Genomic DNA, 112,446 nt, shown 5'->3' with positions numbered 1-112,446 from the left:
CTGAATCCTTTCTCGCAGGAATATCGCCGAGAAGATCAGGATGAAGACGGGCATGCAACTGAACAGCAGCGCTGTCAGCCCTGAGGAAACCAGGGTCTCGCCGTAGTTGAGGAGGAAGTACGGCACACCGAAGTAGCAAAGCGTGACGAAAATGAAGAAGCCCCGGCTTTGTCGAGGGAAGACAATCGCATCACCGCGCATCCGGGCGAATGCCAGGAACAATGGAAAGGCAATCAGGAAGCGCAGACCGGATGCCGTCAGCGGTGGCACCGTTTCAACGGCGATGCGGATACCCAGCCAGGTCGTGCCCCAACTGAGGCAGACAGTCAGGAACAGCGCGGCCGTCACCGCACCTGCCAGCCAACTCTTCCGGGCAATAGGAGTGAGTTCCTGGGAAGCGGAAATGGTCATGACAGCAGCTCCAGATAGCGCTATGGATGGGTTCTTGTTACTACAATGAACCCGTTCAATCCGAAGCTATTGGCCTGTGAAATGACTGTCAAACCCTGTATTGACACCGTGTCAATTCTCCGCCACGCACTGGAATCGGGGCGCGGCACAAAATACAAACGCCTCGCGTCAGCCTTGGAGTTATGCATTCTCGATGGCTCCCTCGCAGCCGGCAGCAAGCTCACTCCCCAACGCATTCTGGCCTACAAACTCAATGTCACCGTGGGCACCGTGAGCCGCGCCTACGCCGAACTCGAGCGCATGGGCCTGGTAGTGCCAAGGGTGGGCGATGGGACTTTCGTTCGCCAGCGTGGTCTGGAGCGCAAGCGAGATGAGGGTTACCGCAATGTCGCTGAGTCCCCGGCGTTCTACGACATGAGCCGCAACCTGCACATCCCTGGGGCCGAGACCAGCCTGCTGGCACAGAGCCTGATGGTCCTTGCACAGGATGTGAGCACGCTGGGAGAGCTGATGACCTACACGCCGGAGGTCGGCCTGCCGCGCTTCCGTGCTGCCGGGGCGAAGTGGCTTTCCAGCCATGGTTTCCGCGCTCACCCTGAGCAGGTGCTGTGCACCAACGGCAGCCAGCACGCCTTGCTTTGTACGCTGATGGCGCTGCTGCGGCCCGGCGACACCCTGGTGACCGAACCTCTCACCTACCCTGGCCTGATCAGTGCGGCGCGGCTGCTGGGTATTCGTCTACTGGCGGCGACGATGGACGACGACGGATTGCTCCCTCAGTCGCTGGACGAACTCTGCCGACTGCACCGAGTTACTGCCCTGTATTGCACCCCCACTCTGCAGAATCCCACGACCTCCATCCTGCCCACGGAACGTCGGCAGGCCATCGCGACGATTTGCCGGGAGCACAACCTGCTGATCATCGAGGACGAGACCCATGCGGTCCTGCTGGAAGATCGGCCCGCGCCCTTGAGTCACTTCGTCCCCGAGCGAAGCATTCTGATTGGCGGCATGAGCAAGGCAGTCGCCGCCGGCCTTCGCGTTGGCTACCTGCACGCCCCCGTAGCGATGGTGAGCCGGCTGGCAGCAGCGCTGCGAGGCTCCTGCTGGATGGCAACTCCCCTCCCCCTGGAGTTGGCCACCCGCTGGATCGATGACGGCACCGCGCAGATTCTGCTGCAGCAGCAAGCCGCCGAGATCGCTCGCCGCAAGGCACTGGTGACGCAGTTGCTGGAAGGATTGAACTACCGAACTCACTCCAGGAGCCCGCATTTCTGGATCCAGGTGCCCGAGCCATGGCGCGCCTCGGACGTGGAAAGCGACTTGGCGGCCAAGCACTACCGCATCGCGACCGCGGAATCCTTTGCTGTCGGTCACGCTGCAGTTCCGCAGTTCGTCAGGGTCAGCATCTGCGACGGAGCGCTGGATGACGTGCAGTTGTGTTTGGGATTCCAGGCGCTCTCGGTCGCTCTGGACAGTGATACCGCGTCCACGGAACGCTCATAGGCGAGAGGGTGCTCGCGAACGGATTTCCCCGGCTGGTCTGCAGCCAGGCCGGTTCGCGAGCAAGCTCGCTCCTAAAGAAAAGAAAAAAGCCCGCGCACCGATGACGGTACGCGGGCTGGGCTGTGGATAACAAGCAGATCAGGGAATCACGAACCCAACCTCGATATTGCCGCGAGTCGCCTTGGAGTACGGACAGATCTGGTGAGCCTCATCGACCAGCTTCGCCTTGTCCTCGGCCTGCAGCCCCGGCAGGTGCACGGTGAGCTGGGCAGCCAGGGCGAAACCGCCGTCGGCGGTGTTGCCCAGGGAGACTTCGGCGTCCACCGCCACATCGGCTGGCAGGCGCACGTTCAGTTTCTGCCCGGCGCGGCGCAGGGCACCGATGAAGCAGGCGGACCAGCCAATGGCGAACAGTTGCTCGGGGTTGGTGCCGGGGCGGCCGGAACCAGGCGGGCTCAGGGGCAGATCCAGGTCAGCGTCGACAGTCTGGCCGCGACCATCGCGACCTCCGGTAGTGTGGGTGTGGGCGGTGTAGATCACGCTTGCCAGGGTATCGGTCATGACGCTTCTCCTTCAGGGCGGGCCAAGGGGGGACGACGCGGTGTGGTGCAGTTGGGGCGGGTGCCGATCACCACGCCTTGCTCTTTCAGGCTGCGCAGCAGGGCGATGCCCTGCTCTTCGATGGCGGCCAGTTCGATGCCGGCGATTTCCGCCAGCGCCTTCAGGTGTTCGCGACCGGTCAGTTGCCATTGCTGCAGCGACACCAGCAGCGCATGGGCCAGCGGGGCCAGGCGCGAGAAGTGCACCTTCAGGTCCGCGCCGCGGCGTGCCAGCAGCAGTGTCGGCTCGGTCGGGGCTTGCAGCGGGATATGCTCCGGGCCGATGTGGCTGACCGGCCAGACGTAGGCCAGCGGCAGCGCGAGGCTGGAGAGCTGCGGTACGCCGTCGAGCAGGTCGCCGTCCGGATCGTGGGCCGGTTCGGCCTTGTCGCTGAGCAGCAGCGCGGTCTCGATCCATTCGTAGTGGGCCAGCTCGGCCACCCAGCCGGGCTGCTCGCCGCGGCTTTCGAGGTAGTCGACGAACTCGCCGGCAACCTCCGTGAAGAGCGGCGTCTGGCAACGGAAGCCGGCGTAGAAATCCTCGGTCAGCGCTTGCCAATGCTCGTGCGCGAGGCTGGCCTGCAGCACCGGGAAATTGCCGGCCAGCAGCGATTGCAGGTTGCCGAAGAACAGTTGCCGGTACACCGCCAGGCGCCGCGCCTCGATGCCGGGCGGCGGTTCATTGGCCTGCGGGTCGCGGATGAAGCGGGTCATGCGCAACTGCTGTTCGCGCAGGGACTCAGCCATGGCGCACCTCCGGCTGGCGAAAGGTGCTTTGCAGGCGGCGGATGTAGTCCACCTCGCCGAGCAATTCGGCGAGCGGCGGCAGGTTGAAGTCGCGTTCCAGCAGGGTCGGGACGGTGCCCAAATGCTGGTAGGCGCTGGCCAGCAAGGTCCAGACATCATCCTTCACCGCTGCGCCGTGGGTGTCGACCTTCAGGTCCGGCGCCTCGTCGTAATGCCCGGCGACGTGTAGGCAGACGACACGATCCGCCGGCACGCGGGCCAGGAAGCTGGCGGCGTCGTAGCCGTGGTTGTGGGCATTGACGTAGAGATTGTTGACGTCCAGCAGCAGGTCGCAGTCGGCCTCGCTCAGCACGGCGCGCAGGAAGTCGATTTCGCTCAGCGCCTGGTAGGGCGCGGCGTAGTAGGAGATGTTTTCCACGGCGATGCGGCGGCCAAGGATGTCCTGCACTTCACGGATGCGCCCGGCGATGTGCTGCACCGCTTCGTCGGTGAAGGGCATCGGAATCAGGTCGTAGAGGTGGCCGTCGTCGGAGCAGTAGCTCAGGTGTTCGCTGAACAGCGGCACATGGTGCTGGTCGAGGAACTCGCGGACACGGTGCAGGAACACGTGGTCCAGAGGCTCCGGGCCGCCGAGGGACAGCGACAGGCCGTGGCAGGACAGCGGGAAGCGTTCGGCCAGGCGCACCAGGCCTTCGCCATAGATGCCGCCGACACCGATCCAGTTGTCCGGGGCGACTTCGAGGAAATCCACGGCGCGGTCGTCCATTGTCAGCAGGTCGGGCAGCAGGGCGCGGCGCAGGCCGAGGCCGGCTCCATTGAGAGAAGTGGTCATGGCGGTCTCCTGGGCGAAGTGCCCTCCCCGGCCTGGGGCGCGGGGAGGTCTGCGGGAATGTCAGTTCCTGGCCTGGCTCAGCTTGCTGTAAAGGTCGGCCGGGAACGGCTTGCCGTTGGAGTCGAACTGGTTCTTGCGGAACTGGTAGACCTCGGCTTCGGAGAGGTAGCCGTCGTGGTTGGCATCGATGGCATCGAACTCGGCGTTGGCCTTGGGCGCCACGGCCAGCAATTCGGCGCGGGAGACGCGGCCGTCGTGGTCGGCATCGGTGCGGGCGAACGAAGCATCACCACACTTGCCCTCACCGCACTTGCCTTCGGCGCCAGTAGCCTTGGCCTGGGCGCCGTCGGCACCGCATTTGCCTTCGCCGCACTTGCCTTCAGTCTGGCTGGCCTTGGTTTGCTTGGCGGCGCCGCACTTGCCCTCGCCACACTTGCCCTCCCCGGCCTTGGCGGCGGAGGCCAGCTGGTAGCCCTGCGGCAGGGCTTCGACGGCGAAGGCGGAGGACGCCATGTTCAGGCCGCCGGCCAGGGCAACGGCGATCAGGCCAAGCTGGGATTTCGAGAGTCGAGTCATGGTGCTTCTCCAGATGCAATGGCGCGCTGGGCGCCGGGTCATGCCGCAAGGGCGAATCCCTGGAACGATGCTCTGGAGGGTTTTCCCTGCCGTCGCGGTGTGTCGTTCGGGTAGGGCTATTTCGCCGCAACGATGTATCGCGGGCGTATCGGCGACTGGAGGCTTTTGTATGCGTGTGTCCGCTCAGAGAGCGGCAGATACAAAGCAATACAAGCAGCGGGGATCTGGAGCGGGGAACGCTGCCGATGTCACAGCGGGGGAAAGGGAAAGGGCCGCAAGGCGGCCCATGCCTGGAGAGGCAGGACGATCAGCCCGCGCGCTTTGCAGCGATGGCGGTAACCTCGACCTTCATGCCCTCCACTGCCAGTTCGGCGATACCCACGGCGGCGCGCACCGGGTAGGGTTTGGCGAAGAAGCTGCAGTACACCTCGTTGAACGCGGCGCGATCGGCCATGCTGGTGAGGTAGATGGTCAGGTGCAGTACGTGGTCCAGGCCGCTGCCGGCCTTTTCCAGGGCGAGTTGCAGGCTGCGCAGGGTAGCTTCGCTCTGGGCCTTGATGTCGCCCAGCTCCAGGCTGCCGTCCTCAAGGGTGGGAATCTGCGTGGAAACCAGCAGGCCGCCGAAGCCGGCGACGTCGGAGGAAATGGATTCGGGGTCCGCGTCGGGGATGAAGGTAGGCGTCATGGGACAAATCTCTGCTGTCGATGAATGGGGCACGTCGCCGCACCAGGTGTGGCGGCCGGGTCGCGCAGCTTAGCCGTATCGCCCCGCCACGCGCCATGTCACCGTGCCCGCAGCCCCCGGAAACAGTGAAATGCCCAGTCCCGATAAAACTTGCGAAGCTGTTGTGTCAACTCGACAAAAGTCCTGATTATTACAATTCAGGATATAGACCTTCTCATAATCCGTGATTTAAACGGCGAACTCTTTGGGCATTATGACGTCGGCTCTTCCGCGTCTGGAGCAATTCGCGGGGGAATTAAAAGCCAGTTAACTGCAACAATGCCAACGCAACTTCCTGCGATTTTCCGCCGTGGTTAATCCATGTTCGGACTCATTGTGCCTGCCTATAAAAACGTCCGGCTCTCACGCTCTTAATCGAGCCGGTCCTCCAAGACTCTAGGGGCAATATCCATGAAGCACCTTAAACACAGCGCCATCGTGCTCGCTGTTTCCGCCGCCGCCAGCCAGTTCGCCGCTGCCGAGCCCTTCGTCACCGATCAGGCCGATGCCAAGGGCCTCGTCGAGGACGCCAAGCTCGACGTCCTGCTGCGCAACCAGTACTACGACCACGACGGCAAGAACGGCTTCGCCGACAACCGCGACTGGACCCAGGGCTTCCTGGCCAACTTCTCCTCCGGCTACACCCAGGGTACCGTCGGCTTCGGCGTGGATGCCTTCGGCTACCTGGGCATCAAGCTCGACGCCGGCCGCGGCCGCGCGGGCACCGGTAACCTGCCGGTAGGCAACGACGGCAAGCCGGACGACGACTACGGCAAGGCCGGCGGCGCGCTGAAGGTGCGCATCTCCAAGACCGAGCTGAAATTCGGTGACATGCAGCCGACCGCTCCGGTGTTCGCCGCCGGCGGCACCCGCCTGATCCCGCAGACCGCTTCGGGCTTCAACCTGCTGAGCAGCGAGATCGAAGGCCTGGACCTGGAAGCCGGGCACTTCACCTCTGGCACCAGCCCGGTCACCACTGCCCGCGACGGAGGCCTGTGGGCGGCCTACGCGGTACGTGAAACCAGCGACGTCGACTTCCTCGGCGGCAAGTACGCGATCAACGACAACCTGAGCGTTTCGCTGTACGGCTCCGAGTTCAAGGACATCTGGCGCCAGTACTACGGCAACCTGAACTGGGTGCTGCCGGTCGCCGATGACCAGTCGCTGGCCTTCGACTTCAACATCTACCGCACCAACGACGAAGGCCGGGCAGAGGCCGGCGAGATCAGCAACACCACCTGGTCGCTGGCAGCCGCCTACTCCTTCCTGCAGGCACACACTGTCACCCTGGCCTACCAGAAGGTGCACGGCGATACGCCGTTCGACTACGTGGGCTTCGGCGACGACGGCGCCGGCGCCACCGGTGACTCGGTATTTCTCGCCAACTCCGTGCAGTACTCCGACTTCAACGGTCCGGGCGAGCGCTCCTGGCAGGTTCGCTACGACCTGGCGATGGACACCTACGGCGTGCCGGGCCTGAGCTTCATGGCCCGCTACATCAACGGCACCGGCATCGACGGCAGCCACGCCGACGCGGATGGCGCCTACGCCGGTCTGTACGGTGAGGACGGCAGCCACCACGAGACCGACCTGGAAGCCAAGTACGTGGTCCAGGGCGGCCCGGCGAAGGACCTGTCCTTCCGCCTGCGCCAGGCGTTCCACCGCGCCAATGCCGACCAGGGCGAGGCGGACAACAACGAGATGCGCCTGATCGTCGAATATCCGCTGTCGATCCTGTAATCGACCCGGATATTTGCCACGATAATTGCGCGGGGCAACTTTCGGATTCGTCTGAATGTTCGCCCCGCGTTCGGGTGAGATTATTACGCCCGGACAGAAAGTCTCTTCCCGGAATGACGGTTTATCCCGCGGCTGCAACTTTCTAGAATGACCCCATCTTCCCGCTTCCGCACTTTCCCTGCGGAAGACAACTCCTGACGTTGATATTGTGATTGCTCCTTCGACGTCCTTCGAGCCGCTCCTCTGGAGCGGCTTTTTTTATGCCCGTTACTATCGCTCGGCAAACCGCCTGAACAAAAAGTGATCGAATCCAACGGTGCGGCGGTCCAACTCTCCGACAGCGTGGTAATCCTCACGCGCCCCCCGGAGGCACCTCACCATGAGCGCAATGACCCTCGAAGGCTGGTGCAAGACCACCGCCGAGCAGAAACCCACGCCGCTGGAAGACATCCGCTTCTACCTGACCGACCAGGACCGCCTGCACCTCGAACAGGCCGAGGTCTACCTGCAGGAGAACGGCCAGCGGGAAATGATGGTCGATGCCGACCTCGACACCCTCGATCTGCACATGCCCGAAGGCTACGGGCCGCTCGCCGACTGCATGTTCCGCGTGTACCTGGGCGGAGTGGAACACCGTGGGCAATTCCACCTGGTGGGCCACCGGGCCAGTGATGGCAGCCTGATCTACACCAACGCCGTGCTGATCGACCAGTTGATCAACTGACACCGCCCCTCGCCCGCCGCAGGCCCGGCGGGCGAGCGCGTTCGTCGCTCTTGTCGCCAGCGGACATTGTGGCCGCTCAACTGCCGTGATTTCATAAAGCCACCTGCGTCCGTGTGCCGCATGTCCGGCACGCGACTCAATCCAGAACCACGCCCATCCTCCGTTGAAGAAGCTGCTATCGGATGCGAACTTCCAGTAAACCTGGGGTAAAGGAGCACGGGCGATACGACGGTCTGCTACGTCTCGCCCGCCACGCGGGTGGCGATTGCGCCGTCCTGCTCATCGACATGCACGGCCAGTTGCTCGGCCACCTCGGCATCGAGAGCGCCGTTGCCCTCTCCCTGACCACCCTGCTTTCCCTCGATGCCGCCGCCACGCCCCTGCACCAGCACGGCCGCGAGCTGCACCTGCTCTCCAGCGAAACACTGCGCGACGAGGAAGGCTTTCCACGGGCCCGACTGCTGCTGCTTGGCAATGGCGACAGAGCGCTCAGCCAGGACCAGCAAGCCCTGCTGGCGGACGTGCTGGATCTGGGCGAAGCCCTGCTCGGACGTGCCGGCGCGCCGCAGCGGGAAAGCGAGCGGCGCATGGCCCTGGCGGTTGACGGCAGCGGCACCGGGATCTGGGACCGCCACGTAACCACCGGCCAGATACATTACTCCAGCGCCTGGAAATCACTGCTGGGCTACGCCGACGACGAAATCGGCAGTTGCATAGAGGATGCCTATACCCGCATCCACCCGGACGACCTCGACTATGTGCAAAGCGCCATGCGCGACCACTTCGAGGGCCGTACCGAATCCTATGAAGTGGAACACCGGCTGCAGCACAAGGACGGCCACTACCTCTGGGTCTGCAGCCGCGGCAAGGTGGTGGAGCGCGATGCCGCCGGCAATGCCCTGCGCATGCTCGGCACCACCACCGACATCACCGCCCTGCGCGAGGTCGCCGAACAACTGCGCGAAAGCGTGCAATTGCTCACCGACCTGACCAACGAAATCCCCGGCATGGTCTTCCAGTTCCGTCGTTTGCCTGACGGCACCGGCACCTTCCCCTACGTCAGCGCCGGCGTGCTGGACATCTATGGTGTATTGCCCGAAGAGGTTCGCAGTGACTCCAGCTTCCTGCGCCAGGTGATCCACCCGGAAGACCTGGACGCCTGCCTGGCATCCCTGGAGACCTCCGCCCTCCAGATGCAGCCCTGGCGCCACGAGTACCGCGTGATGATTCCCGAACGCGGAGTGTTCTGGCGGCAAGGCAATGCACACCCCAAGCGGATAGAGGATGGCAGCCTGATCTGGCACGGCTTCATCACCGACATCACCGAACGCAAGCGCATCGAAGCCGAGCTGCAACTGCTGGCGACGACCGACTACCTCACCCAGTTGCCCAACCGTGGCCACTTCATGCACCTGATCGAGGCCGAACTGGGCCGCGTGCAGCGAAGCGTGGAACGCAGCGCGGCGATCCTGATGTGCGACATCGACCACTTCAAGGCGATCAACGACCGTTGGGGCCATGCCGTGGGTGATGAAGCGCTGCGCCACTTCGCCGGCATCCTGGCCCGGGCCATCCGTCGCGTCGACTTCGCCGGCCGCATGGGCGGAGAAGAATTCGCCGTGGTGCTGGGCGACGCCGACCTCGGCAGTGCCGAGGTGTTCGCCCAGCGCCTGCAGCAGCAACTCGCCGACCAGCCGCTGATGCACGCAGGCCAGCGCATACCGCTGACCATCAGCATCGGCGTCGCCGTCCTGGAATCCGGCGACAGTTCCGCCGAGGTCGCCCTCTCCCGCAGTGACAGCGCCTTGTACCGGGCCAAGCAGAACGGCCGTAACCGCGTCGAATGCCACTGACGGCAAACCCGCGAGGCAGAGCGCGCCGCCCGGCGCGCCTGTGGATGATCCCGCACAGCGCCATGAAAAAATGTGCAGAATTTTTCACCATTAGCGCCGAACGTTTTAAATAATGGACTTTTCAGCACGCACAGCTATTTGAAAATATCCTTCAAATACAATCACTTAAAATAATTGTCAGACAAGATATCGGCCATTATTTTTGACGCCCTCCGTCGAATTCGTTTGACATATTTAACGGCTCTGGCAGGCTGGTAGGCAGGTTTCGACCGGGAAACTTCGCCTTCTGTGCGCTCCCGGCAGTGCTCGAGGCCTCAGGTAGCGCGCCTTTCCGCTGCGCGCCTGCACAAAAACGATGGGCTGCAGCCCGTCCAAAGGTGACATATGTCCAACAGCAACATTGGCAACAAGAAACAGACCCTCCGAAAACCCGTCGTCCTGATGTCCATGGGCAGCCAAGAGCGCAAAGGCCACGACTATCAGGTAATGACCCACAAATACATCGTGCCCCTGGTCGAACAGTCCGATTGCGTGCCGGTGCTGGTACCGACCTGCTGCGGCATCGAAGACCTCGAGCAATACCTGGACATGGCTGACGGCGTGTACCTGACCGGTGCCGGCAGCAACATCGATCCGACCCTGTATGGCCAGGAGAACGAGACTCCCGGCAAGGGCCAGGACAAGGACCGCGACAACTTCGACATCCCCCTGATCAAGGCCGCCATCGCGCGTGGCCTGCCGATCTTCGGCATCTGCCGCGGCATGCAGGAAATCAACGTGGCCCTGGGCGGCGATATCTACCAGAAGGTCTACGCAGAACCCGGCTTCAATGACCATCGCGAGAATCCCGAAGACCCGGTCGACGTGCAGTACAGCCCGGCCCACGGCGTTCGCCCGAAAGCGGGCAGCTGGTTGCAGCAGCTGCTGGGTGACGAGATCCGCGTCAACTCGCTGCATGGCCAGGGCCTGAAGAACCTCGGCAAGGGCATCGAAGCCATCGCCCACGCCGAAGACGGCCTGGTCGAGGCGATCCATGCGCCGACCCTTTCCTCCTTCCTCTTCGCGGTGCAGTGGCACCCGGAATGGCAGGCGGCGAAGAACCCCGACTCGGTGAAGATCTTCCAGGCTTTCGGCGATGCTTGCCGTCAGCAGGTGAAGAAGAAGCAGGCGCGCCAGCTGGCTGCCTGATTCGCTTTCCGCGTCATGAAAAAGCCCGGCCTTGTGCCGGGCTTTTTCTTTGGCGATCCCGACTGCGACATACCCGCTCATCGATGGGTATCGCGTCGCTCCACAGCATCCTGCGTCCGGTTCCACCGGCCATGATGGAGCGAGGTCGCAGGATGGGTGGAGCCTGGGCGATACCCATGCGGAAAACGTCATCAGCCGCGCGAATGGCGCACCCTGCACGCCCTTGAGGGCGCATCGGGCTAACCTTGGCGGTCAGCGATTACGCTTGATCGACCAAGGAACTGCCATGAGCAACGATCTTTTCTCCCTCGCCGGCAAGACCGTGCTGGTCACCGGCGCCTCCAGCGGTATCGGCGCCCATCTGGCCCGCGTGGCTGCACAGGCTGGCGCCCGCGTAGTGCTCGCGGCGCGGCGCACCGAGCGGTTGGCGCAGCTTGCACAAGCCATTCAAGCCGAGGGCGGCGAGGCACACGCCGTGGTACTGGACGTGACCGATCGTGCCAGTGTCGAGGCCGCGTTCGACAGCGCCGAGGCGCAGTTCGGCGTGGTCGACGTGGTGCTGAACAATGCCGGCATCGGCAACGGCCAACGCGCTCTGGAAGTCAGCGAGGAAGACTGGCGCGCCATGCTCTCCACCAACCTCGACGGCGTCTGGCGCGTCGCCCAGTGCGCAGCGCAACGCCTGGCCAAGGCCGGGCGCGGCGGCAGCATCGTCAACATCGCCTCGATCCTCGGCCTGCGCGTGGGCGGCGGCTACAGCCACTACTGTGCGGCCAAGGCCGGCGTGGTGCAGCTGAGCAAATCCCTGGCGCTGGAACTGGCGCGCTTCAACGTGCGGGTCAACGCCATCGCACCGGGTTACTTCAAGACCGAGATGAACGACGCCTACTTCGACAGCGACAAGGGCCAGGCGTATATCCGCGACACCGTCCCGATGCGCCGCCTGGGCCAGCTCAAGGAACTGGAAGGCCCCTTCCTGCTGCTGGCCAGCGAGGCCGGCGCGTTCATGACCGGTGCCGTGCTGGCGGTGGACGGCGGGCACCTGGTGAGCAGCCTCTAGCTACTCGCCCAACTCGAGAATCCGCTGTTCGAGGAAGCGCCGTTCCGGCTCCAGCCTGGCCAGCGCCAGTGCGCGCTGATAGGCCTCGCGCGCCTCGGCGCGCCGCTCGAGCCGGCGACAGAAGTCAGCGCGGGCGGCGTAGGCCAGGTGGTAATCCTGCAAATCGCCACGGGCGAGGATCGCATCCACCTGCGCCAGCCCGGCTGCCGGCCCGTCACGCATGGAAAGCGCCACAGCGCGGTTGAGCTCGATCACCGGCGAGGGTTGCATCGCCAACAGGATGTCATAGAGGCCGACGATTTCCGCCCAGTCGGTACTGGCCATGTCCGGCGCGGCGGCATGTACCGCCGAGATCGCCGCCTGCAAGGTGTATGGGCCGGCGCGCCGGGTCGCCAACGCCGAGCTGATGAGCTGCTGGCCCTCGGCAATCAGCGCACGGTTCCACCCCGTGCGGTCCTGGTTTTCCAGGAGCACCAGCTCACCCTCATCCCCCGTGCGCGTTTCGCGTCGCGATTCATGCAGCAGCATCAGCGCCAGCAAGCCCATCACTTCGGCTTCGGGTAGCAGTTCGAGCAGTTGCCGGCCAAGACGTATGGCTTCAGCCGACAAGTCGGTACGGGTCAACGAGTCGCCGGCGGAGGCCGAGTAACCCTCGTTGAACACCAGGTAAATGACCCGAAGCACGCTGGCAAGACGCTCGGGCAGCTCCGCCGCTTCCGGAACCTGATAAGGAATCTGCGCATCGCGAATCTTCGCCTTGGCGCGCACGATGCGCTGGGCGATGGTCGAGGGCGTCGCGAGGTACGCGCGGGCGATCTCTTCGGTCTTCAGGTCGCAGACCTCGCGCAGGGTCAACGGCACCTGGGCGTCTGCCGGCAAGGCCGGGTGGCAGCAGGTGAAGATCAGGCGCAGACGATCATCCTGAACGCTCTCGTCCGCCAGCTCCTCCACCGATTGAGCGTCGACTTCCAACTGCTCGGCGATCTGCACCAGGGAGGCATCGAAACGCGAGCGCCGACGCAAGCCGTCGATGGCCTTGAAACGCCCGGCGGAGACCAGCCAGGCGCGCGGGTTGGCCGGCACACCGTCGCGCCGCCACTGGTCCACGGCGGCGACGAAGGCTTCATGCAGCGCTTCTTCGGCCAGGTCGAAATCCCCCAGCAGACGGATCAGCGTCGCTAGCACGCGGCGGGATTCGCGGCGGTAGATATCGTCGACGACATCGCGCAAGGCCTGAGGGGCGTATTCATGCATGGGAAGCGTCGGTCCGTGGGCAGCAAAGGTACGCCTATCCTGCACGGATTTTCGGCCAATCAGGAACAGATCGGACAGAGAGCTCGTTGCATGGCGTTGGGCCGGACATTGTGCGTTTCACCTTCCCAGGTTCCATTCACCACACCGCAAGGAGAACGCGACGTAGCGTGGCGAATGGCGAGTTTCAGAAACGTCTTAACGCGTGGACCGACAGACGGCGGCTCTAATAACCGAAAGCTCCAGTTCGAGAGCTTTTCGAGATCCAGCGAGTAACGTGCCTTGGCCATCTTTGGAAAACTAGCAGACTTCTCTGTCAGGGAAATCCTCTCCGTCATCGGTGGGCGGTCCGGCAATCTCTTGATCGAAAACGACGGGGGCCATCGCCTGCGCGTGCACCTGTCCGGTGGACGCATCACCCATGTCAGCTTTGAGCGCACGCTCGAGTCTTCCCACGAAATCTCACTGCTGCTCAAGCGCCTGGGCGAAGCACAGGGCTCCTTCCACTTCGACAACCATCCGGACGATTCCGCCCCCTGCGGTTCGCTGTCACTTAACTGGGAAGAACTGCTGCTGCCCGCGGAAAGCGAGCGGCCGACCGACGAGCTGCCGCATCCGCAGACCCGCTTCATGCTGATCAAGGGGCGAAACGTGAAACTGCCCCACGCCCTCAACGAGTTCCTCGTGCGCAGCAGTCACTTGCTGGAGCGCGGCACCAGCGCCGAGCATCTGAGCGGCAAGCTGGGCATGCCGCTGGAAACCGTGCAGCTGCACCTCAAGCAGTTGCGCGAGGTGAAGAAGATCTGGCCCGTCCGCGCTTACTCGGAACACCAGCATGCCCCTCACACCCAAGAAAAAAACTCCCTCGCCAAACGCCTGCTGGGACGCTTTCTGAAATGAAATCGATCGTGAAAATCCTGGTTTCGGGCCCGGTTGGCGCCGGGAAAACCACCCTGATCCGCACCCTCTCGACCATCCCTGTGGTCAACACCGACGAGCTCAGCAGCGAGCAGATCGGCAAGAGCCAGACGACCGTGGCCCTGGACTTCGGCCAGATGGACCTGGGTGACATCAGCCTGCACCTGTTCGGCACGCCCGGCCAAAGCCGCTTCGACTTCATGTGGGAAGTCCTCAGCGAAGGCGCATTCGGCATGCTCCTGCTGGTCGCCTGCAACCGCCCGGGAGACTTCCCCAACGCCCGGCGCATTCTCGAATTCGTCACCAGCCGCCACCCCATTCCCTTCCTCATTGCCCTGACACACGGCGATGTCGCCACCGACGCATGGATGCCGGAAGACATCGCCGCCTACTTCGGCATACCCGCCGGGCAGGTCGTCTCGATCAATCCCGAAGTCCGGGAGAGTGCCGAACTTGCCCTCATTCAGCTGGTACGCCAGCTGTGCATCTAACGACAGAAAACGCTTCTCGGGAGGAGGTTTCACCATGAGTAAACAATCGGAGTTACTGGCGGCGCTCGATCGCCTGAACAAAGCGATTCCCTCGATCAAGGGCAGCCTGCTGAGCACGCTGGATGGCATTTCCATCGTTCAGGTCATCAATGATCAGGCAGTCGACCCCGCTCGCGTCGCAGCCATGTCCGCCACCGCCATCGGCGTCGGCAAGCGCATCAGCGAATCGCTGAAAGTCGGCAGCACCCGGGAGATCAGCCTGCAGGCCAGCGAAGGCCGAGTGTTCATCTACCTGGTGGGCAACAAGGCCTGCCTGTCGCTGGTCACGCTGCCCGACAGCAATACCGGCCTCATTCAGCTCGAAGTGTCCGACACCATCGAGCAACTGAACGCAATTCTTTAAAAAGAGCAGACCATGAGCGAAGACCGCAAGAGCTGGGAGACCAAGAACGAGTTCATCGTCAAGGAGCTTCTGCAACTGATCGATATCTCACCGGAAGAGTGCGCCGTGCTGGCCAGCCTGCAGCCGCAGGCGAAAGCAGCTGCCGAGCAGTTGGTGGTGGATTTCTATGACCGCCTGCTCAAGCACGAGGCGACCCGCGAGTTCATCACCGACAGCAAACGACTGGGCACGACGCTGGCGGCCTGGTTCACCGAACTGTTCGGCGGCCAGTACGACGACGCCTACGCACTCAAGCGCCTGAACATCGGCATGGTCCATGTCCGGATCGGCCTGCCGGTGCGCTACCCGCTGGCGATGCTCGACGTCATCGCGCTGCATGGCGAAAAGGTTGCCGCCAGCAAGGGGCCGGGGGCCATCGCCGCCTTCCGCAAGATCCTGGCACTGGACGTGGCCACCTTCAACCAGTCCTACGAAAGCAACCAGCTCAGCCACCTGGCGGAACTGACCGGCAGCGAGCGCCTGGCCCGCCGCCTGCTCGCCGGCATGTAACGAGCCGAGCCGGCCAGCCTCGCCGGCGAGGCGGTCGAAGCGATGGATCGCTTCACCCGCAGGAAGAGGAGACCGGGCCAGCACCGCCTCAACCGGCTTGCTCCAAGCCCTCCCCGGGAAGGAGAGGGCTACGGAGAAGGCGCGTTTTTGCAGGAACGCGCCGGCTCCTGCCGATACCGGTTCGGCCAACCTCAAGGCTTGGCATCGAACAACAGTTTCCCCGTCGCTGGGTCGAACGGAATGGAGAAGTGCTCGTGGGCGATCTTCCACTGCCCCGCCTCGCGCCGCAGGCCCACCGTCACCCGCGCCCAGGAGGCGTTGTGCTGGCCCTTGTCGTCGGTGCCGCCACAGTAGGCGAGGTAATGCCCGAAGGCCGTCTCGCTACCCCTCTCGAAGCTCAGCTGGTGAATCTCGAAGGTGGTTTCCTTGCACATCTGCGTGCAGTCGCGCCAGTGGCTGGCATAGGCCTCGACGCCCTGGAATTGCAGTTGCTTCACCGCATCGAAGGCGAGGATGTCACGGGTGTAATGGCGGGTGATGCCTTCCACGTCGCAGGCGCGCACGGCTTTCAGCCAGCTCTCCAGCAGCGCGTGAAGTTCGGCGTGGCCAGCGTTCATTTCAGCGGCAGTCATGGGATCTCTCCTGCTCAGGCTTCAGGAACCGCAGCAGTTGGGCGACTGCGGGGCTTCGTCGTATTCGTCATGGAAGCGCGTCCAGTTCATGCCCTTGCCCTGGTAGTCGGGCATGCCGCCCCAGCCTTCGCCACGCCCCAGCGGGGTGAGGTCGAGCAGGTGGTAGGTGAGCAGCGGCGCTTCCAGCCCGCGACCGTAGGTCGAGTAGCTGTGGAAAACCTGGTCGCCGTCGCGCAGGAACACGCTCATGCCTGGCTGCTCGCCGCGCACATGGTAATCCTGGCCCAGGCTCTCCAGCTCCGCCTTGTCGCGATAGTTGTATTCGACCGGCGCGACGGACTCGTCGACGCTGACGTGGAAGTCATAGTTGAAGTCGCTGCCAAAGGACGAATACCAGGGGAACTGCCAACCCATGCGGGCACGGAATGGCGCTATCTCTTCCAGCGGTGCGCGGGACACCATGGCGAAGGTGGTGCCACGGGCGTGCAGGTGCTCCAGGCGGCCAAGATTGTCGATCAGGTAGGAGCAGCCCTCGCAGCCCAGTCCCGTGTCGCGATGGAACATGAAGTGATAGACGATCAGCTGCGGCCTGCCCTCGAACAGGTCGAGCAGGCGCAGCGGGCCGTGTGCGCCTTCGAAGCGGTAGTCCCTGTCGATACGCACCACCGGCAGCTCGCGGCGCTGAGCGTTGAGCGCGTCGCGGGCCTGAGTGGCGGCCTTTTCCTGCTCCAGCAGACGTATCCGCGCCTGGCGCCAGGCAGCCTGGGAAACAACGCGGGGAAAATCTTGATTGGCCAGTTTCATGTTGCACGCTCCTGGGGACGCTCCTGAGAAAGCCCCCGTTGCTCGTTGGGCCGGGCGCGGCGCTTGCCGCGCAGACGGGTGACGGCGAAGGCACTGACGCCGCCGGCGGAAAGGACACTGGTCACGGCCAGCGTCAGGGTCGATACGCACAGAGGGCACATGGCTCGCCTCCTTCAGGTTGCCGCTTGCATCAGCCCTTCTCGGCCAGCACCTTGAGGTTGGCCAGGCCCGCCTCGAAGTCCTTGCCGACCATGCGGTCCACATCGATGAACAGGTGCATGATCTTCGCCACGAAGGGCACCGGGCCGAACATCGCCCAGGTCACCTCGGTGCCGCCCTCGCGCGCTACCAGGGTGAACTCGGCGGTGTTGCTGGCCTTGAATGGTTTGAGGAAATCCAGGGCGATGGTGGTGCGGCGGCCAGGGGCGTTCTCGACGATCTCCATCCGCCCTGAGCCGGCCTTGCCGTTGCCGTCCCAGGCATAGACCGCGCCGCGGCCTTTCTCGGCGCCGGAAAGGGTGCGCTGCATACCCGGATCGAGTGCTTCGTAGGGCGACCATTGCCGCCACCGGTGGAAGTCCTCGATATAACCCTGGACCTTTTCCGGCGGCGCCTGGATGCGCAGGCTGCGCTCCACGCGGAAGGTGTCCGGGCGATTCGCCGCCAGCACCAGGACCGCCGACACGGCCAGTACCACCACCAACGCCATCCACTTGAGCATTCCATTCTCCCGCTGTTGCTTTCATAGGAAACGCCGGGCCTCAGCGCCCGGCGAAGTGACGGTCCCAGTCGCGCACCGGGCGGATTTCCACGGCGCCGAGGCGGCCGCTGGGAATCCTCTGCGCGACCTGCAACGCCTCGTTGAGGTCGCGGGCATCGATCAGCACGAAGCCACCGAGGTACTCGCGGGTCTCGGCGAACGGTCCGTCGGTGATCGACAGCCCCTGATCCCCGTGGCGCAACGTGGTCGCGCGCGCCACCGTCTCCAGCGCCTCGGAGGCGAGCACCCGGCCGGCACGACGCTGGTATTCGTCATTGGCGAAACACTCGTCCATCAACCGCCGGTATTCGGGGCCGGACAGGCTGGAGAGGCGCTGGTCGTCCACGTAGATCAGGCAGAGGTACTTCATGGTCGTCTCCCCACGCAGTGCGCTGGCTGTTACCCCATAGTCGAAGCGCGCAGGCGGGAATCGACAAGCGGGAAAAAGTTTTTTCGTGCGACAGGTGACCATGCTCCGCTGAACCGCACCCAAGCGCTCTGCCTCGGGCTTGAGCACCGCTCGTCAGGCAACGGACCCGCGCCTGCTTGCGCTTTCAGATTCGTCTCAGAGCGTTTCTGACACCGCACAGGGAAGATTGACGCGGGAAAAACCTGACCATGGAGCTCAAGAGAATGAAACTTCACGCAACCGCCCTGGCTATCGCAGCGACCCTCGCTGTGCCGGGCTTTGCCTTTGCCGCCAACACCATCAACTTCAGCGGTGAAGTCACCGACCAGACCTGTTCGGCTGTCGTCGACGGCAACACCGACCCGACCGTGATCCTCGACAGCGTGCCGGTCAGCGCCCTGAACGGTGCCGTCGGCCAGACCACCGGCGAGACCAGCTTCACCCTGCAACTGACCGGTTGCGCCGCCCCCAGCGGCGCCGACGAGCACTTCACCACCCTGTTCCAGGCCACCAACGCCACCGCCTCGGGCAACCTGACCAACACCGCTTCCAGCGGTGCGACCGGTGTAGCCCTGCAACTGCTCGACGGCCCGGCCGGCACTCCGGTGAACCTGGCGGGCGGCGCTGCCGTGGCAGCCGGTGACATCGTCCTGGCCGACGGTGAAACCAGCGCCAGCTACGACTATGCGGTGCAGTACATCTCCGAAGCGACCACTGTGACCCCTGGTCCGGTACTCGGCTCGGTGACCTACACCCTGCGCTACGAGTGATACCCCGCGGCACCGCCCCCCGGTGCCGCTTCCCCCCATTGCGCCGCGTCGTTCAGGGGTGACCGCCCGCGGAACGATCCGGCAAGACAGGTGAACCGGATGAACGCCCTCCCACTTCGCGCGGCGACGCTCGCCCTCGCCCTGCTGGCATCCTTCACCGCCACGCTCGCCCAGGCCAGCGTGGTGATCACCGGCACCCGTGTCATCTACCCCGGCGACGCTCGGGAAAAGACCGTGCAGATGACCAACAAGGATGGTTTCCCCAACGTCATCCAGGCCTGGATCGACGTCAACGATCCCGCCTCCACGCCGGACACTGCCAAGGCACCATTCGTGGTGAACCCCTCGGTGTCGCGCCTGGCGCCCGGCAGCGGCCAGTCCCTGCGCATCCTCTACACCGGCTCCGGTCTGCCCCAGGACCGCGAATCGCTGTTCCACCTCAACGTGCTGCAGATTCCGCCGCGCAACGCCGCCAAGGCCGACCAGAACCAGATGCTGCTGATGCTGCGCAACCGCCTGAAACTGTTCTATCGCCCGGCGGGTATCGCCGGCAGCCCGGAGCAGTTGCCCGAGAAGCTGCGATTTTCGCTGGTGCAGAACGCTGGCAACTGGAGCGTGAAGGTCGAGAACCCCACCGGCTACCACGCCTCCTTCGGCGGCGCGACGCTCAGCGTCGGCGAGCGCCAATGGCAGCTGCAACCGAGCATGATCGCTCCCATGGGCCAGGCCCAATGGCAGGCGCAGAAGCCCTCGGCATTGCCCGCCGGCCCTGCTCGACTGTCCGCCCTGCTGATCAACGATTACGGCGCAAGAGTGGAACTTCGCCATGATCTGCCGCGTTGACCTCGGCCTTGGACCGCGGCTGCCCTTCGCCCTCGGATCACTCGCCATGGTGGCCGCAGGCCTGGCCCAGGGCGATGCGGACTACCGCTTCGACGACAACCTGCTGATGGGCTCGGGCCTCGCCGGCGGCAGCCTCGAGCGCTTCAACCGCGCCGACCAGGTGGACCCCGGCACCTATCACGTCGATCTCTACCTCAATGGCCAGTACGCCACCCGTGCCGAAGTGGAAATGCGCCAGCGCGGCGAGCGGACCGAGCCCTGCTTCAGCGAACGCTTCCTGCGCCAGAGCCTGGGTACGCGTCCCGACCCGAAGGCCGGCAAGGACGACCAGGGCATCTGCCTCTGGCTCACCGAGCGCCTGCCCGACTCGACCTGGAACCTCGACACCGCGCGCCTGCGCCTGGACCTCTCGGTGCCCCAGGCGCTGCTCGACATCAAGCCGCGCGGCTACGTCAGCCCGGACGAGTGGGACGCCGGCAGCACCATGGGCTTCGTCAACTACGACGCCAACCTCTACCGTTCGAGCTTCGAAGGCTCCAGCAGCGGCGGCGATTCGGACTACGGCTACCTCGGCCTGAACGGCGGTGTGAACCTCGGCCTGTGGCGCCTGCGCCACCAGTCCAACTACACCTACTCCAGCTACGCGGGGAATACCCGCAGCGACTGGAACAGCATTCGCACCTACGCTCAGCGCGCGCTCCCCGGCCTGCGCAGCGAACTGACCCTGGGCGACAGCTACACCGAGGGCAATCTGTTTGGCAGCCTGGGCTACCGCGGCGTACGCGTGGCCACCGACGACCGCATGCTGCCCGACTCGCAGCGCCAGTACGCGCCCCAGGTGCGCGGCACCGCGAACAGCAATGCGCGGGTGGTCATCAGCCAGAACGGCCGGAAGATCCACGAAACCACCGTGGCGCCGGGCCCCTTCGTCATCGACGACCTCTACGGCACCGCCTACGACGGTGATCTGGACGTACAGGTGATCGAGGCCGACGGCAGCGTCTCGCGCTTCTCCGTGCCCTTCTCCGCCGTGCCAGAATCCATGCGCCCCGGCCTCTCGCGCTACAGCGCCACGGTCGGGCAGGCGCGCCAGTATGGCGACGGCAACGACCTGTTCGGCGACCTGACCTACCAGCGCGGCCTGACCAACGCCCTCACCGCCAACCTCGGCGCGCGCGTCGCCGAGGACTACCTGGCGCTGCTCGGCGGCGGCGTGCTGGCGACGCCCTACGGCGCCTTCGGCATGAACACCACCTTCTCCAGCGCCACCGTGGAGAACAACCAGCGCAAGCAGGGCTGGCGCGTCGGCCTGAACTACAGCCGGACCTTCCAGCCGACCCAGACCACCCTGACCCTGGCCGGCTACCGCTACTCCACCGAAGGCTACCGCGACCTCGGCGATGCCCTCTCGGCACGCGATGCCAGCGACCATGGCGACACCTGGGACTCGAGCAGCTACAAGCAGCGCAACCAGTTCACCCTGCTGGTCAACCAGGGCCTGGGGCAGTACGGCAACCTCTACCTGTCCGGCTCCACCGCCGACTACTACGACGGCAAGAGCCGCGACAGCCAGCTGCAGGTCGGCTACTCCAACACCTGGCGGCAGCTCAGCTACAACCTCTCCTATTCGCGCCAGCAGACCACCTGGTACCGCGACGTGAATGACGACTACGACCCGTCGCAGCCGCCGCAGTACAACCTGCAGCACGGCAGCAACCGCAACAACACCCTGACCCTGAGCGTATCGATGCCGCTGGGCTCCACCAGCCGCGCGCCGAACCTCAGCGCCATGGCCTCGCGGCGCTCCGGCGACACCAGCGGCAGCACCTACCAGACCGGCCTCAACGGCACCCTGGGCGAAGACCGTACGCTGAGCTATTCGCTCTCCGCCGGGCGCGACAGCGAAGGCCAGGGCACCGACTTCAACGGCAGCCTGCAGCAGCAGACCTCGGTCGCCACGCTCAACGCCGGCTATGCCGAAAGCGCCAGCTACCGCCAGGTCAACGGCGGCATGCGCGGCGCGGCGGTGCTGCATAGCGGCGGCCTGACCCTGGGCCCCTACGTCGGCGATACCTTCGCCCTGGTGGAAGCCAAGGGCGCCAACGGTGCCGGTGTGCGCGGCGGCCAGGGCGCACGGGTCGACAGCAACGGCTACGCCGTGGTGCCCTCGCTCTCGCCCTATCGCTACAACCCCATCAGCCTCGACCCGCAAGGCATCGACGAGAACGCCGAGCTGGTGGAGACCGAACGCAAGATCGCGCCCTACGCCGGCGCTGCCGTGCGCGTCGAGTTCAAGACCCTGACCGGCCACCCGCTGCTGATCCAGGCCAGGCTGCCCGATGGCCAGCCGCTGCCGCTGGGCGCCGACGTGCTCGACGGCAATGGCGTGAACATCGGCATGGTCGGCCAGGGCGGGCAGGTTTATGCCCGTGCCGAAGGCGAACAGGGCCGGCTGCGCGTGCAATGGGGCGAGCGGGCGGAAGACAGCTGCTTGCTCCCGTACGACTTGAAAGGCGCCAACCTCGACCAGGTGCTGGTGCGCCTGCAGGCAACCTGCCTACCGGAGGCTTCATGAATCCCATGCTGCGCAGCCTGCCGCTGCTCGCCCTGCTGCTTGCGCCAACGGCCTGGGCCACCTGCTACAAGGTCACCAGCGTGGGCACAGCCACTACCACGCTGACCTACCAGATCCGCCCAGGCGAAGGCGTCGCCGGTGCCTGGCCGGGCGACGGCGCCTGCGATACCTGCAATGGCTCCCTCGGCCTGCCCAGCGTGATCAACGTCAGCGATGCCAGCTTCCAGCCCGACGGCACCCTGATCGCCAGCGCCGTGTCACCCATCACCCAGTACGGCAACTCCGCCGGCTACGACGCCGAGCGCGTGTTTTTCCGCTGCGCACCGGGAGACGCGGTCTACGAGATGTTCTCCACCAATGCCGACGACCTCTACAGCGGTTGGTACCAGGGCGGCGACAGCGTGGGCAACTCCATCGGCCTGCAATCCGCCTACCGCACCGCGTGGCCCAATGTGCTGCTGCGCCTGACCCACGTGGAAACCGGCCAGTACTTCACCGATGTCTGGCGCGAGCGTCAGCTCAGCGGGCTGGACATCGACTCGCGCGGTTTCCAGCTGGTCAAGGCGAAGAACCTCAGTGCAGTGCGCGCCGAACTCTTCAGGGCGCCGCTGGAGACCACCCAGGGTTATTCGCCGAATACGAAATCGCAGCTGTATGGCCGCACCCAGCCCGCCGGCTACATCGCCATCAAGGGGCCGGGTCTGAACTACCCCAACGTCGGCCAGACCCACTACGCCAACTACAGCGGCTGGCATTACAACTGGCCGGGGGCCATCGGCCTGTACGGTGACGTGACACTCAAGCGCTACCCGACCTGCGCCGTCACCAATGTCACGCCGCACGTGGTGTTTCCATCGATCTCCATCGGCGAGATCAACGCCGGAGCCAACCGCGAAATGCCCTTCCAGGTCGACTTCAAATGCCAGAGCGGCGTGCTCAGCAGCACCACCCCCAGCACCAGCCAATCGGGCACCAGTGGCACCGCGCTGGGCATCAAGGTCTCCGCCGGCGCGCTGGCCGCCTCCTCCGGGCTCGGGTTGGTCAATGCCAGCGGCGGACTGTCCTATCTGGTTTCCGACCGCTACGGCGAACCGGGCATGGCCCAGGGCGTCGGCATCCGCCTGCTGCGCAACGGCAGCGCGATGAACCTGCTGGCCAGCGAGGATTCCGCCAACGGCAGCAACGCCGAAGCGCGTGGCTGGTACCCGGTAATCGGCAACGCCTCGAACAAGACCGGCGAAGTGGGCGGCATCTCCCAGTACAGCGAGACGTTCCGCGCCCGCCTGGAAAAGCTCAGCCTCGGCAGCAAGCCCACCGTCACCCCTGGCCGCGTGGAGGCCACCGCGCAGGTGGTGATCCGTGTCCAGTAGCTGGCTGCGCGCCGCCCTGCTCGGCCTGGCGATAGTGGCAGGGACCAGTGCCCATGCCGGCGTCACCGCCGAACGCACGCGGGTCATCTTCGAGCAAGGCAAGCGCGAGACCTCGCTGGCACTGGTGAACCAGAACAGCTACCCGGTCATCGTGCAGACCTGGATCGACGACGGCGACCTCGACAGTGCACCGCAGACCGCCCAGGCGCCGATCATGCCGCTGCCGCCGGTGTTCCGCCTGAACCCCGGCCAGCAGCGCAGCCTGCGCCTGCTCCATACCGGGGAAAAACTGCCCACTGACCGCGAATCGCTGTACTGGCTCAACCTCTACGAGATTCCACCGCAGTCCAACGAGCCCCTGGCCGAAGGGCAGTCGCGCCTGACCGTCACGCTGCGCACCCAGATGAAGGTCATCTCCCGGCCAAACTCGCTGGCGAAAGACGCTGAAGAGGCTCCGCGCCAGCTGGTTTTCCGGCGGGCCGGCAATTCCGTGCAGGTGGAAAATCCCACCGCCTACTTCATCACCCTCGCCGGCGCCGAAGTGCGCCAGGGCAACACAGGTTCACTGCTGCCGGCCGAACTGCTCCCGCCGTTTTCGCAGCGCATGTTGACGCCCGCGCAGGGCTTGCCGGCGAACGCTGGAGAGGTGCGTTACCTGTGGATCGACGATGGCGGGAACAGCCAGCAGGGCGAGGCCGAGCTGCGCTGAGAGAGGCACCCGCCCGTACCGGCTGACGCCATCGTTTGTTTCTGCACCGAACAGTCCCCTCTCCCGCTTGCGGGAGAGGGTTAGGGTGAGGGGCTCTTGATCTGGCAGGTGTGGTGCCTCAGGAAGAGGGCAGTTGGCCTACCATGGAATTCAGCATCGGGGCAGTTCGCGAGCAAGCTCGCTCCTACAGGCGCATCCTGGGCCCGGGTTACTGGAACAGATTGGCCATCACGCAGAACGTCAGCAGTGCCTGGTCGGTGTCCACGTCCAGCTTGCGCATGGCGGAGATCTTCTGCGCGCTCACGGTCTTCACGCTGCGGTTGAGGAGCAGGGCGATATCGCGCACGCTCATCCCCGATACGAAATGGCGCAGCACCTCGTACTCCTTCACCGACAGGCTGGCGATGCGTCCCTCCACGTCGTCCCCGCTGGCCATCACGCTGTTCGAGGACTGCATGCCCGGCCCACGATAGATGCGGTCCTGGGTTAACGCCTTGAGCGCCACCAGGATCTCGTTGAGGTCACCGTTCTTCAGGATCACCCCCGAGACCCCCAGGTCGTAGAGGCTGGAGAGGATCAGCGGGTTGGACAGCATGGTGAGAATCAGGATGCGCGTGTCGGGGAAGTTGCGCAGCAGGTACTCGATCAGCTTGATCCCGTCGCCATAGGTCTGGTCGCCCGGCATGTTGTAGTCGGTGATGACGATGGCCGGGCGCTGCTCGCGGTACAGGGCCACCAGCTCGCTGGAGTTGTGCGCCTCGCCGATCACCTCGAAGCGATCGTCCCTCTCGATCACCTCGCGAACGCCCATCAGGACGATGGGATGGTCGTCCGCTAGTGCCACTCTGACTTTTTCCATGAGTTTCTTGAGTCCCAACGTTTGCGATCGTCGGTCGGCCACAGGGCACGACCACTATTCCAGAGTAGCCCCGGTTTCCGGACAGGCTCTCAGAGGCTGGCCAGGGCCGCCTCGATTCGTCCCAACAGTATGGTCACCGCCGCGGACAGTTCCGGCCCGGCGGGCTGCGCAATCAGCGCCTCCTCCACCGCACCGCAGGCATCACTGAGACCATGGGCCTGGACCACAGCCAGCGCGCCGCGCAGGCGGTGCACCTGCTGACGGACGGTGGCCAGGTCACCGGCCTGCAAGGCATCGGTTACGCCCTGCATATCCTGGCGCATGGTACGCAGGAACAGCTCGCGCATCTTTGCCGAGACCTGAATGCGGTCCTGTGCCGGCGCCACGGGCGTCTCTTGGCTTTCCGGCGGTTCGACCGCAGCATGGCCGCAAACCTTGAGCAGCCCGTCATGCAGCGTACGCAGGCTCATCGGCTTGACCAGCCAGGCATTCATGCCCACCGCCATGCAGCGCTCGCCCTCCTCGCGCAGGGCGTTGGCAGTGACGCCGATGATCGGCAGCCAGCTATCTTGCCGGCGCAGTTCCCCCACCAGTTCATAGCCATTCATCACCGGCATGTTCACATCGGTCAGCAGCGCATCAAAGGCGCCCGGCGCCCAGCGCTGCAAGGCCTCGCGGCCGTTGCTGGTGAGCGTGACGCGGCACCCCAGCTCTTCCAGCTGTTCCTTGAGCAGCGCCTGGTTGATCGGGTTGTCCTCGGCCACCAGTACCCGCAGGCCCAGCTTGCCCAGCCGGGCAACGCGCGGCGTCTGTCGGACCTCGCCATCCCCTCCCTGTTGCGCCAGGCGCAAGGCCTGGGCAATGCCGGCGAGGTGATAGAGACTGACCTCCCAGCCCTGCGCCGAGGCCTGTGGCTGCGCACCGGCCTCGGTCAGTGCGCAGACCCGCGCCCCGTTCCATAGTGGCTCATCTTCGGCACTCAGCAGGTCCAGCAGCACCGCGCCGGGCGGAACGGCCGGCGGCAGTTCGTCCTGAACCAGCGCCGAGCCTCCCCAGCACTCGATCCACGCCGCCAGACTCTGTGCCAGCTCCTTCACCGGTGCCCGCACGTAGATCGGTTGCGGCAACAGGGATGAGCCATCGACCAGCGGTTGCACGCGCTCCAGAGTCGGCAGTGCGAGGGTGAAGGTGAAGCTGCTGCCCAGCCCGGTTTCGCTCACCACACGCAGTTGGCCGCCCATCAACTGGCTGAGCCGCGCGCAGATCGACAGCCCCAGGCCGGTGCCGCTGACAGTGTGCTCATGACCATGGGCCTGGTAGAAGGGCTCGAACAGACGCTGCTGCTGGGCGTCGGACATGCCGATGCCGGTATCCGTCACCTGCCACTGCAGGCTTGTTTCGCCAGCCTCACCGATGACGGTACGCAAACGCAGCACCACACGGCCGATGTCGGTGAACTTCAGCGCATTGCTCAGCAGGTTGGCGAGAATCTGCCGGATGCGCACCGCATCGCCGCGCACCAGCCCCGGGACGTTCGCATCGATGCAGGCGTAGAGCTGCAACTGCTTGCCCTCGGCCACTCCAGCGTACCCGGCGACCACTTCCTCGGCCAGCTCCAGCGGGTTGAACTCCACTGCCTCCAGCGCCATCTGTCCGGCCTCGATCTTGGACACGTCGAGGATGTCGCTGATCAACTGCAAGAGGGTCGAGGACGAGCGCTGGATGGTGGCAAGGTAGTCGCGCTGCTGGTGAGTCAACTCGGTCAGCCCGAGCAGTTCCAGCGTGCCCAGCACGCCGTACAGCGGCGTGCGGATTTCATGGCTCATGGTGGCGAGGAACACCGATTTCGCCTCGCTGGCGGCATCCGCCGAGAGCTTGGCATCGGCCAGCATCTGCTGTGCCTGCTTGTGCGCGCTGATGTCGTTGAACGCGCAGAGCACCACGTTCTCGCCGCGATAGCGGGTCGGTGCGAAACTGGCATGCAATGCGCGCCCTTCCACCTCGAAGACCACTTCGCCGCTCATCTCGCCGCTGCGATCATCCAGGTCCCACTCCCGGCTGACGCGGGTAATGGCCTCGGCATCGCCCAGCCAGAGCTTGGCCAGCCGGTTCTGCATCACCACCTCGTGGCTGCCGTGGCGCAGCACGCACAGCGCCACCGGCGCGGTCTGGATCACCGCGCGGCTGAAAGCGTCGCTCTCGACGATTTCCAGGTGCGCGCGGCGCGCCGGCCTGATCACCCGTCGCGAATACCAGCGGATGGCAAACCAGCCGCCGGCCAGGCTGCCGAGAACCAGCAGCAGGCCGCCAAGGAACTGCCACTTGGCGTAGCGGAAGAAACTGGCGTAGCTCAGGCGATAGAGTGCGGTCCAGCCGCCGTCTGCACCGCTGTGCACCTTGAACACCATGCCCCCGGCACTCAGGTTCAAGCCCTCGTCGTAATCCCCCGCCGAGCCCACAGAGTCGATCAATACCCGCCCATTGGGCGAAATCAGCTCCAGTTGGTCGAACACCGGGCGGTCGAGAATCTGCTCGAAGTCGTTGATCCGCTCCAGGTCGAGCAGGGACACCGCCACCACCTGGCGATCCAGGTCCGAATCCCACCAGAGCTTGTCCGGCAGATCGACGCTGACGAACCCGAGCAGCTCACGCCCTGGCCCGCCGGTGTAGGACTCCGCCTGGGCCCAGTGCACTTGCGTGTCGCCGCGCTCCGGCTGGCGGATTTCCAGGCGATGGCGTACCTGGTCGACCACCGTCAGGTAGCTGCGCCGGGTCAGCGGGCGCTGGCCGCGGAAGTTGCCGATGGACGGCACCGCCAGGCTGGTCGGTCCGCGCAGATCGATCACCAGCACCTGCGGAGACGGGAATACCGACGTGCTCCAGTAGCTGCTGTAGAAGTTCGCCAGCATCACACCGAAGGAGAACGGCCCCGGCTTTTCCTGCGGGCCGATGTGGCGCACCTGCTGCGCCAGGGTGAAGGGCATGGCGAAAGAGAATTCGCGTCCCTCATGGATTTCCATGCCCTTCTCTCGGACCAGCATGCGGCGCTGCAGAGGGATGACGTTCAGGTCTTCGCGCTGGGTCGACTCATCGCTCTGCTGGGCGATGCGCGCCAGGAAAGCCTCGTGTTCATGGATATCACCCACCAGGCGGGTGAAATGGAAGTGCACCTTGTCACGCTCTTCCTGCACGACCCGGCCAAGCGCCCAGTAACAGGCGCCCACCAGCATCAGGGCGAGGGAAACGGCACAAAGCAGCACGACATTCAGGCGCAGCGAGGAGCTGGCCAGTTTACGAATCGAGCCGTGGTCATGTTCCTTCATGCAAAGCGTCCGGTATCGCGGAAAGTGGCGGCGGAGGGCCCGCCGGATACCAGCAGACTGTAGATGTGAGTACGGGATAAGGCGACCCGACAGCGCTCGGAAGGCCGACGATCGTTCTTGCATCTGCGATGTATCTGCCGTGGATCAATGAGCCATGGCGGAGCGCTCCTGGAGCAACTGACGGGTGAATACCGCCGGCGGCACTGCTTCGGAGAACAGGAAGCCCTGGGCGCAATCACAGCGCAGCCGGCGCAGCAGCGCCAGCTCGTCGGGGTGTTCGACGCCCTCTGCGATCACCTCCAGCCCCAACTGCCGCCCGAGCTTGACGATGCTTTCCAGCGCCGCTGCCAGTCCGTCGTCATCCAGGCAACCATGGACCAGCGCGCGGTCGATCTTCAGCTCCGTGAACGGCGTCGAGACCAGATTGTACAGCGAGCTGTAGCCCTGGCCGAAATCATCCTGCGCCAGGCCGAAACCCTTCATGCGCAGGCGGCAGGTGCCGGCGTAGTAGTTGGCCGGGGTCGCCGTGCTGCTGCACTCGAGCAGCTCGAAGACGATGTGTGCCGGTACCCCGCCACGGGCGGCAACGAAGGCGGCGAGGCGATCGGGCAGCTCGGGATCGTCCAGCAGATGAGTGGGCAGATTCACCGCCACCGAGAGGTGAAAACCCTGCCGGCCCCAGTCGGCCTGCGCCTGCAACGCCTGTTCGAGCACCGTCCAGAGTAACGGCTCGTCGAGCCCCGCTGCGGTCAGTGCAGCCATGAAGCTGCCCGGCTGCAACACGCCATGGAGCGGATGCTCCCAGCGCACCAGCGCTTCCGCCGCGACGATGCGGCCATCGATCAACGAGGCCTTGGGCTGGAACCAGGCGCAGAACTGCCGTTGTGCCAGGGCCTGCTCCAGCTCGCCGCGGGTCGGCGCAGCGATCACCGGCGCACGGTGTTGCTCCGCGCGCACCTGCCGCGAGACGAGCTTCTCCAGCAGCCGGCGAATCACCGGCGCGCGGGCCGGCTTGGCGATCTGCTCGAGCACGGTGATGCCGTGGGCGCGGGCGACCATGCAGGCACTGCCCATCAGCGAACGCGACGCCGAGCTCATGATCGCCAGCAGCGGGGGATGTCTCAGCGCAGCGAGCCGCTGGATCAGTTGCACGCCATCAAGACCGGGCATCATCAGGTCGCTGACCACCAGATCGAAGCCCTCCTGCTCCAGCCAGCGCAGCGCCTCGGCGCCATCCTCCGCAGCGCGCAGCTCCACGACGCCCTGCTCGCGGAACAGGTTGAGCAGGTACTCGCGCTGGAAGGGTTGGTCTTCGACGATCAGGATTCGCTGATGTCGCATGGCGGCACCTCCGCGGGCAGGCTGGTGAGGCATTGGCGCAAGGTGCGCAGGTCCACCGGCTTGAGCAGGCAGAGGTTCATGCCAGCGGCGAGGCAACGTTCGTTCTCCTCGTGCATGGCGTTGGCAGTGGCGCCGATGATCGGCCCGCGATAGCCGCGCTGACGCAGCGCCCGGGCCAGCTCGTAACCATTGAGATGGGGCATGTTGACGTCGGTGAGCACCACATCGAAGGCATCCGGCTGCCAGCGCGTGAGCGCCTGCCGGCCGTCGACGGCGAGTTCCACCGTACAGCCGAGGGTTTCCAACTGATCACGCAGGATCAGTTGGTTGATCGGGTTGTCCTCCACCAGTAGCACGCGCAGGCCCAGGCCGATATCCGGCAGGGCTTCAGCCAGGCGCGCGGCCTCGCCGCCCAGGCAGCCCTGCGCCACCGCCAGGGCCCGGCGCAGCCCTTCGAAGTTGTAGCGGCCGACATGCCAGTCGCAGCCTTCCTGGCGCGGCTGCTCGCCGCCCAGGTCGGTCACCAGCACCCGGCAGCCCCGCCAGGTGGGCAGCGGCTTGCGGTCATGGGGATTGAAGCGCAGGTCCACCAGTACGCTGGAGGCTTCTTCCTCGACCGGCTGGTCGCAGGCCACCACCTGGGCCCGCGCGCCCCAGCGGGCAATCCAGCCACAGAGGCTTTCGGCCAGCTCGCGGGTCGGCGCATGCACCCACACCATCGAGTTGTGCAGCCGGGGTTCGCTGAAAAGCTGCCGGTCAACGCATTGCAGGGGCAGGCTGAGGGAAAAGCTGCTGCCCAGCCCGACGTCGCTGACGACCCGCAATTGCCCACCCATCAATTCGGTAAGCCGCTTGCAGATCGACAGGCCCAGGCCGGTACCACCGGCCACGCGGGCGTTGCCGGACACCTGGTAGAAGGCGTCGAAGAGGTGCGTCTGCTGGTCCTCCGGGATGCCGATGCCGGTATCGGCCACTTGCCAGTGCAGCGTGTCATGCCACCCCTCGCCCGGCTCCGAACGCACACGCAGGACGATGCGCCCGCTGTCGGTGAACTTCACCGCGTTGCTCAGCAGGTTGTTGAGGATCTGGCGGATGCGCGTCGCGTCGCCCAGCATTCTTTCCGGCATCTGCGGGTCGCAGCAGGCATAGATCTGCAGGCCCTTGGCGCGGGCGGCGGCGGCGTAGGACTGGACGCTGTCGAGGGTCAGCTCCAGCGGCGAGAACTCCACCGGTTCCAGGCCCAGCTGGCCGACTTCGATCTTCGAGACATCGAGCACATCGCTGATCAGTTGCAGCAAGGTCGAAGACGAGCGCTGGATGGCACGCAGGTAGCCGGACTGCTGGTGGTCCAGCGCCGTACGGCCGAGCAGTTCCAGGGTGCCGAGCACGCCGTAGAGCGGTGTGCGGATTTCGTGGCTCATGGTCGCCAGGAACAGCGTCTTGGCTTCGTTGGCAGTGTCGGACAGGTGCTTGGCTTCGGCCAGCGCAGCTTCGGTCTGCTTGCGCGCACTGATGTCGCTGAAGGCACAGCACAGCACCTCCTCGCCTTTGTAGCGAGTCGGCGTATAGCTCAGGTAAAGATGCCGTCCGGTGTGGGTTTCCACCTCCTCCGAACCGCCTTCCTCGCCACTGTTGAACCCCCGTTCCAGCCAGCCGTGACTCCAGTAACGGCGCTCATCCCCAGTGCCCAGCCACTGCTGGGCGAGGCGATTCTCCAGCACGACCTCGGCATCGTTGCGGCGCAGCACGCAGAGCGCGACAGGGGCGGTCTGGATCATCGCGCGGGAGAAGCTTTCGTTCTCCACCAGAGCATTGAGACGGTGCTGCGCCGGGCCGATCAGGCGACGGTTGATGCGCCGGCACATGGCCCAGATCAGCACCGAGCAGCCCAGCAGGAAAGCCAGCGAGCCGAACAGGCGCGGCCAGAGCGGCACCAGCAGGTCGGACAGGTTGAAGTAGTAGATCAGCGACCAGTCGGAACTGCCCAGGTGCTTGAGCAGCGCCAGATGGCTGGGAATCAGCCCGGGCCCGCTGAAGGCGAAGTTGTCTCCGACCCAGAGGTCGCTGAACTGCAGGCCGAGCTGCGGCGCCACGGCGCTACCGAGGATCGCCCGGTGATCGCGGTCCAGCAGCAGGAAGCGTCCGGCCTCGGGAACACCGAGCGCGGCGGCGAGATCGGCACCGAACAGTTCCAGCCCCAGCCAGCCGTTGTCGCTTTCGCTGGTCACGCGGGTGAACAGGTACTGCCGGGACTGCGGGTCGGTCGGATCGGCGAGCCAACGCACCTGCTGCTCCTCCTTCGGAGTACCGGGCTGGCCCAGCGCTTCCAGCACCGAAGGCGGCACCACGGCATTGAGCGCAGGCGCACCGTACAGGCGCGTGACGGCCCGCTCCGGGCCTGGCGAGACATAGATCAGGTTCAGCCGCTTGGCTTCCATCTCCGACAGATCGCGGCCGGACAGTGCCAGGCTCCAGTCAGAGCGCGGTTCGCCCAGCGTAACGAACACCTGCTCGTGAGGTGCCACCGGCACGTTCAGCTGGCGCCACTGGACCACGGGCTCGCGAGCCTTCCAGGTCACGCCCCGGCTGATGTGCTCCAGCAGCGACTCGCGCTGACCGAGGTAGTCCTGGGCCTCGTACATGGCTGCATTCATCTGCCGGCGCAGCTGCGAGACCTCGGTATTGAAGCTCGCCGCGAGGAACAGGCTGAGGGTGAAGAACAGGCAGGCGATCACCACCCAGGCCAGCAGACGAAGGAGCTTTCGGGCCGCCTTCGGGGTGGAAAAGGACGAATCCTGAGGACGAAGGAACTGCTTGAGTTTCATGGCCGCCAGCCTGGCGAAAAGCGGGCCACACGAACATCAGACAAATCTAAAAAGTGTGGAAACGCGGCTTGGCACCCAACCTTTCGGATTCAGGCATATGCCTGACATATGCCAAGCTATGAGCAACCGTTCAATGCTCTCTGATCTGGAGGCGCCCATGCCCACGACGACCGTTTCCTTGTTCCGCAACGGCAAGAATCAGGCAGTCCGAATCCCTCGGGATATGGAATTCAAGGGAGTAACGGAACTGGTGATGACTCGCGAAGGCGATACGCTCATCCTGCGTCCGTCGCGGCCCACCTGGAGCAGCCTCGCCGAGCTGGAACCTGTCGATGCCGATTTTCTGGGAGATCGGCCCGACGTGATTGCCCCCGGCCGGTTGGGCTTCGGCGATGACGAGGGTTGACCCGGTGGCCACGCCCGTCACCTATATGCTGGATACCAACATCTGCTCCTTCATCATGCGCCAGAACCCACCCCAGGTTTTGCAGCGTCTGCAAAAGGCCGCGGAGGCCGGCAACAGGCTGGTGATTTCGGCTATCACTCATGCGGAGCTTCGTTACGGCGCAGCGTCACCGAAAGCCCCGAAGGCGGTGGCAGCATGGATCGACGCATTGGTGCAACGCCTGGACGATGTGCTGCCCTGGGATATCGACGCGGTGGATAGCTCCGCGAAGCTCATGAGGCTCCTGCTCGACTCAGGAACGCCCATTGGGCCGAACGATACGGGCATTGCCGGCCATGCCTTGGCAACCGATTGCGTCATCGTGACCAACAACACCCGCGAATTTCGGCGAGTACCGGGGCTTGTCGTCGAAGACTGGTGCAACAGCGAACCGGCCTGACGGTACACCAGCCCAGTCCCCGGCACGCTTCATCCGGTCAAATGCCACTCAGTAACCCACTCGCCCGCTGTACTCGCCGCTCCGTGGCCGCCTCCAGCACCTGCCAGCCGCGCCCGGCGCTGGCCAGGGTGAACCATTGGCGCGCGCGGGTAATGCCGGTGTAGACCAGCTCGCGGGTGAGGATGGGGTTGAGGCTGTCGGGCAACAACAGCGCGGCGTGGGTGAACTCCGAACCCTGGGACTTGTGCACGGTCATGGCGAACACCGTTTCCACCGCCTGCAGGCGGCTCGGCAGGATCCAGCGGATGGCGTCGGTGCCATCGCCCGCCGGGAAAGCCACGCGTGCCACCCAGCGCACCGAACCATCGTCAGCCGTCTGCGGCAACGCCAGGGTGATGCCGATATCGCCATTCATCAGGCCCAGGCCGTAATCGTTGCGGGTGACCAGCACCGGGCGGCCGGCGAACCAGCCGTTCGCCATGGGAATCAACCCTTCGCGTTGCAGCAGCTCGCCGATCAGCGTGTTCAATCCTTCCACGCCCCAGGGTCCGCGACGCAAGGCGCAGAGCAACTGGAACTGGCCGTGGGCTCCGAGCACCTGCCTTGCCCAGGCATCCAGTGCGTCCTGAGTGGCGTTGTCCGCCGGGCGCGAGCCGCTGACCACGCGCAGGTAGTGGGCGTAGCCGACCGGGCCGAAAAGGTCACCGCCTCGCCCGCCGTCGATCACCAGATCGCGCAGGCTGCGGGTTTCCTGGGCATCCACGGCGATACGGGCGAGGTCTTCGTGCTGCGCTTTCCACACCTGGCGCAACGCCGGGATATCGCCGGCATTGACCGCTTCGGCCAACTGGCCGATGCCACTGTCGGCGCTGAAGCGATGACTGTGACGGAGCATGGCCACGGCCTGGTCGAGGTCGCTGCCGGCGCTGTCGATCAGCACGTCGTCGATGGCGTCGCCGGTCACGGCTTGCAGCCAGTCGCGGGTGGCCGGGCGGTAATGGCCCTCACGGGCGCGGCTGCACAACTCGCCCAGCACCGCGCCGGCTTCCACCGAGGCCAACTGGTCCTTGTCGCCCAGCAGGATCAATCGTGCGCGCGGCGGCAGAGCGGCAAGCAGCGAGGCCATCATTTCCAGGTCGACCATCGACGCTTCGTCCACCACCAGCAGCTCCAGCGCCAGCGGGTTGCCGGCGTGGTGGCGGAACTGGCGGCTGTCCGGGCGGCTGCCGAGCAGGCGATGCAGCGTGGTGACTTCGGTGGGGATCGCCTCACGCGCCGCTTCGCCATTGGCCAGGCCGGAGAGGTCGAGGCGCTGCACGGCGCCAGCGATGGATTCGTTCAGGCGCGCAGCGGCCTTGCCGGTGGGCGCGGCGAGGCGAATGCGCAGCGCTCTTCCGCCCTCCCCCAGCGCCAGGCTTTGCAGCAGGGCGAGCAGCTTCACCACGGTGGTCGTCTTGCCGGTGCCGGGGCCGCCGGTGACGATGCCGAAGGCGTTGCCGGCAACCAGTGCGCAGGCGAGTTTCTGCCAGTCCGCCCCCTGGCTCGTCTGAACATTGCCGGGCTTCTTCGGGAACAACGCATCCAGCGCCCGGCGCAGCTGGGCGGCGGGCAAGGCGGCCCGCAGCGCCTCACCCTGCTTCAGGCGCTGGTCGATGCCGGCGCGTACGTCCCGTTCGTACTGCCAGTAGCGGCGCAGATACAAGCGGCGCCCGGACAACACCAGCGGCGTCTCGCCCGGCCCGTCACCGACCAGGCGCGGATCGTTCAGCACGGCGCGCCAGCCATCGAGACTGAAGCCATCGAGCAGCACACCGGGCAGCTCCGGCGCGTCCTTGGCGGAGTCGCCCTCGGGCGGCAGCGACAGGGCGAAGCGGCTGTCGGCCAGGGTCGCATCCAGGTCGAGGCAGACGTGCCCACGGCCGAGCTGGTGGCTGGCCAGGGCGGCGGCGAGAATCAGCAGCGGGTGGGCATCCGGCGCGCGCTCGACGAGGAAGGTCGCGAAGGCACGGTCCAGCTCGCGCAGCCAGCCGCGCTCAGCCCAGCGGCCGATCAGTTCGAGCATTTCAGTGGTGCTCTTCATGCCGGCACCTCCGCGCGGAACAGGCGGTCCAGCTCATCCATCAGCGCCTTCGGCGGGCGTTCCAGGTACATGCCCTGGGTCGCCGAGGAACTGCCGCGCAGGAACAGGTACATCGCGCCTCCGATGTGGCGGTCGTAGTCGTAGTCGGGCAGGCGCGCCTGCAGCAGCCGGTGCAGGGCGAACAGGTAGAGCGCGTACTGCAGGTCGTAACGGTGCTCCAGCAAGGCTTCGCGCAACGCCTCCTGCGTGTAGGCCTCATCGTCGGCGCCCAGCCAGTTGGATTTGTAGTCGGCCACGTAGTAGCGGCCTTCGTGTTCGAACACCAGGTCGATGAAGCCCTTGAGCATGCCGTTAAGCAGGTTCGCCTGCAGCGTCGGCCGCGCCACGCCGCCCAGGGTATGGCGGATCACGGCGGCATCCAGGCGCTGGCTGTCGACGTTGCGGGTGGCGAACCAGAACTCCATTTCCTTCTGGAACGTCACCAGGCCGGCGAGGCTGACCGGCGTCGCATCGGGCACGCGGAAAGCCGTGCGCAGGTATTGCCCGAGCCAGCCGGTGAGCGGTCCGATCCACTCCTCCCAGCCGCGCAGGGCGCAGCGCCGGGCGATCTGGTCACGCAGCTGTTCTTCATCGACGTCGAAGTTTTCGTCGGCGGCCCATTCCAGCAGGCCATGGAGGAAGCTGCCGGGGTTCGCGCCGCGGGGGAAGGCGTGCAGGCTGAAAGGTGCCGGGACGACTTCCACCTCGCGCAGGTCTTCCAGGCTGCTTTCGCGCAACAGGTCTTCACTGGCGCTGATCGGCTCATCGGCAGCCGGCGCGGGAGCGATGTCGCTGTCGTCCTCGGTGGCCAGCGTCGCCAGGGCGGAGTAGCTGGCGATCCACCATTTCTCCGCCACCCGGCGGCGCGGCTCACGGGCAGCGCCCAGCTCACCGGCCTGTGCGCCGACGAAGAGTTCCGTGCCGATCTCCGGCGCCGGCTCCAGCGCGATCTCCAGCGCTCCTGCCTGCAAATCGCCCAGACGCGTGGTCACCTCCTCGACGCTCAGCGCGTTGCCGCCACCGAGCAGGTAACCCATGGCGCCCTTGTGCAGCTCCGGGCTCTTGCTGTTGCTCATCACCAGCGGCGCCATACCCAGCCACACGGCGTGGCGTGCGCGGGTCAGTGCCACGTAGAGCAGGCGCATGTCCTCGCTCAGGCGCTCGTCGTTGGCCTGCTGGAAGGCCGCCTTGGCCTGCTCCTTGTCGCGGGACAACTCGACGACCCGCGATTCGCCGGACTGGAAGCTCGGCGGCGTGCCGCTCTTGCCGTCCAGCTCGCGCCAGGTGCAGATGAAGGGCAGCAGCACCAGCGGGTATTCCAGGCCCTTGGACTTGTGGATGGTCACCACCTTGATCAGGTCGGCGTCGCTTTCCAGGCGCAGGATTTCTTCGCTCGTCGGGCTCTCCAGCTGTTCGGCGAGCACCCGCAGCAGCGCATGTTCACCGTCCACTTCCACGGCCTCGCGCTGCAGCCATTCGGCCAGGTGCAGCAGGTTGGTCAGGCTGCGCTCGCCATCGGTCTCGCGCAGCAGTCGCGCCGGCAGGGCGAAGTCGGCGAGCAGGCGGCGCAGCATCGGCAGCACGCCCTGCTGTTGCCAGAGCAGGCGATAGTCACGGAAGCGCAGCACCATGGCTTCCCAGAAGCGCTCGTCCTGGTTCAGCCGCTCCAGGGTCGCCCAGTCCAGCGCCAGGCTGCGGGTGGCCAGGGCGATGCGCAGGGCGCCATCGTCGCCGGGGTCAGCGCAGGCGCGCAGCCAGTGCAGCAGGTCGACGGCCTCGGGGCTGTCGAACACCGAGTCACGGTCGGACAGGTAGACGCTGGCGAGCCGGCGCCTGGCCAGTTCGCCGCGGATGGCCTCGGCCTCGCTGCGGCCGCGCACGAGGATGGCGATGTCCGCCGGGCGCAGCGCGCGCCATTGCCCCTCGGCATCGCGGAAGCCGCTCTGTGCGGAGCTCAGCCAGCGCTGGATGGCGCTGGCGCTGCGCGCGGCCATCTCCTGGCGATACAGCGTGGAGCCACAGACCTGGCCGTCGTTGTCCAATTGCCAGAAGGTCATGGCCGATGCTTCGGCGCCTTCGAGCAACAGCGTCTCGTCACGCCCGCGCGCGCCGACTTCGAGGAAGGGCACGGGGTTCTCCTGCCCTTCCACCGCGAAGCGGAACGCCGCGCGCGGATGACTTTCGGCGAAGAGGAAACAGCGGTTGGCTGCATTGACCATCGCCAACGTGGAGCGATAGTTGGTGCCCAGCGTGTAGTGGCGCCCGGCGGTGGCGGCGCGGGCGCGCAGATAGGTGTGGATGTCGGCGCCACGGAAGGCATAGATCGCCTGTTTGGGGTCGCCGATCATGAACAGACCGAGGCTCCGAGGGTTCTCGGCGATGCGGTAGACGCGCTCGAAGATGCGGTACTGCAGCGGGTCGGTGTCCTGGAATTCGTCGATCAGCGCCACCGGGAACTGCTCGCGGATACGCTCGGCCAGGCGCTCGCCGCCACTGCCGGCGAGGGCACGGTCGAGGCGAACCAGCAGGTCGTCGAAGCCCAGCTCGGCGCGTTTCTGCTTTTCCGCTTCGAGGTTCTGCCGTACTTCATTCAGCGCATGCAGCAGCAGTTGCGGGGCGATCTCCGGGCGTTGCTCGGCGCGCTCGACCCAGGCGTCGATGGCCAGCAACGCAGGGTGTTCCGGCACCAAGGCCTTGGCCTTCACCTTGATCCGCGTCTGGCCGAACTTGGCCAGATTGTCCGGCGCATCGGCGCCCTCGCTCCAGGCATCGAGCGCTTCGATCCAGCCGGCAAAGACGCTGTCGTCATCCTTGCCGCGATAACTGTTGCCGTTGAGGTCGCCACGCAGGTTGCGCAGCAGCTCGGCGACGCCGGCGCGGTCCGCCGCCCAGGCTTCGCGGGCGCGTGTCTCGGCGGCATCGAGTTCGTCGTAGAACTGACCAGTGGTCTCCAGCAGCTCGCTGAGGGAGGCCGGGGCGGTCAGCGGTTGATCGGCATAGCGGAACCCGGCTTCCTGCGCCGCCAGCAGCGGTTGCAGGGCGCGGGCCAGCGCTTCGGGGCCGGCGTAGCAATGGCGTACGGCGTTGGCCGCCGCCACATCCAGCGGGTAGAAGTTGCGCCGCCAGTAGTCACGCACCGCTTCGGCGAGCAGTTCGCTCTGGTCGGCAGCGAGGTCCTGGGTGAACAGGCTGCCGCTGTCGAAGGCGTGCTCGCGCAGCATGCGGTAGCACCAGCTGTGGATGGTCGAGACAGCAGCCTCATCCATCCATTCGGCAGCCAGGCGCAGCAGGCGTGCGCAGCCGGGCCAGCGCTCGGGCGCATAGCTGTCGCGCAGCTTCACCAGCAGGCCGTCGTGCTTCTGCTCGGGCTCGGCGAAGCAGCGCGCGGCCTCGCCCAGGCGCGCGCGGATGCGTTCGCGCAATTCCTGGGTCGCGGCTTCGGTGAAGGTCACCACAAGGATTTCCGGTGGGCTCAATGGTCGGCCAAAGGCAGCCTGTTCGCCACCATGGTCGAGGACCAGGCGCACGTAGAGCAGCGCAATGGTGAAGGTCTTGCCGGTGCCGGCGCTGGCCTCGATCAGCCGGCTGCCATGCAGCGGGAATTCGAGAGGGTTGAGCTCGACTGCGCTCATGCTTGCGCCTCCTTGCGCTGCAGAATCGCGAACAGCGGCCCGTACAAGGCTTCGGCCCAGGCGGCGAATTCCTCGCTCGCATTGAGCGTGGCGAAATCCGGGTAGACCCGCGCCAGCGCTGCCGACGAAGCAGCCTCGCCACTCAGGTTGAAGCCGCCGTCATAGCGTTTGGCGGCTTCGCGGGCGGCACGTTCCTCATCTTCTCCGGCGGCCAGCCAGGCGAAGGCGGCCTTGCACGCCACCGGCAGCGGGCGACTCATGCCCTGGAACCACGCGTCCAGCAGCGCGTCCAGCTCGGCGCGCGCTTCCTGCGCCGGCAGCGGCGGGAACTCCAGGGTGCCGGTCAGGCCGACCAGCACGCTGGTCACCGGCTCGCCGCACAGCTGCAGCGCGAGATGGCGTACCCAGGGACGCACCAGCCCGTGCCATTTGTAACCTTTGCCCTCGTGAAGCTTGCCGCTGACCAGTTGCAGGCTGGCGAGCTGGCCATCGGCGTTGCGGCGCAGGCCACCGAGCCAGTCGGCCAGTTCGATGCCGGCATGCTCGTGGTTGAGTTCGCGCTGCTCCTCTTCCACCTGCGACCAGTGCTCCAGCTGTTCGCGGTAGCGGGCCAGCAGGTCATGCAGCGGCGCCACCAGCGCCTGGGCGGAGAAGTCGCCGAAGGCTGCCAGCGGCAGCCGTCCCTCGCGGCGCAGGCGTTCGACCTGGCCGGTGAGTTGCACGGCCAGTTGATCGGCCTGCCAGTGCTGCTCGACCCACGGGCGCAGGCGCTCGCAGAGTTCGAATTGCAGCTGCCAGACGTCCAGCCCGTTCAGCTCGAAGGGCTCTTCGTCCTGGCCGGTCAGTTGCTCCTCGGCAAAGCGCACCTTGAGGCGCTGCAGGAAGAAGGCGCCGACCGGGTTGGCGAGGAAATCGGCAAGCACACGCAAGCCGATGGGCGCATCCAGCGCGAGCGGCGGCAGCGGCGCTGCATCGGTTTCGCCGTGGTGTTCGCGGTGCACGTCACGCCACTCGCGGGCGTAGGTGTAGAGGCCATCGACACCGTGCGCGGATGGCGCATCGAAATAGGCGCGGCTGAAAGGCTGCAGTGGATGCTCCAGGGTCAGGCCGTGCAGCAGGTCGCCGCCCTCGGCGTTGTGCCAGCCCGCGGCGAGGTGGTCGCGCAACTGGCCGACCAGCACCGACGGCGGCCGTTCGCTGTTGTCACGGATGCTTCGGCCGACCCAGCTGACGTAGAGCTGGCGGCGTGCCGAGAGCAGCGCTTCGAGCAGCAGGTAACGGTCGTCCTCGCGGCGCGAGCGGTCGCCGGGGCGGTAGTCGTTGCGCATCAGGTCGAAATCCAGCGGCGACTGCGGGCGCGGGTAGTCGCCGTCGTTCATGCCGAGCAGGCAGACCAGTTGGAAGGGAATCGCGCGCATCGGCATCAGGGTGCAGAAGCTCACCGCGCCGGCGAGGAAGCGCTGGTTCAGGCCGCCTGCGTCCAGGCCACCGAGCCAGGCCTCGCGCACCACCGAAAGCGGCAGCGGATCGTTGAAGCCGGCGTGGCCGCAGGTTTCCAGCCAGCCCTCCAGCAGTTGCAGGAGTTGCTGGCGCAGCAGTTCATCGTGGTCATCGGTGACCTGGAAGAAGTCTTCCAGCAGGGTGCGCAGGCGCTGTACCCAGATAGTGGGGGCCGCTTCCTCGGCGAGCAGGTCGCAGGCCCCTTCCAGCGCGCCGAGCAACCCGGCCAAGGGACCGAGCGCGGCGGCGTCGAGCCCGCCGATTTCCGCGTAGGGCTGGATGCCCTGGAAGGCCTCGCCCTCGCCCACCGCAAAGCCCAGCAGCATGCGCCGCAGGCCGAAGCGCCAGCTGTTGGCCTCGGCGGCGGAGGGCAGGCCAAGGCGTTCGCGCTGCTGGCCGTCGAGGCCCCAGCGCACCCCGGCGCCGTCGATCCAGCGGCGCAGCAGCGGCAGGTCGGCGTCGGCCAGGCCGAAGCGCGCGCGCACGGCGGCGACGTCCAGCAGGTCGAGGATTTCACTCACGGCAAAGCGGCTGTCGGGCAACCGCAGCAGATGTTCCAGCGCCACCAGCAGCGGCTCGCGGCCGCGCTGGCCCTGGTCGGCTAGGGTGTAGGGGATGAAGCGCCTGTCGTCGCGCGGCAACTGGCCGAACACCGCTTCGATGTGCGGTGCGTAGGGGTTGATGTCCGGGACCATGACGATCACGTCGCGCGGGCGCAATGTCGGATCGGCGTCGAAGCGGGCGAGCAGTTGGTCGTGGAGGATTTCCACTTCGCGCTGGGCGCTGTGGGCGACGTGGAAGCGCACGGAATCGTCGGCCTGCGGATCGACCGCCGGCCAGTGTTCGCGGGTCTCGTTGATCGGCCGCAGTTCGAGGATGTCGTCCTGCAGCTGGCCGAGCAGGTTCGTCGGCTCGACCTCGCTGAACAGGTCGATACGCCCATTGCTCACCGCGCCCAGGCGCGCGCGGTAGGTTTCCGGATCGTCGTACTGGTCGAGCAGGTTGATGTAGTCGCGCCCCTGCTTGCCCCAGGCGGCCAGCAACGGCTGGGCGTACTGGTGCTGCTGGTCGTCGGAGAGCAGTTCCGGGGTGCCGGCGCGGCGGCGCTGGCGGCGGTATTCGTGGCGCAGCAGGTCCTTGTCGGCGACGATATCGGCCCAGTGGTGGCGGCAGGGGTTGTGCACGCAGAGCAGTACCTGGGCGTGGCGCGCCAGCACGGCAAGCGCCTCGACGGTCTGCGCGGGCATCGCGGAGATACCGAACACCACCACGCGGCGCGGCAATCCCGGCAGCGGGTTCTCGGCGGACTTGAGCTTCTGGATGAAGCGGCCATGCACGCCGGCACGGCTGGTAGCCAGGCCCTCGGCGCCGACGTCGTCGAGCAGCGCGCGCCACAGGGCGGCCTGCCAGCGGTTGTCAGCGTCCAGTTCCTTCACGGTACCGTTGGCCAGGCGCAGCTGGTCGACGCCGCGGCTCCAGTCCTCCAGCCAGTCGGCGCGGTACACCTGGTACTGGTCGAACAGGTCGGCCAGGCGCTCGGCCAACTGGTGGCGCTTGCGCAGGTCGGCATCGTCGGCGAGGAAACGCTGCAGGGTGGCGAACTCGCCCTGCTCCAGCAGGGTCGGCAGCAGGCGCATCAGGCGCCAGGTCAGCGGGCCCTTGTCGAGTACCGAGACTTCGGGGATTTCGTCGCGGCCCAGCGCACCGCGATAGGCGCGCCAGAGGAACTGCGCCGGCAGTTGCACGTCGAGCGCGGCGGTGACGCCACAACCGCCCTCCTCCACGTCACGCCCCAGCGCCAGCTTCAGCCACTGGGCGATGCCGTTGCTCTGCACCAGGATGACTTCGTTCTCCAGCGGCGCCAGCGGATGCAGGCTCATCCACTGCACCAGCAGGTCGCGCAGCGCTTCCGGATGGTTGCCGTGGATCACCATCAGGCCGGGGGTCAGTCGCTGCTCGCTCATCGGATCTCCTGGGTCGGGCGGGCACTTCGCATACGCCGCATGGGATGAGCGGCATTTGACCAAAAAGTCCGGCTGCGAGCAGCCTTTTTCCCATTCCTGCCGGCGGAATCTCCGCCGCATGGAAAGAGCCGACGCGGAACCTGACAAAGGCCTGCAGGCTCTCGGCAACCTCCCACATTTACGAAACTGACTGCATGACAGCCCGTCCGTGCGGCCAGCGGCTATGCTCATCCCACGGCCGTTCCAGGCCCGCCATGGAGGAAAAAATGGGCAAGAAGAGCAAAGCGAAGAACCCGGCTCCCGAACAGGCCGGGAAGATGAAGAACAAGGATTACGAAGAGCACCTGCGCAAGCTGTCGGTGGAGCTGGTCAAGCTGCAGCAATGGGTGGTGCAGAAGGGCCTGAAGGTCTGCATCATCTTCGAGGGCCGCGATGGCGCCGGCAAAGGCGGCACCATCAAGGCGCTCACCGAGCGCGTCAGCCCGCGGGTGTTCCGCGTGGTGGCGCTGCCCACGCCCACCGAAAGGGAGAAATCCCAGCTCTACGCCCAGCGCTACATCCGCCACCTGCCGTCGGCCGGTGAAGTGGTGATCTTCGACCGCAGCTGGTACAACCGCGCCGGCGTCGAGCGGGTGATGGGCTTCTGCACTGAAGAACAGGCGGACAAGTTCCTGGCCGTGACCCCGCTGTTCGAGCGCATGCTCACCGAGTCGGGGATCATCCTGCTGAAGTTCTGGCTGGAGGTCAGCCCCGAGGAGCAGGAGCGCCGCCTCAAGGACCGCATCACCGACGGTCGCAAGATCTGGAAGCTCTCGCCCATGGACGTGAAGTCCTTCACCCGCTGGGACGAATACACCCGCGCCCGCGACCTGATGTTCGCCGCCACCGACTCGCCCTGGGCGCCCTGGATCGTGGCCCCTTCCGAGGACAAGAAGCGCGTGCGCCTGAACGTCATCAGCCACGTCCTCAAGCACGTGCCATACAAGGAAATCCCGCGTGAGGAAGTGAAGCTGCCCAAGCGCGGCAAGATCGGCAAGTACAAGAGCCCCGACTATCCGATCCACTACATCGAAGAGAAATTCTGAGGCCAACCGGAGTCGGCACACGCCGGCCCCGGATCATCTGTCCACGGAAGCTGCAGTTGCTCGGGAGCGGTTCACGCAATGCTTTGGAGATAGGCCTCCACTTCGCCGGAAAGCCACCCGGCGAATGCCGCCACCTTGGCCCGGGCCGCGTCGCGCTCGGGCCACACCAGCCAGTAGGGAAAGCCGTAGGGCACGCGCAGATCGCTCAGCGCCACCAGTTCGCCACTTTCCAGCGCAGCGGCCACCAGGCTGCGACGCTCGAGGCCGATGCCCTGGCCCATGCGTACTGCCTCGATGCTCAGGTTGGAATCGTTCACCACGAACTCCGCAGGCTGCTGGGGCACTGCCACTCCCGCCGCCTGGCACCAGCCCAGCCAGGACTCGAACCCCGTGACGCGCGGGCAACGAAGAATCGCTTCCGGCGTTGTCGGCAGGTGCCCTCCGTTGAAGTCCGGCGAAGCGACGAGCACCACTTCGTCCTCGAACAGGCGCTGCCGTGCCAGCCCCTCCCAGTGTCCCTGGCCGATGCGAATGGCCACATCGGCCAATCCCTGGCGCAGGTCCATCACTTCCAGACTGGCCAGCAGGCGCAGGCGGTACTGTGGATAAGCCGCACGGAATCCGGGCAAACGTGGCAACAGCCATTTCTGGCCGAAGGACGGCGTGAGCGCCACCACCAGCTCGTCCTCCCCCGGGCGGGCCTTCGCCAGACGAGTGGCCTCGGCGATATCGCGCAGCGCGCCGCGAATCTGCAGGGCATACAGACGGCCCTCTTCGCTCAACCGCAGCCCCCGGCCTTCGCGCTGCAGCAGGGTGATGCCCAACAGGCCCTCCAGTTGACGCACCTGCTGGCTGATGGCCGAGTGGGTGACGTGCAGCTCACCGGCGGCGAGGGTCACGCTGCCAAGCCTGGCGACGGCTTCGAAGCTGCGCAGGGCGGAAAGCGGTGGAAATGCGCTCATGTAAGTTTCCCTAACTTAATCGGTCACTAATCGTCGCTATTACCCAGGGGTCAAAGCCGCTAGATTCATGGCCATTACGCGGATGACCGCGTCAGCCACCATGCAATTTCCACTAACAGGATGTACCCATGCAACAGAAGCTTCCGCACCTGATCGGCATGCTCGATTCGCCCTATGTGCGCCGTGTCGCCATTACCCTGCGCCTGCTCGGCATCGAGTTCAGCCACCAGTCGCTGTCGGTATTCCGCACCTACGAGGAATTCCGCGGCATCAACCCGGTAGTCAAGGCACCGACCCTGGTACTGGGCGATGGCCAGGTGCTGATGGACTCGACCCTGATCATCGACTGCCTCGAACATCTGGCCGGCCGCAGCCTGATGCCAGCCGAACCGGCCGCACGGGTGCGCGCCACGCGTCTGCTGGGCCTCGCGCTGGCGGTCATGGAGAAGGCGGTGCAGCGCTACTACGAGCAACAGCGGCCGGATGACAAGCAGCTGGCCAGTTGGCAGGAGCGGGTCGACCAGCAACTGCATGCCGCCCTGGCACAACTGGAGAGCGAACTGCGCGAAATGTCGCTGGACGCCGCCGCGCCGCTGGACCAGGCCGGCCTGAGCATCGCGGTGGCCTGGACTTTCGTGCAGCTGCTGCACTCGGAAGACATCCCGGCGGATAGCTATCCGGCGGTGGGCGACTGGGCGCAGCAGGCCGAGGCGCTGGAAGTGTTCAAGGCCTTCCCGCCGGTGTGATCTTTCACCGAGCGCAGGAGCGCGCTCCGTCCGCGAGCGGCTGAACCCCACGCCAGGCCCATTGACGGAGCGACCGGCAAGACATCGCCAACAGAGCCCGCTCCTCCCCCCTGAGACCTAGTCCTTCGGCAGTTCCTCGTGCTGTTGGCGAGTGAAGCGCAGCAGCACGAAGCAGATGACGAAGCCGCAGAGCGCCAGCCCGGCGGCGACAAGGAAGATCGACGCATAGCCATGACGGGCAGCGACCAACCCCATCAATGGGCCGGCGACGCCCATCGCCAGGTCGAAGAACAGTGCGTAGGCGCCCAGCCCCGCGCTGCGGCTGCTGGCCGGGATGCGCAGCACCGCCTCCACACCCAGTGACGGATAGACCAGCGACAGGCCACAGCCGGTCAGCGCCGCGCCCAGCAGCGCGAAGCCCGGCCCCGGCGCCTGCCAGAGCAGCAGCAGGCCGAAAACTTCCACACCCAGGCAGACCACCGCGACGGCAAAGCCGCCGAAGCGATTGACCATGCCCGAGAAGACCAGCCGCGCGCCGACGAAGCAGACGCCAAAGGCAGTCAGGCACCAGGCCGGATTGGCCCAGCCCTGGCTGCCGTAATAAAGGGTGATGAAGGTCGCCAGGGTGCCGAAGCCGATGGAGCCAAGCATCACGCACATCCCGTAGGGCAGCACGCGCCCCAGCACCGCGTGGAAGGCCATGCGCGCACCGGAAATGGTCGGCACTTCCGCGCGGTTTCGGGCCGCCAGCCAGCCCAGCGCGGTCAGCACCAGGACACTCACACCCAGGCTCCACAGCCCCAGCGAGGCCGACATGGTCACCCCCAGCGGAGCACCGATGGCAATGCCGCCGTAGCTGACGATGCCGTTCCAGGAAATCACCTTGGCGGTGTTCTGCGTCCCCACCAGGGCAATGCCCCAGCTTGCCGTGCCGATCCCCAGCAGTCCCTGCGCCAGGCCGAACAGCAGACGGCTGCCGAGCAGCAGCGTCAGGCTCAGCCAGTTCACCGATTCGAGGCTGGTGGAAGCCAGCACCAGGGCTCCGCCGATGCCCAGCACACCCAGGCCATAGAGCACGGCGCGCTTGGCGCCGTGGGTGTCCGCGATGTGGCCCGCCAACGGCCGGGATACCAGGGTGGCAATGTACTGCAGGCCGATGACCGCGCCGGCGATCACCGTCGAGTAGCCCAGGCCTTCATGGACGAAACCGGGCAGCACCGGCAGCAGCAGTCCGATGCTCAGGAACAGGACGAAGGTGAAGACGACGGTCGCGAGGATGCGCAGGGTGACGGAGGCGGTTCGCTGCTCGGACGAGCTCATGGACGGGCCTGACGGTGGGTGGCGGAGCGTGTGCGGGGACGATTGAAAGCAGGCTATCTATTTCCGCCCCGATTGCCAATCCGAACCTCGCGCGCCGTTCGATGCTCCTATAGTTGTTCCATTGCCGCGCGCCGCAGCGGTGCGCTCCACCTGCAGCAAGGAGATCGTCATGGATACCAGCCAGCACAGCCTGGGCGCCCTGTTCAAGCAACTGGGCCTGCCCGACGGGCGCAAGGAGATCGATGCCTTCCTCGGCAGCCACCGCCTCGCCGAAGGCCAGAAACTGCCGGACGCGCCGTTCTGGAACGAGGCCCAGTCGCAGTTCCTGCGCGAGGCGCTGCAACAGGACTCGGACTGGACCGAGGAAGCCGACGAACTGGCGGTTCGGCTGTCCAACTGATCCGCCGCTACCTCACTTGAGATAGGAGCGCAGCACGCCCATGACCTGTTCCAGGTCTTCGTGGCGCTGCGCCGCGGTACGGTCCTCGGCGCCCAGATGGTCGCGCAGGTGGCCTTCGAGCACCTCGGCCATCAGGCCATTCACCGCGCCGCGGATGGCGGCGATCTGCTGCAGGATCGCCGCGCATTCGCTGCCCGCCTCCAGCGCCCGTTCCAGCGCCTCGCTCTGGCCCTTGATGCGGCGCACCCGGGTCAACAGCTTCTTCTGGTCCTTGATGGTATGTCCCACGTCAAAAGCTCCAAAGGTATACTGGGGTATAGTATCCAGACTGATCCTACGGACCATCATTATGCAGCCTGCCGCCCCCTCGCAAGACGGTCGCCACGACCACCAGTTCCACGAAGGCAACCCCCTGGCCGAGCGCAACACCCTGCGCGCCGCGCTGCTGACCGTCGTGATGATGGTGGTGGAGATCGCCGGCGGCTGGGTGTTCAACTCCATGGCGCTGCTCGCCGACGGCTGGCACATGAGTTCCCACGCCCTGGCGCTGGGCCTGGCGTTCTTCGCCTACGTGGCGGCGCGGCGCTTCAAGGGCGACGCACGCTTCGCCTTCGGCACCTTCAAGATCGAGGTCCTCGCCAGCTACACCAGCGCCATCCTGCTGCTGGGCGTGGCGGCGCTGATGATGTTCGAGTCCGTCGCCCGACTGCTCTCCCCTTCGCCGATCCATTATCAGCAAGCCATCGCCATCGCGGTCATCGGCCTGCTGGTGAACCTGGCCTGCGCCTGGTTGCTGCGCGGCGAGCAGCACCACCATGGCCACGATCACCATCACGGTCATGACCATCCCCACGACCATGAACATCATGACCATGGGCACGACCTGAACCTGCGCGCCGCCTACCTGCACGTGCTGGCCGACGCCGCCACCTCGGTAGCGGCGATCATCGCGCTGATCGGCGGCCTGATCTGGGGCGCCGCCTGGCTCGACCCGCTGATGGGCATGGTCGGCGCCGTACTGGTGGCCGTCTGGTCGATCGGCCTGCTCAAGCAGAGCGGCCGGGTGCTGCTGGATGCCGAAATGAACGACCCGGTAGTGGAGGAAATCCGCGAGGTGGTCGCCGGCTTGCCGCAACCGGCGCGGATCACCGACCTGCACCTGTGGCGCGTGGGCAAGTCGCGCTATGCCTGCATCCTCAGCCTCGCCAGCAGCGGGAACCTGACGCCGGAGCTGGTGCGCCAGCGCCTGCAGGTCCACGAGGAACTGGCGCACATCACGGTGGAGATCAACACCCTCCCCGCGTGAACGACCGGAAGTCGTGGCGGCTTTGACGTCCGCTACGCCGCTGCGGCCTAATGCGCAGCCTGTCGAACCCCGGTCGCGCCCGAAGATGCCCAGCTCCCGTTTCTCCGCTGCCCAGCAACGCGCCAGTACCCTGCACCTGCCCGCCGGGCCCTGGGCGACGGTGCTGGACTGCCTGTGTGCGCGCTTCCCGGCGATCAGCCGCGATACCTGGCTGGAGCGCATGGAGCGCGGCAAGGTGCTCAACAGCGATGGCCACCCCATCGGCCCCGAGCACCCGTACCGCGAAGCGTTGCGTATCCACTACTTCCGCGAGGTGCCACAGGAAACGCCGATTCCCTTCCAGGAAAGCGTCCTGTATGCCGACGAACACCTGGTGGTGGCGGACAAGCCGCACTTCCTGCCGGTGACGCCCGCCGGTCAGTACGTCGAGGAAACCCTCCTCGCCCGTCTCGCCCGACGCCTGGACAACCCGCTGCTGGTGCCGCTGCACCGCATCGACCGGCTAACCGCCGGGCTGGTGCTGTTCTCCGCCAATCCGGACAACCGCGATGCCTACCAGGCGCTGTTCCGCGAGCGGCGCATCGACAAGATGTACGAAGCCATCGCGCCAGCGCTGCCGGAACGGGAGTTTCCCCTTGTGCACCGTTCGCGAATGGTCGAGGGCGATCCCTTCATCCGCATGCAGGAAGTGGACGGCACGCCCAACAGCGAAACCCGCATCGAGGTGCTCGAACAGCGCGGCGACCTGTGGCGCTATGGATTGCACCCGGTCTCCGGCAAGCGTCACCAACTGCGCGTGCACATGTCGGGCCTGGGTGCGGCGCTGTGCTTCGATCCCCTGTACCCGACGCTGCCACCACGCGGCGAACGTCCGCCGGAGGACTTCGACAAGCCGCTGAAGCTGCTGGCCCGGCAACTGGAGTTCATCGACCCGGTCACCGGTGAGGCGCGGCATTTCAGGAGCCAGCTGGAGCTCTCCTGGCCTTCCATCAATTTCATCGATGGTCACCCTTAAGACGATCCATTTCCGTCGATAGTGGCCCCGGTGTTTTCATAGCTCCACCCCAAGGAGAGAAAGCATCGGGAGCCGACCATGAGCTACAGCGCCAAGTCCTTTTCCGCCCTCGTCAACGCCCTGCGTGCCGACGGCATCACCCGTCCCGAACAGATGGCCCGCCAGCCCTTCCGCAATGCCCAGGGTTTCTGGTCCGCGGTGGCCAAGAAATGAATCTGGTGCGGCGACTCCCGCCTGCGCTGCGCATGGATGCGGTGATCGTCCTCTACGCACTGGCTGCGGCCTGGCTGGTGTTCTCCGGCCTATAACGCGGGGGCCAATATCGCCCGCCGGCACTCGTTATCGACAGGATGCTCGGGAGCTTGCTCGCGAGCCCTTCACAAACGACAAGGGCAGCCGAAGCTGCCCTTGTCGTCACGCGCGGCCCTGCCGCGCCCCATCCTCACTTCTTCAGACAGGTGCTCATGAACGCCTTGCGTTCGTCGCCCTTGAGTGCCTTGCTGGTGGCGTCGGCATTGCAGGACTTCATCTTCTCCTGCTGCGGGGTCATCTTCTTGGCGTCGCTGCCCGCCTTCAGGCAGGTGCTCATGTACGCCTTGCGCTCGTCGCCCTTGAGCGCCTTGGTGGTGGCATCGGCGTTACAGGTTTTCATCTTCTCCTGCTGCGCGGTCTGCGCGGCGGTGGCCGCGAAGCCTTGCGCCGAGAAAAGCAGAGCCAGGACGAGCAGCGGAATCCGAACGGTGGTCATGGAGTGGTCTCCCAGGATGGAATTGCCACTCTGAGCGTAGCTCGCAGCCCAGCATTCGCGAGGCCTGCGACGCGATCCGGGAGCTTCTGGCGCAATCCGCGTGACGTTTGCCACGGCATAAAAAATAAAATGGTTATATATAAATTCTAATTGATAATTTTTTGAAATAACAAAAATGCCGCAGTATGGCGCTGCCACCCATCCGGTACGCCAGGAACCTGCCATGTCGCTGTTGACCCTTCCCAATGCCCGCGAGCAAACCAAGTCGGTCCGCGCCACGGTGCTGGTGTTCAAGGACCCACGCTCGCAGGAGCTGCTCAACCGCATCGAGCGCCTGGCGCCCAGCGAGGCCAACGCGCTGATCATCGGCGAGACCGGCACCGGCAAGGAACTGGTCGCCCGGCATATCCACAAGCTCAGCCGACGCAGCACGGCCCCCTTCGTGGCGGTGAACTGCGGCGCGTTCTCCGAGACATTGGTGGAAAGCGAGCTGTTCGGCCACGAGAAAGGCGCCTACACCGGCGCCACCAGCAGCAAGGCCGGCTGGTTCGAATCGGCCAACGGCGGCACCCTGTTCCTCGACGAGATCGGCGACCTGCCGCTGAACATGCAGGTGAAGCTGCTGCGCGTGCTGCAGGAGCGCGAAGTCGTGCGCCTGGGTTCGCGCACGCCGGTACCGATCAACGTGCGGGTGGTTGCCGCGACCAACGTCAACCTGGCCGACGCCGTGGTAGCCGGGCATTTCCGCGAGGACCTGTTCTACCGCCTGCACGTCGCCACCATTCGCCTGCCGCCACTGCGCGAGCGCCCCGGCGACATCCTGCCGCTGGCCGAGTTCTTCCTCGAGGAACATTGCCAGCGCCTGGGCTACAACCGTGCCTCGCTGAGCCCCGAGGCCGAACGCAAGCTGCTGGGCCACACCTGGCCGGGCAACATCCGCGAGCTGGAGAACGCGATCCACCACGCCCTGCTGGTGTGCCGCAACCAGCAGGTGCAGCCGGGCGATCTGCAACTGGCCGAGCTGCCCTCCGCTCCGCGCCACGACCTGCTGCGCCAGGACCACCTCCCCCATGCCCTCGCCCCGCGAGTCGAGGCGACGCTGGAGCAGGCGCTGCTGGAGTTGTTCGAAAGCAACAAGCCCGACCTCTACGAGCATGTCGAAGAGGTCCTGTTCCGCACCGCCTACCACTTCTGCCACGGCAACCAGCTGCAGACCGGCCGTCTGCTGGGCATCAGCCGCAACATCGTCCGGGCGCGCCTGGAGAAGATTGGCGAGCTGAACCTCAGCCGCACCGGCTGAGGTGGTTTCAGCCCGCGCCGGCGCTGGGCTGAAACCGTCCGTCGGCGCTTCTCGCCCGGTCGCCCCCCGGCAAAGGTTATAATCCGCGCCGTTTTCCGGCCGGCACGCCAGCGCCCCCTGAACGTCTACACTGCCAGGACGACACCCCGGCTCGGTGTGGATTGCCCGTGCGAGGCCCATCTTCAAAGCTTCAAGTCATCAGCTATTCATCAGGAATGATCGTGACCAAAGACGAACTGCGCGCGGAACTGGAGCGCCAGGAGCAACGTTTCAAGGATGAACAGGGCGGCGAAGTGACCCTTTATGCCGCTCAGCCCGAACCCGGCAAGAAACCCTGGCGCAAGCGACCCAGCGTGCAGGACAAGGCCTTCGACCGGGAGCTGGAAAGAATCGAAGAAGAACGACTGAAAAAGGATCTGGAAGCCCCGTCCCTTTAATCGCAGGTACGGCCCCAGGCCAAGAGACTCCCCCCGGAATCCGTTGGGGAAAATCTCGAGGCGATGGGCGAGCAGTGCTCCGTGGGGGAGCCCGCCAGTTGGCCTGCAAACACTCATCCGATGGGCCGGCGGCCCGCGTGGAAGCATTGCAAACTTTTTCCACCCTGCCTGAAAGCGCCGTGCGACGTGGCGTCGCGCAAATTGGAGAAACCGTTTCAGGCTGAATACGGTGCTCCAAGCTTCTGGCATAATCGCCGCCCCGTCTCCGACCGGTCATAGAATTTTCATGTTCGATCTCTTCAGCGGACTCGATGTCTGGGTGGGTATCAGCCTGGTGCTGGCACTCACATTCGTCCTGGCCTTCGAGTTCATCAACGGCTTCCACGACACCGCCAACGCGGTGGCCACGGTCATCTATACCAAGGCCATGTCCCCGTACCGCGCGGTGATCCTCTCCGGCATCTTCAACTTCCTCGGCGTATTGCTCGGCGGCGTTGGCGTCGCCTACGCAATCGTCCACCTGCTGCCGGTGGAACTGCTGATCAACGTGAATACCGGCCACGGCCTGGCCATGGTGTTCTCATTGCTTGCCGCGGCCATCACCTGGAACCTGGGCACCTGGTACTTCGGCATCCCGGCCTCCAGCTCGCACACCCTGATCGGCTCGATCCTCGGCGTGGGCCTGGCGAATGCTCTGATCACCGGCGTGCCGGTGGCCGACGGGATCAACTGGGGCAAGGCCATCGACATCGGCCTGTCGCTGATCTTCTCGCCACTGGCCGGCTTCCTGGTCGCCGGCGCCCTGCTGATCGGCCTGAAGTGGCTGTATCCGCTGTCGAAGATGCACAAGACGCCGGAAACCCGCCGCGACGTCGACGAGAAGAAGCACCCGCCGTTCTGGAACCGCCTGGTACTGGTGATCTCGGCCATGACCGTGAGCTTCGTGCACGGCTCCAACGACGGCCAGAAAGGCATCGGCCTGATCATGCTGGTGCTGATCGGCATCGTCCCGGCGAAGTTCGTCCTCGACCTGAACAGCACCACCTACCAGATCGAGCGCACCCGCGACGCCGCCATCCACCTGCAGCAGTTCTACAACCGCCATTCCGACACCCTCGGCGAGATGCTCGCCCTGGGCAAGGCCAGCGAAGCGGACCTGCCCGATCTGTACCGCTGCGAGCCGAAGCAGACCGAGGCGACCCTCAAGGGTCTGCTGAGCGACCTGCACGGCGTTTCCAGCTACACCGACCTGAACGACGATGAGCGCGTGCAGGTGCGCCGCTATCTGCTGTGCCTGGACGACACCGCGAAGAAGGTCGGCAAGCTGTCCGAGCTGCCATCCCGCGAAAAGGCGGACCTGGAGAAGCTGCGCAAGGACCTGACCAGCACCACCGAGTACGCACCTTTCTGGGTGATCATCGCCGTGGCCCTGGCCCTGGGCATCGGCACCATGGTCGGCTGGAAGCGCGTGGTGCTCACCGTCGGCGAGAAGATCGGCAAGCAGGGCATGACCTATGCCCAGGGCATCGCCGCCCAGCTCACCGCGACCGCCGCCATCGGCATGGCCAACATCTACAGCCTGCCGGTCTCCACGACGCACGTGCTGTCCTCGGGCGTGGCGGGCACCATGGTGGCCAACCGCAGCGGCCTGCAAGGTAGCACGATCCGCAACATCCTCATGGCCTGGGTACTGACCCTGCCCGTGTCGATCGCGCTGGCTGCGGGCCTGTTCTGGCTGTCCTCGCGCTTCATCGGCTGACTCCGCGACACGCCCCCCCGAAAAACGCCTGCATCCGCAGGCGTTTTTCATTTCCGATCCCTCACAGACTCACGACCTGCCGCGGCAGGCGGATGATGAAGCGAGCACCGCCCTTGTAGTTATCCACAGACAGGCTGCCGCCCATGTTGCGAATCAGGTCGTGGCTCACCGACAAGCCCAGGCCGGTGCCCTTGCCGATAGGCTTGGTGGTGAAGAAGGCCTCGAAGATGCGCTCCATCACCGCCGGGTCGATACCGCCAGCGTTGTCGCGCACGTGCAATTCCACCCAATCGGTGTCGGTGCACGGCTCCTGCGCCACGCCGACCCAGCGGGCGCCCTCCTCGCCGCGCCCGAGCAGCGCGTCGCGCGCGTTGGCCAGCAGGTTGATCAGCACCTGCTCGAGCTGGTCGGAGTAGCCGCGCACCACCACCCGCTGCGCCGGTGGCCGGCACTCCAGGCTGATGCCCTGCTGCGTCAGGCTTTCGCCCAGCAGCGCAATGGCGCCTTCGCAGGCGTCGTAGGGATCGAACGGCGCGGCTTCCAGCTCCGATTTACGGCTGAACACGCCCATATGGCTGATCACCCGTGACAGGCGGTCTATCTGTGCGTCGGCACGTTCCAGTTTTTCCTTCAGGTATTCCGGTTCGCCCAGCTTCTGCCGGGCGTTGTAGAGGGACATGCGCAAGACGTGCAGCGGCTGCTTCATCTCGTGGGCCATGCCGCTGACCATCTCGCCCAGGCTGGCCATCTTCGCGCCCTGGGCCAACTGTTGCTGTGCATGGCGCACGGCCGTGTTATCGCGGCCTACGGCCTGGACTTCCACCAGCCGGCCATCGGCATCCAGCAGCGGCCGGTCCGACCAGATCAGCCAGAGATTGCGCTGGCCTGGCAGGCAGAAACGCAGCTCCCAGGAATCGTCGGCCGCGCCCTGGCCACCGCCCACCAGGCGCGCTCGCAAGGCGCTGCAATCCTGTTGCGACAGCCACTCGTCCAGCCGCCGACCGAGCAATGCTTCCACCGGCTCGCCCAGCACCTGGGCGAAGGTGCGGTTGATGAAGGTCAGCCTCAGGTCCGGGTCGTAGCGGCAGATCAGCGCCGGCGAATCCTCCACCAATACGCGGTAGCGCTCCTCGCTTTCGGCGATCTGCATGGCCGCAAGACGCTGTTCGGTGACATCCAGCCAGAGGCCGACAGCCTCCTGCGGAATGCCCTGGATATCCCGCAGCAGCTTGGCCTCGTCATACAGCCAGTGCCATTCGCCGCTACTGTCGCACAGGCGGTACTCGGTGCGGACGCGGCCTTCGCGCAGCAGTTCGCGGCCACGGTCGAGGAAGGCCTCCAGATCGTCGGGATGCACCCGTTCAGCCAGCGCCTGCCAGCTCTGCCCCTGCAGGTCCAGGCCGAGAATGTTGCCCGCGCTCTCGCTGTAGAACTCGGGGATCAGGTGCCCCTCCTCCACTCGCTGCACATAGATCACCACCGGCGCGCTGTCGATCAGGTTGCGCAGCCGGGCATGGGCCGCCAGCGCCTGTTCTTCCTGCAACTTGCCCTCGCTGATGTCCAACAGCACGCCGTCCATCAGCTGGTCCCCGACGCGGGCCTGTCGTCGTCCCTGCAGGCGCAGCCATCGGCGCGTCTGGGTCGACGCTGCACTGCGCAGGCGCAGATCCTGGACCAGCCGCCCGCCCGGTTGCAGGTTGCGAAGGCGCAGGCTGAGTTCGTCGGCATCGGCCGGGTGCAGCAGGGCCAACAGGTCGGCCAGTGCCAGCTGCAATTGCCCTTCCGCCAGGCCGAGGCTCGCTGCGACGGCCGGCGACAGTTCGAACAGGCTTTCGTCGACCCGTAACCGCCACCAGCCACCACCGACCATGTCCTGCAACAGGCTCAGGCGTCGGCTGCTATCGCGCAGACTGTGCAGTTCGGTGCGCTCGTGGACGAGGTTGGTGAGGATTTCCGCCAGGTACTGCCAGTCGCTCGGGGCCAGCCCTGGCCAGGTGCCGCCGTGCTCCATGGGTTCGGCCAGCAGGCCGGCGAGGCGCCCGCCCCGTACGGGCGCCGGAATCAGGTAGAGCTGGGCGCAGCACAGGGTACGCAGCAGCTCCGATGGCCTGTCATCCGCCCCCAGCAGGCAGGCACCGCTGGCCGCGCGCAGCTCGTCGCCGGGCAGCGCAAGGTTTTCCCGCAGCAGGCTGTCGAATCCGGGCTGCACATAGCAGGCGAAGACCCTCAGGCTCTGGTCCGGAGCTTCCAGCAAGAGTGCCATGCTGCGCATGTGGAAGTTGCTGCAGAAGGCCTCCAGTACCTCACCGACCGCCTCGCTGAGGCGACGCTGCGAGCTATGACGCAGGCGCGCCAGCAGGAGCTTGCTGAGGCTCAGGCACTGCAACTTGTGCTGCTGGTTGTCGGATTGCCAGTTCAGGTCGGAGATGTCCGTACCCAGCAACAGGCAATGCTCGTTGGCCTGCAGGATGGCGCGGAAGCGGCAGACCAGCGGCAGGTCGCCGGTGCTGCGCAGCACCAGGTCGAGGCGCTCGCCGCCGCGCAGGCTGGAGACCTGCATGCCGCCGGGAATTCGGCGGTCCAGGTAATCGCCGAGGCCTGGCAGATCCCCATTGCCCGACACCGGCGGCAGCAACCTGTGCGCCTGGCTGCCGCCACGGGCGATAACGCGGTCACGACTGTCCAGCTCCAGCCACAGGTCGCAGTGGCCGGTCACCACGGGCTCCGCCAGCTCTTCCGCCGGCAGAGCCGGGCGCCGCCGTGCGGCCAGGGGCCGGCTTGGCAGCGGGTTTTCGTTCATCTCATGCTGGCCACGGGGCCTGGAGCGCCAGAAATCGAACATCCAGCGCCTCAGAGCAGGACGCTGGCCGTGCCGCTGAGCACGTCCGGCAAGCGCGGCACGGTGCCGATCCCTGGCAGGGTCAGCAGCGGCACGATGGGCGAGGTGGCATAGGGATAGCTGATGCAAACCTGCACACGGGTGTACTGGCGGCCCGACACCGTTTGCGTCACCGGGGTATCCATGAACTGCCCGCCGTAACAGCCATTGCGCCAGCTCGTCGGCATCCAGCTCAGGCGTTGGGTCACGGCGCTGTCCACGGCAGCCTTGAGCGCGGCGTTATAACCGCCCGCCGCCTGTGGATTCACCGAAACGGCCACCCGCGCGCCGGCCGCCGCCGCATCGTTGAAGGACTGCAGCATCAGCAGGGGTACGCAATAACCCAGCAGCCCGTAAAGAACCGCGAAGAACAGAACGAACACCGCGGCGAACTCGATAGCTACCGCGCCCCGCTGCGTGCTGCGACCGCCGACTCCGTTCATGCGCAATACTCCCGGACCAACATGCAACTTGAATGATCGTTCAACTTATCGGCACGGCTAAACTTTGCTGAAGATACGCGCCGTCGGATAATTACCGCTACCCAGCAATACTAGGCGGTCTTCCGGGATTCGCCGGATGTCCTGTCGGAATAACGTTGCGAGCCAAATTCGAATTTATCTGGCTTGAATTGCAATATAGCGCTGCAATAGCGAATACCTTAAGACTCCTCGTATCTGCTTCGACAACGCCGCCTCCGGGATGAGGATATTCTCGATGCTGTTCAAACTCTGCCTTCTGGCCTGGTTCGCGGTCTGTGCCTACCAGGATCTCACCCGGCTGCGGGTCAGCAACTGGCTGACCCTGGGCGGCGCCCTGCTCGCCCTGCTGTTCCTGCTGGCCACCGGTCACACGCTGACCGGACACACCCCGCAGACCGCGGCACTGGCGGCGTTGCTGGCGGCAGCGCTCACCGTACCGGGCTACTGGCTGGGGAAGCTGGGCGCGGCCGACGTGAAGCTGCTGGTCGCTCTGGGCCTGGCCAGCGACCCGCTGACGGTGCTCTATACCCTGGCCCTGGCCAGCCTGTTCTGCGTACTGCTGATGCTCGCCAGCAAACTTTTGATTGATTCGGACAGCGTGGCGATTAATTGCAAAAAGAAATTAGCCAGACTGCAACCGTCAAAGTTCAAGTCATTCCCTTTCATATTCACGCTATTCGTCGGTCTTCTGACGGCCTTTTCCTTGCCTTACTGATGCCTCGCCTTTTATTGGCGCGATGCAAACTTAACGACTATATGCTAAGGGTTAATACCACCCATCGCCTGATGGAACGATCCGGCTGCGGTTATCGAACAACCGGACGATAAAAATAATGGATATGTATTTTCAAGGAGCGTGCAGTCATGGACAAAACGGCCAATCGCCGTTTCAGCGTGCTGGTCATCGATGACGAGCCGCAGGTCACTTCCGAGCTTTCCGAGTTGCTGGAAAACAGCGGCTACCACTGCGTGGTCAGCGACAGCAAGGACAGCGCCCTGCAGAAATTCCGCGACGATCCCTCGATCGGCCTGGTGATCTGCGACCTGGGCCTGGGGCGCGACAACGGCATCCGAGTGGTCGAGGCGCTGAAGGAGGCGGCCGGCACGGCGCGGTTCTTCGAAACCATCATCCTCACCGGCCAGCAGGGCAGCCAGGAAGTGATAGAGGCCATGCGCGTGGGCGTTGCCGACTACTACCAGAAGCCGGTGGCGCCGATGGACCTGCTCAAGGGCCTGGAGCGCCTGGAGGCGCGCCTGCACGAGCGCATCCGTAGCCAGCTGAGCCTGAGCCACGTGAACCAGCGCCTGGAATACCTCGCCGAATCGCTCAATTCGATTTCGCGGGATATCCACAAGATCAAGTACGAGGTTCACGGTGGCGGCCAGCCCGCCGGCGGCGGCGCGCTCAAGCAGGAGCAAACCGAGCCTGCGGCCAGCGCCGCGCCGAACAACGCCGAGCAGATCGCACCGGTGGTCAACAACCCGCTGTTCAACAAGCTCTCGCCGCGCCAGCAGGCGGTGGCGCGCCTGGTGAGCAAGGGGTTGACCAACTACCAGATCGCCTATGACCTGGGGATCACCGAAAACACCGTGAAGCTCTATGTCTCCCAGGTGCTGCGGCTGATGCACATGCACAACCGCACGCAGCTCGCCCTCGCCATCTCCCCCAGCGCCTCCCAGAGCAGCGCGGTGCACTGAGCACCGCGCCGCTCCTGACGACCTTCAGATCAGTAGCTCGGCGCCGCCGGTCTGGAGGTCGATCAGGCGTACGTCGAGGATGCCGGTCTGGATGCCGAGCAGCGACAGCAGCGGGTCGATCAGTTGCTGGCCGAGGGCACTGACGAGCGTTCCCAACCCCGATGTCAGGTTGAGCATCAGGTCAGCGAGCGAGTTGACGATACTGCTCAGCGCACAGAGCAACCAGCTGACGAGAATAATGGCATTGCAATTACCCCCCGCAGTGACCTTGATGCTCAGCGAGTTTCCAAGACTGGCCAGCCCCGCCCCAAGCGAAGAGCCCAGCGGACTCTGCACCCGCGTCACCGCGCTGGGCAGATCCGACGGACCGTTCACCGTAAAGCTCAGCGACTGCTCGCCAGGAATGGCGAACTGCGTGCCGGCCGAGGCGCTGCTGCCGCTCGCCCCAGTCGCGGTATTGGTGATCGTCACCCCCAGCAAACTGCCACTGGCGCCGGACAGCAGGCTGACATTGGCATCAATATTGGCGCTCGCCACCCCCGGCCGCGCCTTGACGTTGACCGTCGTCGACTGGCCGACGCCGCCGCACTGGATGCTATCCAGCGCCGCATAGCCCTCCGCCACGCCCACCCTCAGGTTCAGTGCCAGATTCACCAGGTTCAGCCCCAGCAGGTTGGCGTTGGCGCCGACGATCAGCTGCACCTGGGCATTCTTGGCGACGGTCCGCCAATTCCCCGCGCTGTCCTTGCCGGGATAGCCGATGGCGATGGTCGGCGGCGAGATGACCTGCAGTTTCACCGTCGGCACCACGCCGGCGATGTTCTTGCCTTTGAGGTCGACGTTCACCGCGTTGTTCTTGTTCGCCACCATTGCAGTCGCCATCAGCAGGTCCAGCAGATTGACCCCCGCGCTCAACGCCGTGTCGCGCACGCTGTCCGGTGCCACCACGCTGAGGATCTGCCCGAGGGTCAGGTTGGCCGTCGGCACGTTGATGGTCGCCAGCGCGGTGCGCAGCAGGGAGGTATTCACGTTGGCCAGCTGCGAGGCGTCCGCCGCGTTGACCATCGCCTGGAGCAACTGCGCGGCGGTGACGTTGGCGCCCAGCAGGCTGTCGATCTTGCCCAGTTCCAGGTTCACACCAGCCGCCTTGAGTTGCTGGCTGAGGGCAAGCAGCGAGACGTTGGCCCCGGCAATGCCCTGGTAGGTCACCAGGTCGAGGTTGATCGTGGTGCCGAGCAGACCGCCAAGCAGCGCGTTGAGCAGCGGCGAGTTGGTCGAGTCCAGGCTCAGCACGCCGCTGCCGGCGGAAATCCCCGCCATCGCCGTGCGCCGGCCCACCGCCTGGGCGCTGAGCACGGTATTGCTGCTCGCGCCGCTGAACAGGCTGGCGACATTGAGCAGCAAGCTGGAGGGCACCGTGTGGGTCGCCTGCACGCGCACGGAGTCCGCAGGGTCGCCACCGGCGATGAACGTCCGCCGCGACGACGCCGAGCCATAGCCGCCATCGAAGGTCACACTGCCCAGCGTCGCCACCAGGGAATCGCCGGTGGCCGGGACGAACCCGTTCCGGGCCGCGCTGGTCGTGACGTACCCCTGCACGCCCGACGGCAATCCACACAACCCGCCCTGGGACGCCGCCTCCAGGGCCGCCATGTCGACGACCCGCTGCAACTTGCGCTGCTCGTAGTACAAACGCCCGGTGTCGATCACCAGCGCCAGGCAGATCAGCGCCAGCAACAAGGTGCCGGCCGCCATGACTCCAATCGCGCCCCGCTGCCGTTCGCGTCCCATGGCACGCTCCCGAAGGATTACTTCTTGTCGGTGCTGAAGCTGTTGTCGTCGAGCAGATACTCGGGGATTTCGCGGGTATAGCTCTTCAGGTAGCGCTGGTAGGCGCGGTCACGCTCGGCTGGCGTCGCACTCTGGTGATTGGCCGAGGCGGCGCGCCCACTGGACTGCAACTCCAGCCAGCTGAGAACTTCCTGCTGATCGCGGGCCGTAGTGCCCGCCTTGGTGGGTACCGCTGCGCGTTCGGCGGCCAGCGTCATCATCGGCGCAGCCAGCAGGGCGCCGACCAGAATCCATGCCTTCATCGCATCCTCCCTGCTCGCCTCAGCGAGCCTTGAACAGCAACTTCGCATCGTGCGCCACGGCGGGCGTAGAGTCGGCCAGCGCCGGATGCGCATCGACGACGGGCTCGTCCACGTAACTGACGGTGTCCGCCTCCACCCTGGGTTGGCTTGCCGGGCTGCCATGTCCCAGGTCGTGCGCCTGGTCCTGCGCTTCACGCACCTGCTCGGCCGACAGGCCGACGCTCTGGATCAGGCGAGTCGCCTCGGGAGTCTCGCCCTGCATGAACATCAGGCTCAGCAGGTTGGTCGCCGGCAGCTTGTCGTGCTCGTCCAGTTCCATAGCGGTGATGAATTCGAAACGCGCCTTCTCCAGCTCGCCACGGCGCAGCAGGACGTAACCCAGGTCATTGCGCAGAGCGCTGTCGGTAGGCTGCAGGCGTGCCGCTTCGCGCAACTCGCGCTCGGCCTCCACGGTATTGCCGGCACGCATGGCGATCTGCCCCAGGCCATGGTGGGCCTCGGCGGTTTTGCAGGTACCGAGCAGGCCTTCATAGACGATCCGCGCCTTGGGGTCGCCGATACGACGCAGGGCCAGGGCCTTGCTTTCGCGCACTTCCAGCGAGTTCGGCGGCAGGGTTTCGAGGTTGGCCAGCGCAGCGTGGGCGCGGCCGTTGTCGAGCATTTCGCGAGCCAGATTGAGCTGCAGTTCCACCGACTGGCCCAGGTTCTCGTCGCAACGCTGGCCGACGGTCGGGCCGCCCAGCGTGTCGAAGTTGGCGCAACCGCCGAGCGCCAGGCTCAACAGTCCGATCGCGCAGGCATTTCTCATCCCATACCCCCCATGGCCTTGGTAATGGCGAGGAACCCGGGCCCGGCGAGGATGATCAGCAGTGCCGGGAACAACAGCACCATCATCACCAGGCTCATCTTCGCCGACAGCTTGCTGACCTTTTCCTGCAGGGCAGTCAGACGGCGGTCCTCGAACAATTGCTTGAGCGTGAGCAACGAGCTGCGCGCGCTGCCACCCTGGCGCACCATCTGCCGCAGGACGTTGCAGCAGTCGGTCAGCTCACCGACCATCAGGCGGCGGCTCAGTTGCTCCAGCTCTTCGGCCAGCTCCAGGCCGCTGTCGGTGTGGGCCAGCACGGTTTCCAGCTCCGAGGCCAGCACCGGGACGATGTTCCTTCCTTCGCGGCAGACCACCCGCAGGCTCTGCTCGACGGTCAGGCCGGAGTCGAAGAGGATGCGGATCAGCTGGATGAACAGGATCACTTCGCCAGCCAGGCGCGTCCGGCGCTTCTCGGCGAGATAGGCCAGCACCCGCTTGGGCAGCAGGAAGCCGATGCCCGCGGCGAACAGCAGCGGCACCACCGGCGAGGTAGCGGCGTGGCCCTGCATGGCGAGGTAGACGATGGTGATCCCCATCAGCACGAACGGGCAGGCGATCAGGGTCATCAGGTAGACGCTGCGCGGCGTGCTGCCGCTCCAGCCGGCCTGGTGCAGCAGCACGCGGACTTCCTCGTCGCGCAGGTGCAGGCGCTTGCCCAGCCCGCTGCTGCCGAGGCGGTCGAACAGGTCCGCCACGCGATTGCCGGAACGCGGCAGCGGCTGGCCGCCCAGGCGTTGCTCGATCAGTCGTTGCTCGCGCCCCGCCGCACGGCTCTGCGAGAGCATCAGCAGGACCGCCGCCAGCAGCAGGATCAGCGCCATCAGGCCGTACATCAGTGGCATGGCGAACTCCTCATATGCTCTTGAGCATGCGCCAGAGCATGTAGACGCCCAGCACCTGCAGGCCGAGGGACGTCAGCAGCATCCAGCGGCCGCCGCTGTCGAGCCACATGTTCATCAGGTAGCCCGGGTTGGTGAACAGGATGTAGCCGCCCAGGCTGATCGGCAGCACCGCCAGCACGAAGGCGCTAAGGCGCGTTTCGCCGGTCATGGCACGCAACTGGCGGCTGAGCTTCTCGCGCTCGTGGATGACCTTGATGATGTTTTCCAGCAGGTCAGTGGTGTTGCCGCCGTAGCGGTGGTTCACCGCGACGCCGAGGGAAAACACATGCAACTCCTCCACGTCGTAGAGCTCGGCGACTTCCTGCAGCGCCTCGGGCAGGCTGATGCCCAACTGAACGTGATGGGTGACCAGCGAGAAGATTTCCCGCAGCGGATCGTCGGCGGCACTGACCGCCTGGGAGATGGCATCGCCCAGGGTGCGGCCCGAGTGCAGGCTGCGCACCACCTGGTCGAGAAAATTGGGCATCTGCCGGATCATCTTCTGCAACCTGCGCTGGTAGAGCGCGTTGAGCAGGATGTGGAAACCCGCCAGGGCCAGGCCGACGCCGCACAGGAGGCCGACGGGCCCGAGGATGCGCTCGCACAGCACCCCCAGCAGGAACGCCGCCAGGGCCGCGCCCAGCAGCCAGATACGCATGTCGGCGATGCCTGCGCGGCGCATGCGTCGCGCCAGCCAGTGGCTGCTGCGGCCACGTCCGCTCTGCACGATGGGCTCGCCGCTCAAGCGACGCATCACCTGCTCGTTGTGCCGCGCGCGCCAGCTCATGCCACTGAGCACGACGCCGATCGCCGCCAGCGCCAGGCTGGCGAGAATCAGCCAGAGCGCGCCGTTCACAACAGCACCTGGCGGAATTTCAGCCCGCTCGGCTGGGCGGTGCGGACGAACTGCCCGGTGCCGCGCCGATCCAGGCTGAACAGCGAGTTGGTGACGTAGACGCCATCGCGCACTTCCAGCACTTCGAGTATCTCGCTGATGCAGCGGCGGCCGTTGGACAGGCGGGTGATCTGCACGACGACATCCAGCGCCGAGCAGAGCATCTGCCGCAGGGTCTGCTCCGGCACGCGCTGGCCAGTGAGGCCGACGAGCATTTCCAGGCGCAGCAGCGAATCCATGGCCGAGTTGGCGTGCACCGTACTCATCGAACCGTCGTGGCCGGTGTTCATCGCCTGCAGCACGTCAAGTACTTCCACGCCGCGGATTTCGCCGAGGATGATGCGGTCCGGGCGCATCCGCAGGGCGTTGCGGATGAGGTCGCGGGCGGTGACTTCGCCGAAACCCTCGGCATTCGGCGGGCGGGTTTCCAGGCGTACCACGTGGTCGTGGCCCAGTTGCAGCTCGGCGGTGTCTTCGATGGTGACGATGCGCTCACGCTCGTCGATGAAGCTGCTCATGACGTTGAGCAGCGTGGTCTTGCCGGTGCCGGTGCCGCCGCTGATGAGGATGTTGCAACGGCTCGCCACGGCCTGGCGGAGGAACGCCAGCATCTCCTCGTTGACGCTCTGGTAGCCCAGCAGGTCGGCACTCTTGAGCAGGTCCTTGCTGAACTTGCGGATCGACAGGCACGGACCGTCCAGCGCCACCGGCGGGATGATGGCGTTGACCCGGCTGCCATCGGGCAGGCGCGCGTCCACCATCGGGCTGGACTCGTCCAGGCGCCGGCCCAGCGGCGCGAGGATGCGCTGGATCACGCGCTGCACGTGGTGGTCGTCGATGAAGCGCAGGTCGCTCTGGTACAGCCGGCCTTCGTGCTCGATGAACACGCGGTCGGGGCCGTTGACCAGAATTTCCGAGATGCCCGGATCGCGCAGGAGGATTTCCAGCGGGCCGAAGCCGGTCAACTCATCCACCACCTCTTCGGCGAGGCGGTCCAGTTCATAGCGGGAAATCGCCAACTGGCGGCGCGCAGCATATTCGCTGACCTTCTCGGAGACGTACTGCGCCACCGCCGGCCGCGCGCCCTCCAGCAGGTTCATGCCGTCTTCGTCGATCTCGTCGATGATGTAGCGGTGCAGGCGCATCTTCAGCGCCTGCAGATCCCGGTCGTGGTTTGCGCCGTGGCCGCTGCCGCCGTAATGCTGGGTCATGGGCGCACGGCCCTGGCGCGACCGATCCAGCCGAACAGGCCGCGTTTCTCCACGACGCCGGCGCCCAGTCCCTCGGCGAGGTCACGCAGCTTGACCGTCAGCGGATCGCGCGGCGACAGCTCGAACAGGCTCTGGCCGACATTCTTCGAACGCAGGCGCGCTTCGGGGGATGCCGGCAGCACACCGAACAGTTCCAGCCCGAACATCTTGCCCAGCGCCGGCGCATCCGGCGGCACCGAGGGCCAGTAGCGTTCGATCAGCAGCTCCATGCGTGGCAGCATCGGGCTGCGCTCACGCAAGCGACGAAGGCGCTCCAGCCCCTTCTTGCAGGACGGCACGCTCTGGTCCACCAGCCACAGCACGCGGTTGGCCTGGCCAAGCAACTGCGAGCTCAACTCGCCCTCGGCAACGCCCGTCAGGTTGACCAGAATGTGGCTGAACGCGCTGCGCAGGTTGCCCAGCAGCAGGTACAACTCGGCCGTGGTGACGCGCTCCAGCACGCCGGGCTCGTCGGACAGGCTCAGCACCCGCAGCCCTGATTCGTGGCGGGTGAAGGCGCTGTCGATCAGCGTCTGGTCGAGGCGCCGCAGGTTGCGCATGGCGTCGGCGAAGGTGAAGGCCGGCTCCATGCCGAGGATGGCCAGCGCTTCTCCGGTAGGCTGGCCGATGTCCACCAGCAGCACACGGTGCTCGGGCTGGCGTTGCAGCGCCAGCGCCAGGTGCAGGGCGACGAAGGCGCCGTCGGCGTCGGGCCGGGCGCTGACCAGGCTGATCAGCTCGCCCTGCTGGGTGGCACTCACCGGTACCGTGGGCAGGCGCCCACCAAGACGCCGGACCAGCCCGCTCAGCTCGCTGGCGCGGGCACCGTAGGTGACGAAATCCCTTGCGCCAGCGCGCATGGCGGCGAGCACCAGCTGGTTGTCCAGGCCATCGCCGACGGCCACGACCGACAGCAGCGGACGCGCGGAAACCAGCCCCTCGATCAACGAACCCTGGGCAACCAGATTGGCCTTGTTCAGGCTGGTGAAGAGCACCGTCGCGCCGGTGACGTCCAGCAGCGACAACAACTCTTCCAGGGTTCCACTGTTGGCCAGAACCACCTGCCCGCACCCGGCCAGGCTGCTCTGCAACCATTCCTGCTCGCCAGGATGCTGGATCAGTGCCACGAACGTCTGACTCATGCCCATGCTCCCTTGCTTTGCCTTGCCTCCCGCTCTGTGGCGGGTCAGCGCTTCGTAGGTATCCATCAGCGCGACATCCCGCTGTTGGCCTTGCGCCGGTCGAACCGGCCGTCTTCGAGGAAGTAGAACTCCGCGAAGCCCGGGTCATAGTTGCGCAGGCCCTCGCCTGGCAGGGTCGGCAGTGCAGCATTGGCGGCCAGCGGCTGGACCAGGTGCGGGGTGACGATCATCAGCAGTTCGCGGTCGTCCTTGTCCAGGTTCGAGGAACGGAACAGCGCGCCGATCACCGGGATGCTGCCCAGGAACGGAAACTTGTCGATGTTGCTGATGGTGTTGCTGCTGATCAGGCCGCTGATCACGAAGCTCTCGCCGTCGGCGAGCATCACGCTGGTGTCGGTGCGGCGGACGTTGAGTGCCGGCACGGTGATGTCGGCGGTGCGGATGCCGTTGGAGAAGTCCAGCTCGCTGACCTCGGGGGCGACCTTCAGGGCGATGCGCTTGTCGTTCATCACCGTGGGCGTCAGCGTCAGGCGCACGCCGAATTCCTTGTACTCGATGGTGATGTTGTTGTTATCGCCATTGGGCACCGGGATCGGGAACTCGCCCCCGGCCAGGAACGATGCGCTCTGTCCGCTGGTGGCGACCAGGCTGGGGCGCGCCAGGGTGTAGGCGAAGCCGCTGCCTTCCAGGGCATTGATGAAGCCCAGCCACTTGCTGCTGCCACCGCCCCAGATGATGTTGAAGCCGCTCTGGTTGGTGCCGAAGTTGCCGCCCAGGCCGCCGTCGACGCCAACCTCGAGGTTTCCCAGGCTGCCCGGCGCACCGAGCACAAAGGTGTTGGAACCGCGCCGCACCAGCGAGGTACTGGCCTGCTTGAGCTTGCTGCGGCTGACTTCGACGAAGCGGATGTCGGTCTGCACCTGGTTGGGCAGGCTGCCGGCGGCCATGCCCGCTGCACCGGCGACATCGCCGACGGCACGGCCGCCCACGCGCACCACGCTGCGCAGCGGCTGGTCGCCGCAGGTAGTCCAGATCAGCAGGCTGGTGAGGCCTTCGGCCTTGCCGGTGATGAGGAAGTCACGCTTGTCCAGCACCTGCACATCGGCGATGTTCGGGTCGCCGATGGCCAGGCGCTTGATCGGTACCGGGAGCTGCTGGTCGCGCTGGGCGCCCTGCTCCACATCGAGATTCAGCTGCTGGCCGGCAAGCCCGGCGCAGGCGCTGGGCACGGCCTGCGCAGTGGAGTGAGCGGCGCAGGCCAGCAGGGCGGCGAGGGACAGAATGAAGCGCTTGGACATCGATGCACTCCTTGCTCAATGTGCTTCACGGGTGACTTCGGTACCGCGATAGACCACCACGCCCTGGCTCACCGCCGGCGCGGAAATCTGGCGAGTGGCAGGCGCCGTGGTCGGCCGCGGCTTGCCGATCAGTTGTTCGAGGGTGATCGGCTGGCTGCTGCCCGTTCCCAGGGAGGCCTGGAGGTAGCGGCCCTCCTGTTCCTTCTCGTAGAGCTTTTCGTCCTTGCTGCGCACTGCCAGGCGCAATGAGCCGGCCTGGCTGGCCAGCATCAGCCGAGAGGTGGCCTCGGCCGGCACGGCCAGCACGGCAGTGCGCGGCGGGCGCGGAGTCTGGTCCTTGGGGTCGCCGGCGTTGCGCGCCTGGCCATCCTTCGCCACGGCAATCTGCTCGCCGTAGGTGAGCACGCGCACGCCGGGCAGCACCACCTGGGCGCTGACGTTGCGCTCGCCGGTCTGCTGGTCCTGGACGAAGAGCATCACATCGACATAGTCGCCGGGCAGGACAAAGCCGCCGCCGCCGATGACTTCGTCTACCGCGATGGCCATGGCGCGCTCGTCAGGGCGGATAGTCCGCGCCAGCGGCCCGCCCGGTTCGGTGATCGAGGAGGAAATGATGCTGCCGGCCGGCACCGCGACCCAGACGCGCTGGCCGATCAGCGCTTCAGGCTTGGGGAAACTTCCACTGGGCGCGGTGCGCAGCTGCTCGACGGCCAGATCTTCCTTGCCGATGACCGCCAGCGCCGGCAGATCGCGTGCGGCGACGACCACCGGCGTGCGTTGCAGCTTGTCGGCCTCGGCCACTGCCGCGGGCGCCATGTCCTGGACCACACCCACTGCCGGCTGAGCCGGCTTGCCGATCTGTAGCCCGAGGTAACCCACTACCCCTGCGCACACCAACAACAGCCCGGCGAATACCATCAGCACCTTGCTATTCATGAACCCATCCTTGTGCACAAGTGGGAAGTCGTGCCGCCGGCCCGACTCCGCGAAACAAATGCCTGCCGGAGTACATCCTTCAGACCTTTATTGTTATTTCGGCCGAACAGGAAAGTTCGATAAGAACCTTTCCTGATAATCAGGCTCTACTTGTTCCAAAGCAGAATTTAGTAGCTGCGGTAATAGCGTCAAATGCTAACTGCAAATTTCCAATCTCCAGTTAGTTATACTTATCCGTAACTATAACTTTGGTATTAGCGCTATTTGATCAATTGCATTCGGCCACACTGCGCCTAGCCTGACGATGAAGTCAGGGCAACCGCCCTGTTTGTAGTCGGGCGTGCACGGAGCGACGGCCATGAAGATCAAAACCTCAGCAAAACAACTTTCGAAGAATATCCTCAGCAAAGCCAAGTCCTTCCTGCGTGACCGCGAAGGGGCCACCGCGATTGAATACGCGGTAATTGCAGGACTTATTTCCATTGCCCTGCTCACCGCTGCCGGCCCGATCGGAACCCGTATTGGCGCGCTGATGGCAGCCATCAGAACGGCAATTAGCGCCTGAGCCTTCCCCACGATTCAAAGAAGTAAGTGGATGCCCGAAAGCTCCGCGGATTCAGCAGTCACCCACTTGAGGGCTTGTACATGGAACGCGTAACCAACTCGATGAATCGCCTCGGTAAACGGCTGCATGCCTTCCTGTCCGATCGGGAAGGGGCCACAGCAATTGAGTACGCGGTGATCGCCGGTCTGATTTCCATCGCCCTTCTCACCGCCGCCGGCCCTATTGGCGTCCGAGTCGGGGCGCTGATGACGCTGGTGCAGAATGCTCTGACCCCATGAGTTCCTGCCTTTGGCGGGCGCGGTGCAACACCGCGCCCGTTTTCGTATTCCGCCCCTAAAGTCCCGTCCTAGACAGCCGATACATCCTGCCTACCCCTTGTTCCACCTGCAGGATGCTTTCCCCATGCTTCGCTCGCTGTCCTTCTCCAGGAAGATCCTCCTGGCGGCCTCTCTCGTGGTCACCTTCGCCTTCGCCTGCTTCATTCTCTTCAACGATTTCCGCCAGCGCGAGGCGATTCACTCCGACACCGAGTCCTATCTCACCGAAGTCGGCAGCCTGACCGCCAGCAACATCCAGAGCTGGCTGGAAGGCCGCATCCAGTTGGTGGAAGCCGAAGCCGCGCAACTGGCCGATGGCGAGCCGACGCCCGAGCGCATCCAGCATGTGCTGGAGCAGCAGGTGTTCCAGAAGAACTTTGAGTCCGTCTACCTGGGCGAAGCCGCCAGTGGCGTGTTCACCATGCGCCCCTACGCGCCGATGCCCGCTGGCTACGACCCGCGCACCCGCGGCTGGTACAAGGACGCCGTGGCCGCCGGCCGGCTGATCGTCACCGAGCCCTTCCTCGATGCCGGCACCAACGAGCAGATCCTCGCCATGTCCATGCCGGTCATGCGCAACGGCCAACTGGTGGGTGTGGCCGCCGGTGACATGAAGCTGGAAACCATCACCGCGATCATCAACTCGCTGAAATTCGACGGCGACGGCTACGCCTTCCTGGTCAGCGACGCCGGCAAGATTCTCCTGCACCCGGACAGCAGCCTGATTTTCAAATCCCTCGGCGAGGTCTACCCGCAAGGTGCGCCGAAGGTGCAGCCGGGTGTGCAGGAAGTCAGTATCAACGGCGAGGAGCAACTGGTGTCGATGACCCCGGTGAAAGGCCTGCCGGGCGTGACCTGGTACGTTGCGCTGGTGCTTAACAAGGACTCCGCTTACGCAATGCTGAGCGACTTCCGTAACACCGCGATCATCGCCACCGTGATCGCCATCGTCGCCATCCTGTTCCTGCTGGGCATGCTGATCCGCGTGCTGATGGCGCCGCTGACCGACATGGGCCGCGCCATGCAGGACATCGCCCAGGGCGACGGCGACCTGACCAAGCGTCTACAAGTTGCCAGCAATGACGAATTCGGCGTGCTGGCCAACGCCTTCAACCGCTTCGTGGAGCGTATCCACGAGTCGATCCGCGAAGTGGCTTCGACCGCGCGCAGCCTGCACGACGTTTCGCAGCTGGTAGTGAATGCCTCCAACTCCTCCATGAGCAACTCCGACGAGCAATCCAACCGCACCAACAGCGTCGCCGCCGCGATCAACGAGCTGGGCGCCGCCGCCCAGGAAATCGCCCGCAATGCCGCCGACGCCTCGCACCACGCCACCGACGCCTCGCACCAGGCCGGCGACGGCCGCCAGGTAGTCGAACAGACCATCAGCGCGATGAACCTGCTGTCCGACAAGATCAGCTCGGCCTGCGCCAACATCGAGGCGCTGAACAGCCGCACGGTGAACATCGGGCAGATTCTGGAGGTGATCAAAGGCATCTCCGAGCAGACCAACCTGCTGGCTCTCAACGCCGCCATCGAAGCCGCTCGTGCTGGTGAAGCCGGCCGCGGCTTTGCCGTGGTGGCGGATGAAGTGCGCAACCTGGCGCACCGCGCCCAGGAGTCCGCGCAGGAAATCCAGAAGATGATCGAAGAGCTGCAGGTCGGCGCCCGTGAAGCCGTGGACACCATGACCGAAAGCCAGCGCTACAGCCTGGAAAGCGTGGAGATCGCCAATCGCGCCGGCGAGCGTCTGGCCAGCGTGACCCACCGTATCGGCGAGATCGATTCGATGAACCAGTCGGTCGCCACTGCCACCGAGGAACAGACCGCCGTGGTCGACTCGCTGAACATGGACATCACCGAGATCAACACCCTGAACCAGGAAGGCGTTGAAAACCTCCAGGCCACTTTGCGCGCTTGCGCCGACCTGGAGAACCAGGCCGGCCGCCTGCGTCATCTGGTGGACAGCTTCCGCATCTGATTCCGGCGACACGAAAAAGGCGCCTGCGGGCGCCTTTTTTGTTCGCGAGCAAGCTCGCTCCTGCAGGAGGCCTGCCACCACCTGTATCACCACTGAAACACCCGCCACAGAGCCGCATCTACCGTTCGTCCGACTCTTTCAAGCTTCCCCCGACCACGCCGAAATCAAGGGTGAAGGCCTTTGATAGCAACCAACAAACCGGGCCTGTCTTCACTGCCGGGACAAGGGAGTTCCGGCCAAGCCCGCCCGGCTACCCGCCGTGCCGGCGCCGTCCGTTTCACACCACGGGAACGGGCGCCCTGCGGCGACATCGGACCTGTCGCCCCGGACCAACGCCGTTCTGGCATCCCTCTACTTCCGGACTCGACGCAGCATGATCAAGAGCCTGAAATTCAGCCATAAGATCCTCCTGGCCGCTTCTCTTGTGGTTTTCTCGGCATTCGCCCTCTTCACCCTTTACAACGACTACCTGCAGCGCAACGCGATCCGCGAAGACCTCGAGGATTACCTGCGGGAAATGGGTGACGTGAGCGCCAGCAACATCCAGAACTGGCTCAGCGGCCGGATCCTGCTGATCGAGAGCACCGCCCAGACCCTGGCGCGCGACAGCGCGCCGGAGCACCTGGCCGCCCAGCTGGAACAGGACACCCTGCGCAAGACCTTCAACTTCACCTACCTGGGCCAGGAAGACGGCACCTTCACCATGCGCCCCAACAGCGCCATGCCTGACGGTTACGACCCGCGCACCCGTCCCTGGTACAAGGATGCCGTCGCCGCTGGCGGCACCACGTTGACCGAGCCGTACATCGACGCCGCCACCCAGGAACTGATCATGACCGTCGCCACCCCCGCCCGGGCCGGCGGCAAGACCCTGGGAGTGGTCGGTGGTGACCTTGGCCTGCAAACCCTGGTGCAGATCATCAACTCGCTGGACTTCAGCGGCATGGGCTACGCCTTCCTGGTCAGCGGCGACGGCAAGATCCTGGTGCACCCGGACAAGAACTTCATCATGAAGTCCCTGGCCGACATCTACCCGCAGAACACCCCGAAGATCGGCGGCGGCTTCAGCGAGGCCGAGCTCAACGGCCAGACGCGCATCCTCAGCTTCACCCAGGTGAAGGGCCTGCCGTCGGTGAACTGGTATATCGGCCTGTCCATCGACAAAGACGCCGCCTACTCCATGCTGAGCAAGTTCCGCGCCTCGGCCATCGTTGCCGCGGCCATCGCCATCGTCGCCATCCTGCTCCTGCTGGGCATGCTGATCCGCGTGCTGATGCAGCCGCTGACCACCATGGGCCGCGCCATGGAAGACATCGCCCAGGGCGAAGGCGACCTGACCAAACGCCTGAAGGTCGCCAGCAACGACGAGTTCGGCGTACTGGGCAATGCCTTCAACCGCTTCGTCGAACGTATTCACGAATCCATCCGTGAGGTGGCCTCCACCGCGCGCCAGTTGCACGACGTTTCGCAGTTGGTAGTGAATGCCTCCAACTCCTCCATGAGCAACTCCGACGAGCAATCCAACCGCACCAACAGCGTCGCCGCCGCGATCAACGAGCTGGGCGCCGCCGCCCAGGAAATCGCCCGTAACGCCGCCGACGCCTCGCACCACGCCACCGACGCCTCGCACCAGGCCGGCGACGGCCGCCAGGTAGTCGAACAGACCATCAGCGCAATGAACCTGCTGTCCGACAAGATCAGCTCGGCCTGCGCCAACATCGAGGCGCTGAACAGCCGCACGGTGAACATCGGGCAGATTCTGGAGGTGATCAAAGGCATCTCCGAGCAGACCAACCTGCTGGCTCTCAACGCTGCTATCGAAGCCGCTCGTGCCGGTGAAGCCGGTCGTGGTTTCGCGGTAGTGGCGGACGAGGTCCGTAACCTCGCCCACCGCGCCCAGGAATCGGCCCAGCAGATTCAGAAGATGATCGAGGAACTGCAGGTCGGCGCCCGCGAAGCCGTGGACACCATGACCGAAAGTCAGCGCTATAGCCTGGAGAGCGTGGAGATCGCCAACCGCGCCGGCGAGCGCCTGGCCAGCGTCACCCACCGCATCGGCGAGATCGACTCGATGAACCAGTCCGTGGCGACAGCCACCGAAGAGCAGACCGCCGTGGTCGACTCGCTGAACATGGACATCACCGAGATCAACACCCTCAACCAGGAAGGCGTGGAGAACCTGCAGGCCACCCTGCGCGCCTGCGCCGACCTGGAGAACCAGGCCGGCCGCCTGCGCCACCTGGTGGACAGCTTCCGCATCTGACTGCAGCGGAAAACAAGAAAGGCGCCTTCGGGCGCCTTTTGGGTGTGCATCGAAATGAGGTCTACCGCCGCTTGCTACCGCCCAACAGCGCGCCCATCAGCCCTCGCACCAGTTGCCGGCCGATCTGGTTCGCCGCCTGGCGCACCACGGTCTTGCTGACCTGGCTGGCCAGGGAACCGAGGATCTCGCCGGCCATACCGCCGAAGTCGGTGCCCTTCTCTTCCTTCCCCTGGGTCGGCGCCATCTTGTCGTCGGCGCGGCCGGTGAGCTTTTCGTAGGCAGACTCGCGGTCGATCGGCTGGTCATAACGCCCGGCCAGCGGCGAGCGACGGATGACGTCCGCACGCTCGGCATCGGTCAACGGGCCAATGCGCGACTGCGGCGGCGCCACGGCCACGCGCTCGACCATTGCAGGAGTGCCCTTCTCTTCCAGCGTGCCAACCAGCGCCTCGCCGATGCCCAGTTCGGTGAGCACCTTCAGGGTGTCGAACGCCGGGTTCGGGCGGAAGCCATCAGCCACCGCGCGCAGGGATTTCTGCTCCTTGGCCGTGAAGGCACGCAGGCCGTGCTGGATGCGCAGGCCCAGTTGCGCCAGCACGTCGTCCGGCAGGTCACTGGGCGACTGGGTGACGAAGTACACGCCCACGCCCTTGGAGCGGATCAGCCGCACCACCTGCTCCAGGCGGTCCTGCAAAGCCTTGGGCGTGCCGTTGAACAGCAGGTGCGCCTCGTCGAAGAACAGCGCGAGGATCGGCTTGTCCGCATCGCCGCGCTCGGGCAGTTGTTCGAACAGCTCGGCGAGCAGCCAGAGCAGGAAGGTGGCATAAACCTTGGGCGCGTCGTGTACCAGCTTGCTGGCATCCAGCAAGTGGATGCGCCCGCGACCATCGGCCTCGGGGCGCAGCAGATCTTCGAGTTGCAGTGCCGGTTCGCCGAAGAAATCCTCGGCACCCTGCTGCTCCAACAGTGCCAGGCGCCGCAGCAGCGCCTGGGACGAAGCCGCGGTGAACAGCGCTCGGTCTTCGCCGAGCACTTCCGGGTGTTCCTTGAAGTGGTTGAGCAGCGCCTTGAGGTCCTTCAGGTCGAGCAGCAGCAGGCCTTCGCGATCGGCCACCTTGAACGCGGCGAACAGCGCGGCCTGCTGACTCTCGGTCAGTTCCAGCAGGTTGGACAGCAACAGCGGGCCCATCTCCGACAGCGTGGTGCGCAGCGGGTGACCGGTCTTGCCGGCCACGTCCCAGATGCTGACCGGGTAGGCCTGGGGCTTGTAGTTCAGCCACGGCATGCTGGCGATGCGCTCGGCCACCTTGCCCTGGGGATTACCGGCGGCGGCGATACCACACAGGTCACCCTTGATGTCCGCAGCGAACACCGCAATACCCGCATCGCTGAAAGACTCGGCGAGGTGCTGCAGGGTCACCGTCTTGCCGGTGCCGGTGGCGCCGGCGATCAGGCCGTGGCGGTTGGCGAGCTTCCAGGACTGGCCGACCGGCTGCCCGTCGGGACCCGCGCCGATGATGAGTTCGTTCGTGGCTGACATCCGTTGTTCCCCTTCAGTGGGCCTGTCGCGCCAGCAAGCCTGTCGCGATGAGTGCTTGAGCAAGAGTGGCGCGTCCCGGCGCGCCGCGCAATCGGCTACCCCGGTACTTTGAAGACGTGCTTGAGGTAGTGAAGGAAGTTCTCGTCCTTGCACTGGGTCTTGCCTGGCGCGTCTGAGATCTTCGCCACCGGATGGCCATTGCAGGCGGTCATCTTCAGCACGATGTTCATTGGCTGCACGCCCGGCACATCGCAGGTGAAATGCGTGCCGATGCCGAAGCTGACGTCGATGCGCTCGCGTAACGAGCGATAGATTTCCAGGGCACGCGGCAGGTTGAGGCCATCGGAGAACACCAGCGTCTTGGTCTGCGGGTCGATGCCCAGCCGCTCGTAGTGCCGGATAGCCTTTTCCGCCCATTCCAGCGGGTCGCCCGAGTCGTGGCGCAGGCCGTCGAAGAGCTTGGCGAAGTACAGGTCGAAGTCCGCCAGGAAGGCATCCATGGTGATGCAGTCGGTCAGGGCGATGCCCAGTTGTCCACGGTACTCGCGCACCCAGGCGTCCAGCGCGGCGGCCTGGCTGTCGATCAACCGAGGGCCGAGCTGCTGGTGCGCCATCAGCCATTCGTGCGCCATGGTGCCCAGCGGCTTGACGCCCAGCTCGCGCGCCAGGTGAACGTTGCTGGTGCCGACGAAATGCCCCGGGAAGCCGTCGCGCAAGTCCCGCACCACCGCCTTCTGCACCTGGTAGGAGAAGCGTCGGCGAGTGCCGAAGTCGGCCATCTTGAAGCCGGCCAGTTCTTCCGCACCGGCCTCCCCGCGCAACCAGTCGAACTTTTCCTGCAGCCGCTCGCGGACCATCGTCAGCGTGGCGCCCGGATGGCGATGTCGGTTGCGCACTTCGCTGATGATCGCCAGCAGCGGTACTTCAAAGAGGATCACGTGCAGCCATGGGCCCTTGAGCCGCAGGTACAGCTCCTCATTCTCCACACCCAGTCGGACGTAGTTGGGGTTGAAGCGGAAAAGGCCAAGGAAGCGGATGAAGTCCGGCTTGAAGAACGGGATGCGCTCGAGGAAGGCCAGGTCCTGCGGCGCGAAGGAAAGCTCCACCAGGCGCTCGATCTGCTCGCGCAGCGGATCCAGATAGGAGCGCAGATCCTCTTCATTGCGGCAACGGAACTCCCACTCCACCTCGGCGTTGGGGTAGTTGTGCAGCACTGCCTGCATCATGCTCAGCTTGTAGAAATCGGTATCCAGCAGGTTCTGCACGATCCGCCGGGAAAATGCGCTGTCGCTCATGCTCGTCTCATTGCAGGCTTCAAATCGGCAGTCTAAACCGGCCGCCCACAAAAAACCCCGCCGAGGCGGGGTTTTGAGTTCGAATCAGAAATCAGCGTGCTTTGCTCTGCGACATCCCGAAAAGGAAAAGCAGCAGGTCATCGTCCGGGCGGATGTCCTGTTGCTTGGCGCGCAGGTTGGGCGGGATGGGGCAGCTGTCCAAGCCACCTTTTCCGGTGATGACCGAAGGCCCCGGCTCATGCCAGGCCGCCGCCGCCAGGGTTGCCACCCCGAGCGCGCCAACGAGGAGCAAACCTCGCGTAATTTCTAACTTCATGTCTGCAACCCTTTGATGGCGCTGCCAAACGCCGCTTGGTAACCATAGACAAAGGCCTGCCATTGCGCCTCAGTCCACGACGAGCGGCGTTTCACCTGGCGAAGATCATGACGCGCAGCACGCTGAGCGCTGAAGCGCTGGCGAGCTTTTTCCATGTCAATCAGGGCCACTTCGATCTTGTCGCCGTCCACCTTCACGAACACGTGCTTGAGGTAAAGGCAGCCGTGTTGCCAGCGGCCGGCGTTAAGTTTTGCAAGGGTACTGCCGTAATGTTGCAGAATTCTTTGGTGCAGGGCTTCACCCCAGCGATCCTGGTCGCCGCGGGCGTAACAGTCTTCGAGGCTGGTAAAACCATCCAGGGATTCGGTCACCAGCAGCGCCTGCCATTCGCCATCCACCTTGCGGCAACCGGCATAGACCAGGGTCGGCACTTTAACGCCCAGCGCCTCGGCCGCCTTGAGGGCGTTGCGCTCGCGAATGGCGGTCGGGTAGCCGAAGGGATGCAGCAGGTCACGGTAGATATGCCCCATCTGCTGTTTGCGGTAGAGCATACGGCCGTCGGAAGTCAGGACTCGCTGCACGCCACTTTCGCCGCCGCGCCGACGGTTGGGTTCCTCGACCCATTTGCCGGGCACCTGGAGCCAACGGTCGATGGCGTTCTCACCGGAAATTTGCTGCAGAGAAGCCAGATCAACGGCCATCCATCACTCCTTACGCAGAATGTAGACCCGCCACATATGGATGAGCGGGACGAAATCAATGTGATCCTGGACCTTGAAACCGGCCTGGCGGAACTCCGCCTCGATGGTCTTGGCGGGAATCACGAAGCGGTTCTGGTAGGCGTGTTTCTTGCGGGTCGACTCGGCGCGCGCGCGTTTCCAGGACTTGAAGTTGCCATCGACCCACAGCGACAGGATCACCGAATCGCGACTTACGCGGTGAAATTCGCGCAACATCGTCAAACGATCATCAGATTCGCCGATGTGGTGCATCAGACGCATCGAGAAGATGCTATCGACGGCGTTGTCCGGCAGATCAATGGCAAACGCCGAAGTCTGCAAAGGTCGAACGCGTTTTACAACCTCATTCGGTTGACCGGCGCAGGCCACGGCGATCATGTCAGGCGAATTGTCCGCCCCGATGATCACCCGGTTCTCCTTCTCGGCCAGCATCGGCCAGAAGCGTCCGGCGCCACACGGCAGGTCGAGTACCAGGTTGGGCTGGCCGGCAAGCTTGAGTGCCTGGCGAGCTATCTGGACATCGCGCCAATGGGAAAGTTTCCGGGACAGTCCGGCCTGGTGCTTGCGCAGATAACGCTGCGCATGCTGGCGGTCGTACTTCTGGGAGAACTCCAGGTTGACGGGTTTTTCAGTCATCGGATTATTACCTTTCCCGAATTCAGGGCGAACGATACAAATCAGCCTGTCACAGCCGGGTCATGCACTTGTGAAGATTTTGTCAAACTACGGCTAGGCGAACTTCGAAGCGGCAGCCGTGGGGTTCCGCGGGACGCAGCGTGACGTCCCAGCCTTCGGAGGCGCAGATCCGCTTGACCAGCGACAACCCGAGCCCAAGCCCCTCACCACGCGGGTTCTGGCCTCGAACGAACGGTTGGAAGACCCGTTCTCGCTGTTCTTCCGGGATACCGGCGCCGGTGTCTTCGACCCAGAATCCGTTCGGCCCAAGTTGTAAGCGGATGCTGCCGCTTTCGGTGTAATGCATGGCATTGCGCAATAAATTGCTCATCACCGAGCGCAGGAACGGCGCGTTGAATTTCCCGGGCATCTCCTGGTTCGCCTCGTATACCAGCGTCAAACCTTTCGCTTCGATCGGGCCACGCCACTGCGCTACCAATTCATCCCCGATCTGCCGCAGCCCGGCCTGCGAAACGATGGCCATGTCCTTGCGCTGAGCCCTGGCCAGCATGAGGAAGGTCTGCACCAGATCGCGCATTTCCTCGCAGGCACTGTTCATGCGCGCCAGTTGAGCACGAGCCCGCGCGCTGAGCCCCGGCTCCTCTGCCAACAGCTCGCAGCTGGTGGCGATCACCATCAGTGGCGTACGCAATTCATGACTGACATCGCTGGTGAAGAGCTTTTCCCGAGTCAGCACGTCGTGCAGCCGCCCCATGGCGTAATCGAAAGCCGCCGCCAGCTCACCCACTTCGTCGTTGGCGTAATCCGGCGACATGGGCGGCGCCAGCTCGAGCAACTGGTCGCGATGCCGGACCTGCCGCGCCAGGCGTGCAACCGGCTCCATGACCTTGCGCGCCAGCAGCCAGCCCAGGACCCCGGACAAAGCCAGGCTCAGGACATAGCCGGTGACCACGGCCGCGTAGAGAATCTGCTCGCGTGCTTCGAAGTCGCTCTGGTCCTGCAGCAGGACGAAGCGGCGACCATCGACATCGCGCGCCAGCGCATGGAAGGACAACTCCCCATCGAAGACTTCGTGGAACCCCTCATCCAGCCGACGCAGTGCCGGTGGCATGGCGTAGACGCCCACGCCGTCGCTGATGAAGAAACGCATGCCCGGATCGAGCTTGGGAGCCTGGCCGTTGCCCAGGTCCTCATTGATGATGCGATCCAGTTCGCCACCCAGGTCGCGGGAAATCAGGCGCTCCTCGACGATGTGAACGACGCCGACGATTCCCACCGAGAACAGGCCGCCGACGGCGGCGGTCATGAGTACGAAGGCAAAGACAATCCGGCGGGAAAGGCTCTGCTTATACTCCATGCGTTTCCTCTGCCAGCTTGTAGCCGACACCGTGGACCGTATGCAGCAGGGAGGATGCGAAGGGCTTGTCGATCACTTGGCGAAGCTGGTGCACGTGGCTGCGAAGGCTGTCGCTGTCCGGGCAGTCGTCGCCCCAGACGGCTTCCTCGAGCACATCGCGTCGCACGACGTGCGGGCTCTTCTGCATCAGCACCGCCAGCAGCTTGAGACCGATGGGATTGAGTTTCAGCGGTTTGCCGGCACGGTTCACTTCGAGGGTATCGAGGTTGTAGCTCAGATCGGCGACCTGCAACTCGCGACGACCACCACCCTGGCTGCGGCGCAGCACCGCTTCGATGCGAGCGGCCAGCTCGGACAGCGCGAAGGGCTTGAGCAGGTAATCGTCGGCGCCCGAGCGGAAGCCCTGCAGGCGGTCGTCCAACTGGTCACGGGCGGTGAGCATGATCACCGGCGTGTCGCGGCGCGCGTCTTCGCGCAGCCGACGGCACAGTGTGAAACCGTCCAACCCCGGCAGCATGACGTCCAGTACGATCAGGTCGTAATGGGAGGTCGCCGCCAGGTGCAATCCGGACAGGCCGTCCTGGGCGCAATCCACCGTGTAGCCCTTCAGGCCCAGGTAGTCGGCCATATTGGCCAGAATGTCCCGATTGTCTTCAACCAACAGAATGCGCATGTGCTCTCCTTTCGCGAACAGCACTCTAGCCTAACTGGCTTAAATGGAACTTAAGCGCCTTTGACGGTTTTTTCACACTTCATCGCATTCTCAAGATAGCAGCGCACATCCGGAGTCCATCGTGCTCGTAGCGCTGGATTTCCAACAGCCACTGGCGGTCCTTAGGCTGTCGTTGCGATCCTGAAGGGGGAAGCACCGCAACGGGGCCCCGTTCATTCTTGCCGAGGCATCACTATCAGCGGTCGCTTAACGGCCCATCATCCAGTTCACCGACCAGAGCCCGGCCAGGGTCATCAACAGAGAGCCGGCCAGGTGCGTGGCGACTGTACCCATCGCCCAGGCCAGGCGGCCCTGCTGCAGCAACATGACGACTTCGGCGGAGAAGGTCGAGAATGTGGTGAGACCACCGCAGAAGCCGGTGATGATCAGTAACCGCCATTCCGGCGCCACGCCCGGCGTGTTGGCGAAGAAGGCGATGGCCGCGCCGATGATATAGCCGCCAACCAGGTTGGCGACCACCGTGCCCGGTGGCATGGAAGGCAGGAGGGTGTTGAGCTTGAGCCCGAGCACCCAGCGCAGCAGTGCACCGAGGGCGGCTCCGAGAGAGACGGCAAGAATGGATTTCCACATGGTCCTGTCCTGGGAAAAGTGTCTTGGACAGGCTGCAGGCGAACGCCTACGCGCCTTTCCAGGTCAATGCGTAGGCATCATCAGCCACAAGGGCGGTTGAAGGAGGAATGCCATCTCCTGCACCGCAGTCTGGCACAACCCGCGCCCATGAAAAAGCCCCGCCTAGGCGGGGCTTTTTCTTACAGCAGGTGCCGGGTGGCTTACATCATGCCGCCCATGCCACCCATGCCGCCCATGTCCGGCATGGCCGGAGCAGCCTTGTCGTCAGCCACTTCGGCAACCATGGCCTCGGTGGTGACCATCAGGCCGCCGATGGAAGCAGCGGCTTGCAGGGCCGAACGGGTGACTTTGGCCGGATCGAGGATACCCATCTCGATCATGTCGCCGTACACGCCGGTAGCAGCGTTGTAGCCGTAGTTGCCCGAGCCTTGCTTGACCTTGTCGACCACCACGCTCGGCTCGTCACCGGAGTTGGCAACGATCTGGCGCAGCGGAGCTTCGACAGCGCGACGCAGCAGGGCGATACCGACGTTCTGGTCTTCGTTGTCGCCCTTCAGGCCTTCGATGGCTTGCAGAGCACGAACCAGAGCGACGCCGCCGCCAGGAACCACGCCTTCCTCGACCGCAGCACGGGTAGCGTGCAGGGCGTCTTCAACGCGGGCTTTCTTCTCTTTCATCTCGACTTCGGTGGCAGCGCCAACCTTGATCACGGCAACACCGCCGGCCAGCTTGGCCAGACGCTCTTGCAGCTTCTCACGGTCGTAGTCGGAGGAAGTCTCTTCGACCTGCTTGCGGATCTGCAGGACGCGAGCTTCGATGTCGGCCTGAGCGCCAGCGCCATCGATGATGGTGGTGTTTTCCTTGCTCAGTACGACGCGCTTGGCGTTACCCAGGTGCTCCAGGGTGGCGCCTTCCAGGCTCAGACCGACTTCTTCGGAGATGACGGTACCGCCGGTCAGGATGGCGATGTCCTGCAGCATGGCCTTGCGGCGGTCGCCGAAGCCCGGAGCCTTGACGGCTGCGACTTTCACGATGCCACGCATGTTGTTGACGACAAGGGTAGCCAGGGCTTCGCCTTCGACGTCTTCAGCCACGATCAGCAGCGGACGGCCGGCTTTGGCAACGGCTTCCAGGACCGGCAGCATTTCGCGGATGTTCGAGATCTTCTTGTCGACCAGCAGCAGCAGCGGGCCGTCGAGCTCGGCAACCATGGTGTCCGGCTTGTTGATGAAGTAGGGGGACAGGTAGCCACGGTCGAACTGCATGCCTTCTACGACGGACAGTTCGTTTTCCAGGCCCGAGCCTTCTTCAACGGTGATCACGCCTTCTTTGCCGACTTTTTCCATGGCTTCGGCAATGATGTTGCCGATGGAGTCGTCGGAGTTGGCGGAGATGGTGCCGACCTGGGCGATGGCCTTGGTGTCGGCGCACGGCTTGGCCAGGTCCTTGAGCTGAGCAACGATGGCCACGGTGGCCTTGTCGATGCCGCGCTTGAGGTCCATCGGGTTCATGCCGGCAGCGACGGCTTTCAGGCCTTCGTTGACGATGGCCTGGGCCAGAACGGTAGCGGTGGTGGTGCCGTCACCGGCAGCGTCGTTGGCCTTGGAGGCAACGTCTTTCACCAGTTGGGCGCCCATGTTCTCGAACTTGTCTTTGAGTTCGATTTCCTTGGCGACGGAAACGCCGTCCTTGGTGATGGTCGGAGCACCGAAGCTCTTGTCCAGGATGACGTTGCGGCCTTTCGGGCCGAGGGTCGCTTTAACCGCGTCGGCCAGGACGTTTACGCCGACCAGCATTTTCTTGCGAGCGGAATCGCCGAACTTAACTTCTTTGGCAGCCATGTTCTGTTTCCTCTAAATCGAATTCGGTGGGGAGTGGACGGACTGAAATCAGTCTTCCAGGACGGCGAGGATCTCGGACTCGCCCATCACCAGCAGTTCTTCGCCGTCGACCTTGATGGCGTTGCTGCCGGAGTAAGGACCGAACACCACCTTGTCACCGACCTTGACGGCCAGAGCGCGAACTTCGCCGTTGTCCAGGACACGGCCGGCACCAACAGCGACCACTTCACCGCGGTTCGGCTTTTCGGCGGCGGAACCCGGCAGCACGATGCCGCCTGCGGTTTTGGTCTCTTCCTCGCTGCGACGGATGACGACGCGGTCATGCAGAGGACGAAGCTTCATAGTCGTAACTCTCCCAAACTGTGATTTCCAACAGCCAGATCGATGCCCGGCAGGTTTTATTGAATCCGGCGTTGCCGGTTTGCGTCCCGGCTGGCGAGACGCGTAAAGAGCAGCCTGTCCATGCGACAGGGACCTTGCGGTGACCGGTACATAAGGTCGCTACAAGGCATTTCAAGGGTGTGACGAAAAAAATTTTGCAAACGGAGGGTGCTCAGGACGGCCGAAACCGTCCGAGGCTCAGCGCAAGCGGTCGCGATCTTCCTCACGGCGCTGGTACTCGCCTTCGATCACGCTCGGGCCGCCACGTTGCTGAGCGGCCGGATCGTCGGCGAAGGCCCGACGGCGCTCGGCCTGTTCCTGCATGCGCTGGCGCACGCGGCCAAGCATCAGGCGGCGGGTGAAGGGGATCAGGCAGAGCAGGCCGATGGCGTCGCTGATGAAGCCCGGCAGCATCAGCAGGCCACCACCCAGGGCGATGACCAGACCTTCGAGCATTTCCTGTTCGGGTAGCTCGCCACGATTCAGGCGCTCGCGGGCACGCAGAGCGGTCGCCACGCCAGCGACACGCAGAACGGCGGCACCGATGAAGGCACCGGCAATGATCAGCAGCAGGGTCCAGCCCACGCCGATCACGCTGCCGACCTTGATCATCACGGCCAGCTCGATCAGCGGGAAGAGAAGAATCAGGAAAAGAGGAACTCGCATCGATGTTTCCTTGGCGGGGCATTTACCCAGATAACGGGAAAGGTGGCGACGTCCCGCGCCAATTTCAAGGGAATGCCCGGGGATTGTTCAAGCCCGGATAACCTCACTACCCGGCCAGACGTCCGCCCTGGCCAACTGCACCAGCGCCTGGCGCACCGCACCAGGATTACTGCAGGGCGCAGGGAACGGCAGCCAGTGCAGGCCTTGGCCGATGCGCAGGTGGAAACCTTCGGTATCAATTCCCACCAGCTGCGGATCCTTGCCCGCGGGCAGCCCGGCCAGCTCGACGTAGTGTTCGATGGCACTGGCATGGTCGCTGTTCATGTGCTCGACCATGCTCCTTTCCGCCTCGCCGACGAAGGGATTGGCCAGCGGCACGCTGTCGGCGCCCAGCCAGTGGATATCGCCGAAGCCGCCGATGAAGCGCCACTGCACCGGCTCGAGTACCCAGAAATCGAAGTCGTGGACGATGTGGTAGTCCTGCGAACCGGGGAAATAGCGGTAGTAGCGCTCGGCGGCACCCGCGATGGCGTCGACATCCTCGATCATCAGCGCCTCGGCCAGCAGGGTCAGGCGGCCGGCGGCCTGGATGTCGTCGACGCCACGCTCGCCGATGAGCAACGAGCATTTGCCATCCATCTGCAGGTTGTGGGTGTGCTGGGCGATGCGACTGATCAGGATCAGCGGCCGGCCCGCCTCGTCCAGGCAGTAGGGCACCACGGAGCCGAAGGGAAACCCGGACCACTTCTTCGAGTGGGTGGAGAGGACGCCGCGGTATTCCTTGAGCAGCAGTTCTCGGGCATGCTTGGCAGCTTTCACGCTCAACTTATGACTCCTCGCAAAGAATCCGTCGCAAACGGACGGGCAGGACTGACTCTGTGCACAGCTGCCGGCGGGGCCTTTCACCAGAAACTGTTCGTGGGGTTGTTCCGATGCAATTGAAAGACAAGGTCATCATCATCACCGGTGGCTGCCAGGGCCTGGGCCGCGCCATGGGCGAATACCTCTCCGGCAAGGGCGCGCGCGTCGCGCTGGTTGACCTCAACGCCGAAAAACTGGACGAAGCCGTGGCCGCCTGCAAGGCCGCCGGCGGTGACGCCCGCGCCTATCTGTGCAACGTCGCCAATGAAGAACAGGTTACCCATATGGTGGCCCAGGTCGCCAGCGACTTCGGCGCCATCAACGGCCTGGTGAACAACGCCGGCATCCTGCGCGACGGCCTGACCATCAAGGTCAAGGACGGCGAGCTGAGCAAGATGAGTCTGGCCCAATGGCAGGCCGTGATCGACGTCAACCTGACCGGCGTGTTCCTCTGCACTCGTGAAGTGGCGGCGAAGATGATCGAGCTGAAGAACGAAGGCGCGATCGTCAACATCTCCTCCATCTCCCGCGCCGGCAACATGGGCCAGGCCAACTACTCCGCAGCCAAGGCCGGCGTCGCCGCCGACACCGTGGTCTGGGCGAAGGAACTGGCACGCTACGGCATCCGCGTGGCCGGCGTGGCACCTGGATTCATCGAGACCGACATGGTCGCCAGCATGAAACCCGAAGCGCTGGAGAAAATGACCTCCGGCATCCCGCTCAAGCGCCTGGGCAAGCCCCAGGAAATCGCCCACTCGGTGGCCTACATCCTCGAGAACGACTACTACACCGGCCGCGTGCTGGAGCTGGACGGCGGCCTGCGCCTGTAACACTCTCCCCTTGAAAAAGCCCCGCCATGTGCGGGGCTTTTTTATGTGCCTTGCAGGAACGAGCCTGCTCGCTCCTGCCTGAGTCGACGTTACCAGCCGACCCCCAGGCCAACGGTATAGCGACGCTCGTTGACGTCGCCATCGTTGCCACTGAGCTTGTCCCACTCGGCCTTCAGGCTCAGGGACGCCCAGGAGGTCAGCTTGTAGCGGATGCCCGCCTCGCTCTCCAGCTCGTAGTCCACGTTGGACTCCAGTGGCTTGCTGACTTCGCCGTTGGTAAACAGCTCGAACTGCTTGGCCAGCAGGTAACGGTTGTAGTCCCACTTCAGGCTGGTGCTGTAGAAGTGGGACTTCTCGTCGTCGACGAACTCGTAGTCGTTGCGGTTGACCAGAGTCGCCAGGGAGAACGCGCCCAGCTCATTATCCCAGAACTGGTAGCCGGGGCCGGTACCGACAGTGCGCTTCTTCTTCAGGTCCTCGATCCAGTCGCGCTTGTACTGCGCCTGCCCCTGCCAGAACCAGTGCTCATCGAGGAAGCGGTCCAACGCGTACTCGGCAGAATAATTGTTGGTGCTGACCTGGTCGTTCTTCTTCTCGCGGTTGTATTCGCCCTGCAGGTTGTGGCGCCAACGGCCGTGGCGGGCGTTGGTCTTGAAATCGATGTCGTAGTCCTCGACATCGTTCTCGGCCTGCTTGTGGTCCAGGGAGAAGTCGACGTTGCCAGTCCATACCCAGTCTTCGAGGATCGGCTTGGGCGGCATCATCTGCTCGATCTTCGCCAGCTCCACGGTGCGCGGCTGACCGTTGACCAGCGTGACCTTGCCATCGTCCGATGCCTTGATGCCCTTGGAATGCTCGCCGGTTTCCTCGTCGTACTTCACCAGCAGATTCTGGTCGGTCTCGAGGGTCTTGATCTTGTCCCATTTCAGGGTGATCTCCCCGCCATAATCAGTCGCCAGCAACAGCTTGCCGCCGTCGAACAGCTTGATGGTGCCGGTCAGGCGGTCGCCATTCTTCAACCAGACGGTATCGGCGACAGCGGAAAGGGAACAGGAAGCCAGGGCAATGGAGAGCAGGGTTCTAGACAACATGAGCCTGATTCAACTGGACAAGGTGGGCAAAAAGCCGGGCATTATCCAGATACCCGACGCTAGAGCAACGAATGACAGACCTGGCGGTACAGAGTTCATCATTACTGACAGAATGACGGGAAACTTCCTTCATTTAGCCACACGCATTTGCCTACCACAGGCTTCGCTATATCCTGACCTGGCCTCCACTGAAGCGACCATCACCCATGCCCGAGCGCAAAGTCTCCGCCTCCTCCGCGGATCTGACGCAGGAAAGCCTGCAGACTCGCCGCGAGGCCATTTTCCTGGTGATCGCCCAAGTGCCGGAAGGGCACGTGATCACCTACGGCGATGTGGCCAAACTGGCCGGGCTGGGCCGTTCTGCGCGGCTTGTAGGACGCATCCTCAGCCAGTTGCCCGATGGCACCCGCCTGCCCTGGCACCGGGTGATCGCCGCCGGTGGCCGCATCAGCCTGCCCATCGGCACTGTTTCGGGGAACGAACAGCGCGCACGATTGCGTGCAGAGGGTGTCAGAATCCATAACGATCGGGTGGACATACGTCGGCACGGCTGGCCTAGCGGCGAGCAGTCCTAGTAAAGTTCGCGAGAATTTTTGACCTGCTGGAAAACACCCCATGAAAGAGCATTCCTGGCGAGAGGCATGGATTGCCTACAAGTCTCCCGCCAGCCTCGCACTTTTGCTGCTGGGTTTCGCCGCCGGCCTGCCTTACATGCTGGTGCTTTCCACCCTCTCGGTGTGGTTGCGTGAAGCGGGTGTCGCCCGGGAAACCATCGGATTCGCCAGCTGGATCGGGCTCGTCTACGCCTTCAAATGGGTCTGGTCGCCCATGCTCGATCAGTGGCGCCTGCCCTTCATCGGCCGGCTGGGCCGTCGCCGCTCCTGGCTGGTGTTCTCCCAGGGCCTGATCGCCATCGGCCTGCTCGGCATGGCCCTGTGCAACCCGCAGTCGCATCTGAACTGGCTGATCGCCCTGGCGATGGTCGTGGCCTTTGCCTCGGCCACCCAGGACATCGCGATCGACGCCTACCGCCTGGAAATCGCCGAGAACACCCGCCAGGCCGCGCTGGCCGCGTGCTACATGACCGGCTACCGGGTCGCCGTCCTGTTCGCCACCGCCGGCGTGCTGTTCCTCGCCGAATGGGCCGGCTCCAGTGCCCTGCACTACAGCCAGTCGGCCTGGGCGCTGACCTACGCGGTGTGCTCGCTGGCTATCCTGCCCGGCCTGATCACCACCCTGCTGATGAAAGAGCCGCCGGTGAACGTGCAACCACAGGCTGGCAGCTCGGCTTTCGCCTTCAACCACCAGCTACTCTCGGTGCTGACCCTGCTGGTGCTGCTGATCTCCGTGCCGGCCATGCTCACCGCGCTGACCGCACAGGCCTGGCCGCGCGCCGCGCTGTATGGAATCTTCATCGGCATCTGCATGACGCCCCACGGTCGCCGGCAGATCCGCCCGGTCCGCGAGCTGCTGTCGAAGGTGCGCCGCCCGCTGCTGCTGGCCGTACACGGGCGCGGCCTGCCGCAGTTCGACTTCGTCCACCAGGCGGTTTCGGTGATCGTGCTGATCATCCTGCTGGTGACCGGCACCGCATTCATCAACATGACCGAGGCCGGCAAGTGGTGGCTCGCCCTCCTCTACCTGCTGATCGCCCTGAGCTGCATCTCCGCACCGGGTCGGCTGCTGATGGCCCCGGTGCTGACACCCATCACCGAGTTCGTCCGCCGCTACCGCTGGCAGGCCCTGCTGCTGCTCGGGCTGATCTCCACCTACCGCATGTCCGACACCGTCATGGGCACCATGGCCAGCGTGTTCTACATCGACATGGGCTTCACCAAGGACACCATCGCCACCGTCAGCAAGCTGTTCGGCGTGGTCATGACCCTGGTGGGCGCGGCGGCCGGCGGTGTGCTGATCGCCCGCTTCAGCATCCTGCCGATCCTGTTCATCGGTGGCGCGGCCTCGGCGGCGACCAACCTGCTGTTCGCCCTCCTTGCGCAGATGGGCGCGATCGACGATCCGCATCTCATGGGGCAGAACGTCTTTGCCCTGCTCAAGGTGCTGGAGCCCCACGTCACCATGCTGGTGGTGACCATCATGCTCGACAACTTCAGCGGCGGTCTGGCGACCTCGGCCTTCGTCGCCTACCTGTCGAGCCTGACCAACCTGAAGTTCTCCGCGACCCAGTACGCCATGCTCAGCTCCACCATGCTGTTGCTGCCGCGCTTCATCGGCGGCTACTCCGGCGCCATGGTCGAGGGCATGGGCTACGAGCGCTTCTTCTTCTTCACCGCCCTGCTCGGCGTGCCGACGCTGCTGTTGATCGGCTGGCTGTGGCTGCAGCGCAAGAACGACATGACCAACGGCGCCGCCGAGGAAGCCAGCGAAGCCCCAACGCAGCCAGCCAGCGCCGAACGCCCCTGAACTGGCTGATGAAGCAGCGCCCATGAAAAAGGCCGGCAAATGCCGGCCTTTTCCGTTCCGCGTGAGGGATCAGTCCGCCAGGACGGCGTCCTCTTCACCCTTGAGCACACGCACCACCTTGTTCGGCGCAAGGTCGATGCCGTCGTCGCGCAGGCGCTGACGCACCTGCTCGTTGAGCATGAAGGTGACCGCCCAGTAATCGGAGTTGGCGGTCCACAGGCGCAGCGACAGGGTCACCGAGTTCTCCCCCAGGCCCGCGACCACCACCACCGGCGCCGGCGACTTGAGTACGCGCGAATCCTCCGCCAGCTCCTTGAGGATGGCACGAGCACCCTCCAGGTCGGCGTCGAAGGCCAACTTCACATCGAAGGTCACCTGGCGGGTCGTCTGGGTCGAGGTGTTGGTGATGATGCCGTTGGACAGCGCGCCATTGGGTACGATCACCGTACGGTTGTCACCGGTGCGCAGCACGGTGTGGAAGATCATGATGTGGTCCACCGTGCCGGAAACGCCCTGGGCTTCGATCCAGTCGCCGACCTTGAACGGGCGGAACAGCAGGATCAGCACGCCGCCGGCGAAGTTCGACAGGCTGCCCTGCAGCGCCAGGCCGATGGCCAGGCCGGCGGCACCGATGGCAGCGACGAAGCTGGTGGTCTGGATGCCGATCATCGACGCCACGCTGACCATCAGCAGGATCTTCAGGATGATGTTCACCATGCTGCCGATGAAGCCCTGCAGCGTCCTGTCCACATGCTTGGTGGACAGCAACCCGCCGATACGACGGGTGAACAGGTTGATCACCCACCAACCGATCAGCAGGGTCAACAGCGCCAGCACGGCATTGCCCAGGTAAGCCAGGACGACCGGCGTCCAGGCCTCCGCACTGTTCATGATCTGCTCGTAATTCATATCCATGGATGCAGGCCCCTTGTCTGTTGCCATTGCCTAAAACAAAACCGCCATGGCAAGCCATGGCGGTCGGGAGTTCGCCGAGCGACTCTATTACTGCGACGTCGCGCGGGCGCTGAGGTTCCGCAGCGCTTACAGAGCAGCGCGCATCAGTCGCGGAAGTTGTTGAACTGAAGCGGCATACCGAGGGATTCACCACGCAGCAGCGCGATGGCTTCCTGCAGGTCATCGCGCTTCTTGCCGGTGACACGAACCTGCTCACCCTGGATGGCAGCCTGCACCTTGAGCTTCTTGTCCTTGATCAGGGCGACGATCTTCTTCGCCAGATCCTTGTCGATGCCCTCGCGGAAGGTCACTTCCTGCTTGACCACCTTGCCCGACGGGAAGGGGTCCTTGGTTTCGATGCACTGCACATCGATCTTGCGCTTGACCAGGCTGGAGCGAAGAATGTCGAGCATCTGCTCAAGCATGAAATCCGCCTCGGCGGTCAGGGTGACGGACTTGTCCTTGGTCTCGAAGCTGCACTTGCCCTTCAGGTCGAAACGGCGGTCCAGTTCCTTGGCAGCGTTATCCAGGGCGTTGGTCAGTTCGTGTTTGTCCAGTTCGGACACCACGTCGAACGAAGGCATGACATCTCTCCAGATGGACGGCGCGACCCGGTTCACAGACGGGACGACGCCTGGCTTGACGATAAAAATGCGCGGTCATTATAACTGACAGACAAGACCGCGCCCGGCCTCTGACGTCGTTAGCCGGCATTTCCTACCCGTTTCCGAGACATTCCATGCCAACCAACCATCTCAGCATCCTGGTAGTCGACGATGCCAAGTTCTCCAGCGCCATGATCGGCCGCGCGCTGAGCCAGGCCGGCTACCTGAACGTGCGCTTCGCCAGCAGTGCCAGCGAAGCGCTCGACCTGCTGGAAAAGCAGCCGGTGAGCGTCCTCCTCGCCGACTGGCTGATGCCCGAGATGGACGGCCTGGAGCTCACCGCCCGAGTGCGCCAGCTCGACGAGAGCGGCGACCACTACACCTACATCATCCTGCTCACCGGCAAGGAGGGCGACAACGCCCTGGCCGAAGCCTTCGACCGTGGCGTGGACGACTTCGTCAGCAAATCGGCGATGAACGAGCAACTGGTGCCCCGCGTACTGGCCGCCGACCGCCTGAGCAATACCCTGCAGCGCCTGCTGATGGAAAATCGCCTGCTCACCGAGAACATCACCAGCCTGGAAGAACGCAACCTGGTGGACAGTGCCACGGGCCTGGGCAACCAGCGCTACCTCAAGCAGAAGCTGGCCGACAGCATCCGCCAGGTGGAATCCCGTGGTGGTGCCGTGTGCTACATGCTCATCGGCCTGCCGGAGTTGGCCGAACTGGGGCAGAAGCATGGCCAGTCGTTCCAGAACGAACTGCTCCACGGCGTCGCCCGGCGCCTGCAGCAACTGGTACGACCGCTGGACGTCCTGGCGCGCATCGACGGCCAGCACTTCGCCCTGATCACCCTGCTCGAAGACCTGCAGGAATGCTCCCCCAGCAGCTTCCGCCGCCTGCACGAAGGCCTGAACCTCAAGGCGTTCAAGACCAGCGAAGGCTTCATCACCCTCAAGGCCGGCATCAGCCTGGTGGGCCTGGACGCCAAGGCGCTGCCCGTGGAAGTCGAGCAACTGATGCAGCAGGGCCGTGCCCTGCTGCCCGATGCCTTCGCCAGCGGGCGAATCAACGCCAGTCGCCTGACCGGTCTGCGCTAAACTTCGCGGTAAGCCCCCGAACCCGCGAAGTTTCTCCCATGACCTGGTCTATCCTCGGCGCCGGCAGCCTCGGTTGCCTGTGGGCCGCCCGCCTGTCCCGCGCAGGCCTGCCGGTGCGCCTGCTGCTGCGCGACCGCCAGCGCCTCAACGCCTACCGCGCCCTCGGTGGCGTCACCCTGATCGAAGACGGTCGCGAGAGCCTCTACCCGATACCAGCCGAAACCGCTGCGCAAGGCGCGCCGATCCAGCGCCTGCTGCTGGCCTGCAAGGCCTACGACGCCGAGTCTGCCGCCGCCAGCGTGGCGGCGCGCCTGGCCCCCGGAGCCGAACTGATCCTGCTGCAGAACGGTCTGGGCAGCCAGCAGGCGGTCAGCGCCCACCTGCCGCGCGCACGCTGCCTTTATGCTTCCAGCACCGAAGGCGCATTCCGCGAATCCGACTTCCGCGTGGTATTCGCAGGCCATGGCCAGACCTGGCTGGGCGACGAGCACGGCGGGCCCACTCCGGCCTGGCTGACCGAGCTGGAGCAAGCCGGGATTCCCGCCCAGTGGAGCGAGAACATCCTCGAACGCCTGTGGCGCAAGCTGGCCCTGAACTGCGCGATCAACCCGCTGACCGTGCTGCACCAATGCCGCAATGGCGAACTGGCCGGGCACCCCGACGAAGTGGCCGCGCTGTGCGACGAACTGGGCCAACTGCTGCACGCCTGCAACTACCCCGCCGCTGCGCAGGAATTGCAGGGCGACGTGGAGCGCGTGATTGCCGCCACTGCAACGAACTTCTCCTCCATGTACCAGGACGTCGGCCAGGGCCGGCGCAGCGAGATCGCTTACCTGCTCGGCCACGCCTGCCGCGAAGGTGACCGCCTGCACCTCGCCCTGCCGCGACTGCGAGCCGTACACGAGCGCCTGCGCGCCTACCTGGTGGCGCGCGGATTGCCCGACACCTGATCGCGGGCTACCCTGCCCGCCTCTCCTGTTTTTCCAAGAAAGCGCCCATGCCTTCACCCATGAACCTGCGCCAGCGCCTGGAAGACCTGCCGGTCGGCCAGAAAATCCTCGCCGCCCTGCTGGTGCTACTGGCGACCGTGATGCTGGTGGCCAACCTGGCTTTCATCAGCGCGGCCTACTGGATTTCCCAGGACAGCGTCGCGCCCCAGGCGCTGCAGACCATCGGCCGGCTGATCGCCAACCCGGCGCTCAGCGAGCCGGCGTTGTCCTCGCCCACCCAGGCCCAGGTTCTGCTGCGCCAGCTGGACGACTACCAGCCGCTGCGCGCCGCCGCACTGTACGACAGCAACGGCGAACGCATCGCCCAGACGCCGGGCAACGGCCCCATTGCCCTGCCCGAGCGCCTCGATCACCTGGAGCGCTGGCGCCAGCACGAATACCGCCTCAACGCGCTGTTCGAACTGCCCCAGGCCGGCCGCAACAGCGGCTACCTGCTGCTGGTGGCGAGCAGCGAGCTGCCGGGCGCCTTCTACACCGGCACCCTGACTGCCAGCCTGGTGATCCTCGCCGTCTCGGTGCTGCTCTGGCTGCTGATCGCCCAGCAGATCCGCCGCCTGATCACCCGGCCGATCCGCAGCCTGGAGGAGCTCTCGCGCCAGGTCACCCGCGAGGAGAACTACGCCTTGCGCGCCGAGCGCGGCAATGCCGACGAGATCGGCCGGCTGGCCGACGCCTTCAACACCATGCTGACCCGCATCGAAGCCCGCGAACAGCAGCTCAAGCGCGCCCGCGACGACGCCCAGGAAGCCGTGGAGCAGGCTCAGTCGCTGGCCGAGGAAACCCGCCGCTCGAACCGCAAGCTGGAGCTGGAAGTCCAGGTACGCAGCAAGATCGAGAAGAAGCTCACCGGCTTCCAGCACTACCTCAACAGCATCATCGACTCGATGCCCTCGGCACTGATCGCGGTGGACGAGCAGCTCTACGTCACCCAGTGGAACCAGGAAGCCAGCCTGCTCTCCGGCACCAGCCTGGACGACGCGGTGAACCAGCCGGTATTCCTCGCCTTCCCGTCGCTCAAGCCCTTCCTGCCGCAGCTCACCCGCGCCGCCGAGCAGCACAAGGTCGAACGCGTCGAACGCGTCACCTGGGCCCTCACTGACGCGCCGCGCCATTACGCCCTGACCTTCTACCCGCTGATGGGCGGCACCGGCCGTGGCGCGGTGATCCGTATCGACGACATCACCGACCGCCTGGGAATGGAAGAGATGATGGTGCAGTCGGAGAAGATGCTCTCCGTCGGCGGCCTCGCGGCCGGTATGGCTCACGAGATCAACAACCCGCTGGGCGCCATCCTGCACAACGTGCAGAACATCCGCCGGCGACTGTCGCCGGAGTTGCCGAAGAACCTGGAGGTAGCCGGCGAAGTGGGCGTGCGCCTGGACGACCTCAACCACTACCTGGAGGCGCGGGAGATCCCCAAGCTGATGGATGGCATCCAGTACGCCGGCTCCCGCGCCGCGAAGATCGTCACCCACATGCTCTCCTTCAGCCGCCGCAGCCACCGGCAGATGGCCGCCTGCGAGCTGCCAGCGCTGTTGGAGCAAGCCGTGGAGATTGCCGGTAACGACTTCGACCTCACCGGCGGCTTCGACTTCAAGTCGCTGGAGATCGTCCACGAGTACGACCCGCGCCTGGGCCCGGTGCCGGTGATCGCCAACGAAATCGAGCAGGTGCTGCTCAACCTGCTGAAGAACGGCGCCCAGGCCATCCACCTGCGCGACGACGAAGAGGAAGGCGAGTACGGCCGCATCACCCTGCGTACCCGGCTCAATCCGCCCTGGGCGGAAATCCACGTGGAAGACAACGGCTGCGGCATGCCGGAGAACGTGCGCAAGCGCATCTTCGAGCCTTTCTTCACCACCAAGGAAGTCGGCCAGGGCACAGGGCTGGGCCTGTCGGTCTCGTACTTCATCGTCACCAACAACCACAAGGGGCAGATGGAGGTGCAGTCCGAGCTGGGTGTCGGCACCTGCTTCACCATCCGCCTGCCGCTGGCGGCCGAAATTTCCCCGCCGCTGCCGCTGCTGGCGCGCGACGACAAGGAGCATTGAGCATGGGCAACCGCCTGTCGAAGATCTACACCCGCACCGGCGATGCCGGGGAAACTGGCCTGGCCGATGGCCGTCGCGTGCCCAAGCACCACCCCCGCGTGGAAGCCATGGGCGCCGTGGACGAGCTGAACAGCCACCTCGGCCTGCTGCTGGCTGGGCTGCACGAGGCGCGCAGCAGTGCGCTGGAAGAAGTGATCGGGGTGTTGGCGCCGATCCAGCACCGCCTCTTCGACCTCGGCGGTGAGCTGGCAATGCCGGAGTACCGTGCGCTGAACGATGCCGAAGTGGAACGCCTGGAAACGGTGATCGACCGCTGGAATGAAGAACTTGGGCCGCTGAAGAACTTCATCCTGCCCGGCGGTTCGCGCCTGGTCGCTCTCGCCCACCTGTGCCGCGCCCAGGCGCGCAATGCCGAGCGCCGCTGCCAGCAGCTGAATGCCGAGGAGCCGCTGGAAGGCGCAGGCCTGCGCTACCTGAACCGGCTATCCGACCTGCTGTTCGTCGCTGCGCGCTTTATAGCCCGGCGCCAGGGCGTGGAAGAGATTCTCTGGCAAGCCGCTGAGAAGCCCGCCTGATCGGTCGAGAGTCGACTCGTAGGAGCGCGCTGTGCGCGCGATCGCGGGCATGGCCCGCCCCTACTCGATAGTCCTGTGCTCGGATCAGCCCTCACCCTAACCCTCTCCCAGGGGGAGAGGGGACTGTTCGGTGCAGGATGAAACCTTGTCGTTCGCCGGCACGGGCGGCTCCCTCTCCCCCTGGGAGAGGGCTGGGGTGAGGGGAAGGCGCTGGTACGGACTCACCTGAAGCACCCAGTTGCTCCTACAGGGAGCATCGTAGGATGGCGTGGAGCGGAGCGATACCCATCGCCGCCCCACGCAAAATGCCTGTCAGCCTTCGTTCTTCGGCCAGAACGATCGAATACCCGCCACGCCCTGCGCCCCGGTCTGCCAGGCGCGCTCAAGATCCTGCGGGCCGACACCGCCGAGCAGGAACACCGGCTGGTTGAAGCCATCGATCAGCTCCGCTGCCGCTTCCCATCCCAACGCAGGCTCGCCCGGATGGCTCTCGGTGGGCTGCACCGGCGACAGGGTGACGAAATCCACCCCCATGCGCGCCGCCAGCTCCAGTTCCTCGGCGCTGTGGCAGGAAGCCGCGAGCAGACGCTCACGCGGGAACGGGCGACCATTGGGCGCGTATTTGCGCAGTTGCTCGGAGGTCAGGTGCCAGCCGGCCGCCGGAAAGTCTCCCAACCACTCCAGCGGCCCCTTGAGCATCAACTGCGCCTTGCCGGCGCACAGGCCCTGAACATCCACCGCCAGGTCGCGGTACTCGGGGCTGTACATGTTGGGCGCGCGCAACTGGATCAGGCGGATACCACTGGCCACTGCGGCGCGCACGCCCTGCACCAGTTGAGGAATTTCCAGGCCGTCGGGGGTGATCAGGTAGCGATCGGGCAGTCGCGCGGCCTGCACGATGGGCTCATTGGCCGCTGGAAACTCATAGTCCGGCAGATCGCGCGGGGCAACCCAGGCCAGCGGCTGGCCCTCGGCGCCGTGGGGCGCGCCGGAGAAGGCCGAGACTTCCCAGACATCCAGCAGCACGTGCTTGTCGCTATAGTCGTGCTGCACCCGGATCAGCGGGCGCGCCTGCTCGACGTCGATGCCCAGCTCTTCCTTCAGCTCGCGGGCCAAGGCAACCTGTACCGCTTCGCCCTCCTCCACCTTGCCACCGGGAAACTCCCAGAGGCCGCCCTGGTGCTTGTCGTCCGGACGGCGGGCGATCAGCACCCGGCCATCGAGTCCGCGAATCACGGCGGCGGCGACATGTACTCGTTTCACAGTGCTACTCCTCAATCCGATTCAGGCAGGGCCCGCGCAGACGGGCATTCTACCGTCATTGGCGGCCGGGTTCAGGCGCGTTCGACCATCGCCGCGTCCAGCCACGGGCGGAACGCCGGCCAGGCGTAGATGGCGTCGACGTAGTTCTGTGCCTCGATGGGCAGGGTTACGCAGTAGCTGCGCAGGCGCGTGGCGACAGGCGCGTAGAACGCATCGGCGATGCTGGCGTGGCCGAACAGGAACGGGCCGTCCTGGCCGAACTGCTGGCGACACAGCGCCCAGAGCTCGACGATTCGGGCGATATCGGCCGCCACCGCTTCGGGCACTTCGGCCAGCGGCTGGTTGCGCTGGATGTCCATGGGCATGTTCGAGCGCAGCGCCATGAAGCCGCTGTGCATCTCGGCGCAGACCGTACGTGCCAGGGCGCGGGCCGCTTCACCACGGGGCCAGAGATGGGCTTCGGGGAAGCGTTCGGCGAGGTACTCGGCAATCGACAGGGAATCCCAGATCAGCCCGTGCTCGCACTTGAGCGCCGGCACCTTGCCGCTGGGCGAATGCTCGCGGATGCGCCGCGCGGTGTCCTGGCCCCCCAGGGGAATGAGGACTTCCTCGAACTCGGCGCCGGTGAGCTGCATGGCCAGCCAGCCGCGCAGGGACCAGGAGGAGACGTTCTTGCTGCCGATGATCAGGGTGAGGGACATGGACGCGATGCTCTTGAAGGTCAGTCAGGAGACCTTAGAGTGCGGCAGCCATGAAAACAAATTCCCGATTTTCATCGATCCATGAAAATCGGGAATCCGAGTGAAATGACGCGCCGGCACCGGGCCGGCGCCGGATCAGGTGCGGTATTCCGCGTTGATCTTCACGTACTCGTGGGACAGGTCGGTGGTCCAGATGGTCTCGCTGCAGGTGCCGCGGCCGAGATCGATGCGGATGGTGATCTCCTCCTGGGCCATGACTTTCGCGCCCTGGTCCTCGGTGTAGCTGGCAGCACGGCCGCCGCGGCTGGCGATGGCGACGTCGTCCAGGTACACGTCGATCAGGCTGACATCCAGGTCCGGCACACCGGCGCGGCCAACGGCAGCGAGGATGCGACCCCAGTTCGGGTCGGAGGCGAACAGGGCGGTCTTGATCAGTGGCGAGTGGGATACGGCGTAGCCGACGTCCAGGCACTCCTGGTGAGTGGCGCCGCCATTCACCTGCACGGTGACGAACTTGGTGGCGCCTTCGCCGTCGCGAACGATGGCCTGGGCCAGTTCCATGGAGACTTCCAGCACGGCCTGCTTCAGCGCGGCGAACAACGCGCCGGTGGCAGCGGTGATTTCCGGCAGCGCGGCCTGGCCGGTGGCGACCAGCATGCAGCAGTCGTTGGTCGAGGTGTCGCCATCGATGGTGATACGGTTGAACGATTTGTTCGCTGCATCGCGCAACAGATCCTGCAGCACAGCCTGGGCGACCTTGGCATCAGTGGCGATGTAGCCAAGCATGGTGGCCATGTTCGGCTTGATCATGCCCGCGCCCTTGCTGATGCCGGTGACGGTGATGGTCACGCCGTCATGCTCGAACTGGCGGCTGGCGCCCTTGGGCAGGGTGTCGGTGGTCATGATGCCAGCGGCAGCGTCGGCCCAGTTGTCCCCGGAAAGGTTGGCCAGCGCGGCGGGCAGCGCGGCTTCGATCTTCTCGACCGGCAGCGGCTCGCCGATCACACCGGTGGAGTATGGCAGCACGGCGTTTTCCGCAACACCGGCCAGCTCGGCCAGCTTGGCGCAGGTACGGATGGCGTTGGCCAGGCCCGACTCGCCGGTGCCGGCGTTGGCGTTACCGGTATTGGTCAGCAGGTAGCGCACCGGCCCCAGGAAGCGCTTGCGCGCCAGGATCACCGGAGCGGCGCAGAAGGCGTTGGTGGTGAACACACCGGCCACGGTGGAGCCTTCGGCGCAGCGCATCACCACGATGTCCTTGCGGCCGGGTCGCTTGATGCCGGCGGAGGCGATGCCGAGTTCGAAACCGGGGACCGGGTGCAGGGTGGACATGGGGCCGAGACCAACAGCCATGTGGCGCGCTCCTATCTAGTCAGTGAATCTAGTCAGTGAAACGAATCAGCGATTCAGATGAGAAAAACGCCGCGAGCGGCAGGGCCGGTCGCGGCGTCGGTATCAGGGTCGGGAGGCGTTATTCCACCTGACCGTGGCAGTGCTTGTACTTCTTGCCCGAACCGCAGGGGCACGGCTCGTTGCGGCCGATCTTCGGTTCGTTGCGGATGGGCTCCATCGGCACCACGTTGTCAGACGGTACTTCGCCTTCTTCTTCCGGCTCGTCGGTGACCTGGTCCATGGACGGCGCAGCGGCGTGCTGGAACTGCATGCGCTTGGCCATTTCCTCGGCTTCGCGGCGCAGGCGGGCTTCTTCTTCGGCCGGGTCTTCGCGGCGAACCTGGACGAAGGACAGCACGCGGATGGTGTCGCGCTTGATGGAGTTCAGCAGTTCCTGGAACAGGTTGAAGGACTCGCGCTTGTATTCCTGCTTCGGGTTCTTCTGCGCGTAACCACGCAGGTGGATACCGTGGCGCAGGTGATCCATGGTGGACAGGTGGTCCTTCCACAGGTCGTCCAGCACGCGCAGCAGCATCTGCTTCTCGAAGGTACGCAGGGCTTCGGCGCCCGCCATGTCTTCCTTCTCGTTGTAGGCCGCGACCAGCTCGGTGAGGATCTTCTCGCGCAGGGTTTCCTCGTAGAGCTTCTCGTCGTCGTCCAGCCACTGCTGGATCGGCAGCTTCAGACCGAAATCGCTGTACAGCGCGGCTTCCAGACCGGCGACGTCCCACTGTTCGGGCAGCGACTGCGGCGGAATGTGCTCGCTGACGGTGTTGTTCAGGGTCTCTTCGCGGAACTCGACGATGGTCTCGCCGATGTTGTCGGCCGCAAGCAGGGTGTTGCGCATGTGGTAGATCACCTTGCGCTGCTCGTTGGCGACGTCGTCGAACTCCAGCAGTTGCTTGCGGATATCGAAGTTGCGGCCTTCGACCTTGCGCTGGGCCTTTTCGATGGCGTTGGTCACCATGCGGTGCTCGATCGCCTCGCCCGGCTGCATGCCGAGCGCCTTCATGAAGTTCTTCACCCGGTCGGAGGCGAAGATGCGCATCAGGTGGTCTTCCAGCGACAGGTAGAAACGGCTGGAACCCGGGTCACCCTGACGACCGGCACGACCGCGCAACTGGTTGTCGATACGGCGGGACTCGTGGCGCTCGGAGGCGATCACATGCAGGCCGCCCGACTCGATGACCTGCTGGTGACGCTTCTGCCAGTCGGCCTTGATCTGCGCGACCTGCTCATCGGTGGGGTTTTCCAGCGCGGCGACTTCCACTTCCCAGTTGCCGCCCAGCAGGATGTCGGTACCCCGACCGGCCATGTTGGTGGCGATGGTGACCGAGCCCGGACGACCGGCCTGGGCGATGATCTCGGCTTCCTTCTCGTGGTACTTGGCGTTCAGTACCTTGTGCTCGATGCCGGCGTTCTGCAGCAGCTGCGAGACGTACTCGGAGGTCTCGACCGAGGCGGTACCCACGAGGATCGGACGGCCCAGAGCCTGGCACTGCTGCACGTCGGTGATGATGGCGGCGTACTTCTCGTCCTGGGTCAGGTAGACCAGGTCGTTGAAGTCCTTACGGGCGACCGGGCGGTGGGTCGGGATCACCACCACGTCCAGGCCGTAGGTCTGGCGGAATTCGAAGGCCTCGGTGTCGGCGGTACCGGTCATGCCGGCCAGCTTGGTGTAGAGGCGGAAGTAGTTCTGGAAGGTGGTCGAGGCCAGGGTCTGGCTCTCGGCCTGGATCGGCAGGTTTTCCTTCGCCTCGATGGCCTGGTGCAGGCCCTCGGAGAGGCGACGGCCCGGCATGGTACGGCCGGTGTGCTCGTCGATCAGCAGGACCTGGTCGCCCTGGACGATGTATTCCACGTTGCGGTGGAACAGGGTGTGGGCGCGCAGCGCGGCGTAGACGTGGGTCAGCAGGCTGAGGTTGTGAGCGGAGTAGAGGCTCTCACCCTCGGCCAGCAGGCCATTCTGGGTCAGCAGTTCCTCGACGTAGGCATGGCCCTGCTCGTTGAGTTCGACCTGACGGGTCTTCTCGTCGATGCTGTAGTGGCCCTGCTGGGTCACCTGGCCTTCAACTTCCTCGATGTGGCGCTTCAGGCGCGGGATCAGCTTGTTGATCTTGATGTACAGCTCGGAGCTGTCTTCGGCCTGGCCGGAGATGATCAGCGGAGTCCGCGCCTCGTCGATGAGGATGGAGTCCACTTCGTCGACCACGGCGAAGTTCAGCTCACGCTGGAACTTGTCTTCCAGGCTGAACGCCATGTTGTCGCGCAGGTAATCGAAGCCGAATTCGTTGTTGGTGCCGTAGGTAATGTCGGAGGCATACGCGGCACGCTTCTCCTCCGGCGGCTGGAACGGGCTGACGATGCCGACGGAAAGACCGAGGAACTCATACAGCGGGCGCATCCAGTTGGCGTCGCGGCGGGCCAGGTAGTCGTTCACGGTGACCACGTGCACGCCTTTGCCGGACAGGGCGTTCAGGTAGACAGCCAGGGTACCGACGAGGGTCTTGCCCTCACCGGTACGCATCTCGGCGATCTTGCCTTCGTGCAGGGTCATGCCGCCGATCAGCTGGACATCGAAGTGACGCATGCCCATCACGCGCTTGCCGGCCTCGCGGGCGACGGCGAAAGCCTCTGGAAGGATCTGGTCGAGGGTCTCGCCCTTGGCGACGCGTGCCTTGAACTCTTCGGTCTTGGCCTTCAGTTGCTCATCGGAAAGCGGGACCATCTGGGGCTCGAGTGCATTGATGGCCTGGACCTGCTTGGCCATGCGCTTCACTTCGCGCTCGTTCTTGCTTCCAAAGAGTTTTTTCAACAAAGGCGCAAACATATCGACTGGGTCATCCGAACTGGAGAATTGGAGGGCTGCCCGACTGGCTGGCCGCGGCGCGGAACGGCAATGAAGCGGGCATTCTACCCGGAAACTTCCGGGAAAAAAGTGCCGAAGTCATCCTCCGAAGCTTCGCATTCTGCGAGCCTCGGGGCAATGCATGGGCGGACAACTTTGAGTCCGAGTGAGTGATATGGTGACGCAGACAGGCAACTTCAAGGGCGGACAGTGGCATCTGGCCCTGGGGGCATCTGTTACCATCCTTCTTCATTCACTCCCGGTTGCTCTCCATGGCCTTCCGCCCCCTGCCCGCCAAGGCGATGACCAAGTTGCTGCGCGAAGCCAAGCCGCTGCAGTCGCTGTTCGCCGAGGCGCAACGCCTCTCGCGCCTGCAGGAACTGCTCGACTCACAATTGCAACCCGCCGCACGCCCCTATTGCCGCGTCGCCTCCTGGCGTGAAGGCAGCCTGCTATTAGTGGTCACCGATGGTCACTGGGCTACGCGCCTGCGCTACCAGCAGAACCGCCTGCTGCGGCAACTGGCCGCGTTCGAGGAATTCAGGGGCCTGGTGCGCATTCTGTTCAAAGTGCAGCCGACGACCCAGACGCCGACCCGGGTGAACACCAACCGCATCAGCGAGTCCGCCTCTGCCACCCTGCACGAAGCGGCCGAAGGCATCAGCAATCCGCAACTCAAGGCCGCGCTCGAGCGGCTCGCCAGCCGTAGCCGCAAACCACCGGAACCGGGCGAAGAGTAAACAGCGGGGCATAAAAAAAGGCCACCCAAGGGTGGCCTTTAAAAGTTGTAGCTGAAAGGAGGAGGTTCCTTATACGGCCGCAGCGGGTCGCATATAGGAGATCGGCGCGGTCTTGGCGTCCTCGAAGGTCACCACTTCCCAAGCATCCTTGTCTGCGATGAGGGTACGCAGGAGACGGTTGTTCAGGGCGTGACCGGACTTGTAGCCGATGAACTCGCCGATAAGGCTGTTACCCAGCAGGTACAGGTCACCAATGGCGTCCAGGATCTTGTGCTTGACGAACTCGTCCTCGTAACGAAGACCGTCTTCGTTGAGCACTCGATACTCGTCGACCACGATGGCGTTCTCCACGCTGCCACCCAGAGCCAGGTTCTGCGAACGCAGCATCTCGATGTCGCGCATGAACCCGAAGGTACGGGCGCGGCTGACTTCCTTCACGAAGGAAGTGCTGGAGAAATCCACCACGGCTTTCTGGGTGCGACCACGGAAGACCGGGTGATCGAAATCGATCTCGAAGCTCACCTTGAAGCCGTCGAACGGAACGAAGGTGGCGCGCTTGTCGCCCTCTTCCACCGTCACTTCGCGCTTGATGCGGATGAACTTCTTGGCCGCGTCCTGCTCTTGCAGGCCAGCGGACTGGATCAGGAATACGAAGGGACCTGCGCTGCCGTCCATGATCGGTACTTCCGACGCGGACAGCTCGACATAGGCGTTGTCGATACCCAGGCCGGCCATGGCCGAAAGCAGATGCTCCACGGTATCCACTTTGACGTCACCCTTGATCAGGGTGGTCGACATGGTGGTTTCGCCGACGTTCGAGGCCCGGGCAGGAATTTCCACCACAGGGTCGAGGTCAGCCCGGCAGAACACGATGCCAGTATCGACGGGAGCCGGCTTCAGGGTCAGGTAAACCTTCTCCCCGGAGTGCAGGCCGACACCGGTCGCCCGGATGATGTTCTTCAAGGTGCGTTGTCTGATCATGGCTTTGGCCGCTTTCGCGCAAGTTGCGAACTGTTGTCAACAATGGGCGGCGATGATAGCAGAACCGCCCTTTGCTGAACACCAATCACATTGATACTCCTGATAAATCGACTCAATCGGCCTGGCGACGCAGGAAGGCCGGGATGTCCAGGTAGTCCAGATCGTCCTGCGGGTTCAGCTTGGCCGCGGTGGCAGCGCCGCCGTGGTTCTGATTGCGCATGACGGTCGGGCGGTCCAGGTCGCGGTAGTTCACCGACTGCTGCTCACGCTGAACCGGAGCCTGGGCGCTGACGGCCTGGGTCTGGACGGTGTTGTCGACGACCTTGACCGGTTTTTCCAGGCGAGCGCCCAGGCCGGTGGCAACGACGGTGACGTGCAGCTCGTCGCGCATGTCCGGGTCGATCACGGTGCCCACCTTCACGGTGGCGTGCTCGGAAGCGAACTGCTCGATGATGTTACCCACGTCGGAGTACTCGCCCAGGGACAGGTCCGGACCTGCGGTGATGTTCACCAGGATGCCGCGGGCGCCCTGCAGGTTGACGTCTTCCAGCAGCGGGTTGCGGATCGCGGCTTCGGTCGCCTCACGAGCACGGTTCGGGCCGCTGGCGCAGCCGGTGCCCATCATGGCCATGCCCATTTCGCTCATGACGGTTTTCACGTCGGCGAAGTCGACGTTGATCATGCCCGGGCGCTTGATGATGTCGGAGATACCGCGAACGGCACCGGCCAGAACATCGTCAGCCTTGGCAAAGGCGGCCAGCAGGCTCGCGTCCTTGCCCAGGATGGTCAGCAGTTTTTCGTTCGGGATGGTGATCAGCGAGTCGACGCTTTCAGCCAGCGAGCGGATGCCTTCATCGGCGATCTGCATGCGCTTGCGACCCTCGAACGGGAACGGACGGGTCACCACCGCAACGGTGAGGATGCCCATCTCCTTGGCCACTTCGGCGATGATCGGCGCAGCACCGGTACCGGTACCGCCACCCATGCCGGTGGTGATGAAGACCATGTCGGCGCCTTCCAGAACCTCGGCGATACGCTCGCGGTCCTCGATGGCGGCCTGGCGGCCTACTTCAGGGTTGGCGCCAGCGCCCAGGCCCTTGGTCACGCCTGGGCCGAGCTGCAGCACGGTGCGCGCGGCGATGTTCTTCAGCGCCTGCGCATCGGTGTTGGCGCAAATGAATTCGACGCCATCAACGTTGTTCTTGGCCATGTGGTTCACGGCGTTGCCGCCACCACCACCTACGCCGATCACCTTGATGACTGCTGTTTGCGGGACGTTATCTACCAGTTCAAACATTTCCCCTCTCCTTCCTTTCTAGTTGTGTCGCCTACGTTTACCGCGGTGGTAAATCAGAAATTGCCCTGGACCCAGCGTTTAAGCTTTTCCAGTACCGGTGTCTTGGGTTCGTCACTGCTGAAACTGCTGCCGGACATGGAGATGCCGTCGGACTGTTTCTGCAGTCCGTACAGGAGCAGCCCCACACCCGTGGAATAGATGGGATTGCGCACGACGTCGGCCAGTCCCTTGACGCTATGCGGTACGCCCAGGCGTACCGGCATGTGGAAGATCTCTTCGGCCAGTTCGACAGCGCCTTCCATCTTGGCGGTGCCGCCGGTCATGACGATTCCGGCTGGAATCAGGTCTTCGTAACCGCTGCGGCGCAGCTCGGCCTGGACCAGGGTGAACAGCTCGTCGTAACGAGGCTCGACCACTTCGGCAAGCGCCTGGCGCGACAGTTCCCGCGGCGGACGATCACCGACGCTGGGTACCTTGATGGTTTCGCCCGGACCGGCCAATTTGGCCAGCGCGCAGGCGTAGCGAATCTTGATTTCCTCAGCGTACTGAGTCGGGGTGCGCAGCGCCATGGCGATATCGTTGGTGACCTGATCGCCGGCGATCGGGATGACAGCCGTGTGGCGGATGGCGCCTTCGGTGAAGATCGCGATGTCGGTGGTGCCGCCGCCGATGTCCACCAGGCAAACGCCCAGTTCCTTCTCGTCCTCGGTGAGCACGGAGTAGGCCGACGCCAGTTGCTCGAGGATGATGTCGTCGACTTCCAGGCCGCAGCGGCGCACGCACTTCTCGATGTTCTGCGCAGCGTTCACCGCGCAGGTCACCACGTGCACCTTGGCTTCCAGGCGCACGCCGGACATGCCCAGCGGCTCGCGCACGCCTTCCTGGTTATCGATCACGTAGTCCTGGGCCAGGGTGTGCAGCACACGCTGGTCGGCCGGGATGGCCACGGCCTGGGCCGCGTCCAGCACGCGCTCGATGTCCGCGCCGCTGACTTCGCGATCTCGAATCGCCACGATGCCGTGGGAGTTCAGGCTGCGGATATGGTTGCCGGCGATGCCGACGAAGGCCGAGTGGATACGGCAGCCCGCCATCTGCTGGGCTTCATCGATGGCGCGCTGGATCGATTGCACGGTGGACTCGATGTTGACCACCACGCCTTTTTTCAGGCCACGGGACGGGTGCGTCCCGATGCCAACGATTTCCAGCTTGCCATCAGCCGCTACCTCGCCCACCAGCGCCACCACCTTGGAGGTGCCGATGTCCAGGCCAACGACCATTTTGCCGCTCTGCACGCTTGCCATGTTTATAGAAGTCTCCTCAACTCACTGCGCGGCGGTGGTCTGAGCCACCGTCGCTTCCGGCACCGGATCACGCCATGCCACGGCCAGGCCGTTGGGGTAGCGCATGTCGATGCGGGCAATTTTCGTAATCTGTTCTTTCAGCGCCTTGTCGTAGATGGTCACGAGCCGGCGAATCTGTTCTACCGCGTGGTCGCGGCCCAGCATGATCTCCACGCCTTGCGCGGTGCCCAGCGTCCAGGCGCCGCGCGAACTCATGTCCAGGCTGGCGATAGTGAAGCCCAGCGGGCGGAGCATCTGGCTGAGAATCTGGTACTGCTGCATCACTTGCTGCTGAGCGCGCTGCGGGCCGGAAAGGCGCGGCAGGTGCTCGTAGTTGGCCACTTCCCGCGGTGCAAAAGCCTGACCCTGATTGTTCAGCAAGGCTTCGTCACCCCAACGGGCGATGGGCAATTGTTCGTCCAGGCGGATAACCACCTGATCAGGCCATACACGGCGCACCTCGGCATGAGCGATCCAGGGCATCTGTTCCAGCTCCTGGCGCATGCCGGCCAGGTCGATGGTGAAGAAGCTGGCCGACACGTAGGGGCTGATCCGCTGCTGCACTGCCGCCTGGCTGATGTAGCTGAGGTCGCCTTCCACGCTGACCTTGGCGATCGGACGGTCTGCATAAGGCAGCACGTACTGCGCGCCGTAGTAGGCACCAGCGCCGAGCACGCCCAGCACCAGCGGCCACAGCAGCACCTTCAGGAAGCCGAAGCTGGGCTTGGGCATGCGAGCGCTGAGCGGCTCCTTGGCCACCAGACGGCTGGCGCCGCGCGGCACCGGCTTGCGTGCGGGAGCACGGCCGATTCCGGGATTCTGGTGACGAAGCTGCGCGCCGTTCATGACTTACCCCCTTGCCTCGACGCTGTCGGCGAGGATCGCCAGCACCAGCTGCTGGAAATCCAGGCCGGCCGCGCGCGCGGCCATGGGCACCAGGCTGTGGTCGGTCATGCCCGGTGCGGTGTTCACTTCCAACAGCCAGAAGCGCCCTTGGGCGTCCTGCATCACGTCGGTCCGACCCCAGCCCTGGATGCCGAGGGCATCGCAGGCGCGCGCGGTCAGGTCCTTGAGTTCCTGTTCCTTGTCGGCATCCAGGCCGCAGGGAATCTGGTACTGGGTATCGTTGGCCAGGTACTTGGCGTCGTAGTCGTAGAAGGTGTGCGGGGTGCCCAGGCGAATGGGCGGCAGCACCTGGCCACGCAAGATCGCGACGGTAAACTCGGGGCCGCTGATCCATTGCTCGACGAGCACCTGCGGATCGTATTTCGCGGCACCGGCCCAGGCGGCAATCAGCTCTTGCTCGCTGTTCACCTTGGCCATGCCGATGCTCGAACCCTCGCTGGCCGGCTTGACGATCAGCGGGAAGCCCAGTTTCGCCGCAGCCGCGCGGCAATCTTCCTCGCAGGCGAGGACGGCGTGGTCAGGCGTCGGCAGACCGAGGCTCAGCCACACGCGCTTGGTACGCAGCTTGTCCATGGCCAGGGCGGACGCGAGCACGCCGCTGCCGGTGTAGGGGATGCCGGCGATTTCCAGCAGGCCCTGCATGGTCCCGTCTTCACCGCCACGACCGTGCAGGATGACGAAGGCGCGGTCGATCTTCTCGCGGGTCAGTCGCTCCAGCAGATCGTCGCCCACGTCGATGCCGAAGGCATCCACGCCCGCGCCCTGCAGGGCCTGCAGCACCATGGCGCCGGACTTCAGCGACACCTCGCGCTCGGCGCTCTTGCCGCCGTACAGCACGGCGACGCGACCGAAGGCGCGGGGCTCGAGGGCGGATTTGAGGGCGTCACTCATTGCTTCTTCCCCTCGGCGCCCGCAGCAGCGGCGCCGAACATCGGATTCTTGATCAGTGCCGGAGCCAGCCCGCCGATGTCGCCGGCGCCTTGGCAAAGCAGGATGTCGCCCGGACGCAGCAGCGGCTTGAGCAGCGAGGCGAGGTCGCCACCGCGCTCCAGGTAGATCGGATCGAGCTGGCCGCGCTGGCGGATGCTGTGGCACAGGTGACGGCTGTCGGCACCGGGGATCGGCTCTTCGCCGGCCGGGTAGACCTCCATCAGCATCAGCACATTGGCCTCGCCGAGCACCTGCACGAAGTCGTCATACAGATCGCGGGTACGACTGAAGCGGTGCGGCTGGTAGACCATCACCAGGCGACGCTCCGGCCAACCGCCGCGCACGGCCTTGATCACTGCCGCGACTTCGCGCGGGTGGTGGCCGTAGTCGTCGACCAGCATCACGCTGCCGCCTTCCACCTGCAGGTCGCCATAGACCTGGAAGCGCCGGCCCACGCCCTGGAAGCCGGACAGGCCCTGGACGATGGCTTCGTCGGAGATACCTTCGTCGGTAGCGATGACGATGGTCGCCAGGGAGTTCAGCACGTTGTGCAGGCCGGGCATGTTCACCGAGACGTCCAGCGGCTCGCGCTCGGGGCGCAGCACGGTGAAGTAGGTGCGCATGCCTTCCTGGCGGATATTGATGGCGCGGACGTCCGCGTCCTCGCTCAGGCCGTAGGTCACGGTCGGACGCGCCACCTGCGGCAGGATCTCACGCACCACCGGGTCGTCCACGCAGACCACGGCCAGGCCGTAGAACGGCAGGTTGTGCAGGAAGTCGACGAAGGTGCGCTTGAGTTTGTTGAAGTCGCCGCCGTAGGTGCTCATGTGGTCGGCGTCGATATTGGTGACCACCGAGACCATCGGCTGCAGGTGCAGGAAGCTGGCGTCGCTCTCGTCGGCCTCGGCCACCAGGTAGCGGCTGGTGCCCAGCTGCGCATTGGTGCCGGCAGCGTTCAGGCGGCCGCCGATGACGAAGGTCGGGTCCAGGCCGCCGGCGGCGAATACCGAGGCGATCAGGCTGGTGGTGGTGGTCTTGCCATGGGTACCGGCGACGGCGATGCCGTGGCGGTAGCGCATCAGCTCGGCGAGCATCTCGGCGCGCGGCACCACCGGCACGCGGCGATCCAGCGCGGCGGCAACTTCCGGGTTCGACTTGTTCACTGCGCTGGACACCACCAGCACATCAGCGCCGTCGGAGTTTTCCGCGCGGTGACCGATGAAGATTTCCGCGCCGAACTTTTCCAGGCGCTCGGTGACCGGAGAAGCCTTGAGGTCCGAGCCGGAGACTTCGTAGCCGAGGTTGAGCAGCACCTCCGCGATACCGCACATGCCCACGCCGCCGATGCCGACGAAGTGGATGCGACGGATGCGCCGCATGGTACGGGTGACGCCGGTGGGTTCTTTAACCACGGGCCACCTCCAGGCAGGCATCGACTACCGTGCGGGTAGCCTCGGGCTTGGCCAAGCTGCGGGCGCGAGCGGCCATGCGGGTCAGGGAATCGGGATGCATCAATACCTCGGACAACTGCGCGGCCAGTTCGGCAGCGCTGGTAGATTTCTGCGGCAGCAGGTGGGCAGCGCCCTCCCGCACCAGGAATTCGGCGTTCTTGGTCTGGTGGTCGTCGATCGCGTGGGGCAGCGGCACCAGGAAGGACGGCAGGCCCGCGGCGGTCAGCTCGCTCACGGTCAGTGCACCGGCGCGGCAGATGACCAGATCGGCCCAGGCGTAGGCCGCGGCCATGTCGGCGATGAACGGAGCTACGTCCGCTTCGACACCCGCGGCGCGATAACGCTCCGCCGTGATTTCGTCGTGCTGACGACCGGCCTGATGGCGAATGGCCGGGCGAATCTGTGCCTGCACCTGCGCCAGCGCTTCAGGCAACAGCTTGTTCAGCGGCTCGGCGCCCAGGCTGCCGCCCAGCACCAGCAGGTTGACCCGACGACCGGCCAGCGGTGCGCGGGCGCCCTCTTCCAGGAACAATTCAGCGCGCACCGGGTTGCCGGTGGTCAGGCGCTTGGCGCTGCTGTCGAAGGTATCCGGGAAGGCTTCGCAGACGCGCTTGGCCAGCGGCGCGAGGCTGCGGTTGGCGGTGCCGGCGACGGCATTCTGTTCATGGATCACCAGCGGCACGCCGGACAGCTTGGCGGCCAGCCCGCCCGGACCAGTGACGTAGCCACCCAGGCCGAGCACGCACACCGGCTTGAGCTGGCGAACCACGCCGATAGCCTGGAACAGCGACTTGAGCAGGTCGAACGGCGCGCGCAGCAGCGACTTCAGGCCCTTGCCACGCAAGCCGCTGACGTTGATCAGGTGCAGCGGCAGGCCGGCCTTGGGTACCAGGTCGTTCTCGATGCCGCGCGGAGTGCCCAGCCAGTGCACGCTGTAACCGCGCGCCTGGAATTCACGGGCGCAGGCCAGGGCCGGGAACACATGTCCGCCGGTGCCACCCGCCATGATCAGGACGTTACCTTTCATCGGCAAAGTCCTCTTCGCTGAATTCATATTCCTCGCTGCCCATCACGGTGCGGCGTTCCCATTCGATGCGCAGCAGCATTCCCAGCTGGGCGCAGCAGATCACCAGGGACGAACCGCCATAGCTGAGGAACGGCAGGGTCAGGCCCTTGGTCGGCAGCAGGCCGACGTTCACACCCACGTTGATCAGGAACTGGCCGATCCACAGGAAGGCCAGGCCGTAGGCGACGTAAGCGGAGAAGTACTGTTTCGACTGCTCGGCCCAGATGCCGATGTACAGCGCGCGCAGGCTGACGAAGACGAACAGGGCCACGGTGGCCATGGCGCCGACGATGCCCAGCTCTTCGGCGAGCACGGCGAACACGAAGTCGGTGTGCGCTTCGGGCAGGTAGAACTGCTTCTGGATACTGTTGCCCAGGCCCATGCCGGTCCAGCCGCCACGGCCGAAGGCGATCAGCGCCTGGCTGAGCTGGTAGCCCGCACCGAACTGGTCGGCCCAGGGGTCGGTGAAGTTGGTCAGGCGCGCCATCCGGTAGGGCTGGGTCTGGATCAGCAGCACCACGGCACCGACCGCCAGCGCGACCATCAGGCCGAAGCGGAACAGGCCCACGCCACCGAGGAACAGCATCGCGGCAGCGGCACCCATCATCACCACGGTGGCGCCGAAGTCCGGCTCGCGCAGCAGCAGGCCAGCCATGGGCAGCAGCACCACGAACGGCTTGAAGAAGCCCAGCCAGCTTTCGCGCACTTCTTCCTGGCGGCGAACCAGGTAGCCGGCCATGAAGATCACCACGAAGACCTTGGCGATCTCCGAGGGCTGGATGTTGAACAGGCCGAAGCCGATCCAGCGCATGGAGCCGTTCACCTCGCGGCCGATGCCGGGGGTGATCACCATGACCAGCAGCACGAAGGCCACGGCCAGCAGTTTCCAGCCCCAGCGCTGCCAGGTTTCCATCGGCACCATCATGGTCACGCCGCAGGCGACGAAGCCGATGGCCAGGTAGATCAGGTGGCGGACCGAGAAGTACAGCGGGTTGCCGGACTGCGCCGCGGCGACTTCGGAGGATGCCGAAGTGACCATCACCAACCCCAGGCCGAGCAGCGCCAGGCAACCTGCCAGCAACGGGAAATCGATATCGATGCCGTTGCGGCTGATCAGCGGGGACGGGTACGGGCGCAGGAAGGAGAACATCAGGCGAGGTCCTCCACGGCCTTGGCGAACAGCCGTCCGCGTTCTTCGTAGTTCTTGAACATGTCCAGGCTCGCGCAGGCCGGCGACAGCAGCACGGCGTCGCCCGGCAGGGCGAGGTCGGCAGCGTGCTCGACGGCTTCCTCGAGGGTATTCACACGAACCTTGGGTACGGCATTGCCGATGGCGGCACTCACCAGCTCGGCATCGCGGCCCAGCAGCACCACAGCACGGCAGTGCTGGGCAACGGGGCCACGCAGGTCATTGAAGTCGGCGCCCTTGCCGTCGCCTCCGGCGATCAGCACCAGCTTGCCGTCGATATCGGCGCCCAGGCCTTCGATGGCGGCCAGGGCGGCGCCGACATTGGTGGCCTTGGAGTCGTCGTAGTAGTTAACGCCGTTGCGCTCGCGCACCCACTGGCAGCGGTGGGCAAGGCCAGCGAATTCACGCAGGGTCTGCAGCATCGGCTCGAACGGCAGCCCAACGGCATGCCCCAGGGCCAGCGCGGCCAGGGCATTGGACTGGTTGTGCGCGCCGCGAATCTTCAGCTCGCGGGCTGGCATCAACTTGTCGAACTGGAAGGCCAGCCATTTCTCACCGTCTTCTTCGATCAGGCCGAAGGCCTTGAAGTCCGGCTTGTTGGTGCCGAAAGTCCAGCACGGTACGTTGTCGGCGATCAGCGGGCGGCTCAGCGCGTCGGCGCGGTTTACCACGACCTGCTTCGCACCGCGGAAAATGCGGTGCTTGGCCAGGTGGTAATCGGCCATGCCGTCATAGCGGTCCATGTGGTCTTCGCTGACGTTCAGGCAGGTGGCGACTTCGGCGTTCAGGCGCTCGCAGGTTTCCAGCTGGAAGCTGGACAGCTCCACCACGTACAACTCGACGTCATCGGCCAGCAGGTCCAGCGCCGGAGTGCCGAGGTTACCGCCCACGGCGACGCGCTTGCCGGCAGCCTTGGCCATGTCGCCTACCAGGGTGGTGACGGTGCTCTTGGCGTTGGAACCGGTGATGGCGACGATCGGTGCCTTCGCGTGACGCGCGAACAGGTCGACATCGCCGGACAGGCGTACGCCGCGAGCCGCAGCCTCCACCAGCGCAGGCACGCGCAACGACAGGCCGGGGCTCACGTAGAGCTCCTGGGCACGGCAGAGGAAATCGGCGTCGAGGTCGCCGCAGCGCACCTCGACCTGCGGGTACTGCTCGCGCAGGGTCGCCAGCTCCGGCGGATTCGCGCGCGTATCGGCCACGGCAAACGGCACACCCTGGCGCGCCAGGAAGCGCACCAGGGACATGCCGCTCTTGCCGAGGCCGACAACGATGCGGAATTGGTC

Annotated in this window: 102 protein-coding genes and 1 riboswitch (2 of these 103 running past the window's edge); of the genes, 40 read left to right on the top strand and 62 right to left on the bottom strand. The window is 65.0% G+C overall.

Features of this window, described 5'->3' with window-relative positions; translation table 11 throughout:
- Positions 1-411, bottom strand: partial view of a DMT family transporter gene (locus tag GJV37_RS16475; protein WP_169888083.1) — the 5' end (the start) only. It extends 531 nt beyond the left edge of the window; the window shows 411 of its 942 coding nt (coding positions 1-411); it begins with the start codon at positions 409-411; its stop codon lies off the left edge, out of view.
- Between the two features lie 81 nt (positions 412-492).
- Between GJV37_RS16475 and GJV37_RS16470 the strand changes: the two genes are divergently transcribed.
- Positions 493-1,917: an aminotransferase-like domain-containing protein gene (locus GJV37_RS16470; protein WP_193452791.1), complete on the top strand. Its 1,425-nt coding sequence runs from the start codon at positions 493-495 to the stop codon at positions 1,915-1,917.
- A 138-nt stretch (positions 1,918-2,055) separates the two neighbouring features.
- Here GJV37_RS16470 and GJV37_RS16465 read toward each other — a convergent pair whose 3' ends face one another.
- The 5 genes from GJV37_RS16465 to GJV37_RS16445 form a co-directional block, all read right to left on the bottom strand.
- Positions 2,056-2,478, bottom strand: coding sequence for an organic hydroperoxide resistance protein (locus GJV37_RS16465; protein WP_024767559.1), 423 nt, complete (start codon positions 2,476-2,478; stop codon positions 2,056-2,058).
- Complete coding sequence (locus GJV37_RS16460) at positions 2,475-3,263, bottom strand: HvfC family RiPP maturation protein (RefSeq protein WP_169888085.1); 789 nt, start codon at positions 3,261-3,263, stop codon at positions 2,475-2,477. The genes GJV37_RS16465 and GJV37_RS16460 overlap by 4 nt, the downstream gene beginning before the upstream one ends.
- Positions 3,256-4,095 (bottom strand): HvfB family MNIO-type RiPP peptide maturase, encoded by an 840-nt coding sequence (locus GJV37_RS16455; protein ID WP_193452739.1) that lies wholly within the window; start codon positions 4,093-4,095, stop codon positions 3,256-3,258. The genes GJV37_RS16460 and GJV37_RS16455 overlap by 8 nt, the downstream gene beginning before the upstream one ends.
- A 60-nt stretch (positions 4,096-4,155) precedes the next feature.
- Positions 4,156-4,671 carry an HvfA family oxazolone/thioamide-modified RiPP metallophore gene (locus tag GJV37_RS16450; RefSeq protein WP_024767556.1) on the bottom strand — a complete coding sequence of 172 codons (516 nt, stop codon included), beginning with the start codon at positions 4,669-4,671 and terminating at the stop codon, positions 4,156-4,158.
- A gap of 307 nt (positions 4,672-4,978) precedes the next feature.
- Complete coding sequence (locus tag GJV37_RS16445; RefSeq protein ID WP_024767555.1) at positions 4,979-5,356, bottom strand: RidA family protein; 378 nt, start codon at positions 5,354-5,356, stop codon at positions 4,979-4,981.
- A gap of 450 nt (positions 5,357-5,806) precedes the next feature.
- On the opposite strand from GJV37_RS16445, the gene GJV37_RS16440 reads away from it, so the two are divergent.
- The 5 genes from GJV37_RS16440 to GJV37_RS16420 all read left to right on the top strand — a co-directional run bounded on the left by GJV37_RS16440 (position 5,807) and on the right by GJV37_RS16420 (position 11,960).
- Positions 5,807-7,135 (top strand): OprD family porin, encoded by a 1,329-nt coding sequence (locus GJV37_RS16440; protein WP_170859156.1) that lies wholly within the window; start codon positions 5,807-5,809, stop codon positions 7,133-7,135.
- Positions 7,136-7,514: 379 nt separating this feature from the next.
- Positions 7,515-7,859 (top strand): hypothetical protein, encoded by a 345-nt coding sequence (locus GJV37_RS16435; RefSeq protein ID WP_037008260.1) that lies wholly within the window; start codon positions 7,515-7,517, stop codon positions 7,857-7,859.
- A gap of 182 nt (positions 7,860-8,041) precedes the next feature.
- Positions 8,042-9,712, top strand: coding sequence for a sensor domain-containing diguanylate cyclase (locus tag GJV37_RS16430; protein WP_037008258.1), 1,671 nt, complete (start codon positions 8,042-8,044; stop codon positions 9,710-9,712).
- Positions 9,713-10,096: 384 nt separating this feature from the next.
- Entirely contained in the window at positions 10,097-10,900 is an 804-nt protein-coding gene (locus GJV37_RS16425; RefSeq protein WP_024767552.1) for a gamma-glutamyl-gamma-aminobutyrate hydrolase family protein, read from the top strand.
- Between the two features lie 286 nt (positions 10,901-11,186).
- Complete coding sequence (locus GJV37_RS16420; RefSeq protein WP_037011110.1) at positions 11,187-11,960, top strand: SDR family NAD(P)-dependent oxidoreductase; 774 nt, start codon at positions 11,187-11,189, stop codon at positions 11,958-11,960.
- On the opposite strand, the gene GJV37_RS16415 is transcribed toward GJV37_RS16420, so the two are convergent.
- A complete protein-coding gene (locus tag GJV37_RS16415) occupies positions 11,961-13,214 on the bottom strand; it encodes an RNA polymerase sigma factor (RefSeq protein WP_170859158.1) in 1,254 nt (417 codons plus the stop codon).
- A 279-nt stretch (positions 13,215-13,493) separates the two neighbouring features.
- On the opposite strand from GJV37_RS16415, the gene GJV37_RS16410 reads away from it, so the two are divergent.
- Genes GJV37_RS16410 through GJV37_RS16395 form a run of 4 tightly spaced genes read left to right on the top strand, consistent with a single transcriptional unit; the run spans position 13,494 to position 15,572 of the window.
- Complete coding sequence (locus GJV37_RS16410; RefSeq protein WP_081754121.1) at positions 13,494-14,111, top strand: DUF4388 domain-containing protein; 618 nt, start codon at positions 13,494-13,496, stop codon at positions 14,109-14,111.
- 8 nt (positions 14,112-14,119) lie between these two features.
- A complete protein-coding gene (locus tag GJV37_RS16405; protein ID WP_024767549.1) occupies positions 14,120-14,620 on the top strand; it encodes a GTP-binding protein in 501 nt (166 codons plus the stop codon).
- A 34-nt stretch (positions 14,621-14,654) separates the two neighbouring features.
- On the top strand, positions 14,655-15,023 hold the full coding sequence (locus tag GJV37_RS16400) for a roadblock/LC7 domain-containing protein (protein WP_024767548.1): 369 nt from the start codon (positions 14,655-14,657) through the stop codon (positions 15,021-15,023).
- Between the two features lie 12 nt (positions 15,024-15,035).
- A complete protein-coding gene (locus GJV37_RS16395) occupies positions 15,036-15,572 on the top strand; it encodes a protoglobin domain-containing protein (RefSeq protein WP_024767547.1) in 537 nt (178 codons plus the stop codon).
- Between the two features lie 191 nt (positions 15,573-15,763).
- On the opposite strand, the gene GJV37_RS16390 is transcribed toward GJV37_RS16395, so the two are convergent.
- Genes GJV37_RS16390 through GJV37_RS16370 form a run of 5 tightly spaced genes read right to left on the bottom strand, consistent with a single transcriptional unit; the run spans position 15,764 to position 18,138 of the window.
- The gene (locus GJV37_RS16390; protein WP_169888098.1) at positions 15,764-16,204 is read right to left on the bottom strand and encodes a YybH family protein; all 441 of its coding nucleotides are present in this window, start codon (positions 16,202-16,204) and stop codon (positions 15,764-15,766) included.
- A 21-nt stretch (positions 16,205-16,225) separates the two neighbouring features.
- Positions 16,226-17,008, bottom strand: coding sequence for a DUF899 domain-containing protein (locus tag GJV37_RS16385; RefSeq protein ID WP_170859159.1), 783 nt, complete (start codon positions 17,006-17,008; stop codon positions 16,226-16,228).
- Positions 17,005-17,169 (bottom strand): hypothetical protein, encoded by a 165-nt coding sequence (locus GJV37_RS16380; protein ID WP_169888104.1) that lies wholly within the window; start codon positions 17,167-17,169, stop codon positions 17,005-17,007. The genes GJV37_RS16385 and GJV37_RS16380 overlap by 4 nt, the downstream gene beginning before the upstream one ends.
- A 29-nt stretch (positions 17,170-17,198) precedes the next feature.
- Positions 17,199-17,729, bottom strand: coding sequence for an SRPBCC family protein (locus GJV37_RS16375; protein ID WP_084358309.1), 531 nt, complete (start codon positions 17,727-17,729; stop codon positions 17,199-17,201).
- 40 nt (positions 17,730-17,769) lie between these two features.
- Positions 17,770-18,138 (bottom strand): YciI family protein, encoded by a 369-nt coding sequence (locus GJV37_RS16370; RefSeq protein WP_037011118.1) that lies wholly within the window; start codon positions 18,136-18,138, stop codon positions 17,770-17,772.
- Between the two features lie 263 nt (positions 18,139-18,401).
- On the opposite strand from GJV37_RS16370, the gene GJV37_RS16365 reads away from it, so the two are divergent.
- From GJV37_RS16365 to GJV37_RS16345, 5 genes are all read left to right on the top strand, one after another.
- Positions 18,402-18,947, top strand: a complete 546-nt coding sequence (locus GJV37_RS16365) for a fimbrial protein (RefSeq protein WP_170859161.1) — start codon at positions 18,402-18,404, stop codon at positions 18,945-18,947.
- Between the two features lie 99 nt (positions 18,948-19,046).
- Positions 19,047-19,790, top strand: a complete 744-nt coding sequence (locus GJV37_RS16360) for a fimbrial biogenesis chaperone (RefSeq protein ID WP_037008249.1) — start codon at positions 19,047-19,049, stop codon at positions 19,788-19,790.
- On the top strand, positions 19,774-22,365 hold the full coding sequence (locus tag GJV37_RS16355) for a fimbria/pilus outer membrane usher protein (protein WP_169888109.1): 2,592 nt from the start codon (positions 19,774-19,776) through the stop codon (positions 22,363-22,365). Before GJV37_RS16360 ends, GJV37_RS16355 begins: the two co-directional genes overlap by 17 nt.
- 5 nt (positions 22,366-22,370) lie before the next feature.
- Positions 22,371-23,735 (top strand): fimbrial protein, encoded by a 1,365-nt coding sequence (locus tag GJV37_RS16350; protein WP_425326840.1) that lies wholly within the window; start codon positions 22,371-22,373, stop codon positions 23,733-23,735.
- The gene (locus GJV37_RS16345) at positions 23,725-24,444 is read left to right on the top strand and encodes a fimbrial biogenesis chaperone (protein WP_193452737.1); all 720 of its coding nucleotides are present in this window, start codon (positions 23,725-23,727) and stop codon (positions 24,442-24,444) included. The genes GJV37_RS16350 and GJV37_RS16345 overlap by 11 nt, the downstream gene beginning before the upstream one ends.
- A gap of 208 nt (positions 24,445-24,652) precedes the next feature.
- Here GJV37_RS16345 and GJV37_RS16340 read toward each other — a convergent pair whose 3' ends face one another.
- The 4 genes from GJV37_RS16340 to GJV37_RS16325 all read right to left on the bottom strand — a co-directional run bounded on the left by GJV37_RS16340 (position 24,653) and on the right by GJV37_RS16325 (position 32,792).
- Positions 24,653-25,303 (bottom strand): response regulator, encoded by a 651-nt coding sequence (locus GJV37_RS16340; protein ID WP_024767537.1) that lies wholly within the window; start codon positions 25,301-25,303, stop codon positions 24,653-24,655.
- A gap of 89 nt (positions 25,304-25,392) precedes the next feature.
- Entirely contained in the window at positions 25,393-28,626 is a 3,234-nt protein-coding gene (locus tag GJV37_RS16335) for a hybrid sensor histidine kinase/response regulator (protein ID WP_169888117.1), read from the bottom strand.
- A 144-nt stretch (positions 28,627-28,770) separates the two neighbouring features.
- Positions 28,771-29,967: a response regulator cyclic di-GMP phosphodiesterase PvrR gene (gene pvrR / locus GJV37_RS16330; RefSeq protein ID WP_024767535.1), complete on the bottom strand. Its 1,197-nt coding sequence runs from the start codon at positions 29,965-29,967 to the stop codon at positions 28,771-28,773.
- Complete coding sequence (locus tag GJV37_RS16325; protein WP_065086150.1) at positions 29,946-32,792, bottom strand: ATP-binding protein; 2,847 nt, start codon at positions 32,790-32,792, stop codon at positions 29,946-29,948. Before GJV37_RS16325 ends, pvrR begins: the two co-directional genes overlap by 22 nt.
- A gap of 157 nt (positions 32,793-32,949) precedes the next feature.
- Between GJV37_RS16325 and vapB the strand changes: the two genes are divergently transcribed.
- Both vapB and GJV37_RS16315 read left to right on the top strand, forming a co-directional pair.
- Positions 32,950-33,198: a type II toxin-antitoxin system VapB family antitoxin gene (gene vapB, locus GJV37_RS16320; protein ID WP_084358344.1), complete on the top strand. Its 249-nt coding sequence runs from the start codon at positions 32,950-32,952 to the stop codon at positions 33,196-33,198.
- Between the two features lie 4 nt (positions 33,199-33,202).
- Positions 33,203-33,637, top strand: coding sequence for a type II toxin-antitoxin system VapC family toxin (locus tag GJV37_RS16315; protein WP_246228357.1), 435 nt, complete (start codon positions 33,203-33,205; stop codon positions 33,635-33,637).
- Between the two features lie 37 nt (positions 33,638-33,674).
- On the opposite strand, the gene recD is transcribed toward GJV37_RS16315, so the two are convergent.
- From recD to recC, 3 genes are read right to left on the bottom strand one after another with little or no spacing between them, the layout of a single operon-like run.
- Positions 33,675-35,717: an exodeoxyribonuclease V subunit alpha gene (recD, locus tag GJV37_RS16310; protein WP_193452735.1), complete on the bottom strand. Its 2,043-nt coding sequence runs from the start codon at positions 35,715-35,717 to the stop codon at positions 33,675-33,677.
- Positions 35,714-39,388, bottom strand: coding sequence for an exodeoxyribonuclease V subunit beta (gene recB / locus GJV37_RS16305; RefSeq protein ID WP_193452734.1), 3,675 nt, complete (start codon positions 39,386-39,388; stop codon positions 35,714-35,716). Before recB ends, recD begins: the two co-directional genes overlap by 4 nt.
- Positions 39,385-42,852 carry an exodeoxyribonuclease V subunit gamma gene (gene recC / locus GJV37_RS16300; protein ID WP_193452733.1) on the bottom strand — a complete coding sequence of 1,156 codons (3,468 nt, stop codon included), beginning with the start codon at positions 42,850-42,852 and terminating at the stop codon, positions 39,385-39,387. The genes recB and recC overlap by 4 nt, the downstream gene beginning before the upstream one ends.
- Positions 42,853-43,118: 266 nt before the next feature.
- On the opposite strand from recC, the gene ppk2 reads away from it, so the two are divergent.
- A complete protein-coding gene (gene ppk2, locus GJV37_RS16295) occupies positions 43,119-43,937 on the top strand; it encodes a polyphosphate kinase 2 (RefSeq protein WP_024764120.1) in 819 nt (272 codons plus the stop codon).
- A gap of 71 nt (positions 43,938-44,008) precedes the next feature.
- Here the strand turns inward: ppk2 and GJV37_RS16290 are convergent, their stop codons facing one another.
- A complete protein-coding gene (locus GJV37_RS16290; RefSeq protein ID WP_169888132.1) occupies positions 44,009-44,899 on the bottom strand; it encodes a LysR substrate-binding domain-containing protein in 891 nt (296 codons plus the stop codon).
- Positions 44,900-45,027: 128 nt separating this feature from the next.
- Here GJV37_RS16290 and GJV37_RS16285 point away from each other — a divergent pair, with 128 nt between their 5' ends.
- Positions 45,028-45,645: a glutathione S-transferase family protein gene (locus tag GJV37_RS16285; RefSeq protein WP_084358300.1), complete on the top strand. Its 618-nt coding sequence runs from the start codon at positions 45,028-45,030 to the stop codon at positions 45,643-45,645.
- Between the two features lie 117 nt (positions 45,646-45,762).
- On the opposite strand, the gene GJV37_RS16280 is transcribed toward GJV37_RS16285, so the two are convergent.
- Positions 45,763-46,965 carry an MFS transporter gene (locus GJV37_RS16280; protein WP_084358299.1) on the bottom strand — a complete coding sequence of 401 codons (1,203 nt, stop codon included), beginning with the start codon at positions 46,963-46,965 and terminating at the stop codon, positions 45,763-45,765.
- Between the two features lie 169 nt (positions 46,966-47,134).
- Here GJV37_RS16280 and GJV37_RS16275 point away from each other — a divergent pair, with 169 nt between their 5' ends.
- The gene (locus GJV37_RS16275; RefSeq protein WP_024764117.1) at positions 47,135-47,365 is read left to right on the top strand and encodes a DUF2789 domain-containing protein; all 231 of its coding nucleotides are present in this window, start codon (positions 47,135-47,137) and stop codon (positions 47,363-47,365) included.
- A gap of 12 nt (positions 47,366-47,377) precedes the next feature.
- On the opposite strand, the gene GJV37_RS16270 is transcribed toward GJV37_RS16275, so the two are convergent.
- On the bottom strand, positions 47,378-47,653 hold the full coding sequence (locus GJV37_RS16270; protein ID WP_024764116.1) for a metal/formaldehyde-sensitive transcriptional repressor: 276 nt from the start codon (positions 47,651-47,653) through the stop codon (positions 47,378-47,380).
- A gap of 61 nt (positions 47,654-47,714) precedes the next feature.
- On the opposite strand from GJV37_RS16270, the gene dmeF reads away from it, so the two are divergent.
- The 3 genes from dmeF (at position 47,715) to GJV37_RS29675 (ending at position 49,899) form a co-directional block, all read left to right on the top strand.
- A complete protein-coding gene (dmeF, locus tag GJV37_RS16265) occupies positions 47,715-48,671 on the top strand; it encodes a CDF family Co(II)/Ni(II) efflux transporter DmeF (protein ID WP_170859166.1) in 957 nt (318 codons plus the stop codon).
- A gap of 85 nt (positions 48,672-48,756) precedes the next feature.
- Positions 48,757-49,686 (top strand): pseudouridine synthase, encoded by a 930-nt coding sequence (locus GJV37_RS16260; RefSeq protein WP_170859167.1) that lies wholly within the window; start codon positions 48,757-48,759, stop codon positions 49,684-49,686.
- Between the two features lie 78 nt (positions 49,687-49,764).
- Positions 49,765-49,899 carry a hypothetical protein gene (locus tag GJV37_RS29675; RefSeq protein ID WP_017519380.1) on the top strand — a complete coding sequence of 45 codons (135 nt, stop codon included), beginning with the start codon at positions 49,765-49,767 and terminating at the stop codon, positions 49,897-49,899.
- Positions 49,900-50,128: 229 nt separating this feature from the next.
- On the opposite strand, the gene GJV37_RS16255 is transcribed toward GJV37_RS29675, so the two are convergent.
- The gene (locus GJV37_RS16255; protein WP_024764113.1) at positions 50,129-50,434 is read right to left on the bottom strand and encodes a PsiF family protein; all 306 of its coding nucleotides are present in this window, start codon (positions 50,432-50,434) and stop codon (positions 50,129-50,131) included.
- A 223-nt stretch (positions 50,435-50,657) separates the two neighbouring features.
- Here GJV37_RS16255 and GJV37_RS16250 point away from each other — a divergent pair, with 223 nt between their 5' ends.
- From GJV37_RS16250 to GJV37_RS16240, 3 genes are all read left to right on the top strand, one after another.
- Entirely contained in the window at positions 50,658-51,734 is a 1,077-nt protein-coding gene (locus GJV37_RS16250; RefSeq protein ID WP_024764112.1) for a sigma-54 interaction domain-containing protein, read from the top strand.
- Between the two features lie 221 nt (positions 51,735-51,955).
- Positions 51,956-52,171, top strand: a complete 216-nt coding sequence (locus GJV37_RS16245) for a hypothetical protein (protein WP_024764111.1) — start codon at positions 51,956-51,958, stop codon at positions 52,169-52,171.
- 286 nt (positions 52,172-52,457) lie between these two features.
- On the top strand, positions 52,458-53,930 hold the full coding sequence (locus GJV37_RS16240; RefSeq protein WP_037009147.1) for an inorganic phosphate transporter: 1,473 nt from the start codon (positions 52,458-52,460) through the stop codon (positions 53,928-53,930).
- A 61-nt stretch (positions 53,931-53,991) separates the two neighbouring features.
- Here GJV37_RS16240 and GJV37_RS16235 read toward each other — a convergent pair whose 3' ends face one another.
- Together GJV37_RS16235 and GJV37_RS16230 are read right to left on the bottom strand one after the other, a co-directional pair.
- Positions 53,992-56,772, bottom strand: coding sequence for a PAS domain-containing sensor histidine kinase (locus GJV37_RS16235; protein WP_193452732.1), 2,781 nt, complete (start codon positions 56,770-56,772; stop codon positions 53,992-53,994).
- An 8-nt stretch (positions 56,773-56,780) separates the two neighbouring features.
- On the bottom strand, positions 56,781-57,251 hold the full coding sequence (locus GJV37_RS16230; RefSeq protein ID WP_024764108.1) for a TadE/TadG family type IV pilus assembly protein: 471 nt from the start codon (positions 57,249-57,251) through the stop codon (positions 56,781-56,783).
- 274 nt (positions 57,252-57,525) lie between these two features.
- Here GJV37_RS16230 and GJV37_RS16225 point away from each other — a divergent pair, with 274 nt between their 5' ends.
- The gene (locus tag GJV37_RS16225) at positions 57,526-58,005 is read left to right on the top strand and encodes a prepilin peptidase (protein ID WP_081753990.1); all 480 of its coding nucleotides are present in this window, start codon (positions 57,526-57,528) and stop codon (positions 58,003-58,005) included.
- 149 nt (positions 58,006-58,154) lie between these two features.
- Entirely contained in the window at positions 58,155-58,988 is an 834-nt protein-coding gene (locus tag GJV37_RS16220; RefSeq protein ID WP_024764106.1) for a response regulator transcription factor, read from the top strand.
- A gap of 24 nt (positions 58,989-59,012) precedes the next feature.
- Here the strand turns inward: GJV37_RS16220 and GJV37_RS16215 are convergent, their stop codons facing one another.
- From GJV37_RS16215 to cpaB, 9 genes are all read right to left on the bottom strand, one after another.
- Positions 59,013-60,779 (bottom strand): pilus assembly protein TadG-related protein, encoded by a 1,767-nt coding sequence (locus tag GJV37_RS16215; RefSeq protein WP_170859169.1) that lies wholly within the window; start codon positions 60,777-60,779, stop codon positions 59,013-59,015.
- Positions 60,780-60,796: 17 nt separating this feature from the next.
- A complete protein-coding gene (locus GJV37_RS16210; RefSeq protein ID WP_054906556.1) occupies positions 60,797-61,081 on the bottom strand; it encodes a DUF3613 domain-containing protein in 285 nt (94 codons plus the stop codon).
- A gap of 19 nt (positions 61,082-61,100) precedes the next feature.
- On the bottom strand, positions 61,101-61,889 hold the full coding sequence (locus GJV37_RS16205; RefSeq protein ID WP_170859170.1) for a tetratricopeptide repeat protein: 789 nt from the start codon (positions 61,887-61,889) through the stop codon (positions 61,101-61,103).
- The gene (locus GJV37_RS16200) at positions 61,886-62,791 is read right to left on the bottom strand and encodes a type II secretion system F family protein (RefSeq protein ID WP_083195967.1); all 906 of its coding nucleotides are present in this window, start codon (positions 62,789-62,791) and stop codon (positions 61,886-61,888) included. Before GJV37_RS16200 ends, GJV37_RS16205 begins: the two co-directional genes overlap by 4 nt.
- A 10-nt stretch (positions 62,792-62,801) precedes the next feature.
- Complete coding sequence (locus GJV37_RS16195; RefSeq protein ID WP_065083892.1) at positions 62,802-63,686, bottom strand: type II secretion system F family protein; 885 nt, start codon at positions 63,684-63,686, stop codon at positions 62,802-62,804.
- Positions 63,683-64,936 carry a type 4b pilus Flp biogenesis ATPase TadA gene (tadA, locus tag GJV37_RS16190; protein ID WP_024764100.1) on the bottom strand — a complete coding sequence of 418 codons (1,254 nt, stop codon included), beginning with the start codon at positions 64,934-64,936 and terminating at the stop codon, positions 63,683-63,685. Before tadA ends, GJV37_RS16195 begins: the two co-directional genes overlap by 4 nt.
- Positions 64,933-66,117: a type 4b pilus Flp biogenesis protein TadZ gene (tadZ, locus tag GJV37_RS16185; protein ID WP_065083893.1), complete on the bottom strand. Its 1,185-nt coding sequence runs from the start codon at positions 66,115-66,117 to the stop codon at positions 64,933-64,935. Before tadZ ends, tadA begins: the two co-directional genes overlap by 4 nt.
- A 65-nt stretch (positions 66,118-66,182) precedes the next feature.
- Positions 66,183-67,415 (bottom strand): type II and III secretion system protein family protein, encoded by a 1,233-nt coding sequence (locus tag GJV37_RS16180; protein ID WP_065083894.1) that lies wholly within the window; start codon positions 67,413-67,415, stop codon positions 66,183-66,185.
- Between the two features lie 15 nt (positions 67,416-67,430).
- Complete coding sequence (gene cpaB / locus GJV37_RS16175) at positions 67,431-68,351, bottom strand: Flp pilus assembly protein CpaB (protein WP_084358291.1); 921 nt, start codon at positions 68,349-68,351, stop codon at positions 67,431-67,433.
- Positions 68,352-68,709: 358 nt separating this feature from the next.
- On the opposite strand from cpaB, the gene GJV37_RS16170 reads away from it, so the two are divergent.
- The 4 genes from GJV37_RS16170 (at position 68,710) to GJV37_RS16155 (ending at position 73,477) form a co-directional block, all read left to right on the top strand.
- Positions 68,710-68,916, top strand: a complete 207-nt coding sequence (locus GJV37_RS16170; protein ID WP_170859171.1) for a Flp family type IVb pilin — start codon at positions 68,710-68,712, stop codon at positions 68,914-68,916.
- 80 nt (positions 68,917-68,996) lie between these two features.
- A complete protein-coding gene (locus tag GJV37_RS16165; RefSeq protein ID WP_276511413.1) occupies positions 68,997-69,194 on the top strand; it encodes a Flp family type IVb pilin in 198 nt (65 codons plus the stop codon).
- A 124-nt stretch (positions 69,195-69,318) separates the two neighbouring features.
- On the top strand, positions 69,319-71,214 hold the full coding sequence (locus tag GJV37_RS16160; RefSeq protein WP_193452731.1) for a methyl-accepting chemotaxis protein: 1,896 nt from the start codon (positions 69,319-69,321) through the stop codon (positions 71,212-71,214).
- 373 nt (positions 71,215-71,587) lie between these two features.
- Positions 71,588-73,477, top strand: coding sequence for a methyl-accepting chemotaxis protein (locus tag GJV37_RS16155; protein WP_084358289.1), 1,890 nt, complete (start codon positions 71,588-71,590; stop codon positions 73,475-73,477).
- Positions 73,478-73,538: 61 nt separating this feature from the next.
- Here GJV37_RS16155 and GJV37_RS16150 read toward each other — a convergent pair whose 3' ends face one another.
- From GJV37_RS16150 to GJV37_RS16095, 12 genes are all read right to left on the bottom strand, one after another.
- Positions 73,539-75,017 (bottom strand): helicase HerA-like domain-containing protein, encoded by a 1,479-nt coding sequence (locus GJV37_RS16150; RefSeq protein ID WP_037018801.1) that lies wholly within the window; start codon positions 75,015-75,017, stop codon positions 73,539-73,541.
- A gap of 95 nt (positions 75,018-75,112) precedes the next feature.
- Positions 75,113-76,312, bottom strand: coding sequence for a nicotinate phosphoribosyltransferase (gene pncB, locus GJV37_RS16145; protein ID WP_170859485.1), 1,200 nt, complete (start codon positions 76,310-76,312; stop codon positions 75,113-75,115).
- 91 nt (positions 76,313-76,403) lie between these two features.
- Positions 76,404-76,628: a hypothetical protein gene (locus tag GJV37_RS16140; RefSeq protein ID WP_024764091.1), complete on the bottom strand. Its 225-nt coding sequence runs from the start codon at positions 76,626-76,628 to the stop codon at positions 76,404-76,406.
- Positions 76,625-77,329: a lipopolysaccharide kinase InaA family protein gene (locus GJV37_RS16135; protein ID WP_024764090.1), complete on the bottom strand. Its 705-nt coding sequence runs from the start codon at positions 77,327-77,329 to the stop codon at positions 76,625-76,627. Before GJV37_RS16135 ends, GJV37_RS16140 begins: the two co-directional genes overlap by 4 nt.
- A gap of 3 nt (positions 77,330-77,332) precedes the next feature.
- Entirely contained in the window at positions 77,333-78,004 is a 672-nt protein-coding gene (locus GJV37_RS16130) for a class I SAM-dependent methyltransferase (RefSeq protein ID WP_024764089.1), read from the bottom strand.
- An 82-nt stretch (positions 78,005-78,086) separates the two neighbouring features.
- Positions 78,087-79,361, bottom strand: coding sequence for a sensor histidine kinase (locus GJV37_RS16125; RefSeq protein WP_170859486.1), 1,275 nt, complete (start codon positions 79,359-79,361; stop codon positions 78,087-78,089).
- Complete coding sequence (locus GJV37_RS16120) at positions 79,351-80,034, bottom strand: response regulator transcription factor (protein WP_024764087.1); 684 nt, start codon at positions 80,032-80,034, stop codon at positions 79,351-79,353. Before GJV37_RS16120 ends, GJV37_RS16125 begins: the two co-directional genes overlap by 11 nt.
- Positions 80,035-80,280: 246 nt before the next feature.
- On the bottom strand, positions 80,281-80,664 hold the full coding sequence (gene crcB / locus GJV37_RS16115) for a fluoride efflux transporter CrcB (protein WP_024764086.1): 384 nt from the start codon (positions 80,662-80,664) through the stop codon (positions 80,281-80,283).
- Positions 80,665-80,728: 64 nt separating this feature from the next.
- A riboswitch (Fluoride riboswitch) is annotated at positions 80,729-80,791 on the bottom strand.
- 73 nt (positions 80,792-80,864) lie between these two features.
- Positions 80,865-82,505: a chaperonin GroEL gene (gene groL, locus GJV37_RS16110; RefSeq protein WP_024764085.1), complete on the bottom strand. Its 1,641-nt coding sequence runs from the start codon at positions 82,503-82,505 to the stop codon at positions 80,865-80,867.
- 48 nt (positions 82,506-82,553) lie between these two features.
- Entirely contained in the window at positions 82,554-82,847 is a 294-nt protein-coding gene (locus GJV37_RS16105) for a co-chaperone GroES (protein WP_009617968.1), read from the bottom strand.
- A 237-nt stretch (positions 82,848-83,084) separates the two neighbouring features.
- Positions 83,085-83,552, bottom strand: coding sequence for an FxsA family protein (locus tag GJV37_RS16100; RefSeq protein WP_024764084.1), 468 nt, complete (start codon positions 83,550-83,552; stop codon positions 83,085-83,087).
- A gap of 87 nt (positions 83,553-83,639) precedes the next feature.
- The gene (locus tag GJV37_RS16095; protein WP_169888167.1) at positions 83,640-84,377 is read right to left on the bottom strand and encodes a HugZ family pyridoxamine 5'-phosphate oxidase; all 738 of its coding nucleotides are present in this window, start codon (positions 84,375-84,377) and stop codon (positions 83,640-83,642) included.
- 107 nt (positions 84,378-84,484) lie between these two features.
- Here GJV37_RS16095 and GJV37_RS16090 point away from each other — a divergent pair, with 107 nt between their 5' ends.
- Positions 84,485-85,243 carry an SDR family oxidoreductase gene (locus GJV37_RS16090; protein ID WP_170859487.1) on the top strand — a complete coding sequence of 253 codons (759 nt, stop codon included), beginning with the start codon at positions 84,485-84,487 and terminating at the stop codon, positions 85,241-85,243.
- A gap of 89 nt (positions 85,244-85,332) precedes the next feature.
- Here GJV37_RS16090 and GJV37_RS16085 read toward each other — a convergent pair whose 3' ends face one another.
- A complete protein-coding gene (locus GJV37_RS16085; RefSeq protein WP_037016355.1) occupies positions 85,333-86,334 on the bottom strand; it encodes a DUF481 domain-containing protein in 1,002 nt (333 codons plus the stop codon).
- Between the two features lie 206 nt (positions 86,335-86,540).
- On the opposite strand from GJV37_RS16085, the gene GJV37_RS16080 reads away from it, so the two are divergent.
- Positions 86,541-86,909 (top strand): MGMT family protein, encoded by a 369-nt coding sequence (locus GJV37_RS16080; protein ID WP_170859488.1) that lies wholly within the window; start codon positions 86,541-86,543, stop codon positions 86,907-86,909.
- A gap of 40 nt (positions 86,910-86,949) precedes the next feature.
- Entirely contained in the window at positions 86,950-88,758 is a 1,809-nt protein-coding gene (locus GJV37_RS16075) for an AmpG family muropeptide MFS transporter (RefSeq protein WP_024764079.1), read from the top strand.
- A 69-nt stretch (positions 88,759-88,827) separates the two neighbouring features.
- On the opposite strand, the gene GJV37_RS16070 is transcribed toward GJV37_RS16075, so the two are convergent.
- The gene (locus GJV37_RS16070; RefSeq protein WP_169888169.1) at positions 88,828-89,673 is read right to left on the bottom strand and encodes a mechanosensitive ion channel family protein; all 846 of its coding nucleotides are present in this window, start codon (positions 89,671-89,673) and stop codon (positions 88,828-88,830) included.
- A gap of 143 nt (positions 89,674-89,816) precedes the next feature.
- A complete protein-coding gene (locus GJV37_RS16065) occupies positions 89,817-90,296 on the bottom strand; it encodes a YajQ family cyclic di-GMP-binding protein (protein WP_037016362.1) in 480 nt (159 codons plus the stop codon).
- A gap of 155 nt (positions 90,297-90,451) precedes the next feature.
- Here GJV37_RS16065 and GJV37_RS16060 point away from each other — a divergent pair, with 155 nt between their 5' ends.
- Genes GJV37_RS16060 through GJV37_RS16045 form a run of 4 tightly spaced genes read left to right on the top strand, consistent with a single transcriptional unit; the run spans position 90,452 to position 95,053 of the window.
- Complete coding sequence (locus GJV37_RS16060; protein WP_024764076.1) at positions 90,452-91,417, top strand: response regulator; 966 nt, start codon at positions 90,452-90,454, stop codon at positions 91,415-91,417.
- A gap of 38 nt (positions 91,418-91,455) precedes the next feature.
- Positions 91,456-92,367, top strand: coding sequence for a putative 2-dehydropantoate 2-reductase (locus GJV37_RS16055; RefSeq protein WP_170859489.1), 912 nt, complete (start codon positions 91,456-91,458; stop codon positions 92,365-92,367).
- 59 nt (positions 92,368-92,426) lie between these two features.
- Entirely contained in the window at positions 92,427-94,478 is a 2,052-nt protein-coding gene (locus tag GJV37_RS16050; protein WP_024764074.1) for a sensor histidine kinase, read from the top strand.
- Between the two features lie 2 nt (positions 94,479-94,480).
- Positions 94,481-95,053, top strand: coding sequence for a cob(I)yrinic acid a,c-diamide adenosyltransferase (locus GJV37_RS16045; protein WP_037009764.1), 573 nt, complete (start codon positions 94,481-94,483; stop codon positions 95,051-95,053).
- A gap of 312 nt (positions 95,054-95,365) precedes the next feature.
- On the opposite strand, the gene GJV37_RS16040 is transcribed toward GJV37_RS16045, so the two are convergent.
- The 4 genes from GJV37_RS16040 to secA all read right to left on the bottom strand — a co-directional run bounded on the left by GJV37_RS16040 (position 95,366) and on the right by secA (position 101,239).
- Entirely contained in the window at positions 95,366-96,316 is a 951-nt protein-coding gene (locus GJV37_RS16040) for a Nudix family hydrolase (protein ID WP_193452730.1), read from the bottom strand.
- Between the two features lie 71 nt (positions 96,317-96,387).
- Positions 96,388-97,017, bottom strand: coding sequence for a glutathione S-transferase family protein (locus GJV37_RS16035; protein ID WP_084358280.1), 630 nt, complete (start codon positions 97,015-97,017; stop codon positions 96,388-96,390).
- A 135-nt stretch (positions 97,018-97,152) separates the two neighbouring features.
- The gene (gene argJ / locus GJV37_RS16030; protein WP_170859490.1) at positions 97,153-98,370 is read right to left on the bottom strand and encodes a bifunctional glutamate N-acetyltransferase/amino-acid acetyltransferase ArgJ; all 1,218 of its coding nucleotides are present in this window, start codon (positions 98,368-98,370) and stop codon (positions 97,153-97,155) included.
- A 118-nt stretch (positions 98,371-98,488) separates the two neighbouring features.
- A complete protein-coding gene (gene secA / locus GJV37_RS16025) occupies positions 98,489-101,239 on the bottom strand; it encodes a preprotein translocase subunit SecA (protein WP_084358279.1) in 2,751 nt (916 codons plus the stop codon).
- 290 nt (positions 101,240-101,529) lie between these two features.
- On the opposite strand from secA, the gene GJV37_RS16020 reads away from it, so the two are divergent.
- Complete coding sequence (locus GJV37_RS16020) at positions 101,530-101,997, top strand: DUF721 domain-containing protein (RefSeq protein ID WP_170859491.1); 468 nt, start codon at positions 101,530-101,532, stop codon at positions 101,995-101,997.
- 69 nt (positions 101,998-102,066) lie between these two features.
- On the opposite strand, the gene lpxC is transcribed toward GJV37_RS16020, so the two are convergent.
- From lpxC to murD, 9 genes are all read right to left on the bottom strand, one after another.
- Positions 102,067-102,978, bottom strand: coding sequence for a UDP-3-O-acyl-N-acetylglucosamine deacetylase (gene lpxC, locus GJV37_RS16015; protein ID WP_024764067.1), 912 nt, complete (start codon positions 102,976-102,978; stop codon positions 102,067-102,069).
- A 112-nt stretch (positions 102,979-103,090) separates the two neighbouring features.
- Entirely contained in the window at positions 103,091-104,275 is a 1,185-nt protein-coding gene (gene ftsZ, locus GJV37_RS16010; RefSeq protein ID WP_024764066.1) for a cell division protein FtsZ, read from the bottom strand.
- A 53-nt stretch (positions 104,276-104,328) separates the two neighbouring features.
- Entirely contained in the window at positions 104,329-105,576 is a 1,248-nt protein-coding gene (gene ftsA, locus GJV37_RS16005) for a cell division protein FtsA (RefSeq protein ID WP_024764065.1), read from the bottom strand.
- Positions 105,577-105,597: 21 nt separating this feature from the next.
- Positions 105,598-106,461: a cell division protein FtsQ/DivIB gene (locus tag GJV37_RS16000; protein ID WP_037009767.1), complete on the bottom strand. Its 864-nt coding sequence runs from the start codon at positions 106,459-106,461 to the stop codon at positions 105,598-105,600.
- A 3-nt stretch (positions 106,462-106,464) separates the two neighbouring features.
- Positions 106,465-107,412 (bottom strand): D-alanine--D-alanine ligase, encoded by a 948-nt coding sequence (locus GJV37_RS15995; RefSeq protein ID WP_170859492.1) that lies wholly within the window; start codon positions 107,410-107,412, stop codon positions 106,465-106,467.
- Complete coding sequence (gene murC / locus GJV37_RS15990; protein ID WP_054906587.1) at positions 107,409-108,863, bottom strand: UDP-N-acetylmuramate--L-alanine ligase; 1,455 nt, start codon at positions 108,861-108,863, stop codon at positions 107,409-107,411. The genes GJV37_RS15995 and murC overlap by 4 nt, the downstream gene beginning before the upstream one ends.
- Positions 108,856-109,929, bottom strand: a complete 1,074-nt coding sequence (gene murG / locus GJV37_RS15985; protein ID WP_037009769.1) for an undecaprenyldiphospho-muramoylpentapeptide beta-N-acetylglucosaminyltransferase — start codon at positions 109,927-109,929, stop codon at positions 108,856-108,858. Before murG ends, murC begins: the two co-directional genes overlap by 8 nt.
- Positions 109,919-111,118, bottom strand: a complete 1,200-nt coding sequence (gene ftsW / locus GJV37_RS15980; RefSeq protein WP_017518101.1) for a putative lipid II flippase FtsW — start codon at positions 111,116-111,118, stop codon at positions 109,919-109,921. Before ftsW ends, murG begins: the two co-directional genes overlap by 11 nt.
- Positions 111,118-112,446: the 3' portion of a UDP-N-acetylmuramoyl-L-alanine--D-glutamate ligase gene (gene murD, locus GJV37_RS15975; protein ID WP_037009771.1), read on the bottom strand. It continues 18 nt past the right edge of the window; the window shows 1,329 of its 1,347 coding nt (coding positions 19-1,347); its start codon lies off the right edge, out of view; its stop codon occupies positions 111,118-111,120. The genes ftsW and murD overlap by 1 nt, the downstream gene beginning before the upstream one ends.

Source organism: Pseudomonas nitroreducens (assembly GCF_010994165.1).
Lineage (GTDB): Bacteria > Pseudomonadota > Gammaproteobacteria > Pseudomonadales > Pseudomonadaceae > Pseudomonas > Pseudomonas nitroreducens.
Note: the sequence above shows the minus strand (reverse complement) of the source record. Positions and strands in the feature narration are given on the sequence as shown.

Excerpts from the sequence above, each read along its gene's own strand:
- GJV37_RS16470 (WP_193452791.1), top strand. The coding sequence starts at position 493 with ATGACTGTCAAACCCTGTATTGACACCGTGTCAATTCTCCGCCACGCA.
- GJV37_RS16465 (WP_024767559.1), bottom strand. The coding sequence starts at position 2,478 with ATGACCGATACCCTGGCAAGCGTGATCTACACCGCCCACACCCACACT.
- GJV37_RS16460 (WP_169888085.1), bottom strand. The coding sequence starts at position 3,263 with ATGGCTGAGTCCCTGCGCGAACAGCAGTTGCGCATGACCCGCTTCATC.
- GJV37_RS16455 (WP_193452739.1), bottom strand. The coding sequence starts at position 4,095 with ATGACCACTTCTCTCAATGGAGCCGGCCTCGGCCTGCGCCGCGCCCTG.
- GJV37_RS16450 (WP_024767556.1), bottom strand. The coding sequence starts at position 4,671 with ATGACTCGACTCTCGAAATCCCAGCTTGGCCTGATCGCCGTTGCCCTG.
- GJV37_RS16445 (WP_024767555.1), bottom strand. The coding sequence starts at position 5,356 with ATGACGCCTACCTTCATCCCCGACGCGGACCCCGAATCCATTTCCTCC.
- GJV37_RS16440 (WP_170859156.1), top strand. The coding sequence starts at position 5,807 with ATGAAGCACCTTAAACACAGCGCCATCGTGCTCGCTGTTTCCGCCGCC.
- GJV37_RS16435 (WP_037008260.1), top strand. The coding sequence starts at position 7,515 with ATGAGCGCAATGACCCTCGAAGGCTGGTGCAAGACCACCGCCGAGCAG.
- GJV37_RS16430 (WP_037008258.1), top strand. The coding sequence starts at position 8,042 with ATGCGAACTTCCAGTAAACCTGGGGTAAAGGAGCACGGGCGATACGAC.
- GJV37_RS16425 (WP_024767552.1), top strand. The coding sequence starts at position 10,097 with ATGTCCAACAGCAACATTGGCAACAAGAAACAGACCCTCCGAAAACCC.
- GJV37_RS16420 (WP_037011110.1), top strand. The coding sequence starts at position 11,187 with ATGAGCAACGATCTTTTCTCCCTCGCCGGCAAGACCGTGCTGGTCACC.
- GJV37_RS16415 (WP_170859158.1), bottom strand. The coding sequence starts at position 13,214 with ATGCATGAATACGCCCCTCAGGCCTTGCGCGATGTCGTCGACGATATC.
- GJV37_RS16400 (WP_024767548.1), top strand. The coding sequence starts at position 14,655 with ATGAGTAAACAATCGGAGTTACTGGCGGCGCTCGATCGCCTGAACAAA.
- GJV37_RS16395 (WP_024767547.1), top strand. The coding sequence starts at position 15,036 with ATGAGCGAAGACCGCAAGAGCTGGGAGACCAAGAACGAGTTCATCGTC.
- GJV37_RS16390 (WP_169888098.1), bottom strand. The coding sequence starts at position 16,204 with ATGACTGCCGCTGAAATGAACGCTGGCCACGCCGAACTTCACGCGCTG.
- GJV37_RS16385 (WP_170859159.1), bottom strand. The coding sequence starts at position 17,008 with ATGAAACTGGCCAATCAAGATTTTCCCCGCGTTGTTTCCCAGGCTGCC.
- GJV37_RS16380 (WP_169888104.1), bottom strand. The coding sequence starts at position 17,169 with ATGTGCCCTCTGTGCGTATCGACCCTGACGCTGGCCGTGACCAGTGTC.
- GJV37_RS16375 (WP_084358309.1), bottom strand. The coding sequence starts at position 17,729 with ATGCTCAAGTGGATGGCGTTGGTGGTGGTACTGGCCGTGTCGGCGGTC.
- GJV37_RS16370 (WP_037011118.1), bottom strand. The coding sequence starts at position 18,138 with ATGAAGTACCTCTGCCTGATCTACGTGGACGACCAGCGCCTCTCCAGC.
- GJV37_RS16365 (WP_170859161.1), top strand. The coding sequence starts at position 18,402 with ATGAAACTTCACGCAACCGCCCTGGCTATCGCAGCGACCCTCGCTGTG.
- GJV37_RS16360 (WP_037008249.1), top strand. The coding sequence starts at position 19,047 with ATGAACGCCCTCCCACTTCGCGCGGCGACGCTCGCCCTCGCCCTGCTG.
- GJV37_RS16355 (WP_169888109.1), top strand. The coding sequence starts at position 19,774 with ATGATCTGCCGCGTTGACCTCGGCCTTGGACCGCGGCTGCCCTTCGCC.
- GJV37_RS16350 (WP_425326840.1), top strand. The coding sequence starts at position 22,371 with ATGCTGCGCAGCCTGCCGCTGCTCGCCCTGCTGCTTGCGCCAACGGCC.
- GJV37_RS16340 (WP_024767537.1), bottom strand. The coding sequence starts at position 25,303 with ATGGAAAAAGTCAGAGTGGCACTAGCGGACGACCATCCCATCGTCCTG.
- GJV37_RS16335 (WP_169888117.1), bottom strand. The coding sequence starts at position 28,626 with ATGAAGGAACATGACCACGGCTCGATTCGTAAACTGGCCAGCTCCTCG.
- pvrR (WP_024767535.1), bottom strand. The coding sequence starts at position 29,967 with ATGCGACATCAGCGAATCCTGATCGTCGAAGACCAACCCTTCCAGCGC.
- GJV37_RS16325 (WP_065086150.1), bottom strand. The coding sequence starts at position 32,792 with ATGAAACTCAAGCAGTTCCTTCGTCCTCAGGATTCGTCCTTTTCCACC.
- vapB (WP_084358344.1), top strand. The coding sequence starts at position 32,950 with ATGCCCACGACGACCGTTTCCTTGTTCCGCAACGGCAAGAATCAGGCA.
- recD (WP_193452735.1), bottom strand. The coding sequence starts at position 35,717 with ATGAAGAGCACCACTGAAATGCTCGAACTGATCGGCCGCTGGGCTGAG.
- recB (WP_193452734.1), bottom strand. The coding sequence starts at position 39,388 with ATGAGCGCAGTCGAGCTCAACCCTCTCGAATTCCCGCTGCATGGCAGC.
- recC (WP_193452733.1), bottom strand. The coding sequence starts at position 42,852 with ATGAGCGAGCAGCGACTGACCCCCGGCCTGATGGTGATCCACGGCAAC.
- ppk2 (WP_024764120.1), top strand. The coding sequence starts at position 43,119 with ATGGGCAAGAAGAGCAAAGCGAAGAACCCGGCTCCCGAACAGGCCGGG.
- GJV37_RS16290 (WP_169888132.1), bottom strand. The coding sequence starts at position 44,899 with ATGAGCGCATTTCCACCGCTTTCCGCCCTGCGCAGCTTCGAAGCCGTC.
- GJV37_RS16285 (WP_084358300.1), top strand. The coding sequence starts at position 45,028 with ATGCAACAGAAGCTTCCGCACCTGATCGGCATGCTCGATTCGCCCTAT.
- GJV37_RS16280 (WP_084358299.1), bottom strand. The coding sequence starts at position 46,965 with ATGAGCTCGTCCGAGCAGCGAACCGCCTCCGTCACCCTGCGCATCCTC.
- GJV37_RS16275 (WP_024764117.1), top strand. The coding sequence starts at position 47,135 with ATGGATACCAGCCAGCACAGCCTGGGCGCCCTGTTCAAGCAACTGGGC.
- dmeF (WP_170859166.1), top strand. The coding sequence starts at position 47,715 with ATGCAGCCTGCCGCCCCCTCGCAAGACGGTCGCCACGACCACCAGTTC.
- GJV37_RS16260 (WP_170859167.1), top strand. The coding sequence starts at position 48,757 with ATGCCCAGCTCCCGTTTCTCCGCTGCCCAGCAACGCGCCAGTACCCTG.
- GJV37_RS29675 (WP_017519380.1), top strand. The coding sequence starts at position 49,765 with ATGAGCTACAGCGCCAAGTCCTTTTCCGCCCTCGTCAACGCCCTGCGT.
- GJV37_RS16255 (WP_024764113.1), bottom strand. The coding sequence starts at position 50,434 with ATGACCACCGTTCGGATTCCGCTGCTCGTCCTGGCTCTGCTTTTCTCG.
- GJV37_RS16250 (WP_024764112.1), top strand. The coding sequence starts at position 50,658 with ATGTCGCTGTTGACCCTTCCCAATGCCCGCGAGCAAACCAAGTCGGTC.
- GJV37_RS16240 (WP_037009147.1), top strand. The coding sequence starts at position 52,458 with ATGTTCGATCTCTTCAGCGGACTCGATGTCTGGGTGGGTATCAGCCTG.
- GJV37_RS16235 (WP_193452732.1), bottom strand. The coding sequence starts at position 56,772 with ATGTTCGATTTCTGGCGCTCCAGGCCCCGTGGCCAGCATGAGATGAAC.
- GJV37_RS16230 (WP_024764108.1), bottom strand. The coding sequence starts at position 57,251 with ATGAACGGAGTCGGCGGTCGCAGCACGCAGCGGGGCGCGGTAGCTATC.
- GJV37_RS16225 (WP_081753990.1), top strand. The coding sequence starts at position 57,526 with ATGCTGTTCAAACTCTGCCTTCTGGCCTGGTTCGCGGTCTGTGCCTAC.
- GJV37_RS16220 (WP_024764106.1), top strand. The coding sequence starts at position 58,155 with ATGGACAAAACGGCCAATCGCCGTTTCAGCGTGCTGGTCATCGATGAC.
- GJV37_RS16215 (WP_170859169.1), bottom strand. The coding sequence starts at position 60,779 with ATGGGACGCGAACGGCAGCGGGGCGCGATTGGAGTCATGGCGGCCGGC.
- GJV37_RS16210 (WP_054906556.1), bottom strand. The coding sequence starts at position 61,081 with ATGAAGGCATGGATTCTGGTCGGCGCCCTGCTGGCTGCGCCGATGATG.
- GJV37_RS16205 (WP_170859170.1), bottom strand. The coding sequence starts at position 61,889 with ATGAGAAATGCCTGCGCGATCGGACTGTTGAGCCTGGCGCTCGGCGGT.
- GJV37_RS16200 (WP_083195967.1), bottom strand. The coding sequence starts at position 62,791 with ATGCCACTGATGTACGGCCTGATGGCGCTGATCCTGCTGCTGGCGGCG.
- tadA (WP_024764100.1), bottom strand. The coding sequence starts at position 64,936 with ATGACCCAGCATTACGGCGGCAGCGGCCACGGCGCAAACCACGACCGG.
- tadZ (WP_065083893.1), bottom strand. The coding sequence starts at position 66,117 with ATGAGTCAGACGTTCGTGGCACTGATCCAGCATCCTGGCGAGCAGGAA.
- GJV37_RS16180 (WP_065083894.1), bottom strand. The coding sequence starts at position 67,415 with ATGTCCAAGCGCTTCATTCTGTCCCTCGCCGCCCTGCTGGCCTGCGCC.
- cpaB (WP_084358291.1), bottom strand. The coding sequence starts at position 68,351 with ATGAATAGCAAGGTGCTGATGGTATTCGCCGGGCTGTTGTTGGTGTGC.
- GJV37_RS16170 (WP_170859171.1), top strand. The coding sequence starts at position 68,710 with ATGAAGATCAAAACCTCAGCAAAACAACTTTCGAAGAATATCCTCAGC.
- GJV37_RS16165 (WP_276511413.1), top strand. The coding sequence starts at position 68,997 with ATGGAACGCGTAACCAACTCGATGAATCGCCTCGGTAAACGGCTGCAT.
- GJV37_RS16160 (WP_193452731.1), top strand. The coding sequence starts at position 69,319 with ATGCTTCGCTCGCTGTCCTTCTCCAGGAAGATCCTCCTGGCGGCCTCT.
- GJV37_RS16155 (WP_084358289.1), top strand. The coding sequence starts at position 71,588 with ATGATCAAGAGCCTGAAATTCAGCCATAAGATCCTCCTGGCCGCTTCT.
- GJV37_RS16150 (WP_037018801.1), bottom strand. The coding sequence starts at position 75,017 with ATGTCAGCCACGAACGAACTCATCATCGGCGCGGGTCCCGACGGGCAG.
- pncB (WP_170859485.1), bottom strand. The coding sequence starts at position 76,312 with ATGAGCGACAGCGCATTTTCCCGGCGGATCGTGCAGAACCTGCTGGAT.
- GJV37_RS16140 (WP_024764091.1), bottom strand. The coding sequence starts at position 76,628 with ATGAAGTTAGAAATTACGCGAGGTTTGCTCCTCGTTGGCGCGCTCGGG.
- GJV37_RS16135 (WP_024764090.1), bottom strand. The coding sequence starts at position 77,329 with ATGGCCGTTGATCTGGCTTCTCTGCAGCAAATTTCCGGTGAGAACGCC.
- GJV37_RS16130 (WP_024764089.1), bottom strand. The coding sequence starts at position 78,004 with ATGACTGAAAAACCCGTCAACCTGGAGTTCTCCCAGAAGTACGACCGC.
- GJV37_RS16125 (WP_170859486.1), bottom strand. The coding sequence starts at position 79,361 with ATGGAGTATAAGCAGAGCCTTTCCCGCCGGATTGTCTTTGCCTTCGTA.
- GJV37_RS16120 (WP_024764087.1), bottom strand. The coding sequence starts at position 80,034 with ATGCGCATTCTGTTGGTTGAAGACAATCGGGACATTCTGGCCAATATG.
- crcB (WP_024764086.1), bottom strand. The coding sequence starts at position 80,664 with ATGTGGAAATCCATTCTTGCCGTCTCTCTCGGAGCCGCCCTCGGTGCA.
- groL (WP_024764085.1), bottom strand. The coding sequence starts at position 82,505 with ATGGCTGCCAAAGAAGTTAAGTTCGGCGATTCCGCTCGCAAGAAAATG.
- GJV37_RS16105 (WP_009617968.1), bottom strand. The coding sequence starts at position 82,847 with ATGAAGCTTCGTCCTCTGCATGACCGCGTCGTCATCCGTCGCAGCGAG.
- GJV37_RS16100 (WP_024764084.1), bottom strand. The coding sequence starts at position 83,552 with ATGCGAGTTCCTCTTTTCCTGATTCTTCTCTTCCCGCTGATCGAGCTG.
- GJV37_RS16090 (WP_170859487.1), top strand. The coding sequence starts at position 84,485 with ATGCAATTGAAAGACAAGGTCATCATCATCACCGGTGGCTGCCAGGGC.
- GJV37_RS16085 (WP_037016355.1), bottom strand. The coding sequence starts at position 86,334 with ATGTTGTCTAGAACCCTGCTCTCCATTGCCCTGGCTTCCTGTTCCCTT.
- GJV37_RS16080 (WP_170859488.1), top strand. The coding sequence starts at position 86,541 with ATGCCCGAGCGCAAAGTCTCCGCCTCCTCCGCGGATCTGACGCAGGAA.
- GJV37_RS16075 (WP_024764079.1), top strand. The coding sequence starts at position 86,950 with ATGAAAGAGCATTCCTGGCGAGAGGCATGGATTGCCTACAAGTCTCCC.
- GJV37_RS16070 (WP_169888169.1), bottom strand. The coding sequence starts at position 89,673 with ATGGATATGAATTACGAGCAGATCATGAACAGTGCGGAGGCCTGGACG.
- GJV37_RS16065 (WP_037016362.1), bottom strand. The coding sequence starts at position 90,296 with ATGCCTTCGTTCGACGTGGTGTCCGAACTGGACAAACACGAACTGACC.
- GJV37_RS16060 (WP_024764076.1), top strand. The coding sequence starts at position 90,452 with ATGCCAACCAACCATCTCAGCATCCTGGTAGTCGACGATGCCAAGTTC.
- GJV37_RS16055 (WP_170859489.1), top strand. The coding sequence starts at position 91,456 with ATGACCTGGTCTATCCTCGGCGCCGGCAGCCTCGGTTGCCTGTGGGCC.
- GJV37_RS16050 (WP_024764074.1), top strand. The coding sequence starts at position 92,427 with ATGAACCTGCGCCAGCGCCTGGAAGACCTGCCGGTCGGCCAGAAAATC.
- GJV37_RS16045 (WP_037009764.1), top strand. The coding sequence starts at position 94,481 with ATGGGCAACCGCCTGTCGAAGATCTACACCCGCACCGGCGATGCCGGG.
- GJV37_RS16035 (WP_084358280.1), bottom strand. The coding sequence starts at position 97,017 with ATGTCCCTCACCCTGATCATCGGCAGCAAGAACGTCTCCTCCTGGTCC.
- argJ (WP_170859490.1), bottom strand. The coding sequence starts at position 98,370 with ATGGCTGTTGGTCTCGGCCCCATGTCCACCCTGCACCCGGTCCCCGGT.
- secA (WP_084358279.1), bottom strand. The coding sequence starts at position 101,239 with ATGTTTGCGCCTTTGTTGAAAAAACTCTTTGGAAGCAAGAACGAGCGC.
- GJV37_RS16020 (WP_170859491.1), top strand. The coding sequence starts at position 101,530 with ATGGCCTTCCGCCCCCTGCCCGCCAAGGCGATGACCAAGTTGCTGCGC.
- lpxC (WP_024764067.1), bottom strand. The coding sequence starts at position 102,978 with ATGATCAGACAACGCACCTTGAAGAACATCATCCGGGCGACCGGTGTC.
- ftsZ (WP_024764066.1), bottom strand. The coding sequence starts at position 104,275 with ATGTTTGAACTGGTAGATAACGTCCCGCAAACAGCAGTCATCAAGGTG.
- ftsA (WP_024764065.1), bottom strand. The coding sequence starts at position 105,576 with ATGGCAAGCGTGCAGAGCGGCAAAATGGTCGTTGGCCTGGACATCGGC.
- GJV37_RS16000 (WP_037009767.1), bottom strand. The coding sequence starts at position 106,461 with ATGAACGGCGCGCAGCTTCGTCACCAGAATCCCGGAATCGGCCGTGCT.
- GJV37_RS15995 (WP_170859492.1), bottom strand. The coding sequence starts at position 107,412 with ATGAGTGACGCCCTCAAATCCGCCCTCGAGCCCCGCGCCTTCGGTCGC.
- murG (WP_037009769.1), bottom strand. The coding sequence starts at position 109,929 with ATGAAAGGTAACGTCCTGATCATGGCGGGTGGCACCGGCGGACATGTG.
- ftsW (WP_017518101.1), bottom strand. The coding sequence starts at position 111,118 with ATGTTCTCCTTCCTGCGCCCGTACCCGTCCCCGCTGATCAGCCGCAAC.